The 113,125-nt window shown below is 49.1% G+C and carries 122 protein-coding genes, 8 tRNA genes, 2 pseudogenes, 1 riboswitch and 1 other annotated feature (3 of these 134 only partly in view); of the genes and pseudogenes, 71 read left to right on the forward strand and 61 right to left on the reverse strand.

The genetic code is table 11. The features are described 5' to 3' along the window. The 5 genes from cheA to flhD all read right to left on the reverse strand — a co-directional run. Nucleotides 1-883, reverse strand: the start of a protein-coding gene (gene cheA, locus A7Z06_RS07135) for a chemotaxis protein CheA (protein ID WP_010345062.1). The gene continues 1,082 nt to the left of window position 1, outside the view; only the first 883 of its 1,965 coding nucleotides appear in the window; it begins with the start codon at nt 881-883; its stop codon lies beyond the left edge, outside the window. 4 nt (nt 884-887) lie between these two features. Next, nucleotides 888-1,814 carry a flagellar motor protein MotB gene (gene motB, locus A7Z06_RS07140; RefSeq protein ID WP_000788499.1) on the reverse strand — a complete coding sequence of 309 codons (927 nt, stop codon included), beginning with the start codon at nt 1,812-1,814 and terminating at the stop codon, nt 888-890. Then, the gene (gene motA / locus A7Z06_RS07145) at nt 1,811-2,698 is read right to left on the reverse strand and encodes a flagellar motor stator protein MotA (protein ID WP_000906346.1); all 888 of its coding nucleotides are present in this window, start codon (nt 2,696-2,698) and stop codon (nt 1,811-1,813) included. The genes motB and motA overlap by 4 nt, the downstream gene beginning before the upstream one ends. Before the next feature lie 123 nt (nt 2,699-2,821). Continuing rightward, complete coding sequence (flhC, locus tag A7Z06_RS07150) at nt 2,822-3,400, reverse strand: flagellar transcriptional regulator FlhC (RefSeq protein WP_001291590.1); 579 nt, start codon at nt 3,398-3,400, stop codon at nt 2,822-2,824. Nucleotides 3,401-3,402: 2 nt separating this feature from the next. Beyond that, on the reverse strand, nt 3,403-3,753 hold the full coding sequence (gene flhD, locus A7Z06_RS07155) for a flagellar transcriptional regulator FlhD (protein WP_001516558.1): 351 nt from the start codon (nt 3,751-3,753) through the stop codon (nt 3,403-3,405). 776 nt (nt 3,754-4,529) lie between these two features. Here flhD and uspC point away from each other — a divergent pair. Further along, the gene (gene uspC / locus A7Z06_RS07160) at nt 4,530-4,958 is read left to right on the forward strand and encodes a universal stress protein UspC (protein WP_000122665.1); all 429 of its coding nucleotides are present in this window, start codon (nt 4,530-4,532) and stop codon (nt 4,956-4,958) included. A 6-nt stretch (nt 4,959-4,964) separates the two neighbouring features. On the opposite strand, the gene otsA is transcribed toward uspC, so the two are convergent. The 5 genes from otsA to araF form a co-directional block, all read right to left on the reverse strand. Continuing rightward, complete coding sequence (otsA, locus tag A7Z06_RS07165) at nt 4,965-6,389, reverse strand: alpha,alpha-trehalose-phosphate synthase (RefSeq protein ID WP_010345068.1); 1,425 nt, start codon at nt 6,387-6,389, stop codon at nt 4,965-4,967. Then, nucleotides 6,364-7,167, reverse strand: coding sequence for a trehalose-phosphatase (gene otsB / locus A7Z06_RS07170; RefSeq protein ID WP_000138760.1), 804 nt, complete (start codon nt 7,165-7,167; stop codon nt 6,364-6,366). Before otsB ends, otsA begins: the two co-directional genes overlap by 26 nt. Before the next feature lie 163 nt (nt 7,168-7,330). Then, a complete protein-coding gene (gene araH, locus A7Z06_RS07175) occupies nt 7,331-8,317 on the reverse strand; it encodes an arabinose ABC transporter permease AraH (RefSeq protein WP_000100212.1) in 987 nt (328 codons plus the stop codon). A 14-nt stretch (nt 8,318-8,331) separates the two neighbouring features. Further along, nucleotides 8,332-9,846 carry an arabinose ABC transporter ATP-binding protein AraG gene (gene araG / locus A7Z06_RS07180; RefSeq protein WP_001187835.1) on the reverse strand — a complete coding sequence of 505 codons (1,515 nt, stop codon included), beginning with the start codon at nt 9,844-9,846 and terminating at the stop codon, nt 8,332-8,334. Between the two features lie 73 nt (nt 9,847-9,919). Beyond that, nucleotides 9,920-10,909, reverse strand: coding sequence for an arabinose ABC transporter substrate-binding protein AraF (gene araF / locus A7Z06_RS07185; protein WP_000548667.1), 990 nt, complete (start codon nt 10,907-10,909; stop codon nt 9,920-9,922). Between the two features lie 789 nt (nt 10,910-11,698). Between araF and A7Z06_RS07195 the strand changes: the two genes are divergently transcribed. After that, nucleotides 11,699-12,202 carry a non-heme ferritin-like protein gene (locus A7Z06_RS07195; RefSeq protein WP_000246122.1) on the forward strand — a complete coding sequence of 168 codons (504 nt, stop codon included), beginning with the start codon at nt 11,699-11,701 and terminating at the stop codon, nt 12,200-12,202. Nucleotides 12,203-12,285: 83 nt separating this feature from the next. Here A7Z06_RS07195 and yecJ read toward each other — a convergent pair whose 3' ends face one another. Continuing rightward, nucleotides 12,286-12,537, reverse strand: a complete 252-nt coding sequence (gene yecJ / locus A7Z06_RS07200) for a DUF2766 family protein YecJ (RefSeq protein ID WP_000082114.1) — start codon at nt 12,535-12,537, stop codon at nt 12,286-12,288. Between the two features lie 115 nt (nt 12,538-12,652). Next, nucleotides 12,653-12,739, reverse strand: a complete 87-nt coding sequence (gene azuC, locus A7Z06_RS07205) for a stress response protein AzuC (protein ID WP_077629254.1) — start codon at nt 12,737-12,739, stop codon at nt 12,653-12,655. Between the two features lie 263 nt (nt 12,740-13,002). Between azuC and yecR the strand changes: the two genes are divergently transcribed. Then, on the forward strand, nt 13,003-13,326 hold the full coding sequence (gene yecR / locus A7Z06_RS07215) for a YecR family lipoprotein (protein ID WP_000681391.1): 324 nt from the start codon (nt 13,003-13,005) through the stop codon (nt 13,324-13,326). Nucleotides 13,327-13,504: 178 nt separating this feature from the next. Beyond that, nucleotides 13,505-14,002: a non-heme ferritin gene (gene ftnA / locus A7Z06_RS07220; protein WP_000917207.1), complete on the forward strand. Its 498-nt coding sequence runs from the start codon at nt 13,505-13,507 to the stop codon at nt 14,000-14,002. Between the two features lie 37 nt (nt 14,003-14,039). Here the strand turns inward: ftnA and A7Z06_RS07225 are convergent, their stop codons facing one another. Continuing rightward, nucleotides 14,040-14,279, reverse strand: coding sequence for a YecH family metal-binding protein (locus A7Z06_RS07225; protein ID WP_000094895.1), 240 nt, complete (start codon nt 14,277-14,279; stop codon nt 14,040-14,042). A gap of 190 nt (nt 14,280-14,469) precedes the next feature. Here A7Z06_RS07225 and tyrP point away from each other — a divergent pair, with 190 nt between their 5' ends. After that, nucleotides 14,470-15,681, forward strand: coding sequence for a tyrosine transporter TyrP (gene tyrP / locus A7Z06_RS07230; RefSeq protein WP_000797587.1), 1,212 nt, complete (start codon nt 14,470-14,472; stop codon nt 15,679-15,681). Nucleotides 15,682-15,743: 62 nt separating this feature from the next. Here the strand turns inward: tyrP and yecA are convergent, their stop codons facing one another. The 7 genes from yecA to uvrY form a co-directional block, all read right to left on the reverse strand. Beyond that, nucleotides 15,744-16,409 carry a UPF0149 family protein YecA gene (gene yecA, locus A7Z06_RS07235; RefSeq protein ID WP_000847898.1) on the reverse strand — a complete coding sequence of 222 codons (666 nt, stop codon included), beginning with the start codon at nt 16,407-16,409 and terminating at the stop codon, nt 15,744-15,746. A 194-nt stretch (nt 16,410-16,603) separates the two neighbouring features. Then, nucleotides 16,604-16,690 (reverse strand) — tRNA-Leu (locus A7Z06_RS07240). Nucleotides 16,691-16,702: 12 nt separating this feature from the next. Further along, nucleotides 16,703-16,776 (reverse strand) — tRNA-Cys (locus tag A7Z06_RS07245). A gap of 53 nt (nt 16,777-16,829) precedes the next feature. Beyond that, a tRNA-Gly gene (locus A7Z06_RS07250) sits at nt 16,830-16,905 on the reverse strand. 151 nt (nt 16,906-17,056) lie between these two features. Then, complete coding sequence (gene pgsA, locus A7Z06_RS07255; protein ID WP_001160187.1) at nt 17,057-17,605, reverse strand: CDP-diacylglycerol--glycerol-3-phosphate 3-phosphatidyltransferase; 549 nt, start codon at nt 17,603-17,605, stop codon at nt 17,057-17,059. A 56-nt stretch (nt 17,606-17,661) separates the two neighbouring features. Then, nucleotides 17,662-19,494, reverse strand: coding sequence for an excinuclease ABC subunit UvrC (gene uvrC / locus A7Z06_RS07260; protein ID WP_000116016.1), 1,833 nt, complete (start codon nt 19,492-19,494; stop codon nt 17,662-17,664). Next, the gene (uvrY, locus tag A7Z06_RS07265) at nt 19,491-20,147 is read right to left on the reverse strand and encodes a UvrY/SirA/GacA family response regulator transcription factor (RefSeq protein ID WP_000611330.1); all 657 of its coding nucleotides are present in this window, start codon (nt 20,145-20,147) and stop codon (nt 19,491-19,493) included. The genes uvrC and uvrY overlap by 4 nt, the downstream gene beginning before the upstream one ends. Before the next feature lie 296 nt (nt 20,148-20,443). Here uvrY and A7Z06_RS22010 point away from each other — a divergent pair, with 296 nt between their 5' ends. Beyond that, on the forward strand, nt 20,444-20,620 hold the full coding sequence (locus A7Z06_RS22010; protein WP_236582680.1) for a hypothetical protein: 177 nt from the start codon (nt 20,444-20,446) through the stop codon (nt 20,618-20,620). Continuing rightward, a complete protein-coding gene (yecF, locus tag A7Z06_RS07270; protein WP_000106474.1) occupies nt 20,607-20,831 on the forward strand; it encodes a DUF2594 family protein YecF in 225 nt (74 codons plus the stop codon). The genes A7Z06_RS22010 and yecF overlap by 14 nt, the downstream gene beginning before the upstream one ends. 66 nt (nt 20,832-20,897) lie before the next feature. On the opposite strand, the gene sdiA is transcribed toward yecF, so the two are convergent. The 4 genes from sdiA to dcyD form a co-directional block, all read right to left on the reverse strand. After that, on the reverse strand, nt 20,898-21,620 hold the full coding sequence (gene sdiA, locus A7Z06_RS07275) for a transcriptional regulator SdiA (protein WP_001154261.1): 723 nt from the start codon (nt 21,618-21,620) through the stop codon (nt 20,898-20,900). A gap of 230 nt (nt 21,621-21,850) precedes the next feature. Then, nucleotides 21,851-22,603 (reverse strand): L-cystine ABC transporter ATP-binding protein TcyN, encoded by a 753-nt coding sequence (tcyN, locus tag A7Z06_RS07280; RefSeq protein ID WP_001273017.1) that lies wholly within the window; start codon nt 22,601-22,603, stop codon nt 21,851-21,853. Beyond that, nucleotides 22,600-23,268, reverse strand: coding sequence for a cystine ABC transporter permease (gene tcyL / locus A7Z06_RS07285; protein ID WP_001158229.1), 669 nt, complete (start codon nt 23,266-23,268; stop codon nt 22,600-22,602). The genes tcyN and tcyL overlap by 4 nt, the downstream gene beginning before the upstream one ends. A gap of 14 nt (nt 23,269-23,282) precedes the next feature. Then, a complete protein-coding gene (dcyD, locus tag A7Z06_RS07290; RefSeq protein WP_001128251.1) occupies nt 23,283-24,269 on the reverse strand; it encodes a D-cysteine desulfhydrase in 987 nt (328 codons plus the stop codon). Between the two features lie 239 nt (nt 24,270-24,508). Between dcyD and A7Z06_RS22015 the strand changes: the two are divergent. The 3 genes and pseudogenes from A7Z06_RS22015 to A7Z06_RS07305 form a co-directional block, all read left to right on the forward strand. Then, a pseudogene (locus tag A7Z06_RS22015) lies at nt 24,509-24,643 on the forward strand (tyrosine-type recombinase/integrase); the annotation flags it as partial. Between the two features lie 439 nt (nt 24,644-25,082). Further along, nucleotides 25,083-29,054 (forward strand): autotransporter outer membrane beta-barrel domain-containing protein, encoded by a 3,972-nt coding sequence (locus tag A7Z06_RS07300; RefSeq protein WP_105279378.1) that lies wholly within the window; start codon nt 25,083-25,085, stop codon nt 29,052-29,054. A gap of 24 nt (nt 29,055-29,078) precedes the next feature. Beyond that, nucleotides 29,079-29,368 (forward strand): annotated as a pseudogene (locus A7Z06_RS07305) (integrase core domain-containing protein); the annotation flags it as partial. Between the two features lie 11 nt (nt 29,369-29,379). On the opposite strand, the gene tcyJ reads toward A7Z06_RS07305, so the two are convergent. The 4 genes from tcyJ to A7Z06_RS07325 all read right to left on the reverse strand — a co-directional run bounded on the left by tcyJ (nt 29,380) and on the right by A7Z06_RS07325 (nt 33,199). Then, the gene (gene tcyJ, locus A7Z06_RS07310) at nt 29,380-30,180 is read right to left on the reverse strand and encodes a cystine ABC transporter substrate-binding protein (protein ID WP_000779810.1); all 801 of its coding nucleotides are present in this window, start codon (nt 30,178-30,180) and stop codon (nt 29,380-29,382) included. Between the two features lie 87 nt (nt 30,181-30,267). Then, a complete protein-coding gene (gene fliZ / locus A7Z06_RS07315; protein ID WP_024165180.1) occupies nt 30,268-30,819 on the reverse strand; it encodes a flagella biosynthesis regulatory protein FliZ in 552 nt (183 codons plus the stop codon). A 45-nt stretch (nt 30,820-30,864) separates the two neighbouring features. After that, on the reverse strand, nt 30,865-31,584 hold the full coding sequence (gene fliA / locus A7Z06_RS07320; protein ID WP_000839543.1) for an RNA polymerase sigma factor FliA: 720 nt from the start codon (nt 31,582-31,584) through the stop codon (nt 30,865-30,867). Between the two features lie 304 nt (nt 31,585-31,888). After that, on the reverse strand, nt 31,889-33,199 hold the full coding sequence (locus A7Z06_RS07325) for a FliC/FljB family flagellin (protein ID WP_000079765.1): 1,311 nt from the start codon (nt 33,197-33,199) through the stop codon (nt 31,889-31,891). 246 nt (nt 33,200-33,445) lie between these two features. On the opposite strand from A7Z06_RS07325, the gene fliD reads away from it, so the two are divergent. The 4 genes from fliD (at nt 33,446) to amyA (ending at nt 37,217) form a co-directional block, all read left to right on the forward strand. Then, nucleotides 33,446-34,861, forward strand: coding sequence for a flagellar filament capping protein FliD (fliD, locus tag A7Z06_RS07330; protein ID WP_000146827.1), 1,416 nt, complete (start codon nt 33,446-33,448; stop codon nt 34,859-34,861). Nucleotides 34,862-34,876: 15 nt separating this feature from the next. Further along, complete coding sequence (gene fliS / locus A7Z06_RS07335) at nt 34,877-35,287, forward strand: flagellar export chaperone FliS (RefSeq protein ID WP_000286600.1); 411 nt, start codon at nt 34,877-34,879, stop codon at nt 35,285-35,287. Next, on the forward strand, nt 35,287-35,652 hold the full coding sequence (gene fliT / locus A7Z06_RS07340) for a flagella biosynthesis regulatory protein FliT (protein ID WP_001015044.1): 366 nt from the start codon (nt 35,287-35,289) through the stop codon (nt 35,650-35,652). Before fliS ends, fliT begins: the two co-directional genes overlap by 1 nt. Nucleotides 35,653-35,729: 77 nt before the next feature. Beyond that, complete coding sequence (gene amyA / locus A7Z06_RS07345; protein WP_001245676.1) at nt 35,730-37,217, forward strand: alpha-amylase; 1,488 nt, start codon at nt 35,730-35,732, stop codon at nt 37,215-37,217. 120 nt (nt 37,218-37,337) lie between these two features. Here the strand turns inward: amyA and yedD are convergent, their stop codons facing one another. Continuing rightward, complete coding sequence (gene yedD / locus A7Z06_RS07350; RefSeq protein WP_010346797.1) at nt 37,338-37,751, reverse strand: lipoprotein YedD; 414 nt, start codon at nt 37,749-37,751, stop codon at nt 37,338-37,340. A 186-nt stretch (nt 37,752-37,937) separates the two neighbouring features. Between yedD and yedE the strand changes: the two genes are divergently transcribed. Continuing rightward, entirely contained in the window at nt 37,938-39,143 is a 1,206-nt protein-coding gene (gene yedE, locus A7Z06_RS07360; RefSeq protein WP_000118927.1) for a selenium metabolism membrane protein YedE/FdhT, read from the forward strand. Next, complete coding sequence (yedF, locus tag A7Z06_RS07365; protein ID WP_000790504.1) at nt 39,140-39,373, forward strand: sulfurtransferase-like selenium metabolism protein YedF; 234 nt, start codon at nt 39,140-39,142, stop codon at nt 39,371-39,373. Before yedE ends, yedF begins: the two co-directional genes overlap by 4 nt. Nucleotides 39,374-39,499: 126 nt before the next feature. Here yedF and zinT read toward each other — a convergent pair whose 3' ends face one another. Continuing rightward, complete coding sequence (zinT, locus tag A7Z06_RS07370; protein WP_000989853.1) at nt 39,500-40,147, reverse strand: metal-binding protein ZinT; 648 nt, start codon at nt 40,145-40,147, stop codon at nt 39,500-39,502. Between the two features lie 223 nt (nt 40,148-40,370). Between zinT and A7Z06_RS07375 the strand changes: the two genes are divergently transcribed. Both A7Z06_RS07375 and pliG read left to right on the forward strand, forming a co-directional pair. Continuing rightward, nucleotides 40,371-40,775: a DUF1398 family protein gene (locus A7Z06_RS07375; RefSeq protein WP_000373062.1), complete on the forward strand. Its 405-nt coding sequence runs from the start codon at nt 40,371-40,373 to the stop codon at nt 40,773-40,775. Between the two features lie 184 nt (nt 40,776-40,959). Beyond that, nucleotides 40,960-41,361 (forward strand): g-type lysoyme inhibitor PliG, encoded by a 402-nt coding sequence (gene pliG, locus A7Z06_RS07380; protein ID WP_000700153.1) that lies wholly within the window; start codon nt 40,960-40,962, stop codon nt 41,359-41,361. Nucleotides 41,362-41,940: 579 nt separating this feature from the next. Here the strand turns inward: pliG and fliE are convergent. Next, complete coding sequence (gene fliE, locus A7Z06_RS07390; protein ID WP_024165182.1) at nt 41,941-42,255, reverse strand: flagellar hook-basal body complex protein FliE; 315 nt, start codon at nt 42,253-42,255, stop codon at nt 41,941-41,943. A gap of 214 nt (nt 42,256-42,469) precedes the next feature. On the opposite strand from fliE, the gene fliF reads away from it, so the two are divergent. From fliF to rcsA, 14 genes are all read left to right on the forward strand, one after another. Beyond that, nucleotides 42,470-44,128 (forward strand): flagellar basal-body MS-ring/collar protein FliF, encoded by a 1,659-nt coding sequence (gene fliF / locus A7Z06_RS07395; RefSeq protein WP_001098223.1) that lies wholly within the window; start codon nt 42,470-42,472, stop codon nt 44,126-44,128. Beyond that, nucleotides 44,121-45,116, forward strand: a complete 996-nt coding sequence (gene fliG, locus A7Z06_RS07400; RefSeq protein WP_000067966.1) for a flagellar motor switch protein FliG — start codon at nt 44,121-44,123, stop codon at nt 45,114-45,116. Before fliF ends, fliG begins: the two co-directional genes overlap by 8 nt. Beyond that, nucleotides 45,109-45,795 (forward strand): flagellar assembly protein FliH, encoded by a 687-nt coding sequence (fliH, locus tag A7Z06_RS07405; RefSeq protein ID WP_001282720.1) that lies wholly within the window; start codon nt 45,109-45,111, stop codon nt 45,793-45,795. The genes fliG and fliH overlap by 8 nt, the downstream gene beginning before the upstream one ends. Continuing rightward, nucleotides 45,795-47,165, forward strand: a complete 1,371-nt coding sequence (gene fliI, locus A7Z06_RS07410; RefSeq protein WP_000213313.1) for a flagellar protein export ATPase FliI — start codon at nt 45,795-45,797, stop codon at nt 47,163-47,165. The genes fliH and fliI overlap by 1 nt, the downstream gene beginning before the upstream one ends. A gap of 21 nt (nt 47,166-47,186) precedes the next feature. Further along, a complete protein-coding gene (fliJ, locus tag A7Z06_RS07415) occupies nt 47,187-47,630 on the forward strand; it encodes a flagellar export protein FliJ (protein WP_000807573.1) in 444 nt (147 codons plus the stop codon). Beyond that, complete coding sequence (locus A7Z06_RS07420) at nt 47,627-48,754, forward strand: flagellar hook-length control protein FliK (RefSeq protein WP_105279379.1); 1,128 nt, start codon at nt 47,627-47,629, stop codon at nt 48,752-48,754. Before fliJ ends, A7Z06_RS07420 begins: the two co-directional genes overlap by 4 nt. Before the next feature lie 104 nt (nt 48,755-48,858). Beyond that, complete coding sequence (gene fliL, locus A7Z06_RS07425; RefSeq protein WP_000133127.1) at nt 48,859-49,323, forward strand: flagellar basal body-associated protein FliL; 465 nt, start codon at nt 48,859-48,861, stop codon at nt 49,321-49,323. A gap of 4 nt (nt 49,324-49,327) precedes the next feature. Beyond that, the gene (fliM, locus tag A7Z06_RS07430) at nt 49,328-50,332 is read left to right on the forward strand and encodes a flagellar motor switch protein FliM (RefSeq protein ID WP_010346990.1); all 1,005 of its coding nucleotides are present in this window, start codon (nt 49,328-49,330) and stop codon (nt 50,330-50,332) included. After that, the gene (fliN, locus tag A7Z06_RS07435; protein ID WP_001281691.1) at nt 50,329-50,742 is read left to right on the forward strand and encodes a flagellar motor switch protein FliN; all 414 of its coding nucleotides are present in this window, start codon (nt 50,329-50,331) and stop codon (nt 50,740-50,742) included. Before fliM ends, fliN begins: the two co-directional genes overlap by 4 nt. Before the next feature lie 2 nt (nt 50,743-50,744). Then, entirely contained in the window at nt 50,745-51,110 is a 366-nt protein-coding gene (fliO, locus tag A7Z06_RS07440; RefSeq protein WP_010346992.1) for a flagellar biosynthetic protein FliO, read from the forward strand. Further along, on the forward strand, nt 51,110-51,847 hold the full coding sequence (gene fliP / locus A7Z06_RS07445; protein ID WP_001253450.1) for a flagellar type III secretion system pore protein FliP: 738 nt from the start codon (nt 51,110-51,112) through the stop codon (nt 51,845-51,847). The genes fliO and fliP overlap by 1 nt, the downstream gene beginning before the upstream one ends. Nucleotides 51,848-51,856: 9 nt before the next feature. Next, entirely contained in the window at nt 51,857-52,126 is a 270-nt protein-coding gene (fliQ, locus tag A7Z06_RS07450) for a flagellar biosynthesis protein FliQ (RefSeq protein WP_000187358.1), read from the forward strand. Between the two features lie 8 nt (nt 52,127-52,134). Then, entirely contained in the window at nt 52,135-52,920 is a 786-nt protein-coding gene (gene fliR, locus A7Z06_RS07455) for a flagellar biosynthetic protein FliR (RefSeq protein WP_000942311.1), read from the forward strand. Nucleotides 52,921-53,209: 289 nt separating this feature from the next. After that, complete coding sequence (gene rcsA, locus A7Z06_RS07460; protein ID WP_000104005.1) at nt 53,210-53,833, forward strand: transcriptional regulator RcsA; 624 nt, start codon at nt 53,210-53,212, stop codon at nt 53,831-53,833. A gap of 43 nt (nt 53,834-53,876) precedes the next feature. On the opposite strand, the gene dsrB is transcribed toward rcsA, so the two are convergent. Further along, on the reverse strand, nt 53,877-54,065 hold the full coding sequence (dsrB, locus tag A7Z06_RS07465; protein ID WP_000867217.1) for a protein DsrB: 189 nt from the start codon (nt 54,063-54,065) through the stop codon (nt 53,877-53,879). A 162-nt stretch (nt 54,066-54,227) separates the two neighbouring features. Here dsrB and yodD point away from each other — a divergent pair, with 162 nt between their 5' ends. Then, nucleotides 54,228-54,455 carry a peroxide/acid resistance protein YodD gene (yodD, locus tag A7Z06_RS07475; RefSeq protein WP_010346997.1) on the forward strand — a complete coding sequence of 76 codons (228 nt, stop codon included), beginning with the start codon at nt 54,228-54,230 and terminating at the stop codon, nt 54,453-54,455. A gap of 296 nt (nt 54,456-54,751) precedes the next feature. Then, nucleotides 54,752-55,567, forward strand: coding sequence for a mannosyl-3-phosphoglycerate phosphatase-related protein (locus A7Z06_RS07480; RefSeq protein ID WP_000949101.1), 816 nt, complete (start codon nt 54,752-54,754; stop codon nt 55,565-55,567). Here the strand turns inward: A7Z06_RS07480 and dgcQ are convergent. From dgcQ to A7Z06_RS07500, 3 genes are all read right to left on the reverse strand, one after another. Continuing rightward, the gene (dgcQ, locus tag A7Z06_RS07485; protein WP_077629652.1) at nt 55,564-57,258 is read right to left on the reverse strand and encodes a cellulose biosynthesis regulator diguanylate cyclase DgcQ; all 1,695 of its coding nucleotides are present in this window, start codon (nt 57,256-57,258) and stop codon (nt 55,564-55,566) included. The two genes, A7Z06_RS07480 and dgcQ, sit on opposite strands and share 4 nt — an antisense overlap. Nucleotides 57,259-57,440: 182 nt before the next feature. Then, a complete protein-coding gene (locus A7Z06_RS07495; protein ID WP_000011629.1) occupies nt 57,441-57,623 on the reverse strand; it encodes a YodC family protein in 183 nt (60 codons plus the stop codon). Between the two features lie 78 nt (nt 57,624-57,701). Then, nucleotides 57,702-58,619: a DUF808 domain-containing protein gene (locus tag A7Z06_RS07500; RefSeq protein ID WP_000922671.1), complete on the reverse strand. Its 918-nt coding sequence runs from the start codon at nt 58,617-58,619 to the stop codon at nt 57,702-57,704. 171 nt (nt 58,620-58,790) lie between these two features. Here A7Z06_RS07500 and yedA point away from each other — a divergent pair, with 171 nt between their 5' ends. Beyond that, nucleotides 58,791-59,711, forward strand: a complete 921-nt coding sequence (yedA, locus tag A7Z06_RS07505) for a drug/metabolite exporter YedA (RefSeq protein ID WP_001212251.1) — start codon at nt 58,791-58,793, stop codon at nt 59,709-59,711. Here yedA and vsr read toward each other — a convergent pair. The 4 genes from vsr to drpB form a co-directional block, all read right to left on the reverse strand. Beyond that, entirely contained in the window at nt 59,700-60,170 is a 471-nt protein-coding gene (gene vsr / locus A7Z06_RS07510) for a VSPR family DNA mismatch endonuclease (protein WP_000785993.1), read from the reverse strand. The two genes, yedA and vsr, sit on opposite strands and share 12 nt — an antisense overlap. Beyond that, nucleotides 60,151-61,569, reverse strand: a complete 1,419-nt coding sequence (gene dcm / locus A7Z06_RS07515; RefSeq protein WP_001157280.1) for a DNA-cytosine methyltransferase — start codon at nt 61,567-61,569, stop codon at nt 60,151-60,153. The genes vsr and dcm overlap by 20 nt, the downstream gene beginning before the upstream one ends. A gap of 66 nt (nt 61,570-61,635) precedes the next feature. Then, complete coding sequence (locus A7Z06_RS07520; RefSeq protein ID WP_001053189.1) at nt 61,636-62,331, reverse strand: phosphohydrolase; 696 nt, start codon at nt 62,329-62,331, stop codon at nt 61,636-61,638. A 39-nt stretch (nt 62,332-62,370) separates the two neighbouring features. Then, nucleotides 62,371-62,652 carry a cell division protein DrpB gene (gene drpB, locus A7Z06_RS07525; RefSeq protein ID WP_016158467.1) on the reverse strand — a complete coding sequence of 94 codons (282 nt, stop codon included), beginning with the start codon at nt 62,650-62,652 and terminating at the stop codon, nt 62,371-62,373. Between the two features lie 648 nt (nt 62,653-63,300). Between drpB and ompC the strand changes: the two genes are divergently transcribed. Beyond that, complete coding sequence (ompC, locus tag A7Z06_RS07530; protein ID WP_000824400.1) at nt 63,301-64,515, forward strand: porin OmpC; 1,215 nt, start codon at nt 63,301-63,303, stop codon at nt 64,513-64,515. Between the two features lie 87 nt (nt 64,516-64,602). On the opposite strand, the gene A7Z06_RS07535 is transcribed toward ompC, so the two are convergent. Continuing rightward, nucleotides 64,603-65,007, reverse strand: coding sequence for a universal stress protein (locus tag A7Z06_RS07535; RefSeq protein WP_024165183.1), 405 nt, complete (start codon nt 65,005-65,007; stop codon nt 64,603-64,605). A gap of 571 nt (nt 65,008-65,578) precedes the next feature. Here A7Z06_RS07535 and hchA point away from each other — a divergent pair. Together hchA and A7Z06_RS07545 are read left to right on the forward strand one after the other, a co-directional pair. Further along, nucleotides 65,579-66,430, forward strand: coding sequence for a glyoxalase III HchA (hchA, locus tag A7Z06_RS07540; RefSeq protein ID WP_000218185.1), 852 nt, complete (start codon nt 65,579-65,581; stop codon nt 66,428-66,430). Between the two features lie 298 nt (nt 66,431-66,728). Continuing rightward, nucleotides 66,729-67,787, forward strand: a complete 1,059-nt coding sequence (locus tag A7Z06_RS07545; RefSeq protein WP_105279380.1) for a glycosyltransferase family 9 protein — start codon at nt 66,729-66,731, stop codon at nt 67,785-67,787. Between the two features lie 95 nt (nt 67,788-67,882). On the opposite strand, the gene A7Z06_RS07550 is transcribed toward A7Z06_RS07545, so the two are convergent. Beyond that, nucleotides 67,883-67,958, reverse strand: a tRNA-Asn gene (locus tag A7Z06_RS07550). Between the two features lie 100 nt (nt 67,959-68,058). Further along, nucleotides 68,059-68,856, reverse strand: a complete 798-nt coding sequence (mtfA, locus tag A7Z06_RS07555) for a DgsA anti-repressor MtfA (RefSeq protein ID WP_024165184.1) — start codon at nt 68,854-68,856, stop codon at nt 68,059-68,061. Between the two features lie 93 nt (nt 68,857-68,949). Between mtfA and A7Z06_RS07560 the strand changes: the two genes are divergently transcribed. The 3 genes from A7Z06_RS07560 to amn all read left to right on the forward strand — a co-directional run bounded on the left by A7Z06_RS07560 (nt 68,950) and on the right by amn (nt 72,255). Further along, nucleotides 68,950-69,039: transfer RNA gene (locus A7Z06_RS07560), tRNA-Ser, on the forward strand. A 343-nt stretch (nt 69,040-69,382) separates the two neighbouring features. Beyond that, the gene (gene shiA, locus A7Z06_RS07565; RefSeq protein ID WP_000378580.1) at nt 69,383-70,699 is read left to right on the forward strand and encodes a shikimate transporter; all 1,317 of its coding nucleotides are present in this window, start codon (nt 69,383-69,385) and stop codon (nt 70,697-70,699) included. A gap of 101 nt (nt 70,700-70,800) precedes the next feature. Next, a complete protein-coding gene (amn, locus tag A7Z06_RS07570; RefSeq protein WP_001060235.1) occupies nt 70,801-72,255 on the forward strand; it encodes an AMP nucleosidase in 1,455 nt (484 codons plus the stop codon). A gap of 91 nt (nt 72,256-72,346) precedes the next feature. Here amn and A7Z06_RS07575 read toward each other — a convergent pair. Both A7Z06_RS07575 and yeeO read right to left on the reverse strand, forming a co-directional pair. Then, nucleotides 72,347-72,422: transfer RNA gene (locus A7Z06_RS07575), tRNA-Asn, on the reverse strand. A 100-nt stretch (nt 72,423-72,522) separates the two neighbouring features. Next, nucleotides 72,523-74,010 carry a toxic metabolite efflux MATE transporter YeeO gene (gene yeeO, locus A7Z06_RS07580; protein WP_094184984.1) on the reverse strand — a complete coding sequence of 496 codons (1,488 nt, stop codon included), beginning with the start codon at nt 74,008-74,010 and terminating at the stop codon, nt 72,523-72,525. A gap of 160 nt (nt 74,011-74,170) precedes the next feature. Here yeeO and A7Z06_RS07585 point away from each other — a divergent pair. Beyond that, nucleotides 74,171-74,246 (forward strand) — tRNA-Asn (locus A7Z06_RS07585). A gap of 36 nt (nt 74,247-74,282) precedes the next feature. Here A7Z06_RS07585 and cbl read toward each other — a convergent pair. Continuing rightward, a complete protein-coding gene (cbl, locus tag A7Z06_RS07590; protein WP_001011042.1) occupies nt 74,283-75,233 on the reverse strand; it encodes an HTH-type transcriptional regulator Cbl in 951 nt (316 codons plus the stop codon). A gap of 100 nt (nt 75,234-75,333) precedes the next feature. Continuing rightward, nucleotides 75,334-76,251 carry a nitrogen assimilation transcriptional regulator NAC gene (gene nac / locus A7Z06_RS07595; protein WP_024165186.1) on the reverse strand — a complete coding sequence of 306 codons (918 nt, stop codon included), beginning with the start codon at nt 76,249-76,251 and terminating at the stop codon, nt 75,334-75,336. A gap of 326 nt (nt 76,252-76,577) precedes the next feature. Here nac and A7Z06_RS07600 point away from each other — a divergent pair. Then, nucleotides 76,578-76,653 (forward strand) — tRNA-Asn (locus tag A7Z06_RS07600). Nucleotides 76,654-76,708: 55 nt separating this feature from the next. Here A7Z06_RS07600 and ldtA read toward each other — a convergent pair. The 7 genes from ldtA to pduF form a co-directional block, all read right to left on the reverse strand. Further along, nucleotides 76,709-77,644 (reverse strand): L,D-transpeptidase, encoded by a 936-nt coding sequence (gene ldtA / locus A7Z06_RS07605; protein ID WP_000986313.1) that lies wholly within the window; start codon nt 77,642-77,644, stop codon nt 76,709-76,711. Nucleotides 77,645-77,705: 61 nt separating this feature from the next. Continuing rightward, nucleotides 77,706-78,785, reverse strand: coding sequence for a nicotinate-nucleotide--dimethylbenzimidazole phosphoribosyltransferase (gene cobT / locus A7Z06_RS07610; protein WP_001193772.1), 1,080 nt, complete (start codon nt 78,783-78,785; stop codon nt 77,706-77,708). 11 nt (nt 78,786-78,796) lie between these two features. Then, nucleotides 78,797-79,540 (reverse strand): adenosylcobinamide-GDP ribazoletransferase, encoded by a 744-nt coding sequence (cobS, locus tag A7Z06_RS07615; RefSeq protein WP_010347019.1) that lies wholly within the window; start codon nt 79,538-79,540, stop codon nt 78,797-78,799. Continuing rightward, on the reverse strand, nt 79,537-80,082 hold the full coding sequence (gene cobU / locus A7Z06_RS07620) for a bifunctional adenosylcobinamide kinase/adenosylcobinamide-phosphate guanylyltransferase (protein ID WP_000973181.1): 546 nt from the start codon (nt 80,080-80,082) through the stop codon (nt 79,537-79,539). Before cobU ends, cobS begins: the two co-directional genes overlap by 4 nt. A 123-nt stretch (nt 80,083-80,205) precedes the next feature. Further along, complete coding sequence (locus A7Z06_RS07625) at nt 80,206-80,640, reverse strand: hypothetical protein (RefSeq protein WP_000849060.1); 435 nt, start codon at nt 80,638-80,640, stop codon at nt 80,206-80,208. A 218-nt stretch (nt 80,641-80,858) separates the two neighbouring features. Beyond that, nucleotides 80,859-81,033, reverse strand: a riboswitch (cobalamin riboswitch). Nucleotides 81,034-81,121: 88 nt separating this feature from the next. Further along, complete coding sequence (gene pocR / locus A7Z06_RS07630; protein WP_000622042.1) at nt 81,122-82,036, reverse strand: transcriptional regulator PocR; 915 nt, start codon at nt 82,034-82,036, stop codon at nt 81,122-81,124. Between the two features lie 202 nt (nt 82,037-82,238). Beyond that, entirely contained in the window at nt 82,239-83,048 is an 810-nt protein-coding gene (pduF, locus tag A7Z06_RS07635) for a propanediol diffusion facilitator PduF (RefSeq protein ID WP_001000038.1), read from the reverse strand. Between the two features lie 510 nt (nt 83,049-83,558). Between pduF and pduA the strand changes: the two genes are divergently transcribed. The 19 genes from pduA to pduV are packed head-to-tail and all read left to right on the forward strand — an operon-like array spanning nt 83,559 to nt 98,078. Next, the gene (gene pduA, locus A7Z06_RS07645) at nt 83,559-83,843 is read left to right on the forward strand and encodes a propanediol utilization microcompartment protein PduA (RefSeq protein WP_001183616.1); all 285 of its coding nucleotides are present in this window, start codon (nt 83,559-83,561) and stop codon (nt 83,841-83,843) included. Beyond that, nucleotides 83,840-84,652: a propanediol utilization microcompartment protein PduB gene (pduB, locus tag A7Z06_RS07650; protein ID WP_000098932.1), complete on the forward strand. Its 813-nt coding sequence runs from the start codon at nt 83,840-83,842 to the stop codon at nt 84,650-84,652. The genes pduA and pduB overlap by 4 nt, the downstream gene beginning before the upstream one ends. A gap of 18 nt (nt 84,653-84,670) precedes the next feature. After that, the gene (pduC, locus tag A7Z06_RS07655; protein ID WP_105279381.1) at nt 84,671-86,335 is read left to right on the forward strand and encodes a propanediol dehydratase large subunit PduC; all 1,665 of its coding nucleotides are present in this window, start codon (nt 84,671-84,673) and stop codon (nt 86,333-86,335) included. 9 nt (nt 86,336-86,344) lie between these two features. Next, on the forward strand, nt 86,345-87,001 hold the full coding sequence (locus tag A7Z06_RS07660) for a propanediol/glycerol family dehydratase medium subunit (RefSeq protein ID WP_000405044.1): 657 nt from the start codon (nt 86,345-86,347) through the stop codon (nt 86,999-87,001). Between the two features lie 14 nt (nt 87,002-87,015). Continuing rightward, nucleotides 87,016-87,534, forward strand: a complete 519-nt coding sequence (gene pduE, locus A7Z06_RS07665) for a propanediol dehydratase small subunit PduE (RefSeq protein WP_001090587.1) — start codon at nt 87,016-87,018, stop codon at nt 87,532-87,534. Between the two features lie 9 nt (nt 87,535-87,543). Continuing rightward, a complete protein-coding gene (locus A7Z06_RS07670; RefSeq protein ID WP_001268923.1) occupies nt 87,544-89,376 on the forward strand; it encodes a diol dehydratase reactivase subunit alpha in 1,833 nt (610 codons plus the stop codon). Beyond that, entirely contained in the window at nt 89,366-89,716 is a 351-nt protein-coding gene (locus A7Z06_RS07675; protein WP_000444018.1) for a glycerol dehydratase reactivase beta/small subunit family protein, read from the forward strand. The genes A7Z06_RS07670 and A7Z06_RS07675 overlap by 11 nt, the downstream gene beginning before the upstream one ends. A gap of 19 nt (nt 89,717-89,735) precedes the next feature. Further along, a complete protein-coding gene (pduJ, locus tag A7Z06_RS07680) occupies nt 89,736-90,011 on the forward strand; it encodes a propanediol utilization microcompartment protein PduJ (protein ID WP_001057752.1) in 276 nt (91 codons plus the stop codon). Nucleotides 90,012-90,034: 23 nt separating this feature from the next. Next, nucleotides 90,035-90,457: a BMC domain-containing protein gene (locus A7Z06_RS07685; protein WP_105279382.1), complete on the forward strand. Its 423-nt coding sequence runs from the start codon at nt 90,035-90,037 to the stop codon at nt 90,455-90,457. A 2-nt stretch (nt 90,458-90,459) separates the two neighbouring features. Then, nucleotides 90,460-91,092, forward strand: coding sequence for a phosphate propanoyltransferase (locus A7Z06_RS07690; RefSeq protein ID WP_000361049.1), 633 nt, complete (start codon nt 90,460-90,462; stop codon nt 91,090-91,092). Beyond that, nucleotides 91,089-91,580, forward strand: coding sequence for a microcompartment protein PduM (pduM, locus tag A7Z06_RS07695; protein ID WP_001017044.1), 492 nt, complete (start codon nt 91,089-91,091; stop codon nt 91,578-91,580). The genes A7Z06_RS07690 and pduM overlap by 4 nt, the downstream gene beginning before the upstream one ends. A gap of 3 nt (nt 91,581-91,583) precedes the next feature. After that, entirely contained in the window at nt 91,584-91,859 is a 276-nt protein-coding gene (pduN, locus tag A7Z06_RS07700; RefSeq protein ID WP_000549827.1) for a propanediol utilization microcompartment protein PduN, read from the forward strand. A gap of 11 nt (nt 91,860-91,870) precedes the next feature. After that, on the forward strand, nt 91,871-92,878 hold the full coding sequence (gene pduO / locus A7Z06_RS07705) for a two-domain cob(I)yrinic acid a,c-diamide adenosyltransferase PduO (RefSeq protein ID WP_001029519.1): 1,008 nt from the start codon (nt 91,871-91,873) through the stop codon (nt 92,876-92,878). Next, the gene (gene pduP, locus A7Z06_RS07710) at nt 92,875-94,260 is read left to right on the forward strand and encodes a CoA-acylating propionaldehyde dehydrogenase PduP (protein WP_001098297.1); all 1,386 of its coding nucleotides are present in this window, start codon (nt 92,875-92,877) and stop codon (nt 94,258-94,260) included. Before pduO ends, pduP begins: the two co-directional genes overlap by 4 nt. Nucleotides 94,261-94,270: 10 nt before the next feature. Then, entirely contained in the window at nt 94,271-95,383 is a 1,113-nt protein-coding gene (locus tag A7Z06_RS07715) for a 1-propanol dehydrogenase PduQ (protein ID WP_001091430.1), read from the forward strand. Beyond that, nucleotides 95,380-96,723 carry a 4Fe-4S dicluster domain-containing protein gene (locus A7Z06_RS07720; RefSeq protein WP_001012921.1) on the forward strand — a complete coding sequence of 448 codons (1,344 nt, stop codon included), beginning with the start codon at nt 95,380-95,382 and terminating at the stop codon, nt 96,721-96,723. The genes A7Z06_RS07715 and A7Z06_RS07720 overlap by 4 nt, the downstream gene beginning before the upstream one ends. Nucleotides 96,724-96,725: 2 nt before the next feature. Further along, a complete protein-coding gene (pduT, locus tag A7Z06_RS07725; protein ID WP_000030729.1) occupies nt 96,726-97,280 on the forward strand; it encodes a propanediol utilization microcompartment protein PduT in 555 nt (184 codons plus the stop codon). After that, nucleotides 97,280-97,630, forward strand: coding sequence for a propanediol utilization microcompartment protein PduU (gene pduU / locus A7Z06_RS07730; protein WP_000211354.1), 351 nt, complete (start codon nt 97,280-97,282; stop codon nt 97,628-97,630). The genes pduT and pduU overlap by 1 nt, the downstream gene beginning before the upstream one ends. A 4-nt stretch (nt 97,631-97,634) precedes the next feature. After that, the gene (gene pduV / locus A7Z06_RS07735; RefSeq protein ID WP_001189427.1) at nt 97,635-98,078 is read left to right on the forward strand and encodes a EutP/PduV family microcompartment system protein; all 444 of its coding nucleotides are present in this window, start codon (nt 97,635-97,637) and stop codon (nt 98,076-98,078) included. Nucleotides 98,079-98,179: 101 nt separating this feature from the next. On the opposite strand, the gene A7Z06_RS07740 is transcribed toward pduV, so the two are convergent. The 4 genes from A7Z06_RS07740 to dacD form a co-directional block, all read right to left on the reverse strand. Continuing rightward, the gene (locus A7Z06_RS07740) at nt 98,180-98,509 is read right to left on the reverse strand and encodes a DUF496 family protein (protein WP_000450409.1); all 330 of its coding nucleotides are present in this window, start codon (nt 98,507-98,509) and stop codon (nt 98,180-98,182) included. Between the two features lie 171 nt (nt 98,510-98,680). After that, nucleotides 98,681-99,739, reverse strand: a complete 1,059-nt coding sequence (locus A7Z06_RS07745) for an FUSC family protein (protein WP_105279383.1) — start codon at nt 99,737-99,739, stop codon at nt 98,681-98,683. A gap of 207 nt (nt 99,740-99,946) precedes the next feature. Then, complete coding sequence (gene sbmC / locus A7Z06_RS07750; RefSeq protein WP_001105402.1) at nt 99,947-100,420, reverse strand: DNA gyrase inhibitor SbmC; 474 nt, start codon at nt 100,418-100,420, stop codon at nt 99,947-99,949. Between the two features lie 119 nt (nt 100,421-100,539). Continuing rightward, nucleotides 100,540-101,706: a serine-type D-Ala-D-Ala carboxypeptidase DacD gene (dacD, locus tag A7Z06_RS07755; protein ID WP_105279384.1), complete on the reverse strand. Its 1,167-nt coding sequence runs from the start codon at nt 101,704-101,706 to the stop codon at nt 100,540-100,542. Nucleotides 101,707-101,915: 209 nt separating this feature from the next. On the opposite strand from dacD, the gene sbcB reads away from it, so the two are divergent. Continuing rightward, complete coding sequence (gene sbcB, locus A7Z06_RS07760) at nt 101,916-103,343, forward strand: exodeoxyribonuclease I (protein ID WP_000980575.1); 1,428 nt, start codon at nt 101,916-101,918, stop codon at nt 103,341-103,343. Nucleotides 103,344-103,416: 73 nt separating this feature from the next. On the opposite strand, the gene plaP is transcribed toward sbcB, so the two are convergent. The 4 genes from plaP to A7Z06_RS07780 form a co-directional block, all read right to left on the reverse strand. Next, nucleotides 103,417-104,775 (reverse strand): putrescine/proton symporter PlaP, encoded by a 1,359-nt coding sequence (gene plaP / locus A7Z06_RS07765; protein ID WP_000019197.1) that lies wholly within the window; start codon nt 104,773-104,775, stop codon nt 103,417-103,419. Beyond that, nucleotides 104,765-104,827, reverse strand: coding sequence for a membrane protein YoeI (gene yoeI, locus A7Z06_RS07770; protein WP_105279388.1), 63 nt, complete (start codon nt 104,825-104,827; stop codon nt 104,765-104,767). Before yoeI ends, plaP begins: the two co-directional genes overlap by 11 nt. Nucleotides 104,828-105,041: 214 nt before the next feature. After that, complete coding sequence (locus tag A7Z06_RS07775) at nt 105,042-105,971, reverse strand: LysR substrate-binding domain-containing protein (protein ID WP_000803376.1); 930 nt, start codon at nt 105,969-105,971, stop codon at nt 105,042-105,044. 45 nt (nt 105,972-106,016) lie between these two features. Further along, complete coding sequence (locus tag A7Z06_RS07780) at nt 106,017-106,841, reverse strand: SDR family oxidoreductase (RefSeq protein WP_000754742.1); 825 nt, start codon at nt 106,839-106,841, stop codon at nt 106,017-106,019. Nucleotides 106,842-107,267: 426 nt separating this feature from the next. On the opposite strand from A7Z06_RS07780, the gene hisL reads away from it, so the two are divergent. Continuing rightward, entirely contained in the window at nt 107,268-107,318 is a 51-nt protein-coding gene (gene hisL, locus A7Z06_RS07785; RefSeq protein WP_001364200.1) for a his operon leader peptide, read from the forward strand. Then, nucleotides 107,294-107,417 (forward strand) — a sequence feature (His leader region). Its footprint overlaps the gene before it by 25 nt. A 46-nt stretch (nt 107,418-107,463) precedes the next feature. Then, on the forward strand, nt 107,464-108,363 hold the full coding sequence (hisG, locus tag A7Z06_RS07795; protein WP_000131781.1) for an ATP phosphoribosyltransferase: 900 nt from the start codon (nt 107,464-107,466) through the stop codon (nt 108,361-108,363). Between the two features lie 5 nt (nt 108,364-108,368). Then, a complete protein-coding gene (gene hisD, locus A7Z06_RS07800) occupies nt 108,369-109,673 on the forward strand; it encodes a histidinol dehydrogenase (RefSeq protein WP_000009583.1) in 1,305 nt (434 codons plus the stop codon). Beyond that, nucleotides 109,670-110,740 carry a histidinol-phosphate transaminase gene (gene hisC, locus A7Z06_RS07805; RefSeq protein WP_000108975.1) on the forward strand — a complete coding sequence of 357 codons (1,071 nt, stop codon included), beginning with the start codon at nt 109,670-109,672 and terminating at the stop codon, nt 110,738-110,740. Before hisD ends, hisC begins: the two co-directional genes overlap by 4 nt. After that, nucleotides 110,740-111,807 (forward strand): bifunctional histidinol-phosphatase/imidazoleglycerol-phosphate dehydratase HisB, encoded by a 1,068-nt coding sequence (gene hisB / locus A7Z06_RS07810; protein WP_000080099.1) that lies wholly within the window; start codon nt 110,740-110,742, stop codon nt 111,805-111,807. The genes hisC and hisB overlap by 1 nt, the downstream gene beginning before the upstream one ends. After that, nucleotides 111,807-112,397, forward strand: coding sequence for an imidazole glycerol phosphate synthase subunit HisH (gene hisH, locus A7Z06_RS07815; RefSeq protein ID WP_001103560.1), 591 nt, complete (start codon nt 111,807-111,809; stop codon nt 112,395-112,397). Before hisB ends, hisH begins: the two co-directional genes overlap by 1 nt. Continuing rightward, on the forward strand, nt 112,397-113,125 hold the 5' portion of the coding sequence (hisA, locus tag A7Z06_RS07820) for a 1-(5-phosphoribosyl)-5-[(5-phosphoribosylamino)methylideneamino]imidazole-4-carboxamide isomerase (protein ID WP_000586476.1). The gene runs 9 nt beyond the window's last position; 729 of the gene's 738 nt are visible here — the first part of the coding sequence; it begins with the start codon at nt 112,397-112,399; the stop codon falls past the right edge of the window. The genes hisH and hisA overlap by 1 nt, the downstream gene beginning before the upstream one ends. Beyond that, nucleotides 113,116-113,125, forward strand: partial view of an imidazole glycerol phosphate synthase subunit HisF gene (gene hisF / locus A7Z06_RS07825; protein WP_000880156.1) — the beginning only. It continues 767 nt past the right edge of the window; only the first 10 of its 777 coding nucleotides appear in the window; the start codon lies at nt 113,116-113,118; its stop codon lies beyond the right edge, outside the window. The genes hisA and hisF overlap by 19 nt, the downstream gene beginning before the upstream one ends.

Raw genomic sequence — 113,125 nt, forward strand, 5'->3', positions numbered from 1 at the left:
GTTCGCTCGAACGCTGAGCCAGCATCGACTGGGTGATGACCAGTTCGCCGACAAGGTTAATCAGTTGATCAACCTTCTCTACAGCCACACGGATACTGGTGGATTCGCTGCCGCGCGGCGGTTTTTCCCGTTCTGTCCGTACAACTGGCGCTTCTGCGGCGGCAAGTTTAAGCACCGGTGGCGCAGATACTTTCGCCGTAGACTCAACGCTTTCAAAGGCAATCTGATCGGCCTCAATGACAAAACAAAGCACCGCAGTAATGTCGTCTTCCGCAATATCTCCCGCTAATGTCGCCGATAACGAATCGGCTCCTTTCACCACGTCAGTCAACGTTGTCAGATGTCCCAGCTCTTCTTCCAGCAGATCGATTTCTCCCGCTTTCAGGCGCGAAAGGATAATTCGTCGCGGCGATTGGCGGCTATTCTGACCATCTTGCGGTTCATTTTTGGCAACCACACTTAATCGGGTCACTGCGGATACCGTTTCGCCTTTCGCTTCTAATGCCAGTTGACGCAAGGCCTGGCAGATATAATCGAAGCTGGCGGTATCTGGCTCTTGTGACTGTTTATAAGCGTCGAGCTGTTCTTGCATGATGTCCTTCGTTTCCAAAAACAGATTGATAATGTCGGTATTAAGCTGCATCTCACCACGTCTGGCTTCATCGAGCAGATTTTCCATCAGATGCGTGGTTTCCTGTAACACAGTAAAACCAAAGGTTCCTGCCCCTCCTTTGATGGAATGGGCTGCACGAAAGATGGCATTCAACTGTTCGGCATCTGGCGCTTCTGGCTGCAAATTAAGCAGATGCTGCTCCATATCGGCTAACAGTTCGTCCGCCTCATCAAAAAATGTCTGATAAAAATCGCTTATATCCATGCTCACGCAGTCACCTCGGTTCGGCTGATGGCATTGTAGGAACACTGACCTGCGGTGCGCTCCCTGTTTTTTCCAGAACACTTACCGGCTCATTCTGGCTTTCAGCGTTTTCATGCAAAATAGCTTGTTCTGCTTGTCTGTTCAGAACCAGCAGGCTGATTCGACGGTTGACGGCATCATCAGGTCCACGATCGCTCAAACGCATGGTGGCTGCCATGCCGACAACGCGCAGAATTTTGCCATCAGCCAGACCGCCCACCATTAGCTCACGGCGCGACGCATTGGCGCGTTCGGCAGAAAGCTCCCAGTTGCTATAGCCTTGCTCACCATTGGCGTAAGGGAAATCATCGGTATGACCGGAGAGACTGATACGGTTAGGAATACCGTTCAGCACAGGCGCAATACTCCGCAGAATGTCACGCATATAGGGTTCGACGTCAGCACTGCCGGTTTTAAACATCGGGCGATTCTGGCTGTCGATAATCTGAATGCGTAAACCTTCCTGCACCAGATCGATTTTGAGATGTGGACGCAGCGCCCGTAGTTTCGGGTCTGATTCAATAAGCTGGTCGAGATCGCCCCGCAATTTCCGCAGCCGACTTTGCTCCATGCGTTTTTTCAGTTCTTCAATGTCCGGTTGCTTATTCACTTCTCCCTGGCTTTGGGTGTAATCATCACCCCCGCCAGGAATTGGGCTTTCACTATTAGAAATGCGATCACCGCCCGTTACTGCCGTCGCCAGCGGCGTGCGGAAATATTCCGCAATCTGAATCAGCTCTTTTGGGCTGGAGATGGAGATCAGCCACATCACCAGAAAAAAAGCCATCATCGCAGTCATAAAGTCAGCATAAGCAATCTTCCACGATCCATGCGCCGAGCCGTGACTTTTCGCTTTGCGTCGCTTGACGACAATAATTGGATGCGCGTGATTCTTCATGCTTCCTCGGTTGTCGTCTGCTGTTGCGGATTTTTCACTGCACGAACGTGCTCTTCCAGTTCGACGAACGACGGGCGCTCGCTGGAGTAGAGCGTTTTGCGACCAAATTCAACCGCAATTGGCGGTGCATAACCGTTGAGATTAGAAAGCAGTATGACTTTGACGCACTGCATCATTTTGCTGGTCTCTGCGCTTTTCTGGCGCAAAACACTTGCCAGCGGGGAAATAAATCCATAAGCCAATAAGATACCGAGGAAAGTCCCCACCATCGCATGAGCAATCAACGCCCCCAGTTCGGCGGCAGGTCGGTCAGCCGAACCGAGCGCGTGAACCACTCCCATCACAGCCGCGACAATACCAAATGCCGGGAGCGAGTCACCGACCAGCGCCAGACTGTTTGCCGGGACTTCCGCCTCGCTTTCGTGAGTCTCGATCTCTTCATCCATCAAAGCTTCGATTTCAAAGGTATTCATGTGACCACTAATAATCAGGCGCAGATAATCGACAATAAAATCAAGCATGACGGCATCAGCCATAATGCGAGGATAACTGGCGAAGATCTCGCTCTCGCGAGGATTTTCAATATCGCGCTCCAACGAAAACATGCCCATCTGGCGTGATTTCGCCATTAGCCGGTAAAGCAGCGCCAGCAGATCCATATACATTGCTTTGGTGTATTTGGAGCGGCGAAACAGTAACGGCAGCGCCTTAAGCGTGCCTTTGATGGCTTTACCGTTGTTGCCGACAATAAACGACCCAATACCTGCACCGGCAATAATCACCAGTTCAGCGGGTTGATAAAGTGCTCCAAGGCTTCCGCCGGTCATCAAATAACCGCCGAAAACTGTACCGAGAACAACCAGGTAACCTAATAAGATAAGCACGACATCATCCTTTCACTGTTGACCATGACAGGATGTTCAGTCGTCAGGCGTTAACTTACGGTCGGGGAAAAAAGCAGCGACAATCAGTTGCCGCTGCTGGAATGTTTCGCCATATCGCGTGAGTTAAACAGCCTGTACTCTCTGTTCATCCAGCAGTTGAGGGATAATATCGGCAGGGTCTTGAGAAAGTTTACGTCTTTTTACCGCTCGTGATGGCGGCTGACATAAGCTGCAGGCAAAGCTGCCAACAGGCTGATGGGCATGGGTGATAAAATTACCGCCGCAGCACTTGCAACTGGAAAGTTGTAGTAAACCACTTTCAACAAATCGCACCAGTGTCCAGGCGCGTGTCAACGCCAGCAGCGGCCCATCTTCGGCTTGTGGACACTGTTCGAGGTATAAACGATAGGCTTTGATTACTGCATCGACGCCGTTACATAACCCTGTTTTCAGCAAAAACTGCCATGCATTACAAAACATCGACGCATGAACATTTTGTTCCCAGGTCATAAACCAGTCGGTGGAGAATGGCAGCATACCTTTCGGCGGCGGACTTCCGCGCAGTTCTTTATAGAGTTTGATCAGGCGTCCGCGACTTAATTGTGTTTCACTTTCCAGCATCTGCAAACGAGCGCCGAGAGTGATCAATTCCATTGCCAGCTGAATATCCCGGGCTTCCTGAACAATGCTTTTTTCGCTCATTATCAGGCCCTTTTTTTACGCAGCACTTCTTCGGGCTGATTAACATCATTCAACAAACGCGTAGAGAGCATGATACCGGTATGAACTTGCTGGAGATCGTCAACGCGGGAATCCTGCGTCAACTGATTAATAGTCTGGTGGCTATCAAAGCGGAAATGACAAATCAGTTGATTGGTTTCTGCCAGTTTAACCATTTGCGGAAGCGTCAGCGTCGCTAACGTTGTTGCCATTTCTTCATTAATACCGAGACGAAACATGGCGGACGCTTTGTCCTGAACGATCAGACGTTGTGCAAGAAGTAAATATGACAAATTGATGTCATAAATATGTTTCAGCAACTCGGAGGTATGCATTATTCCCATCCAGAATAACTAACTTTATTTTTATGCGGTATCACCGCACCCCGTGATGTCGCCGGGAAATCCCGGTAAAAAGTAAATAACCATGGAATAGTTGCGATCAACGAAAAAACACAAGCATCGTAAGCGATGAAACAATCCCTTACAGAGAATAGTGTTTTTTACACTTAACTAAGATTTTTCCTAATTCGACGCAACTGTACTCGTCACCACTCACACATACAACGGAGCGACGCTGCGATTTTCGATAATGTGTGACTCAGATCACACAAAACACTCAATTACTTAACATTAATGTATAAGTCATACTTTTGTTTTGATGATATTTCATTCTGTTAAAAAGTTTTTCAGCGCCTCTGGCTTCAAAAATGAAGTAGAGGCATAAATTTATTATGTTGCGCACTGTTAATATAAATCACCGTAAATAACCATCTGTTATGTATGAAATAAATTTATTTACCCTCTATAACTTATTTTCAAACAGAGAGTTACATAACATGACCCAGTTCAAGTGAAAATAAAGCCGAGACCCCCTTAAATGTTATATAAATGTTTTTCAAACATTAACCATTTGTTTTATAAGGAAAATAGATAATTTTACTTCTTACAGCCATACTGGCGATCGAATAATAACATTGCGGCACTAATTAATTATTCTTACTAGTAACCAGCCTAATATTTACCTTTTTGACTGAGTTGTTATTGCATCAATGCCTCATTCAGAGTAAAGCTGTAATAACACCTGAAGTTCACAGAATAAGGAGCAGGTTATGAGCTATACCAATGTTCTTGTTGCTGTAGCTGTCTCGCCAGAAAGCCAGCAACTGTTGACAAAAGCGGTCTCTATCGCCCGTCCGGTTAATGGGCGCATAAGTTTGATCACTCTCGCTTCCGACCCGGAAATCTTCAATCAATTAGCCGCACCGATGCTTGAAGATTTACGCAGCGTGATGCATGAAGAAACACAAAACTTTCTTGATAAATTAATAAAGGATGCGGGATATCCGGTAGAAGAGACATTTATTGCTTACGGTGAGTTAAGCGAACATATTCTGGCAGTGTGCCGTAAGCATAAATTCGATTTGGTGATTTGCGGCAATCATAACCACAGTTTCTTTTCGCGAGCATCCTGCTCAGCGAAAAGTGTGATTGCCTCAAGCGAGGTCGATGTACTACTGGTTCCGCTTAAGGGAGATTAACTGCCATTACGCCATTTTCGGAAAGGTAGCAACTTTATCGCGCTGCTGACTTTCCGCGCTTCGCGGAACTATCTGCTTTAGGTCGCGAATAAAATACTCCTGCCAGTGATTAATGTCGTTTTTCACAATAACTTCCAGCATTTCTGCATGGCGGGAAATACGTTCCGCCAGCGACATCGTCAACGCCCGATTGAGCGCCGCCGCAACTTCATCACGATCGTAGGGGTTTACAATTAACGCCGACGTCAGTTCGTTTGCCGCTCCGGCAAATTGCGAAAGTACCAGTACGCCCGGATTGGCAGGATCCTGTGCGGCAACATACTCTTTCGCGACCAGGTTCATTCCGTCGCGCAGCGGCGTCACTAATCCAACATCAGAATAGCGGAAGATTTTCATCAGTAATTTACGATCAAAATGCTGATTCAGATAATAAAGCGGCGTCCAGCCTAATTGACCATATTTGCCGTTAATTCTCCCGGCTTCATTTTCCAACTGATGACGAATATCCTGATACGCTTGCACATCACCACGCGACGTTGGCGCAATCTGGGTATAGCGAATTTTACCGTGATGTTGCGGATAGTTTTCCAGCAACGCTTCATAGGCGAGAAAACGCTCCGGCAAACCTTTGGAATAATCCAGTCGTTCGACAGAAAAGATATTTTGTACGTTTTTCAGTTCCGCTTTTAGTTGCGCCAGTTTTGCCGGCAATGGTCCGGCAGCCTGTTTGGCTATCTCATCTGGTTCAATGCCAATGGGGTAAACTTCGGTTCGAAACGCTTTGCCCCAGGCCGTATGGATTTTTGAGCTACGCGTCGTAACGCGGGTCAGGTTAGAAAGGCAATCCAGGAACGCCAGGCGATCGTTCTCTGTCTGGAAACCCAGCAAATCATAATCACAAAGCTGTTCAAGCAAGGTGTCATACGTCGGCAGCGCATTGAATATTTCCGGCGTCGGGAAAGGAATATGCAGGAAGAAACCAATGCGATTATTCACCCCTTGTTTGCGTAATTCATGCGCAAATGGCAACAGGTGATAATCGTGAACCCAGATAATGTCATCGTCTTCTAGCAGCGGCAGTAATTTATCTGCCAGCAACGCATTTACGCGTAGATAGCCGTCCCAGGCAGGACGCTGAAATTGCACCAGATCGAGTCGATAATGAAATGCAGGCCAGAGAACGGCATTGGAGAATTGGTTGTAGTATTCGTCGAGATCCTTTTCACTGAGGTTAAAAGAGGCCCAGGTAATATTTCCTTTTTTCACCTTTTTTAGCGGCTGATCCTCATTCCCCGTTTCGCCACTCCAGCCAAACCACAGTCCACCTGCAGCTTTCAGTGCACCCAGTATGCCGACAGCAAGGCCACCGGCACTGGCGGCGTGCTCGTCTGGTGGTGCAATCCGGTTAGATACTACGACTAAACGACTCATAGTCATCACTCCTGTTATTTTCTCTTTTTTGTTGTTGTAATGCGTTGGTTATCATTTCAAGCCAGCTCCAGACATCCGGCACGCCCGCCAGCCGCCATGATGCCTGAGTCGCTCCGGTGCCAATTTTCACTGACATTCCACCCAGTCGGTTAACGACCGCGAAGCCAGATTCATCGGTTAAATCATCGCCCAGAAAAACGGGCTTACGGCCGATAAAGGGAGCTTCCTGCATAAAGGCAGCAATCGCCTCCCCTTTACTGGTGTTTCCTGGTTTAATCTCGACGACACACTTTCCCTGCTGTAATGCCATTTGCGGCCAAATCTGGGTAATGCGTTGCGCTAATGTCAATAAGGCGTCTTCGTGCTGCGGCGCCTGACGATAGTGCAGCGCAAACGCCATCCCTTTCGCCTCCAGCTCCGCACCGGGATAGTGGCTGATTGCCGTATGCAGTTGAACACTAATATCGCGGGCAATCGCATCCGGCAGATGAACGATATGCGTTTTACCATTGATGTCACGGCGCTCCGCCCCATGCACACCCGCTAACGGGAAGCGATAAGGTTTTGCCAGTGCGTCAAGCTCGACCATTGAGCGCCCTGATATCAATGCCAATGCACCATCACTTGCGGCTGCCAGTAGCTGAAGTCCTTGCAGAATATTGTCAGGCACGACGACCTGATCGGGATGCGGTTTAATTTCCGCCAGCGTTCCATCGAGATCAAAAAACCAGGCATATTTCGCGGATAGTTCAGGGGGTTCGGTTAACGGTTCTGTCACCCGGTACTCCTCCTTATCTTTTTATAGTTCGCGCAGAACGCGCTTTACAGACATGTAAGTATAGACAGTGTGACGTAGCTCGCCATTTGCAAAAAAGAACAGCCAGCCGTTGTGGCGGCTGGCTGTGGAGGAAAAAAGGACTAAATTTTTGCGGAAAAAAGCATCAAACAGTGCGTTTCGCTTTTTGCTTGTAACGGTCGAAGATCACCGCTGCCAGCAGGATTAAGCCACGAACAACGTACTGCGCGAAAGGAGAAATATTGAGCAGGTTCATAGCATTTTCTACAGTACCTAAAATTAAGATACCCGCCACCACATATGAGATTTTTCCGATGCCACCTTTCAGAGAAACGCCACCTAAAACGCAGGCTGAGATAACAATCAACTCATAGCCAATCGAGGTCATCGGCTGACCGCTGGTCATGCGCGAAGCCAGAACAATCCCGGCAATCGCCGATACCAGACCAGAGAGAACAAAGATAATGATTTTGGTGCGGACAACCGGTACACCTGCCAGACGCGCGGCCTCTTCGTTACCACCAATCGCCAGCGTATTACGACCAAAGGTAGTTTTGTTCAGCAGCAAGCCAAAGATTATCAGGCAAGCGACAGTGAGCCAGATTGGCGCAGGCAGGCCGAACCAGTTGGCATAACCGAGAGCAAAGAAACTTTCATCTTCGATACCGACCGCTTTACCGTCGGAGATAATATACGCCAGACCACGGACAATCTGCATCGTCGCCAGCGTGGTAATCAAAGCGTTAATTTTAAGTTTGGCGATAACAAAACCATTCACCAGACCGCAGAGGACGCCCAGCAGCAAACCTGCCGCCACGCCTATCCACAGGCTTTCGGTCAGATTGATAACCACCGCCGTAGTAACACCTGCACAGGCAATTACCGAAGCAACAGAAAGGTCAAAGTCACCCGACGCGAGACAGAACAACATGCCGCACGCCACCATCCCCGACATGGAGATTGCCAGCCCCAGCCCTTTCATATTAATGAAGGTGGCAAAATTCGGGACAAAAATGGCACAGGCGATAAACAGCACCGCAAACACCACCAGCATACCGTACTGATCCCAGATACGCCCGAAGCTGAATGACGACTTAGATGCACCAGAACCCGATGTAGAAACAGAAGACATCATACTCTCCTTACTCAGGCAACTGCCTGGCTGACTTTAGGCATAGCAAGGCTTAGTGCCTGACGCTCATCTGCCTGCTCGTGTAGCAATTCACCCGCGATTTCACCTTCACGCATGACGATAATACGGTCGGCAACGCCGAGGACTTCGGGCAGATCGCTGGAGGCAAACAGCACCGCCACGCCCTGCGCCGCCAGCGCATAAATCACGTTATATATTTCGTGCTTGGCTCCCACATCAATACCGCGCGTAGGTTCATCCAGCAAAATGACCTTCATCTCTTCCGATAACCAACGCCCCAGAATGGCTTTCTGCTGATTACCACCGGAGAGATTCATGATTAATTGCTCCGCTCCCGGCGTTTTGATATTGAGCGAACGAATATGGTGATCAGCATTATTCGCTTCCCAGCCGTTATTGATCACACAACCACCAAGCACATGTTTGCGACGGGCACTGATGTTGATATTGTCACGAACGGAATGCACCGGAATAATACCTTCCGCTTTGCGATCTTCCGGACAGAGCATCATGCCAGCGGCAATGGCGTGACCCGGCTTGCGAATATCAATCGGCTTTTGGTCGATATAAACCTGACCGGCGGTGATTTGCGTACCACCAAACATGCCTTTCATTAATTCGCTGCGTCCAGCCCCCACCAGACCAAACAGACCAACAATTTCACCACTGCGAACGGTCAGGCTTATTGGCGTACGCACGCCTGGCGCCTTAACTGCATCCAGGCGCAATCGCTCCTCACCATAACTACGCGGTTGCCAGCCGTAGATATCGCCGATATCGCGACCGACCATCGCCTGTACCAGAACGTCGTGGTTAATCTGCTGCATATCGGTGAAAGTTTTGACGTAACGTCCATCTTTAAAGACGGTGATGGCATCGCTGAGAGCAAATATTTCTTCCATACGGTGAGAAACGTATAGGATCACCCGCCCCTCTTTTCGTAGCTCACGAATAACGCGGAAAAGATTGTCGATTTCACGGGCAGACAGGGAGCTGGTTGGCTCATCAAAGGCGATAATTTTGGCGTTACGCGCCAGAGCTTTGGCAATTTCAACCATCTGCCACTGACCAATGGAGAGATATTTCAGCGGCGTAGCCGGGTCAATATCCATACCCAGATGTTTGAGTTGTAAACCTGCTTCATAATTCAGCAGTGAACGATTTACAATGCCGCCTTTATGGGGAAGCTGGCCGAGATAAATATTTTCCGCGACGGTCATTTCCGGCACGAGATGCAGTTCCTGGTAAATAATCGCCACGCCCGCGTTAAGCGCAGTGGTCGTGTCGGAAAAGGACATTTCTTGTCCATTAATCACTACAGAACCCGTGGTTGGCGCATAGTTTCCGCTAAGGATTTTTAAGAGTGTTGATTTTCCTGCGCCATTTTCACCCATCAACGCATGAACCTGACCGGCATAGCAGTCAAAACTAATATCCGTCAACGCCTTAACGCCGGGGAAAGTTTTACCAATGCCGCGAAATGAGAGATACGGGGTAGACTGTTGCATAACGTCTCCGTGAATCACTGGTCTTTCACACCCCCTCTGCACAATAAAGGCAGAGGGGAATTTTTACGGCAGATTACTTACCGCCTAAACCTTTTTTCTCCAGTTCTTCTTTAAAGTTGTCGCGCGTAATCAGAACTACATCGGTAACTTCAGTGAATTTTGGTGGTTCTACGTCTTTCGCTACCCAGTTGTAGAGCATTTCGCTGGATTTATAGCCATGTACGTCCGGACTTGGCAGGAGTGAACCGTAGAAACCGGTAGCCTGCGCTTTGGACAGCTCGCTCACCGCATCCACCCCATTGATACCGATACCAATGATGTCCGCCGCTTTAAAGCCCTGACCTTCCGTTGCACGTACACCGCCCAGCACGGTGCTGTCGTTCATCCCGACAATCAACCAGTGTTTAACTTCAGGATGCTGAACCAGCATGGAGTTGGCGGCGTCAAATGCCCCAGGGATGTCGTTAGATTTGGTGGGAACCTGATATATTTGTTTTTCCGGGAATCCGGCGGCTTTCAGCGCGTCCATAGACCCCGTGGTACGGCGACGAGCGGTATCCAGTTCGTTGGCAGTAATCGCCATTACGGCACTTTCTTTTACGTCCCAACCACGTTTTTGCATCTCTTTATACAGTTCCTGACCCTGACGCTCACCAATTTTGGTCGCCGCCATCATCACCAGCGGCACGGTATCCATCGGCTTACCCTTGGCATTTACAAACTGGTCATCCACGGCAATCACTTTCATACCATAGCCACGTGCTTTCGCCACAATTGCGGAACCCAGTTTCGGGTCTGGCGTACAAATGACAAACCCTTTCGCACCGCTGGCAGCCAGACTGTCGATGGCGTTCAGCGTCTTTTCGCCATCCGGCACGGCAATCTTAATAACGTCAAACCCTAAATCTTTCCCGGCTTTATCGGCAAACTTCCATTCGGTCTGGAACCACGGCTCTTCTGGTTGCTTTACCAGGAAACCGAGTTTCAGGTTTTCCGCCATAGCGGATTGTGACATAACGGCAGCCAGACCAATGGCTGCAAGAGCTTTAGTAAATTTGTGCATGGTTATCTCCAGCTTTAGCGTCATTTTGTGTAGGGCAAAAACTAAGAACTTTTGTTAATTCAATCGGAAAACAAAGCATTACCTTTAGCGAAAAGATAATTGACTGTGTTGGCATAGTTTTAGCGAGAAATTAATTCTCCATAGGAGAGCAATATCACATAGCAGAATTACAGTGAGAACGTGCATAAATTCAGCGAGAAATGACATACTGGAAACGTTAATTGTCTGACAAATCAAAAAGGCATTAGCAGAATAATCCATGACATTAGCCTGGAAATCCTTGTGGTATGCGTTGAGAGGCTGGGAGTGACTTTTTTTAATCTAATTATTACCGGGTAAGAGGTTGTTCATTTACGCTGAATAGTGAAGGAGGATGAAGTCTCTAATCCTTGCAACAATCAATTTCCACATTAATTATCACCACCATTATTAATTAAGGGTAACGCTATAATGAGAGCATCATCGCATAACTAAAAAAATATCTTAAAATATCAAAACATCATCATGTTATTAATAATTTATTTCAATATCAATGAGATATACCAACACAGCGCATTAGGAATTATTGCAAACTAATTGTTCTCATCAATGAAATGTAAAAAAATATAAATCTGGTGATTTAAGGATTTTCTTATATCCGTTCAGACGTTATGCTTATTTCAGATCATCGTCAGAATTGACTCCACGATCACATTTTGGACATGCAGAAAGGAATTATTCTGCAATCAGTAATTACGGTGTTTTGATTCATCTTGCACCTCACGTCTTCTGGATATAAGGATATTAGGTATGGCAACCACTGGAATGCTTCTCAAACTCAACACCCAAATGAACCGCGAGTTTTATGCATCCAATCTCTACCTTCACCTGAGCAAATGGTGTTCTGAACAAAGTCTGAATGGCACCGCTACTTTCCTTCGCGCCCAGGCACAGAGTAACGTGACGCAAATGATGCGCATGTTTAACTTTATGAAAAGTATCGGAGCAACTCCCATCGTTAAAGCTATCGATGTACCAGGAGAAAAGCTTAACTCCCTGGAAGAACTCTTCCAAAAGACGATGGAAGAATATGAGCAGCGTTCAAGCAAGCTGTCACAATTAGCCGATGAAGCTAAAGAATTGAATGATGATTCTACCGTCGATTTCCTGCGCGATCTGGAAAAAGAACAGCAGCACGATGGTCTGTTGTTGCAAACCATTCTTGATGAAGTACGCAGCGCGAAACTTGCCGGTATGTGCCCTGTCCAGACCGACCAGCATGTTCTTAATGTCGTGTCGCATCAGATACATTAATCATGTTCGGCGCTTTAAAACATGCGCCGGATACAAATAATTTTGAGAAAGCCGCTGCTTCATACTTTGAAGCAGCGGTTTTTTTAATGGGATTCACCTTGCGGAGTAAATTTCAGTTCAATCAGCGCGATGGCTTTTTGGATAGCGCGCATCGTTACCGGATCGGCTGCGGCGGGATGGTTAGTAAAATCGATATTCTTCAACTGGCTGGACATTTTTTCACGCAACTCAACAGGTGCGATCACATCGAGTACGTCGAGAATTTGTTTGATTACCAACTGGCAAGCGACAACATCAGAGACCAGTTCCTGATCGGCATTCAGCGGCTGGGACATTGTAAACTCCTGATAGCTTTTTGAAAGCCGCTATAGTAGCGGCTTCCCCTCCACAGCGATAGTCACATCCGCCATCACCAGGGCACAAAAAAACCTGCCGAAGCAGGTTTTTTTGTTATCTGAACATATTGCCTGGCGGTACGTCTTTGAACGTCTTGCAATAGTTATCAAACATGCTTTTCAGGATTTTGCGTAGTTTCATCGAGGTACTCCGACCATTTGTTATGCAGGTGTTATCGTCTTTGCGCTTATAATATGACATCCATCACAAAAATCAATCTTTATGTGATATATATCACATAAATACCCCTTTAATGTTATGAAATTGATAACCACAAAGTCCCCATAAAGCGCCTGACTTCTGGGAAAAGCAAGGAATAGCACCGATCCGTCGTCTTTTCTGTCCATAACCTGGTACTGCGCGCGGGTACAATACCAGTTTCTTCTCCCTCTTCAGGCCGTGACATGAAACATCTGATATTTATTTTTTCACTTTTAACATTAGCGGGCTGCACCGTAACTCGTCAGGCTCAATTGAGCGAAGTTAATGTCACGAGCGGTATTGTGCGCCTCGTTTATGATCAGGCATTTTTACAACACGCCCGTACTGACAGCTATCTTAATCAAAGAATAGCGGAACGCGCATGTCAGCACGCAGGATTTACCCGCGCTATTGCGTTTGGGCAACCTGTAAGTAACTGTAGTCTGTTTGCGGGATCGTTATGCCTGAATACGGAATTTACGCTGTCGTATCAGTGCCAAAATTTAATGCCCTCGACTTATCAATAAAGACCTTAATCAGCGAGGGATGCTTCGCTGGTTAATTAATGCCACAAATAGCGTTAATGCGTTTTATTCCCATTCGTATTTTTAATAATTGAATTTAATATTTTACCTTTTGCAAATAATAAAATAACAAATTATAGTGGCGCCACAGCAACAAAAATAACCTTTATGGAGCACTATCATGCTGAAACCAGAAATGATTGAAAAACTCAATGAGCAGATGAACCTGGAACTGTACTCTTCACTGCTTTATCAGCAAATGAGCGCCTGGTGCAGCTATCATACCTTTGAAGGCGCGGCTGCGTTTCTCCGCCGACACGCCCAGGAAGAGATGACGCATATGCAGCGTCTGTTTGACTATCTGACCGATACCGGAAACTTACCGCGTATTAATACCGTTGAATCCCCGTTTGCTGAATATTCTTCACTTGATGAATTATTCCAGGAAACCTATAAGCATGAACAATTAATCACGCAGAAAATTAATGAACTGGCTCACGCTGCCATGACCAACCAGGATTACCCAACGTTTAATTTCCTGCAATGGTATGTTTCTGAGCAACATGAAGAAGAGAAATTGTTCAAATCGATTATTGATAAATTAAGTCTGGCCGGTAAAAGCGGCGAAGGTCTTTATTTCATCGATAAAGAACTTTCTACCCTCGACGCGCAAAATTAATCTACTCTGGCGGCAGATTTACTGCCGCCGTTTCATATCAGTGGCGACAAATTTTACTTGTATCGGTTGAGAACCCTTCTTCACCGGGAATAAATTTACCTTTCGCCGCCAGAAACGCCACCAGTTCTCCCGCAGTCATCCCTTCCGCCGAGCAGGTATGAAAACGCGCCTGTTCACCAAAACGCGCTTTGATCGCCGCTTCCAGACTGGCGTGCGTATATTGCTCGCCTGATTCAATCATCATATTTAACACTTCATGACCGTGAATAGAGCTCATCGTTCCTCCTCAAAAAGGGCATAGCGTAGCGATAGCTGCTCATCAAGGCTTTGCGCCAGCGCAGTTCTGAATGCATTTTATTGTACATTTTTATTTACACTAAATGTAACGCCGATTTGACGAAAAATGTAGAATGCCTTAACCTGCGCCGCAGATATCACTCATAAAGATCGTCAGGACAGAAGAAAGCGTGAAAAACAGAACTCTGGGAAGTGTTTTTATCGTGGCAGGAACCACAATTGGCGCGGGTATGTTGGCAATGCCGCTGGCGGCAGCAGGCGTCGGTTTTAGTGTCACATTGACATTGTTAGTTGGTCTGTGGGCATTGATGTGTTACACCGCACTGCTATTGCTGGAGGTGTATCAGCATGTACCCGCAGATACCGGTCTGGGCACGCTGGCAAAACGCTATCTGGGGCATTATGGGCAGTGGCTGACAGGCTTCAGTATGATGTTTTTAATGTACGCCCTGACGGCGGCGTACATTAGCGGCGCCGGTGAATTGCTGGCCTCCAGCATCAGCGACTGGACGGGTATTCCAGTGTCGGCAACCACTGGCGTGTTGTTGTTCACTTTTGTTGCCGGTGGTGTGGTTTGTGTCGGGACGTCGCTGGTCGATTTATTTAACCGCTTTCTGTTCAGCGCCAAAATTATTTTTCTGGTGGTGATGCTGGTATTGCTGCTACCGCATATTCACAAAGTGAATCTTTTAACCCTGCCGCTACAACAAGGACTTGCGTTGTCGGCGATCCCGGTAATTTTTACGTCATTTGGCTTCCACGGTAGTGTACCGAGCATCGTCAGTTATATGGATGGCAACATTCGCAAGCTGCGCTGGGTATTTATTACCGGTAGTGCGATCCCTCTGGTGGCGTATATATTCTGGCAACTGGCGACGCTGGGCAGCATTGATTCCACAACCTTTATGGGATTGTTGGCTAATCATGCCGGGCTAAACGGGCTGTTACAGGCATTACGCGAAGTGGTGGCCTCACCGCATGTCGAACTGGCGGTGCATTTATTTGCTGACTTAGCCCTCGCAACGTCCTTCCTCGGCGTAGCATTAGGCTTATTTGATTATCTTGCGGATCTGTTTCAGCGTTCAAATAGCGTTGGCGGGAGAATGCAAACCGGGGCAATTACTTTTCTGCCACCGCTGGCATTTGCGCTGTTTTACCCACGTGGCTTTGTAATGGCGCTGGGTTACGCCGGTGTGGCGCTGGCTGTGCTGGCGTTGATTATCCCTTCCCTGTTGACCTGGCAGAGCAGAAAGCATAATCCACAAGCAGGTTATCGGGTGAAAGGCGGCCGTCCAGCGTTGATACTGGTGTTTCTCTGTGGTATTGGCGTGATTGGAGTGCAATTTTTGATTGCAGCAGGGTGGTTACCAGAAGTGGGGTGATCAAATAACCTCACATATCCCTGTTGGGTGCCAGAATTAACTCTGGCACCCAATGTGACCTCTTAATGCAAGCAGCACTGCTTAAATTTCTTACCACTACCGCACGGGCAAGGATCGTTACGACCCGGTTTTTCTTCTGCTTTTATCGGTTGCTGAACAGGCTTTTCCTGCTGATGAGCCATCCAGTAAGCGTGCAAATCAAGTGCCGCCAGTCGAATGGCATCCACACTCTCATCAAACGCTTCCGGCGACAGCTTCTCTACCCGCTCGAAGTTTTCTTCCGTACCGTGCAGCGCAATCGCCTCAAGCGCCGGTTTTAAGGATTCAGGCAATGCCGACCAGTCAGAGAGAGCAACGCCACGCATATAGCCAAAGCACCACTCCTCAACAATCGTCAGCTCACTACCATCAACCTCTCGCAGACCAAATAACGGCTCAAACTGTTCAGGAAATTCGTTCAGACGCTCTGCGGTATCGGCCATATGTTGAAAAGCCAGGTTCATAAAGCGCGTCATCTCTTTTTCTGACGCCCAGCGCGGTACATAGTCCGCCCCACCCCAGACGGCCACCAACCACTGTTCTGGTTCAATTTCTTGCGGAGAACTCAACACCGCCGTCAATAAACCGTCCAGCTCAGCTACATCAAGGATGGCGTGGTCTGTGTTGTATTTGGTCAGGATATCATCCAGCCATTCCAACTCACTTTCGTTCAACGGTCCCGTTTTCATACGCTTTTCCTTGTGGATCTCGACTCGCCAGCGTCTATCTTACATGTCGGTCTGGCATAGAGATACTTTTTGAGTGGATTACCCAGTGATTAAAAATAAGAGGGGTATAACGATAAGTGGCAGATACAAAAAAACCACCCGAAGGTGGTTTCACGACACTGCTTATTGCTTTGATTTTATTCTTATCTTTCCCATGGTACCCGGAGCGGGACTTGAACCCGCACAGCGCGAACGCCGAGGGATTTTAAATCCCTTGTGTCTACCGATTCCACCATCCGGGCTCGGGAAAAAAGTGGAGGCGCGTTCCGGAGTCGAACCGGACTAGACGGATTTGCAATCCGCTACATAACCGCTTTGTTAACGCGCCAAATTCTTCAGGCTTTTCAGCCAGACACCCGCTTAAGCCGATGTCTTTTAAACTGGAGCGGGAAACGAGACTCGAACTCGCGACCCCGACCTTGGCAAGGTCGTGCTCTACCAACTGAGCTATTCCCGCATTCATCAAGCAATCAGCTAATCACTTGATTTTATTATCGTCTGGCAATCAGTGCCGCCGTTCGATGCGTTGCATTCTACTTACCTGACGCGATGAGTCAACGATATTTTTCACCACTTTTGATCGTTTGCTGAATTTTGCGCCGAAACGATCACTGATCAAGCAAATCTGCGCGAGCTGCGCTCAAATATTGCAACATAGACCACAGAGTCAGTACCGCAGCCACAAAGAAAAGTGCAATACCAGCATACTCAACCCAAATGTTCGGACGCCATAACAGCCAGGCCAGCGCCACCATTTGGGCAGTCGTTTTTACTTTACCAATCCAGGAGACAGCCACACTGCTGCGTTTACCGAGTTCAGCCATCCATTCACGTAGAGCAGAAATAATAATTTCACGGGCGATCATCGTTGCCGCTGGCAAAGTGACCCACCAGCTATGGTAATGCTCAGTTACCAGCACCATGGCAATGGCAACCAGCACTTTATCTGCTACTGGATCAAGGAAAGCGCCAAAGCGGGTACTCTGATTCCAGCGACGCGCCAGAAAACCATCGAACCAGTCAGTTACCGCCGCAACGCAGAAAATGAGCGCGGCAGCAAACGGCGACCAGGTGACAGGCAGATAAAAGACCAATACAAAGAATGGGATAAGGATGACACGGAACAGTGTGAGCAACGTAGGGATATTAAATTGCATAATGACGGGTAACTATCTGTTGTCAGTAAGATTACCCCTATGTTGCTACAGAGACATCAATGTTTCAACGACCAGAAGATCTTTTCTGCCAGACCTTGCGAAATACCCGGCACTTTTGCAATTTCCTCAACGCTGGCGTTACGTAAACCTTGCAAACCGCCCATATATTTCAACAACATTTGCCGACGTTTTGGTCCAACGCCTTCGATGGTTTCCAGCGTGCTGGTATTTTTGACTTTTGCGCGTTTTTTGCGATGCCCACCAATCGCGTGATCGTGTGATTCATCGCGGATATGCTGGATGACATGCAGCGCCGGTGAATCTGGCGGCAGACTGAAGCCCTCACCTTCAGGTTCGAAGAACAACGTTTCCAGCCCAGCCTTACGATCGGCTCCTTTCGCCACGCCAAGAAGCAGCGGATGGTTTTTATCCCATGAGACATCCAGCTCGGCGAAGACATTTTTCGCCTGCGCAAGCTGGCCTTTGCCGCCATCAATCAGGATCACGTCCGGAATCTTACTGTCGTCGATGGCTTTACCGTAACGCCGACGCAGCACCTGATTCATTGCCGCATAATCATCACCAGGCGTAATGCCGGTAATGTTATAGCGCCGATACTCCGCACGCAGCGGGCCGTTAGCATCGAACACCACACACGAAGCGACCGTTTGTTCACCCATGGTATGGCTGATGTCAAAACACTCCATCCGCTTCACTTCCGGCAATTTCAACACGCTTGCAAGCGCGGTCAGACGCTGGTGAACCGTAGATTGCTGCGAAAGTTTGGTCGTTAAGGCCGTCGCCGCATTGGTGCGCGCCAGCTTCAGATAACGTGCCCGATCGCCACGCGGTTTAGTCTGAACGTTAATCTTGCGCCCTGCCAGTTCTGAAAGGGAATCGGCGAGCAGCGTTTTATCGCTAAGATTAAAGTCGAGCAGGATCTCACCCGGCAAAGTGCGCATCTGGCTGCCCTGTAAATAGAACTGACCGACAAAGGTTTCCACCACTTCGCCCAGCTCCGTACCGCCAGGTACTTTCGGGAAATAACTACGGCTACCGAGCACCTTGCCCTGACGAATAAACAAGACGTGGACACAAGCCATGCCCGCATCGAAAGCGACGCCAATAACGTCAAGGTCATCACCTGTATTGGAGACAAACTGTTTTTCGGTTACGCGTCGCACCGCCTGGATTTGGTCGCGAATACGTGCCGCTTCTTCAAACTCCAGATTCTGGCTGGCTGTTTCCATGCGACCGATCAGTTGAGTAAGCACCTGATCGTCCTTACCGGATAAAAACAGGCGCACATACTCTACCTGCTGGGCGTACTCTTCTTCACTCACCAGACCCTCAACGCACGGTCCCAGACAGCGCCCTATCTGATATTGCAGACACGGACGCGAGCGGTTGCGATAAACGCTATTTTCACACTGGCGAATCGGGAAAATCTTTTGTAGCAGCGCCAGGGTTTCACGCACGGCATAGCCGTTTGGGAACGGGCCGAAATATTCACCTTTGGCGTGCTTTGCACCGCGATGCATAGCCAGACGCGGATGGGTATCGTCGCTAAGAAAAATAAAAGGATAAGATTTATCATCGCGTAACAGAACGTTGTAACGCGGCTGATAGAGTTTGATGTAGTTGTGTTCCAGCAGCAGAGCTTCGGTTTCGGTATGGGTAACCGTCACATCAATTTGCTGGATCTGGGCAACCAACGCTTCGGTTTTGCGCGAAGCGAGGTTGCTACGGAAATAGCTGGAAAGCCGTTTTTTCAGGTCTTTCGCTTTGCCGACATAGATAACCGTACCACCAGCATCATACATGCGATAAACGCCAGGCTGGCTGGTTACGGTTTTTAAAAACGCTTTTGCGTCAAACTGAACACTCACTGACTTGTTAATGTCTCCGCATTACACAGACCATGGCGAATTGCCAGGTGAGTCAGCTCAACATCGCCATGAATGTTTAATTTACTGAACATACGGTAGCGATAGCTGTTCACCGTTTTCGGGCTGAGATTAAGCTGTTCTGAGATCTCATTGACCTTTTGGCCTTTGGTAATCATCAGCATAATCTGCAATTCACGTTCAGACAAACTGGCAAATGGGCTTTCTGTTTTTTCTGGTTCGATCTGGCTTAATGCCATTTGTTGAGCAATGTCAGAAGCAATATAACGCTGCCCCGAATGGACAGAGCGAATCGCACTCACAACTTCCTGCGGAGCCGCACCTTTGCTGAGATAGCCCGCAGCACCGGCCTGCATGACTTTCGCTGGTAAAGGGTTTTCAGTATGAACCGTAAGCATGATGATTTTGATATCTGCTGTCGAGCGAGCGATTTTACGCGTCGCCTCAAGACCGCCAATGCCAGGCATACTCATGTCCATTAGCACGACGTCAACGGTGTTTGCCCGGCACCACTTAACGGCGTCTTCACCGCAGGATGCCTCACCGACGACTTTAATACCCTTTATATCTTCCAGAATGCGTCGTATCCCTGCGCGCACCAGTTCGTGGTCATCAACAAGTAGAACGTTGATCAAAGGAATATCTCCAGAAATAGGGATAACGCTACTGATAGTTAGTCATTCGTATATTAGCGGTTTTTATTGCAACTTTGAAACGTTAAAAATGGTGGGTATTCGATTTTTCTCTCGTTTTTGTAAATTCGATTGTCCAGAGTTATCGTCACGTCCGTCATCAAAGGTTTGCCAGCGCGTTTCGCAGTAAGGCCAACGACGAAATGTGACAAAAATTGACTTTATTCAGCATAAATGAAAAATCAGCGGCATGAATATGTAACATGAATTAACCCGAACAATACGCGCGAAAAACATTCATGATAAAAACATTTATTGCGCGTTATATTCCCTGTTTTATTACTATTGCTGATATCGTGCGCAAAAAACAACCACTGCTATTTTTAGCAAAGCTTATGGTATACTCCGCCGCCTTAACATTTTTCACCGCAAATTTTCATTGCAACATGACGAGGAAAATAAATGAGTACGCCTGATTTTTCTACTGCCGAGAATAATCAAGAACTGGCAAATGAAGTCTCCTGCCTGAAAGCGATGCTGACGCTGATGCTGCAGGCGATGGGACAAGCTGACGCGGGCCGCGTGATGTTAAAGATGGAAAAACAGCTTGCGCTGATCGAAGACGAAACCCAGGCTGCGGTATTTTCCAAAACGGTTAAGCAAATTAAACAAGCCTACCGTCAGTAATATAAAACCGGCTGAAAGCGCACCTTTCAGCCGGTTTGGCATCTTTCATGCCCAATGTAATAGATATCATATTAAGCCAGTTGCGGCTGCGTAGCAGGCAACCTGCGTCTTATTCGGTGCATTGATTTTTTTCTGCATATTTTTCTGATGAAAATTGACAGTATTCTCAGAGATTGACAGGATCATCGCTATCTCTGCTGACGTTTTACCTTCTGCGGTCCATTTCAGAATTTCTTTTTCCCGCTTGCTGAAATTCATCTCTGGCGTCATCACTATGTCATCATTTAAACGTATCAACGCCATCAGACTTTCACGCACCAATAGCTGCATTTTTAATTGCAGTTCATCACTAAGAATGGGTATTTCACGCGTACTGCTACGGGAAAAGGACAAAAACCCCAACGCCCGATTCGGCAGCATTAAATACTGAGTGACGCCACGGCGTAAACCATGCGCACGTGCGGCTTCCCATAACGGCTGTGCTTCGTTGAATAACTCATCATTCCACAATAAATGCCCCTGACTGAAGTTTTCAGGGTTAAGCACAGGATCAATGGCGAGAAAGTTTTTGGCCTGATAATAACTGACCCATGACTCCGGATAATTGGTGTAGAAAGCCACTTTCGGTCGCGTGAATGGCACCGGGTGGCGCACACATAATGAATAAAAATCGAACTCCAGTTGGTAAGTCTGATGCTCTATTTCATGGTAGACCTCTTCTGCGGCCTCCATCCTCTGAAAACGCAACAACATCGTGCGACGCCAGCTGAAAAAATCCGTATCCTGCATAGTTAACCGCAACGCCCCTGAGAGTGAGTATCATTTATACTGATAACTCAAACTATCACATAAATAAGATTTATATATAATTTATATTATTCAGACAATGAATTACTTTTGCAAGCCATAGCATTCTCTTATGTTATTAATAAGTTATGCTGATTTATTAAGCGATTTATGCGGTCAGGAATGCGTTTTCGCCCCGACTAAAAAGCTGCCGGGGCTGATTTTTTCTTATCTTATTGCAACAGAAACTTCTCAAGGAACTGGCGTGTGCGGGGATGCTGAGGATCGGCAAATAAGGTTTTTGCAGGGCCCTGCTCTACTATCCGCCCTTGATCCATAAAGATCGCGCGGTCAGCAACGTCACGGGCAAAGCTCATTTCGTGCGTCACAATCACCATGGTGCGCTTTTCCTGTGCCAACTGGCGTATGGTATTCAGGACTTCCCCCACCAGCTCCGGGTCCAGCGCCGAAGTGGGTTCGTCAAACAAAATGACTTCCGGGCGCATCGCCAGCGCACGCGCAATCGCCACACGTTGCTGTTGACCGCCGGACAAACGACGCGGATAGCTGGTCTCTTTCCCTTCCAGTCCAACTTTTGCCAGCAGCTCGCGAGCGCGCGCCGTGGCCTCCTCCTTCGGTTCGCCTTTAACGATCACCGGCCCTTCAATAATGTTTTCCAGCACTGTGCGATGCGGAAACAGATTAAAATTCTGAAAGACAAATCCGACATGCTGGCGCAACTGGCGAATCAGCGATTTTTGCTGGCTTAACGAACGCGCAGTATCAATAGTGATATCCCCAACGGTGATGCTCCCCGCCTCCGGTTGCTCCAGCAAATTTATGCTGCGTAGCAACGTGGTTTTGCCGGAGCCACTCGGGCCGATAATCGCCACGACTTCGCCAGTTTTGACCTCCAGATCGATACCGTGCAGTACCGTCTGACCGTGGAATTTTTTCACCAGGTTTTTAACTTCAATGGCACTCATTTTGGTTCTCTCTCCTGGCGGTTAAGTTGATTCTCAAAATGGTTCTGTAGCGTCGATAACACTGTCGCCATAATCCAGTAGATGAGCGAAGCCGCCAGATACATAGTGAAAACTTCCAGCGTGCGCGAGGTAATCAACTGCGCCTGACGAAACAGCTCCGGCACCTGAATCGTCGCTGCCAGCGAGGTATCTTTTACCAGGCTGATAAAGCTGTTCGACAGTGGCGGCAGTGCCACCCGAGCCGCCTGCGGCAAAATTGCGCGACGCATAGTTTGCCACGGCGTCATGCCAATACTGGCGGCTGCTTCCCACTGACCTTTATCAATAGATGAAATGGCGGCGCGCAGCGTTTCGGCAGCATAGGCAGCGGTGTTCAGTGACAGACCAATCATCGCCGACGGAATCGGATCTAATTCAATGCCAAACTGCGGTAGGCCGTAGTAGATCATAAACAGTTGCGCGATGAGCGGCGTACCGCGAAAAATGGAAATGTAAAAACGCGCCAGCCAGCGCACGGGCCAGAGCGGCGACAGGCGCATCAGCGCGAGAATAAATCCCAGCAGTAAGCCAAAAAACATGCCGCCGATACTGAGTTGCAGCGTATACCCAGCCCCTTTAAGCAGGAACGGCAAAGAATCAATAACCAGTTGTATACTTTCTTGCATGAGCGTTTCCGGGGCTAGACGTGAGGATGATAGGCGAACAGCGCAGGCGCGCCGCCAGTATGAATAAACAGAATCGGCCCTTCGTCTTTGAAGCGTTTCTGACTGATGCCATCCATCAGCCCCGCCATCGCTTTTCCGGTATACACAGGATCAAGCAGAATGCCTTCCAGCCGCGCCAACAGTTTCACCGCTTCCATGCCTTCGTCGTTCGGCACGCCGTAGCCAGGCGCAAAATAGTCATCCCAGAGTAAAATTTCCGCTGATGCGCTCAGTTCCAGTTCTTTCGCGATTGACTGTTGTAGGTTAACCACTTTTGGCAACTGGTCAGCAACGGAACGTGACACGGTCACGCCAATCAGTTCGCTTTCTGGCATTAGATGTTCCAGTCCTACTGCCAGTCCGGCGTGAGTTCCGGCGCTGCCCGACGCCACCACCACCGAAGAAATATTAACCGCCCCTTCACACTGTTGCGCGATTTCCAGCGCGCTCTCCACATAGCCCAGCGCGCCTAAAGCATTAGAACCTCCAACCGGAATGACATACGGACGGAACCCTTGCGCTTCGACTCGCGTTGCCAGCTCTTCCAGTTGGGCATTGGGATCGGTCAGCGCATCGCACATTTCAATCTGGGTATTGAAGAGATCCAACAACAAGCGATTGCCGTTGGTTAAATAGTTTTCTGCGGTTGTTCCGATAGGATTCTCCAGCAGCGCCACACAATGCAGCCCAAGTTTTGCGGCGACGGCGGCAGTCTGGCGCACGTGGTTAGACTGAATCGCTCCGGCGGTAATCAGAGTGTCGGCACCTTCACGCAGGGCGTCTGCCGCGAGAAACTCTAGTTTGCGTAATTTATTGCCGCCCATCGCCATCGGAGTGACGTCATCCCGTTTAATGAAAATTTCCCGCCCAAGATAATCAGAAAGACGCGGCAGATATTCGAGCGGCGTTGGTGCGCCGATAAACTCCAGCCGTGGGAAACGAGTTAAATTATGCAGTGGCATAAAAGCCTCCGGTATGTGTTGTTGTGATATTGTTATTATGCACGCAAAAAACGCTTAAATAAAAAAGGCGCTAATTAAAGCACCTTTTTTGTCATTATGCCCCGTCCAGAACAGCGTTGACACGTTTCTGGCTGTGATTTCACCCGATGGATGCAACATACTGGTTGAACCGCTCTGCGGGTGATTCATACTCTGGCGTTTTATCGGTCTTTCGTTGAGCGTCTGGCAACTGTAGTAGTCACGGATTCCGGGTGATGGCATGTAGTGCATTAATAGAATCAGGTTTGTGGTCCCGTGATACTGTTGAATGTCCGATGGATCATCAGGAACGTAACGGTGTAAAGGCTGCTTATATCCATAAAGCAGAACATCTGATGTCCCCTGGTTACGAGTATAACTTCTCCTGGCATTTTCGGTTGTTCAAGTCTGGTTATCCCCCCATTCATTAATATGAAAATCATTATCTCTGCATTAATTATTATTTATACCTAAGTCTATTTTTAGGAAAAGAATATTATATTCTCCGAGAATATTTTCAGACACTTTTCCTATAAAAGAAGCAGAGAAACACTCACTATCTAAAATTACACTAATCAATAAACAAACTAACATCCAGAAAACATTACAATTTCAAATTACTTGTCAAAAAAAATCAACCTGATTGCTTGAGATAGATTTTTTCTGTTTATTTGCAATAATGCTCGCTCGCTTCGTTCATTTGTATGATGATTAGATAATGCATATTACTTCTCAATAACATTACACAGTCAAACTATTTAACCAACATTCTTAAACAAAAAAATTGGAGCTTTTGTGAAAATCAAAATTAATAAAAAAGAAAGGTTTGATATCTATATAAAAAACAGAAAAACATTCGGCATAACGCAAGAGGGAATGAAGACAACGTTACTATGCAGCCTTATATCTGCCACTCTGGCCATTCAGCCTGCTTTGGGAGCTAAAAAGGAAGTTACTCTTTCTGAAGGAAACCCTGCTGAAATATCTGAAAATATCATTGGTGCTGATGGCTCGCAGGACAGGTCGGGTAATGATGATGGGGAGGCCGGTGAAGATGCTCTCACTGTTAATGTTGTACCCGGTTCGTTACAGAATGAAAATATCCTGACAATTAACAGCGGTACTAGCATTAGTGGCGGTGAAGGCGGATGGGCTGGTGATGATGATGTTACTAAAATGGGCTCTGCTGGGGGCCAGGGCGGTACAGCCATTACTGGAAATAATTTTACTCTTGTTAATTCTGGTTATATTTCCGGTGGTAAGGGCGGTTGGGGAGGTTATGGTAATGGCGGAGGCGATGCAGGTGAAGCGGGTATCGCTATTTCCGGAGATGATCTTACCATTACGAACAACGGAAGCATTACGGGTGGCAATGGCGGAATGCCTGGAGCCAGTGGTTATGGCGATGAAAGCGGTGGTTTAACTGGGACTCCTGCTGTTGGTGGGACTGCCATATCTGGCAATAATCTTCAAATAAGCAATAACGGAAATATCACTGCCGGGCAAGGTAGTAGTGGTGCCTGGTGGGCAGTATGGGGCTCTTCTGCCGGCACCGGAGGGAATGGAGGCACGGCCATATCCGGAAATAATATGGAGATAACAAATAATAATCACATTACAGGTGGCCAGGGGGGGGATGGTGCTCGCGGTGGCGAAGGTAGTGTCGAATTTACTACCGATCAGAATATTAATGGGAGTAGCGGTGGTAATGGTGGTATTGGAGGGACTGCTATATATGGTAATAATATTAAGATAAATAATACGGGAGATATAACTGGCGGACAGGGGGGCACTGGTGGTGAAGGTGGTAGAGGTGGTACAGATGAATATGATCACACTGACTCAGCGCCCCTTGGTTCTGGTGGTATTGGTGGTATTGGTGGCACCGGGGGGATTGCCATATCTGGAAATAATATGGAAATAAATAATTATGGAAATATTATTGGCGGAAATGGCGGCACTGGTGGTGATGGTGGCGATGGAGGGCGTTCCCTTGAAAATAATAAAACTGGTGCCGGAGGTAATGGTGGCAACGGAGGTAATGGTGGTACTGCTATATCCGGGAGTGATATTACGATAAATAATCATGGCAGGATATTGCCTGGTAGTGGCGGACAGGAAGGTGAAAGTAACGTTCACTTCCCCGGAGGAGTATCTGGTAACAGAGGGCAAGATTGTGACACCGCAATATCTTTGAATGGTGGAACTAACTCGTTGAATCTCTACGCCGGTTCTACCATTCAAGGTGATATTGTTTTGAATAGTGCTGTAAATAATGCTGATGGTAATTTTCTGTCCATTACAAATAAAGACTCCGCCAGCTCTGAGATAAAAGGCAATCTGAGTGCGGGTACAGGTACACATGTTTCCGTTTCGGGAGCTGATGTCACTTTTAGCGGAAGTTCGGTATTTGACAAAGATTCATCGCTGAATATGGGTACAGGTTCCAGTCATTTAACTGCCAACAGTATGCAGTTCAATAACGGTGCAGTGCTTAATGTTGATACTGCCATGACAATATGGAAGCAAAATGAGTACGGCTTGTTGACGACCTCCGACGGCATAACAGGGCTCTCTGAAAATAATATTTATCAACATAATAATCTCCTGAGTGATGGTGCTGAAGACTATGTTTTAACATCACTTAGAGGTAACGGGCAGACAGTAAAAGAGGTCAGTTCTTCCCTGAAGTGGAATGACCCCTCAGGAAATGGATATGGCACGTTTGATCTGAGGAAAGGCGCGGTGTTAGAGCTGAAGGTACGGCTTGCAGATAACAATGCTGCTCAGTTATCTCATGGCTGGGATGGAAAAACGCTGACCAAAGCCGGCGAAGGAACACTGATTCTGTCCTCCCAAAACACTTACACGGGGGTAACAGACATCCGTGGCGGCAATGTTCGCATGAACAGCAACAGTGCTCTGGGACAGACCAGCGAGATTCGTCTGGCAGACGACACCATGCTGGACATGAACGGTCACAGCCAGATCGCAGGTAAACTGAACAACGCAGCAGGTTCCATACTGAACATTAATGGCGGTAATCTGACCCTCACAGGTGGAGGCCTGTCTGCAGGCACCCTCATCGGCTCTGGCTCCCTGAACATCAGCGGTGGCGTGTTCGCTATTACTGGTTCCACCCGCGCCCTGAATGCCACCACCACTATCGCAGAAAAGGCAATGGTGAAGGTGCTTACTACTGACGGACTGGGAGCAGGCTCGGTTAACACTGCCGGCACACTGATTCTGGGCAAGGCTGATGCACCTGTCATGCTTGCTAACAGCCAGGTCACCATCGCTCAGCAGGGGACACTCTCTGGCTCTGGTGGTGTCGCCGGGAACGTAACCAACAGCGGTACTCTTGACCTGAGAGCCGATGCTCCGGGTAATGTACTGACGATCGGAGGTAACTATACCGGTAATAATGGCTTACTGCTCATGAACACCGCTCTGGGGAATGACAGCTCCGCAACAGACAAACTAGTTATTAAAGGCAATGCTTCCAGTCAGACCCGAGTGGTTGTTATAAATGCAGGTGGTACCGGAGCACAGACACTGAACGGTATTGAGTTGATTCATGTCGACGGAAATGCTGACAGTGCTGCATTTATTCAGGCCGGGCGTATTGCCGCCGGGGCTTATGACTACACGCTGGGACGTGGTCAGGGAAGCAACCGTGATAACTGGTATCTGACCAGTGGTAAAAACACTCCGTTCCTGCTGCGCGCTCTGAAAGCAATGCAACCCCCTGCCCCTGAACCTGCTCCGGGTGGTCATGACAACGACCTGCGTCCGGAAGCTGGCTCCTACACAGCGAACATTGCTGCAGCAAACACCATGTTCGTATCCCGTCTTTATGAACGCCAGGGGCCGATGCATTACACCGATGTGATTACCGGTGAGCAGAAAGAAACCAGCATGTGGATGCACCATGAAGGGGGACACAACCGCTGGCGTGACGGTACAGGCCAACTGAAAACACAGGGTAACCGTTACGTCCTGCAGATGGGCGGTGACCTGGCTCAGTGGAGCCGGAACAGCTCTGACCGCTGGCATCTGGGGGTTATGGCTGGTTACGGTAATGACCATAACAATACAGATTCTGTACGTACCGGATACAGTTCAAAAGGCAGTGTGAAAGGATACAACACAGGTCTGTATGCCACCTGGTATGCTAATGATGAGACACATAGCGGGGCTTATCTGGATAGCTGGGCACAGTACAGTTGGTTCGATAACGATGTGAAAGGTGACGGCCTGCCGGGGGAATCCTGGAAATCAAAAGGTCTGACAGCCTCACTGGAAACCGGTTATGCCTGGAAAGCCGGTGAGTTTACCGGTAGCCATGGCAGTCTGAACGAATGGTATGTCCAGCCTCAGGCTCAGGTTATCTGGATGGGCGTAAAAGCTGATGAGCACCGCGAACGCAATGGTACCCATGTTGAAAGCACCGGTGATGGCAACGTCCGTACCCGTCTGGGTGTGAAAACCTGGATTAAGGGGCACAACAGAATGAACGGCGGCAAATCCCATGAGTTCCGTCCGTTCGTTGAGGTGAACTGGCTGCACAACACCCGTGATTTTGGCACCCGCATGAACGGTGTGACGGTACATCAGGACGCCGCCAGCAATATCGGAGAAGTAAAAACCGGTGTTGAGGGACAGATAAATGACCATCTGAACCTGTGGGGCAATGTGGGTGTACAGCTCGGTGACAAGGGATACAGTGACGCCTCTGCCATGCTGGGTGTGAAGTATACATTCTGAACCGGGTAGTGTAGTGGTCAGTAATACTGTTCAGCTCTTTATCAGTCAGTGCATGAGAGAAACGGGATAACCTGTTCAATGACCAATGGTTATGATTGCTACCAGAATGCGCTGGCTGAACGAATAAATGAGATCCTGAAAAATGAGTTTTACTCTCGCGTCCTACAAACCTGACGTAGACCTGGGAAATGGTAAAAAAATCCGTGACAATTTATAACCATTAGCGACCACACCTGGCACGGAAATACAAAACGCCCGATGGAGTTCATCAGGCGTTTTACAGACAGAAAACTGTCAACTTAAATCAGGACTAGTCATTATGCGATTATTTGGTCACATCAGCACCAAACCATTTTTCGGAAAGAGCTTGTAGAGTGCCGTCTTTTTGCATTTCTGCAATGGCATCGTTAACCGCTTTCAGCAGGTCTTCGTTACCTTTACGCAGCGCCACACCTGACTCCTGGCGGGAGAAGGCTTCGCCGGTTACTGCCAGCGTATCATTGGTTTTTTTCACCAAATCCAGCGCAGCCAGACGATCAACCAGGATGGCATCAATACGACCTACGCGCAGATCCTGATATTTGGTCGGATCATCATCATAGGTACGCACATCAACACCCTGAACATTCTGCCGCAGCCACTCTTCATAGTTAGTCCCCAGACCAACGCCAACTTTTTTACCTTTCAAATCGTCGGCGGTTTTAATGGTGCCTTCATTACCTTTTTTCACCAGCGCCTGAATACCGGAAATGGTGTACGGGGTAGAGAAATCGTATTTTTTCTTACGTTCATCAGAGATGGTGACCTGATTAATCACCACATCGATGCGCTTAGAATCCAGTGACGCCAGCATACCGTCCCACTTTGTCGGTTTTAATGCGGCTTCCACGCCCAGATGTTTTGCCAGTTGTTGCGCAAATTCCACCTCAAAACCGGTCAATTTACCGTCATCGCCCTGAAAGCTAAACGGCGGGTAAGTCCCTTCCAGTCCTACCAGCAAAGTGCCCCGCTCTTTCACTTTATTGAGCAGACCTTCGTCGGCAAAACTTTTCACGCTCATACCCGCAACCAGCGCCACGGCCATAACCCCCATCAGCGCCTGACGTCCCAGATGTACTAATTTCATATTCACCCCGAATGTTGTTATGTTGGTTTGCAGTGTAGAGCCATTGTTCGAAGACACAAAAACAACTCTGCTACATCTTATTCTTATTTAATATATATCAGAAGCTGACAGGCTGGGGGATTTCTGCGTAAGGTCACCACGGGTTTGCATCTGGTAGCACTGGTACTTACGTAATGCGATGCGATAATTATTGGTGCTGGTGGTGGGCAGCCAGGGAGCCAGGTTTTCATCAAGAAAACCATCCTGCAGCAGGTCGGAGGAAATATCGTGTTCGCTTAAATAATTACCCAAACGACGTAGACGTACCACATATTCGCGCACAGTGCCGGGGCTCATTTCAGTATGATCAAAGAGAAACTGTTTAAAGCCGATAATATCAAAAAAATCACTCTGGGTTTTGCAATGTAAATCGCCGCAGAAACGGCATAATGCCGCCCATGATTTTTGTTCCTCAAACCAGCCATTTTCATCAAGCAGCGTATCAAGGCGAGATATCGCTATTTTATTCACTATCTTGCCATCGCGCACGAGAGTAATACGATCGAGTAATTTACGGCAATATGCGCAATGAGTCTGGCTATGTTTAAAGTCTTTAAGATAGCGGCTTAATGGCCGCCTTTTCTGGTGCTGCACCATTATTAAGAACTCCTGGTATTCAAAATTAATGTGCGGCATTTACCTAAGTTATAACTTACCCAGTTTGGTGCGTAACCGTTTAATAGCCTGGCTATGTAACTGACTGACCCGAGATTCACCGACTTCCAGCACTGCGCCAATCTCTTTGAGATTAAGCTCTTCCTGGTAATAGAGCGTTAATACCAACTGTTCGCGCTCCGGTAACATTTCGATGGCTTCCATCACCCGCTGACGCAAATTACCGTCCAGTAATTGCTGCAATGGGTTATCCCGCTGATGATCGTCAGTAACCAGTTCAATGCTATCACCGTGCTCTTCGCGCCACTCATCATAGGAGAAAAGTTGGCTGTTATTCGTATCAAGCAACATTTGTCGATAGTCGGCGATTTCAATCCCTAAACGTTCTGCCACTTCAGTTTCTGTGGCATTGCGGCCAAGCTCCTGCTCCAGTTGCCCTATTGCCTGCGCCACTTCACGTGCATTGCGTCGCACGCTGCGCGGCACCCAGTCACGGCTGCGAAGTTCATCCAGCATAGCACCACGGATACGCTGCACTGCGTAAGTTGTAAATGCCGTTCCTTGCAGGGCATCATAACGTTCAACAGCATTAAGTAATCCAATGCCGCCTGCCTGTAGCAGATCGTCAAGTTCTACACTCGCGGGCAGTCGAACCTGCAGGCGCAATGCTTCGTGACGCACCAGCGGGATATAACGCTGCCACAGCGAATGTTTATCCATTACACCTTCAGCGGTATAGAGTGATTTCACGATAAACAGCCCTGCGTTATATAAATAATCGGCATAATTATCCGTTTCTGCAGGTTTTTTAATCGGACGATTAATGGGTGAAATAAGGGGTTATTTAGGGTAATCGGTAAATAACGAGCAGAATAACCCCGCCGGAGCGGGGTTAAGATAGCTGACAACGTCCGCCTCATCTTGCCGGATGCGGCGTAAACGCCTTATCCGACCTACGCGAATATGCAAATTTATTAATTGCGATTCACCTTTTAGGCATGATAAGCGCAGCGCATCAGGCAATTTGGCGTTTGCTGTCGTTATATTACGACGATTAACCCTGCAGCAGAGACAGAACTTGTTGCGGCACCTGGTTAGCCTTAGACAGCACAGAGTTACCCGCCTGCTGGATGATCTGCGCTTTCGACATGTTAGACACTTCGGTCGCATAGTCGGCGTCCTGAATACGGGACTGCGCTTCAGACAGATTGGTGGTGGTGTTGTTCAGGTTAGTGACCGCAGAATCCAGACGGTTTTGAACGGCACCGAGGGAGGAGCGGAATTTGTCAACAGAAGCAATCGCTTTGTCTAAAAGTGCCAGTGGATCAGCAGAAGAAGCCCCTGAGAACTGTGCAGTCGGAGTTGCTGTAGATAATTCAACAACAACCTTGTTCCCTGTGGCTGTTGCTGCAGTGTCGTCATCAAGCGCCGTTGCAACCGTTGTAGCGTAGTTTTTACCCTGGAATGTTACATATCCCGCAGCCGCGCCTTTAGAGTCGGCGGCAACTTTAATCAGTTGATCTTTCTGAGTAGCAGCAGTCGTTAGTCCATTATCGGTGTCTTTGTATTCGACATCGGCTTTATTCAACGTGACTTTACCGTCTGCATGATTAATCGACGCGGAGTAGAAATCACTGCCGGATTGAACGACGAACTGTGCAGTGGCAGCCCCTTTCGCATCCAGTGTATTGTGTAACGTCAGGCTAGAAACATCGACTGTTTTACCTGTCGCAGTAGTCAGATCTTTCGCAACAGCCGTGAAATCAACACCAACGGGTTCCGTTCCTGCATCACCCGTAATTTGAGTAATAGAACTGCTAACATTCAGCGACTGACCCGAAACGGAGAAACCATTCAATCCCAGCGTGGAAGAATCAATTTTCTGCAAGTCGATAGAGATGGTCTGCCCATCATTCGCGCCAACCTGAATCTTCATGGAACCATTTTTCGCCAGCACGTTCACGCCGTTGAACTGGGTCTGACCGGAAACACGGTCAATTTCATCCAGACGGGATTTGATTTCGTCCTGAATAGAAGACAGGTCAGAATCAGAGTTAGTGCCGGTCGTCGCCTGAACGGTCAACTCACGCACACGTTGCAAGTTGTTGTTGATTTCAGACAGTGCGCCTTCTGCGGTCTGCGCCAGAGAAATACCGTCGTTGGCGTTACGCGCGGCCTGAGTCAGGCCTTTAATGTTAGAGGTAAAGCGGTTAGCAATCGCCTGACCTGCGGCGTCATCTTTCGCGCTGTTAATACGCAGACCAGAAGAGAGGCGCTCGATAGAAGTCGACAGCGCAGACTGATTTTTGTTGATGTTGTTCTGAGTGATCAGCGAGAGGCTGTTGGTGTTAATGACTTGTGCCATAATTTTTATTCCTGTTTTTTAGCTCTACGGTTTAAGTATCGGGCTTCCACCCTTCGGCTTCGTCGCCGTCAACCCTGTTATCGTCTGGTCTCTCACAACCTTTAGAATTTTTTTCTAGCGGTCGAAATACTCCCCTTCCTCGTTGCTGTTCGTGTCATTAAGCCAAAAAATAAATCGTAAACTTTGCCCCGCTTACGCCGATAACCCCGGTATTCGTTCTACATGTCGCATGATTAAGGAATCAATATGGCTAGTATTTCAACGCTTGGGGTTGGGTCGGGGCTGGACTTAAGCAGCATCCTCGACAGTCTGGAGGCGGCAGAAAAATCTACCCTGACGCCGATATCAAAACAGCAAAGCTCTTACACCGCGAAACTGAGCGCCTACGGGACGCTGAAAAGCGCACTGGAGAGTTTCCAGACAGCCAACACAGCACTGAATAAAGCCGATTTATTTACCGCCACCTCAACCACCAGCAGTTCATCGGCTTTCAGCGCCACCACCACGGGCAGCGCGATTGCCGGGAAATACACCATTAGCGTCAGCCAACTGGCGCAGGCACAGACGCTGACCACCAAAAACAGTCAAAAAGACAGTAAAGCCGCCATCGCCACCAGCGATAGCGTACTGACCATCCAGCAAGGCGGCGGTAAAGATCCGGTCACGATTGATATCAGCGCGGCTAACTCGTCACTTTCCGGTATTCGCGATGCCATTAACAACGCCAAAGCTGGCGTCAGCGCCAGTATCATCAATGTAGGTAACGGCGAGTATCGTCTGTCCATCACCGCTAACGATACGGGCAGCGATAACGCGATGAAACTTAGCGTCAGCGGCGACAGCGCCCTGGAAAGTTTTATGGGTTACAACGGAACTTCAGGTGATAGCAGCAATGGCATGATTGAAAGCGTCACCGCACAAAACGCCAAACTGACGGTCAATAACGTTGAGATTGAAAACAGCAGTAACACTATCAGCGACGCACTGGAAGATATCACCCTCAACCTGAATGACGTCACCACTGGTAATCAGACACTGACCATCAGTAAAGACACATCAAAAGCTGAAAATGCGGTTAAAGCGTGGGTGGATGCCTATAACACATTGCAGGATACGTTCAGCAGCTTAACCAAATACACCGCCGTCGATGCCGGCGCAGAAAGTCAGGACTCCAGCAATGGCGCATTACTCGGCGACTCCACACTGCGTACCATCCAGACTCAGCTTAAAACCTTGCTCGCCAATACCCACAGCAGTTCAAACTATAAAACGCTGGCACAGATTGGCATTACCAGCGATGCCAGTACCGGCAAGCTGGAAATCGCGACCGACAAGCTGCAAACGGCGCTGAAGAAAGATGCCGCTGGCGTCGGTGAAATGTTTATTGGTGACGGTAAAAGTACAGGGGTAACCACCGGCATTAGCAGCAATCTGACCAGTTGGCTCTCCTCCACCGGGATAATCCAGGCAGCAAAAGATGGCGTCAGCAAAACGCTGAACAATTTGACTGATCAGTACAACGCAGCCAGTGAACGTATCGATACCTTAATGGCGCGCTATAAAGCCCAGTTTACCCAATTAGATGTGTTAATGAACTCGCTGAACTCCACCAGTAGCTATCTGACACAGCAGTTCGATACCTCAAATAGCAGCTCGAAATAATCTTCAGGAGAGACTATGTACAGCGCAAAAGGCACCCAGGCCTATGCCCAAATTGGCGTCGAAAGCGCCGTAATGAGCGCCAGCCAACAACAATTGGTCACCATGCTATTTGACGGCGTGTTGAGTGCACTGGTAAGAGCGCGCCTGTTTATGCAGGACAACAATCAGGAAGGAAAAGGCGTCTCTTTGTCAAAAGCGATCAGCATTATTGATAACGGGCTGAGGATCGGTCTTGACGAAGAAAGCCAGGACGAATTAACCCAGAATTTGATAGCCCTGTATAGCTATATGATCAGGCGTTTGCTGCAAGCCAATTTACGCAACGATGTCTCCGCAGTCGAAGAAGTGGAAACGTTGATGCGCAACCTTGCCGATGCCTGGAAAGAGTCTTTACTCTCCCCTTCTTTGATTCAGGATCCTGTCTGATGAACCACGCACCGCACTTGTATTTTGCCTGGCAACAACTCGTCGAAAAAAGCCAACTCATGTTACGCCTGGCGACAGAAGGACGATGGAATGAACTCATCGCCAGCGAAATGGAATATGTCAATGCGGTGCAAAAGATCGCACACCTAACGGAAGAAACGGAACCCTCTGCCATGATACAGGAGCAACTCAGACCGCTGCTGCGCCTCGTTCTGGAAAACGAAAACAAAGTAAAACAGTTATTGCAGATTCGGATGGATGAACTGGCGAAACTGGTCGGTCAGTCATCAATGCAAAAATCTGTGTTAAGCGCCTACGGTGATCAGGGGGGCTACGTGCTGGCGCCGCAGGAAAACCTCTTTTGACGCTTAAAAAGATGATGGCTCGCGAATAATCCGATTACGGCTACGCTTCTAATGTTCCCCTTGAGTGGAGTCGAAGAATGCGTAATCCCACGCTGTTGCAATGTTTTCACTGGTATTACCCGGAAGGCGGCAAGCTCTGGCCTGAACTGGCCGAGCGCGCCGACGGTTTTAATGATATTGGTATCAATATGATCTGGCTGCCACCAGCCTATAAAGGCGCATCGGGCGGGTATTCGGTCGGCTACGACTCCTACGATTTATTTGATTTAGGCGAATTTGATCAAAAAGGCAGCATCCCCACCAAATATGGCGATAAAGCACAACTGATGGCCGCCATTGATGCACTCAAACGCAATGACATTGCGGTACTGCTGGACGTGGTCGTCAACCACAAAATGGGCGCAGATGAAAAAGAAGCCATTCGCGTACAGCGCGTCAATGCTGACGATCGCACGCAAATTGATGATGAAATCATTGAGTGCGAAGGCTGGACGCGTTACACCTTTCCCGCTCGTGGCGGGCAATACTCGCAGTTTATCTGGGATTTCAAATGTTTTAGCGGTATCGACCATATCGAAAACCCAAACGAAGACGGTATCTTTAAAATCGTCAACGACTACACCGGCGAAGGCTGGAACGACCAGGTTGATGATGAGCTTGGTAATTTTGACTATCTGATGGGTGAAAATATCGATTTTCGCAACCATGCCGTTACGGAAGAGCTCAAATACTGGGCGCGCTGGGTGATGGAGCAAACGCAATGCGACGGTTTTCGTCTCGACGCAGTAAAACATATTCCGGCCTGGTTTTATAAAGAGTGGATCGAACACGTGCAGGAAGTCGCGCCAAAGCCGCTATTTATTGTGGCGGAATACTGGTCGCGCGAAGTTGATAAGCTGCAAACGTATATTGATCAAGTTGAAGGCAAAACCATGCTGTTTGATGCGCCGCTACAGATGAAATTTCACGAAGCATCACGCATGGGGCGCGACTACGACATGACGCAGATTTTCACCGGTACGCTGGTGGAAGCCGATCCTTTCCATGCTGTTACGCTGGTCGCCAATCACGACACCCAACCGTTACAAGCCCTTGAAGCGCCGGTTGAACCGTGGTTTAAACCGCTGGCTTATGCCCTGATTTTGCTGCGGGAAAATGGCGTCCCTTCCGTGTTCTACCCTGATTTGTACGGTGCTCATTACGAAGATGTCGGCGGTGACGGACAAACTTATCCGATAGATATGCCGATAATCGAACAGCTTGATGAGTTGATTCTCGCCCGCCAGCGTTTCGCCCACGGAGTACAGACGTTATTTTTCGACCATCCGAACTGTATTGCGTTTAGTCGCAGCGGTACTGACGAATATCCTGGCTGCGTGGTGGTCATGTCAAACGGCGACGATGGCGAAAAAAACATTAATCTGGGGGAGAATTACGGCAATAAAACCTGGCGCGACTTTCTGGGTAATCGACAAGAGAGCGTAGTAACCGATGAAAATGGCGAAGCGACCTTCTTTTGCAACGGCGGTAGCGTCAGTGTGTGGGTTATCGAAGAGGTGATTTAAAACCGATCACTGAAAATACACTCATCGTTATTGCGGGGGCGCTACAGTTCCAGACCCGATAAGCTTGCGCATCGGGCACTTTTTTTGACATAAAAATCCCCCAGCGCCAGGGGGATTTCATTACGGTAGTGGCGTCGGCAACGGCGCTTTTTCCAGCACGGCAGCACATTCAGCCGTCGGTCGATTCACGCGTTCCATTGTCATGCCGTCATATTCGATAGTGTTACCGTCACGTTCAATTTCATATAGCTCACGTTTGACAGTAACGTTAGTGAGATCATCCGATATCAGCGTCAACTTACCCGGTAAAGCAATCACCCGCTGCCACTGACGACAATCCAGCGTATCCCCCTGTTTAGTAACAATCAGGCTACCTATCGCTTCAGGGCTGACCAGAGCACGTTGTGGCCCTTTGGTCTGCCAGTAGCCCGCCAGCCACTCTGGCGCGGGTGCTTTCACAACATTGTTATAATTTTCAACTTCGGCACAGCCAGCCAGCAGCATAAGTGCGCCTGCAATTGCGAGTTTTTTCATCATTCATCCTGCATGAGAAGAAAAGAGGATTGTGGCATTAATGCCTTGATGCTGCCAGCCTTTCCAGACCCAAGGTGAAATTTGATCTAACCATTATTTTTGTGAATTATTGACCCGAAAATAAATTTACATGGTGTATGATTCGCTGCTCTTGTTACAAACCTTCTGAGTTCAGAGGCTACATACATGTCATGGCAGCAATTCAAGCAAGCCTGGTTGATTAAATTCTGGGCCCCCATCCCCGCAGTCATCGCGGCGGGTATTCTCTCCACTTATTATTTTGGCATCACCGGCACCTTTTGGGCAGTTACGGGTGAATTTACCCGCTGGGGCGGTCAGCTCCTGCAACTGTTTGGCGTCCATGCTGAAGAGTGGGGTTATTTTAAAATAATTCATCTGGAAGGATCGCCATTAACCCGCATCGACGGAATGATGATTCTGGGTATGTTTGGCGGCTGTTTTGCCGCTGCTCTGTGGGCCAACAACGTTAAATTACGTATGCCGCGCAGCCGTATCCGCATTATGCAGGCCATTATTGGCGGTATTATCGCCGGTTTCGGCGCACGTCTGGCGATGGGCTGTAACCTGGCTGCGTTCTTCACCGGTATTCCGCAGTTCTCGTTGCACGCCTGGTTCTTTGCTATCGCCACCGCCATCGGCTCATGGTTTGGTGCGCGCTTTACCCTACTGCCGATGTTCCGCATCCCGGTAAAAATGCAGAAAGTCTCTGCCGCATCACCGCTAACACAAAAACCGGATCAGGCACGGCGTCGCTTCCGCCTCGGTATGCTGGTATTTTTCGGTATGCTGGGCTGGGCGCTGCTGACAGCAATGAATCAACCGAAGCTGGGGTTGGCTATGCTATTTGGCGTCGGCTTTGGCTTACTGATTGAACGCGCGCAAATCTGCTTTACCTCGGCGTTCCGCGATATGTGGATCACCGGACGAACCCATATGGCGAAAGCGATCATTATCGGTATGGCGGTGAGTGCCATCGGTATTTTCAGTTATGTACAGTTAGGCGTAGAACCGAAAATAATGTGGGCGGGTCCGAACGCTGTCATTGGTGGGTTACTGTTTGGTTTTGGTATTGTTCTGGCAGGCGGCTGTGAAACTGGCTGGATGTACCGCGCGGTGGAAGGCCAGGTGCACTACTGGTGGGTTGGCCTGGGCAACGTTATCGGCTCGACGATTCTGGCTTATTACTGGGATGATTTCGCCCCGGCGCTGGCAACCGACTGGGACAAAATCAACCTGCTGAAAACCTTTGGCCCAATGGGCGGCCTGCTGGTGACATATTTGATGCTGTTCGCTGCGTTAATGTTGGTTATCGGCTGGGAGAAACGCTTCTTCCGCCGTGCGGCGCCGCAGACTGCTAAGGAGATCGCATGAAAAATATCGTTCCTGATTACCGTCTAGATATGGTGGGCGAACCCTGCCCTTATCCGGCGGTCGCTACTCTTGAGGCGATGCCGCAGTTAAAGAAAGGCGAGATCCTCGAAGTGGTCAGCGATTGCCCGCAGTCAATTAACAATATTCCGCTGGATGCGCGTAATCACGGCTATACCGTACTGGATATCCAGCAAGACGGGCCGACCATTCGTTATTTGATTCAAAAGTAATCTTTTCTCCCGCTGTTTCAGGCAGCGGGAGTGTCTATGCTACAAATGCTCTGCTGTAGAGGCAGAGAAAAGTACGCGATATATCAGACAAATATTCTCAAGGATTTATGGCAATCCTGAAATGAACTAGTGATGAAGCATCTCATCCACAATTTCTTTCGTCTGTAACTGATAAGGATAATAAGTTGGCCAGTTATCCATCTCTTCAAGTAATTGCTGTTGTGACGTATTGCCCATAAATATATGGAAATGAGAGGATTTCCGGGGGGCAATAATATGATCGCTAAACTGCACAAACTTAGGTGCTTTACTGGCAGGATCACGGCACTCAAACAGATAACGAACACCTTTCTTTCCTGATTTATATGTCAATATCTTGAATCCACTATAATTATATTTACAGGAAGTCACCTCCTCCCCTCTGTGGAACTCCATAACACCATTTTCGATACCGATAGTGTCAATATCCGTCGTATATCCCTGCTGATAATAGGACTTAATATCCGCAAATGATTTACCCGGTTCTTTTTTTGCTTTCATTTCAAAAACAGGATCAAGGTCACCACTTTGAAGCAAGGGGTATACCGATTGCCAAATACCATCCCAGTCAGTGAGTGACCTGTCTTTCACGTTATCATCATCAAAAATACCCTTTGCTGCTTTTTGTTCTATTTCTGTCAGTGGTGCCCCATGCGAATGATGCCCATGAGCAAGTGCATAGTTGCCGGTCAATAGTAACCCCAGCGCAAAAGCCAATTTATTAACAACCATCATCCAGTTTATCCTCCCGCTTCAACATTCATTAAATGTTATAACATAACATTTTGCGAGTGCAATACTGAAGAACGAATAGCAAAACCTAACCAGACACACGCATCATAACCCTATATTTAGTACGTCTTTGTCACCCGCATTAAGTCATCGGATCTGATTGAAGGAATAGCACCAATCATGCAAACTACAAACTCTCACAACTAACAAGAGATTATTCCCTCTGATGGATCAGGTTGCTATTTTCCAAAAGATGTTTGAGCAAGTGAGAACGGAGCTAAACTTTTCCTGGTTTTACACAGAGTTAAAACGTCATCATATTGCGCATTACATTTACTATCTTGCTACAGATAACATTAGGATCGTCACACACGATGACAAGGTGTTGTTAATAAGAGGAAGCAGAAATCTATTAAAAGTCAGTGCCACTAAGAACCCTGAGCAAGTAATAAAAGCAGCCCGGACTCACATTTCCAGAAAGTCTACTTTTCGGGAATATTGTATAACGCTCGCGAATGCGGGTGTTTTCCGGTGGGTTACTGACGTTAATGATAATAAACGTCGTTACTATTCCATCGATAATACACTCTTATATATTGAAGATGTTGAAAACAATAAACCCTTAATTTAAGTGTATTAGCTCATCTCAGATCTGACAGTTATCCGTTATTTGTACAGGTATCTGTCAGATTATCTCTTCCCTGACACCACTCACGCGCCATAGCAACTTCCAGGCGGGAGGCTCATGGAAAATATCTGGCAAAAATTGTTATATTATAACAACGGTAGTTTTTCCATGACTGAGGAGAACACACATGAAAATCAATGGTGTAAGTAAAGCCATTTTTCTTTTTGCACTGCTAACCTCAACGGCCTCTGCCGCTGGCAAGGACGTTAATGTTGAGTTCAGGAAGGGGCATAATAGTGCGCAGTACTCAGGAGAGATAAAGGGATACGATTACGACACATATAACTTCTATGCCCAAAAAGGCCAGAAGGTGCACGTCAGCATCTCCAATGAGGGAGCTGATATTGTCCTCTTTGGGCCCGGAATCAGCGATTCGGTTGATCTCTCCAGATACTCTCCCGAGCTTGATGACAACGGTCAGTACATCCTTCCCGCTTCCGGTAAATATGAGCTAAGGGTGCTTCAAACCCGCAATGACGCTCGTAAAAACAAGGCTAAAAAATACAGCGTCAACATCCAGATTAAGTAAACAGAGAACGACGGGGCTATCCCCGTCATTACTTTCCTGTACTTGAAAATGACTGTCAGTAACAGACAGGAGCTGGCTGTGACACGGTTTCCCCCCACATCACACCTGCTGGCGAGAGCGACAAACCCGCGCCCTGTTTACGCGTTAAATACTTGCTGCTTTAACCGTCTGAATAGTGTGGGGATATATCGGTAAGTGTTACCTGAAAATACGATTAATTTTATGGTTTAAACCTTTTTTAGTTATTAGTAAGATACATGCGCTTCCAAAAAAGCTGGGAAATTCAACAACTCTTGGAAAATTTTTGGCCTTGTCCCGCGGCTCCAATCCGACAGCCGCGTTTCTTTTCACTATCTAATCCATCGCTAACTTACGAACTTTGCCTTCACGCATTCAAACGCGGAATACAAAAGATCGGCAGCACGGGAAAAGAGAGTCTGGATTGTATCCAGTGCAAAGCGTTGTGGATGGCAGAAAACAATCAGGAGCAGGTATCAGAAATTGGGTGCGTTTGCCCCATCCATGCCCCACGCTGTGGGATCGGATGTCATTAAACAAGCACAGTCAACAAGTTAAAACCTACACCTGCATGGACATCACTTCCTGGTATGCTGCCACCAGCTTATTACGCACCTGAATCCCCATTTGCATCGAAACCGACGCTTTTTGCATATCGGCCATCACATCGTTTAGCGCCACGCCGGGTTCGCCGAGGGTGAATTTTTCTGCCTGCGTGCGCGCGGCGGTTTGCGTATCGCTTATGCGATCGAGCGCGGCATGAAGCTGTCCGGCAAAACTGATTGTGGGTTGCGACAGTGGCTGCTGGACACGCGCACTCATTGCCGTGGCCTGTAACTGGCTGATAACCCCTTCGATCCCTTGTATGGCTGACATACTCATCTCCCAAATAGTTTCTGGTAGCAGAGCCTATCAGCAAGTCAATAAGATAAAGGCGTTAAATAACGATAAAAAAACGGGTTAATTGGCGCATAGAAAAAAATAAAACCACAAATAATGAGGCCGTTAATTTTTCGAGTGTGCTGACCCGGGAGTGCGTCTTGTTCCACTTTGCCAATACCGCCGTCTATCATCTGCCGCGAGGTGCGCGATGAATACGACCGCAGCCCAGACAAAATCTCTTGAGTGGCTCAATCGCCTGCGCGCGAATCCGAGAATTCCCCTGATTGTTGCTGGTTCCGCTGCGGTGGCAGTGATAGTCGCGTTAATTCTGTGGGCAAAAGCCCCTGATTACCGCACGTTATTCAGCAATCTTTCCGATCAGGATGGTGGCGCAATCGTCAGCCAACTGACGCAAATGAATATTCCTTACCGCTTCAGCGAAGCCAGCGGCGCGATTGAAGTTCCGGCCGATAAAGTTCACGAGCTGCGTCTGCGTCTGGCGCAGCAAGGCTTACCTAAAGGCGGTGCAGTTGGATTTGAACTGCTCGATCAGGAAAAATTTGGCATCAGCCAGTTCAGTGAACAGGTGAATTATCAGCGGGCGCTGGAAGGCGAGCTTTCCCGTACCATCGAAACTATTGGCCCGGTAAAAGGGGCGCGCGTGCATCTGGCGATGCCAAAACCCTCTTTATTTGTTCGTGAACAAAAATCTCCTTCGGCATCAGTGACGGTAAATTTGTTGCCAGGCCGCGCGCTGGATGAAGGGCAAATTAGCGCCATTGTACATCTGGTTTCCAGCGCGGTTGCCGGTCTACCACCAGGAAATGTCACGCTGGTGGATCAGGGCGGACATCTGTTAACCCAATCCAACACCAGCGGGCGTGACCTTAATGACGTCCAGTTGAAATATGCCAGCGATGTCGAAGGACGCATTCAGCGGCGTATTGAAGCGATCCTGTCGCCTATTGTCGGCAACGGCAATATTCACGCCCAGGTAACGGCACAACTGGACTTCGCCAGTAAAGAGCAAACAGAAGAACAGTATCGCCCTAACGGCAACGAATCACAGGCGGCGCTCCGCTCACGCCAGCTTAATGAGAGCGAGCAAAGCGGTTCCGGTTATCCGGGCGGCGTACCGGGTGCGTTGTCGAATCAGCCAGCGCCTGCGAATAACGCACCAATTAGTACGCCTCCGGCAAATCAAAATAATCGCCAGCAGCAGGCGAGCACCACCAGCAATAGTGGACCGCGTAGCACGCAGCGTAATGAAACCAGTAACTACGAAGTCGATCGCACCATTCGTCATACCAAGATGAACGTGGGCGATGTGCAACGCTTATCCGTTGCGGTAGTGGTGAATTACAAAACGTTGCCAGATGGCAAACCGTTGCCTCTCAGCACCGAACAGATGAAGCAGATTGAAGATCTGACCCGCGAAGCGATGGGCTTTTCGGAAAAACGCGGCGACTCGCTCAATGTCGTCAACTCGCCATTCAATAGCACTGACGAAAGCGGTGGAGAACTACCATTCTGGCAACAGCAGGCATTTATCGATCAGTTGCTGGCTGCCGGGCGCTGGTTGCTGGTGCTGCTGGTGGCGTGGCTGCTGTGGCGTAAAGCGGTACGCCCACAGCTAACACGTCGCGCCGAGACGATGAAAGCTGTACAGCAACAGGCACAGAGCCGCGCGGAAGAGGAAGATGCGGTAGAAGTCCGCCTGAGCAAAGACGAACAACTACAGCAACGCCGCACTAACCAACGTCTGGGAGCTGAAGTAATGAGCCAGCGTATCCGTGACATGTCTGATAACGATCCGCGCGTGGTGGCGCTGGTCATTCGCCAGTGGATAAACAACGATCATGAGTAACCTGACAGGCACCGAAAAGAGCGTCATCCTGCTAATGACCATTGGCGAAGACCGGGCGGCTGAGGTATTCAAACACCTCTCCCAGCGCGAAGTGCAAACCCTGAGTGCGGCGATGGCAAACGTCACGCAGATCTCCAATAAGCAGTTAACGGATGTGCTGGCAGAGTTTGAGCAAGAAGCTGAACAGTTCGCGGCGCTGAATATCAACGCCAACGATTACCTACGTTCGGTGCTGGTCAAAGCCCTTGGTGAAGAGCGTGCCGCCAGCCTGCTGGAAGATATCCTCGAAACCCGCGATACCGCCAGTGGTATTGAGACACTCAACTTTATGGAACCGCAGAGCGCCGCCGATCTGATCCGCGATGAGCATCCGCAGATTATCGCCACCATTCTGGTGCATCTGAAGCGCGCCCAGGCCGCTGATATTCTGGCGTTGTTCGATGAACGTCTGCGCCACGACGTGATGTTGCGTATTGCGACCTTTGGCGGCGTACAGCCTGCCGCGCTGGCGGAACTGACCGAAGTACTCAATGGCCTTCTCGACGGTCAGAATCTCAAACGCAGCAAAATGGGCGGCGTGAGAACGGCAGCCGAGATTATCAACCTGATGAAAACCCAGCAGGAAGAAGCGGTTATTACCGCCGTGCGTGAATTTGACGGTGAGCTGGCGCAGAAGATCATCGACGAGATGTTCCTGTTCGAAAATCTGGTGGATGTCGATGATCGCAGCATCCAGCGCCTGTTGCAGGAAGTGGATTCAGAATCGCTGCTGATCGCCCTGAAAGGTGCCGAGCAGCCACTGCGCGAGAAATTCCTGCGCAATATGTCGCAGCGTGCCGCCGATATTCTGCGCGACGATCTCGCCAATCGTGGTCCGGTGCGTCTGTCGCAGGTCGAGAACGAACAGAAAGCGATTCTGCTGATTGTGCGCCGTCTTGCCGAAACCGGCGAGATGGTGATTGGCAGCGGCGAGGATACCTATGTCTGATAATCTGCCGTGGAAAACCTGGACACCGGACGATCTTGCGCCGCCGCAGACGGTGTTTGTACCCATGGTCGAGCCAGAAGAGAGCATTCCTGAAGAGGCCGAACCCAACCTTGAGCAACAACTGGCGCAACTGCAAATGCAGGCCCATGAGCAAGGTTATCAGGCGGGAATTACCGAAGGTCGCCAGCAAGGCCACGAACAAGGCTATCAGGAAGGAATCGCTCAGGGGCTGGAACAAGGACTGGCGCAAGCAAAATCCCAGCAAGCGCCGATTCATGCCCGGATGCAGCAACTGGTCAGCGAATTTCAAACCACGCTTGATGCGCTTGATAGTGTGATTGCTTCGCGCCTGATGCAGATGGCGCTGGAGGCGGCGCGTCAGGTGATCGGTCAGACGCCAACGGTGGACAATGCGGCGTTGATTAAGCAGATCCAGCAGTTGTTACAGCAAGAACCGTTATTCAGCGGCAAACCGCAGCTACGCGTGCATCCGGATGATCTACAACGTGTTGATGAGATGCTTGGCGCAACGTTAAGTTTGCATGGCTGGCGCTTGCGCGGCGATCCGACACTCCATCCTGGCGGCTGTAAAGTCTCCGCCGATGAAGGCGATCTCGACGCCAGTGTCGCCACTCGCTGGCAAGAACTCTGCCGTCTGGCAGCGCCGGGAGTAGTGTAATGACCACGCGCCTGACACGCTGGCTAACCACACTGGACAACTTTGAAGCCAAAATGGCGCAGTTGCCTGCGGTGCGTCGCTACGGGCGATTAACCCGCGCCACCGGGCTGGTGCTGGAAGCTACCGGATTGCAATTGCCGCTCGGCGCAACCTGTGTGATTGAACGCCAGAACGGCACTGAAACTCACGAAGTAGAAAGCGAAGTGGTTGGCTTTAATGGTCAACGACTGTTTTTAATGCCACTGGAGGAAGTGGAAGGTGTCCTGCCCGGCGCACGCGTTTATGCCAAAAATATCTCCGGCGATGGCCTGCAAAGCGGCAAACAGTTGCCGCTCGGTTCGGCGTTATTAGGTCGCGTTCTGGACGGCAGCGGTAAACCGCTCGATGGCCTCCCCTCCCCCGATACGACTGAAACCGGTGCGCTGATTACCCCACCGTTTAACCCGTTACAACGCACACCGATTGAACATGTGCTGGACACGGGCGTGCGTCCTATCAATGCCCTGCTTACCGTCGGGCGCGGGCAGCGTATGGGGCTGTTTGCCGGTTCCGGCGTCGGTAAAAGTGTGCTGCTGGGAATGATGGCACGTTACACCCGCGCCGATGTGATTGTCGTGGGTTTGATTGGCGAGCGTGGGCGCGAAGTAAAAGATTTTATTGAGAATATCCTCGGTGCTGAAGGACGTGCACGCTCAGTGGTGATTGCCGCACCGGCAGATGTTTCCCCACTCCTGCGAATGCAGGGTGCCGCCTATGCCACGCGCATTGCCGAGGATTTTCGCGATCGTGGTCAGCATGTGTTGCTGATTATGGACTCCCTCACCCGCTACGCGATGGCTCAGCGTGAGATTGCGTTGGCGATTGGCGAACCGCCAGCCACCAAAGGTTATCCACCGTCGGTGTTCGCCAAATTACCGGCGCTGGTCGAGCGTGCCGGAAACGGCATCAGCGGCGGCGGCTCGATTACCGCGTTTTATACCGTGCTCACCGAAGGCGATGACCAGCAGGATCCGATTGCTGACTCCGCGCGGGCAATCCTCGACGGTCACATTGTGCTGTCTCGCCGACTGGCGGAAGCCGGGCACTATCCAGCTATCGATATTGAAGCGTCGATCAGCCGTGCAATGACGGCGTTGATCAGCGAGCAACATTATGCGCGAGTGCGCACATTCAAACAGTTGTTGTCGAGTTTTCAGCGTAATCGCGATCTGGTCAGTGTCGGCGCTTACGCCAAAGGCAGCGATCCAATGCTCGATAAAGCCATCGCCCTGTGGCCGCAGCTGGAGGGCTATTTGCAACAAGGTATTTTTGAACGCGCGGACTGGGAAGACTCTCTTCAGGGGCTGGAACGTATTTTTCCGACAGTGTGACTACGCAGGAGATAACAGCAGATGGCAGAACATGGCGCACTGGCGACCCTGAAAGATCTGGCAGAAAAAGAGGTGGATAACGCCGCACGTCTGTTGGGTGAAATGCGTCGCGGATGTCAGCAGGCAGAAGAACAACTCAAAATGCTGATCGATTATCAGAATGAATATCGAAACAACCTGAATAGCGATATGAGTGCCGGGATGACCAGCAACCGCTGGATCAACTATCAGCAGTTTATTCAGACGCTGGAAAAAGCCATTACCCAGCATCACCAGCAACTCACGCAGTGGACACAAAAAGTTGATGTTGCCCTGAATAACTGGCGGGAGAAAAAACAACGTTTGCAGGCCTGGCAGACACTACAGGAACGGCAATCCACGGCGGCGCTACTGGCAGAAAACCGCCTCGATCAGAAAAAGATGGATGAGTTCGCCCAGCGCGCCGCCATGAGGAAACCAGAATGATTCGCTTAGCGCCCTTGATTACCGCTGACGTTGACCCCTCCGCATTGCCCGGCGGCAAAGCCAGTGATGTCGCTCAAGATTTTCTCGCATTGTTGAGCGGGGCATTAGCAGACGATACAACAACCGACAAAGCTGCGATCCAATTGCTGGTGGCAACCAATAAACCTGCCACAAAAGGCGAACCGCTGGTGAGTGATATTCTTTCTGATGCGCAACAAGCGGATTTACTGCTCCCTGTGGATGATACACCGCCAGTCGTTAATGACGAACACGCCACATCAACACCGTTAACCGCCGCTCAGGCGATGACGCTGGCTGCGGCGGCTGACAAAAATACGACAAAAGACGAAAAAGCGGATGATCTTAATGAAGACGTCACCGCAAGCCTGAGCGCCCTTTTCGCGATGTTACCGGGTTTTGACAATACACCCAAAGTGACTAATACGCCGTCAACCGTGTTACCGACAGAGAAGCCAACGCTCTTCACAAAACTGACTTCTGCGCAACTCACCACAGCACAGACTGACGACGCCCCTGGCGCTCCAACTCAGCCATTCACACCGCTGATTGCTGAAGCCCAGAGTAAAGCGGAAGTCATCAGCACGCCATCGCCGGTGACCGCTGCCGCCAGTCCGCTAATCACTTCGCACCAGACGCAGCCACTGCCCACCGTCGCAGCGCCTGTTTTGAGTGCACCGCTGGGTTCTCACGAATGGCAACAATCATTAAGCCAGCATATTTCGCTGTTTACCCGTCAGGGACAACAAAGTGCCGAGCTGCGTTTGCATCCGCAGGATTTAGGCGAGGTGCAAATCTCCCTTAAGGTGGATGACAACCAGGCGCAAATCCAGATGGTTTCGCCGCATCAGCACGTTCGCGCGGCACTGGAGGCGGCTCTGCCAGCACTGCGCACACAACTGGCAGAAAGCGGTATTCAGTTGGGACAGAGCAATATCAGCGGCGAGAGTTTTAACGGTCAGCAGCAGGCCGCGTCCCAGCAACAGCAAAGTCCGCGCACAACAAGCCATGAACACCTGGCTGTCGAAGATGACGATGCACTGCCGGTTCCCGCCTCTTTACAAGGGCGTGCAACAGGTAATAGCGGCGTAGATATTTTCGCCTAACGTCAGAGGTGGCACCGTAATCCACGTCTTTTCCACGCTTTGCCGCGCTTAAGACACAGGATAATTAGCCGATAAGCAGTAGCGACACAGGAAGACCGCAACACATGACTGATTACGCGATAAGCAAGAAAAGCAAGCGATCGCTTTGGCTCCCGATCCTGGTATTCATTACTCTCGCGGCCTGCGCCAGCGCGGGTTACAGCTACTGGCATTCGCGTCAGGCTGCTACTGACGACAAAGCACAGCAACACGTCGTACTCTCACCTGTCTTCTATGCACTGGACACTTTTACGGTCAATCTGGGCGAAGCGGATCGCGTGCTTTATATCGGCATAACACTGCGACTGAAAGATGAAGCCACCCGTTCGCGCCTGAGCGAGTATTTACCGGAAGTCCGCAGTCGCTTGCTGTTACTGTTTTCGCGCCAGGATGCCGCCGTGCTGGCAACTGAAGAAGGCAAGCAAAAGCTGATTGCCGCAATTAAAGCCACACTCTCCACCCCGCTCGTTGCCGGGCAACCGAAACAGGATGTCACCGACGTGCTGTATACCGCTTTTATTCTGCGATAACGACATGGGCGATAGTATTCTTTCTCAAGCTGAAATTGATGCGCTGTTGAATGGCGACAGCGAGGTCAAAGACGAACCGACAACCAGTGCTGGCGGCGAAAGTGATATTCGTCCGTACGATCCCAATACCCAACGACGGGTTGTGCGCGAACGTTTGCAGGCGCTGGAAATCATTAATGAGCGTTTTGCCCGTCATTTCCGCATGGGGCTGTTTAACCTGCTGCGCCGTAGCCCGGACATTACCGTCGGGGCGATCCGCATTCAGCCGTATCATGAATTTGCCCGCAACCTGCCGGTGCCGACCAACCTGAACCTTATCCATCTGAAACCGCTGCGCGGCACCGGGCTGGTGGTGTTCTCGCCAAGTCTGGTGTTTATCGCCGTGGATAACCTGTTTGGCGGTGATGGTCGCTTCCCGACCAAAGTAGAAGGTCGCGAGTTTACGCATACCGAACAGCGCGTCATCAACCGCATGTTGAAGCTGGCACTTGAAGGCTATAGCGACGCCTGGAAGGCGATTAATCCGCTGGAAGTAGAGTACGTGCGTTCCGAAATGCAGGTGAAATTTACCAATATCACCACCTCGCCGAACGACATTGTGGTTAACACGCCTTTTCATGTCGAAATTGGCAACCTGACCGGCGAATTTAATATCTGCCTGCCATTCAGCATGATCGAGCCGCTACGGGAATTGTTGGTTAACCCGCCGCTGGAAAACTCGCGTAATGAAGATCAGAACTGGCGCGATAACCTGGTGCGTCAGGTGCAGCACTCACAGCTGGAACTGGTCGCCAACTTTGCCGATATATCGCTGCGCCTGTCGCAGATTTTGAAACTGAAACCCGGCGATGTCCTGCCGATAGAAAAACCCGATCGCATCATCGCCCATGTTGACGGCGTTCCGGTACTGACCAGCCAGTACGGCACCATCAACGGTCAATATGCGTTACGGATAGAACATTTGATTAACCCGATTTTGAATTCTCTGAACGAGGAACAGCCCAAATGAGTGACTTGAATAATCCGGCCGATGACAACAACGGCGCAATGGACGATCTGTGGGCTGAAGCGTTGAGCGAACAAAAATCAACAAGCGGCAAAAGCGCGACTGAAGCCGTGTTCCAGCAGCTTGGCGGCGGCGACGTCAGTGTAACATTGCAGGATATCGACCTGATTATGGATATTCCGGTTAAGCTGACCGTCGAGCTGGGTCGCACACGTATGACCATCAAAGAGCTGTTACGTCTGACGCAAGGGTCAGTCGTGGCGCTGGACGGTCTGGCGGGCGAACCGCTGGATATTCTGATCAACGGCTATTTAATCGCCCAGGGCGAAGTGGTGGTCGTTGCCGATAAATACGGCGTGCGGATCACCGATATCATTACCCCGTCTGAGCGAATGCGCCGCCTGAGCCGTTAGTGATGAATAACCACGCCACTGTGCAATCTTCTGCGCCAGTTTCCACCGCGCCGCTCCTTCAGGTGAGTGGCGCACTGATTGCCATTATTGTCCTGATCCTCGCTGCTGCCTGGCTGGTAAAACGGCTGGGATTTGCCCCTAAACGCACTGGCATTAACGGTCTGAAAATTAGCGCCAGCGCCTCGCTGGGCGCGCGTGAACGGGTCGTGGTGGTCGATGTGGACGATGCGCGGCTGGTGCTCGGCGTTACCGCAGGGCAAATCAATTTGCTGCATAAACTTCCCCCTTCAGCACCCACAGAAGAGATACCACAGGCCGATTTTCAGTCGGTCATGAAAAACTTGCTCAAGCGTAGCGGGAGATCCTGATGCGTCGTTTGTTGTCTGTCGCGCCGGTTCTTCTCTGGCTGGTTACGCCCCTCGCGTTCGCGCAACTGCCTGGTATCACCAGCCAGCCGCTACCTGGCGGTGGACAAAGCTGGTCGCTCCCGGTGCAGACGCTGGTGTTCATCACCTCATTGACGTTTATTCCGGCGATTTTACTGATGATGACCAGCTTCACCCGCATCATCATTGTTTTTGGTTTATTACGTAACGCGCTGGGAACGCCCTCCGCGCCGCCCAACCAGGTATTGCTGGGGCTGGCGCTGTTTTTGACCTTTTTTATTATGTCTCCGGTGATCGACAAAATTTATGTCGATGCATACCAGCCATTCAGCGAAGAGAAAATCTCCATGCAGGAGGCGCTGGAAAAAGGGGCGCAGCCGCTGCGTGAATTTATGCTGCGTCAGACCCGCGAGGCGGATTTAGGGTTGTTTGCCAGACTGGCGAATACTGGCCCGTTGCAGGGACCGGAGGCTGTGCCGATGCGCATTTTGCTCCCGGCCTACGTGACCAGCGAGTTAAAAACTGCATTCCAGATAGGCTTCACGATTTTCATTCCTTTTTTGATTATCGATCTGGTGATTGCCAGCGTTTTGATGGCGTTGGGGATGATGATGGTTCCACCCGCCACCATTGCTCTGCCCTTTAAACTGATGCTGTTTGTGCTGGTGGATGGCTGGCAATTGCTTGTCGGTTCGCTGGCGCAGAGCTTTTACAGCTAGAGAGGTAAAATGACACCCGAATCGGTCATGATGATGGGGACAGAAGCGATGAAAGTCGCGCTGGCGCTGGCTGCCCCGCTGCTGCTGGTGGCGCTGGTCACTGGCCTTATCATCAGCATTTTGCAGGCTGCCACGCAGATTAACGAAATGACGCTATCGTTTATTCCGAAAATTATCGCCGTATTTATCGCCATTATTATTGCCGGACCGTGGATGCTCAACCTGTTGCTGGATTACGTCCGCACCTTGTTCACTAACCTGCCGTATATCATCGGGTAACCCGTACTATGTTGCAGGTGACAAGCGATCAATGGCTTTCCTGGTTAAGCCTGTATTTCTGGCCATTACTGCGCGTGCTGGCGCTCATTTCTACCGCGCCCATTTTGAGCGAACGCAGCGTGCCGAAACGGGTGAAACTGGGTCTCGCAATGATGATCACGTTCGCCATAGCTCCGGCATTACCTGCCAACGATGTTTCCATTTTTTCGTTTAATGCCCTGTGGCTGGCAATGCAGCAGATCCTGATTGGCATTGCGCTTGGCTTTACCATGCAATTTGCCTTTGCCGCTGTACGAACCGCAGGCGAAATTATCGGTCTGCAAATGGGGCTGTCATTTGCGACGTTTGTGGATCCTGGTAGCCATCTCAATATGCCCGTCTTAGCGCGCATCATGGATATGCTGGCGTTACTGCTGTTCCTGACATTTAACGGTCATTTATGGTTGATTTCGCTGCTGGTCGATACCTTTCACACCCTGCCGATTGGTGGCGAACCGCTTAACAGCAATGCTTTTCTGGCACTCACCAAAGCGGGAAGTTTGATTTTTCTCAACGGATTTATGCTGGCATTACCGCTTATTACCCTGCTGCTGACGCTGAATCTGGCGCTGGGATTGCTTAATCGTATGGCTCCGCAATTATCAATTTTCGTTATCGGTTTTCCATTAACGCTGACGGTCGGCATTTCATTAATGGCAGCATTAATGCCGTTAATTGCTCCATTTTGCGAACATTTATTTAGTGAAATTTTTAATTTACTAGCGGACATTATTAGCGAATTTCCAGCAATATGATTCCGTAATGTTTATCGTGTTATCCTAAGGATTATCTGAAAAATAAAATCAGACAACATCTTCCAGGATACTCCTGTGGCGAAATATTTGTTTTAAGCTCACTCACATATCGCAACATTTACTTTACTTTAAGACAATTCCAGGCAAATTATACAACACTTTACGGGATAGTAAGTCCGCCTGAAAAATCGCGAGAGTGGCGCATTAGGTGACCCATGTTGTTCCGTTTAGTCATGATGAAATATTCAGGTAAGGGGAATTATCGTTACGCATTGAGTGAGGGTATGCCATGTCAACGATTATTATGGATTTATGTAGTTACACCCGACTAGGTTTAACCGGGTATCTGTTGAGTAGAGGGGTTAAAAAAAGAGAAATCAACGACATCGAAACCGTTGATGACCTTGCCATCGCTTGTGATTCACAGCGCCCTTCAGTGGTGTTTATTAATGAGGACTGTTTTATCCACGATACTTCTAACAGTCAACGCATCAAGCACATCATTAATCAACATCCCAATACGTTATTTATCGTTTTTATGGCGATTGCCAACGTTCATTTTGATGAATATCTGTTGGTCAGAAAAAATTTATTGATCAGTTCCAAATCGATTAAACCGGAATCTCTCGATGATATCCTTGGCGATATTCTGAAAAAAGAGACAACGATGGCCACTGTTTTAAATATGCCGACATTATCATTGAGTCGAACCGAATCGAGTATGTTGCGAATGTGGATGGCAGGTCAGGGAACCATTCAAATCTCCGACCAAATGAATATCAAAGCCAAGACCGTTTCATCACATAAAGGCAATATTAAACGTAAGATCAAAACGCATAATAAACAGGTTATCTATCATGTCGTCCGACTGACGGATAATGTGACTAATGGTATTTTTGTCAACATGCGCTAAAACATTCTGACTGGTGGTTTCCCACCAGTCAGACTGAATAAAATTACTCTGCTTTCTCCACAAAGATACCGTCCTGATGCCCTGCCTCATTAAAGAACCAGATGCCGAGCGGGTAGTCTTCCAGCGAAACCAGGTACATTGTGCCTTCACTAAACTCCTCAACTGCCAGTACCACGCCAGGACGACGCGGACCGCCATCCGTTTTGACTGTTACCCGATCATTCACCTTCATCGTTTTCCTCCTGTGGCTTTGTGCCAGTGTAGAACAATTTCGTTTTTCTGGCAGCGCCGGGCGCACGCGAGTGCTGATTTTCTCGACGGTCTATACTTAAGAGATGCCAGGCTGACATAACGGTCGGCAGCAACAAATGAGTAACGGTTGCGAGGAAAGATGATGAAGACCGCAAAAGAGTACAGCGATACCGCAAAACGAGAGGTCAGCGTCGATGTCGATGCCCTGCTGGCGGCGATCAATGAAATTAGCGAAAGCGAAGTTCATCGCAGCCAGAGCGATTCTGAGCACGTCAGCGTTGATGGGCGTGAATATCATACATGGCGTGAATTAGCGGATGCCTTTGAGCTGGACATCCATGACTTTAGCGTCTCGGAAGTGAACCGCTAAATGCAACATAAAAAAATCCCGACCCTTGTGGGGGTCGGGATCAAACTTGCTTAAGCAAGAAGCACTTAAAAAATTCGTTACACCAGGAAATCTGATGTGTTCATCACCTTATCTGCAATTTTTTTCGCTGACAAGGAAATATTCTTTGCGCGAATGATTAATGTCATTAATGAATGGAACTGTGACTTCCGTCACCCCTTACGAGCTCTGCTACGAGCGGGATCGCTCCCGAAAAATGATCAAATACAAATCGTGCTATTTTGAGAAACATCCAGGTAAAGGGAGTATGCGCTACCATGCTTTCAATTCAACAACCACTGCTGATTTTCACCGATCTCGATGGCACCCTGTTAGATAGTCATAGTTATGACTGGCAGCCTGCCGCTCCCTGGTTAAACCGTTTACGGGAAGCAGGTGTGCCTGTGATTCTCTGTAGCAGTAAAACGTCAGCGGAAATGCTGTACCTGCAAAAAAACGTGGGGCTACAAGGGTTGCCGATGATTGCCGAAAACGGCGCGGTGATCCAACTGGATCATCAATGGCAAGATATCGACGGTTTTCCCCGGATCATCTCGGGCATTGCCCATAGTGAAATCAGTCTGGTGTTGAATACGCTGCGCGAGAAAGAACATTTCAAATTCACCACCTTTGATGATGTCGATGATACAACCATTGCGGAATGGACGGGATTAAGCCGCAGCCAGGCGGCGCTGACGCAGTTGCATGAAGCCTCAGTCACGCTCATCTGGCGCGACAGTGACGAGCGGATGGCGCAATTTACCGCCCGCCTGAACGAGCTGGGGTTACAGTTTGTACAAGGCGCTCGCTTCTGGCATGTACTGGATGCCTCTGCCGGAAAAGATCAGGCAGCTAACTGGATCATCGCAATATATCAACAATCAGGGGGAGAACGTCCGACGACGATCGGCTTAGGCGATGGTCCAAATGATGCCCCCTTACTGGAGGTGATGGATTACGCAGTCATTGTGAAAGGGCTAAACCGGGAAGGTGTTCATCTGCAAAATGAGGAGCCTGCCAGGGTCTGGCGAACGCAGCGAGAAGGACCGGAAGGCTGGCGCGAAGGACTGGATCACTTTTTCACCGCTCGTTAAGCGTTATCGCTCGCAAAAACCCGATTACGCCCTGCCTGTTTAGCGAGATAAAGCCGACGATCGGCAAGCGACTGTAATTGTTCAAAATCATAATCGCCGGTTTCCTCGCTGCTGCTCACCCCCAACGAAGCACTAATGCGGATGGTTTTGCTCTTGGCAATCAACATCTCTTTTTCATTCAGCTTCAGACGAATGCGTTCGGCAACTTCTTTTGCCTGCTCCAGGTTAGCGCCCGGCAGAATCACACAAAACTCCTCGCCGCCAACTCGTCCGGCAACATCCTGGGCTCGCAATGAACGACTAATTAATCCGGCGGCATGTGACAACACACGATCGCCTGCCTGGTGACCAAAGCGGTCATTAATCGCTTTAAAATGGTCAAGGTCGACCTGAATGACAGAAAAAGGATGTTTGTGTGTCTGGCACAATTTAGCAAGCGGGCGCGCTTTTTCGAACAGTGCACCACGGTTATACATGCGGGTTAAGGTGTCGTGCCACGCTTGCCATTGCAGCGAGCTTTGCAGGACAAACATATTGCTTACCATCTGGCGAATCACATACCAGGAGATAAGTAGCATGGTGGTGAAGAGCGCCCACAGCAGGGTTAATGCAATACTTATGCTGCCAAAATCACCACGTACACCTTCACTAAGCGTATGGATACGCACTAATACGCCATCGAAATGATCCAGCCGTTCCCAGCTAACATAGCGGCTGTTCATCCGAATACCACCGCGCGTATCGTGTTCAATGTCCTGCGCAAGTGATGCCAGTTCACGAGGATCAAAGAGATCTTCGCCAGGATGGTCCGGGTTAGATGAGGTCAATAATTTCAGTTTGCTGTCATAGAGTTGATATTCGCCATCGAGATTTTTATCGATAGCATTTTGTAAAAATTGCTGCATTGAACGCACGGGAATACTCATCCCCAATACGCCATACCAGTAATTATTATTATCGACCGGCACGCTTACAGTGACCTGTGGTTCAGTAGCATTGTTATGCTCATGCTGAGAGGTAAACCAACGCACCGCACGTTGACGGTTTTCTCGTTGTGAATGACCGATAAACCAGGGTTGGGTGACAAATTCGTAGTAACGCCCAGGCACATTACGCATAAATAGCGTCGGCTGCGTCGAAACGTAAAATCCGGCGCGCGAGACATACATCGCTTGTTCAACCATTGATGAGGAGTTGTGCGCCAGACGCAGTAAGTAACCAACTTCCAGCGCGGCGGTAATTTCATTATCCAGGGATTCATTTTCGCGGGAAAGCAGACTCCCCTCACTGACTAACGCATCCGAGACACCGTTTACTGGCAAGGTGCGCCGTCTGTTGAGTTCTATCTGCCAGGCATGTTCATCGCGACGTTGTTCGAACTCGGTAACGGCATTGCGCAGAGAAGTGAAATCGAGCGGCGCAACGAGGGCTTCACGCATCCCGTTACGTAAAAACAATAATTTATCAACGTTATATTGCAGTTGTTTATCAAGCGCGTTGGCAACATTTTCCAGATGGTTACGCTGGCTTGAAATATAGGCATCTTCCAGAACCACCACTTCACGCCATGTAAGTAACGTTGAGAAGATCAACACCACAATAAAGCAGAGATTAACGACATGACCAGGCCCCAGGCGGCGCGCGAGTTTTTTCAGCCAGCTCTGGTTTTCCATTTCTGTCTCGTGCTGCACCCTGACGACTCCCAACCTGCTTTCTTATGATTCTGGCATAACCTGGCGATAACGTACCGCCAAACAGCAATAATTTTATAATGTTGCCATGATAAGGCGCATCAGGCATTCAATGCAGACATTGGCACAACAGCCGGATGCGGCATGAATGCCTTATCCGGCTTGGTGTTAATTATACGCTTTCAGGCTTCTTCCGCCGAACGACGCCTCTCCCCCGGAACAAGCTCAGTTTCATGAAAGGCTTCCTGTTTGACACCGTAACCGTCATACCACCGACACTCAACCATGCCGCTGGAATACCCAGTAACAATCATCTTCGGGCCGCCCTCTTTGACCGTCACTTCCTCACTAACCACAAAGCTCATACTCGCCTCCTTTTTTCGAGTGAAACTTGTTCACCTTAGTCGAGAATGGCGAATTTTGCATAATAGCCAATGAGAATATTAATGTGCCTGACCGCGCAATTTCGCTATCGTTTTCACTCCCAACACGACGATACCACCGATGATAAAACCAAGAATCAGATTTAAAACAGTCGGTAATATCATTGCGACCAGCGCACTCTGCTGCCCGGCGAAATGTTCAATCGCATGATGCAGCGGCGCGATGCCATGTATCACAATACCGCCGCCGACCAGGAACATCGCCAACGTACCGACTATCGATAACGCTTTCATCAGCCAGGGGGCAATAATCAACAACCCCTTGCCTGTCGCTTGCATAACCGTACTGGATTTTTCCACCAGCCAGTAGCCCAAATCATCAATCTTAACGATGATACCCACCAGACCATAAACACCCACGGTCACGACCAGTGCGATCCCTGAAAGTACCAGCACCTGATTAAGCAACGGCGCTTCCGCCACAATCCCCAGCGTGATGGCAACGATTTCCGCAGACAAAATAAAATCGGTTCGAATCGCCCCTTTTATTTTGTCCTTTTCAAACTTCAGTGGATCTTGCGCCGCCAGTGCCTCCAGACGCTGCTGACTTTGCGCCGGATCATCTTTGTGCTTACGCGCCTCCAGCATATGCAGCACCTTCTCTACCCCTTCAAAGCAGAGAAATGCGCCACCAATCATCAACAGTGGCGTAATCGCCCACGGGATAAAAGCACTGATGATCAGCGCCAGCGGCACCAGAATCACTTTGTTGATAAGCGATCCTTTCGCCACGCCCCAGACCACGGGCAACTCCCGATTGGCGCGCACACCTGAAACTTGCTGCGCATTGAGCGACAAGTCATCCCCTAATACACCGGCGGTTTTCTTCGCCGCCAGCTTGCCCATCACGGAGATATCGTCCAGCAAAGTGGCGATATCATCGAGCAATGTCAGTAAACTACTCCCGGCCAAAAGCATTCCCTCTCATTTTTATCGTTGACGCGCTAAGTATGAAGCAAAATCGGCCCGGCTGATACTTGCTTCACAGGTCAACATTTTTTTAACAATCAAACACAATTATATCTCTCGCCAGCGAAATGATTTTCACGTTTACTATGAACCGCCTTTTTATTTCCATCGTGAGGGATTATGCGTTTCCGCCAGTTGTTACCGCTTTTTGGCGCGCTGTTTGCGTTGTATATCATTTGGGGCTCAACCTATTTTGTCATTCGGATTGGGGTTGAAAGCTGGCCACCGTTAATGATGGCAGGCGTGCGGTTTCTGGCTGCCGGTATTTTATTAATGGCCTTTTTACTGCTGCGTGGGCACAAATTGCCGCCACTGCGTCCCCTGCTTAATGCCGCGTTGATTGGTTTATTACTGCTTGCTGTCGGTAACGGTATGGTAACGGTGGCTGAACATCAAAATGTTCCTTCCGGCATTGCCGCCGTGGTGGTGGCAACAGTACCTCTCTTTACTCTCTGTTTCAGTCGCCTGTTTGGCATTAAAACGCGCAAGCTGGAATGGGTGGGTATCGCCATTGGGCTTGCCGGAATCATCATGCTCAATAGCGGCGGTAATTTAAGCGGCAATCCGTGGGGAGCGATTCTGATTTTGATCGGTTCTGTGAGTTGGGCGTTTGGTTCGGTTTATGGCTCGCGCATTACCCTACCAGTAGGAATGATGGCGGGCGCCATTGAGATGCTGGCGGCTGGAGTGGTGTTAATGATCGCGTCGATGATTGCAGGTGAAAAACTGGCGAAGCTCCCTTCTCTTTCGGGCTTCCTTGCGGTCGGGTATCTGGCGCTGTTTGGTTCGATCATCGCCATCAATGCTTATATGTATTTAATCCGCAATGTCAGCCCGGCTCTCGCCACCAGCTATGCATACGTTAACCCCGTAGTCGCGGTCTTGCTGGGTACGGGGCTGGGCGGCGAAACGTTGTCGAAGATTGAATGGCTGGCGCTGGGCGTGATTGTCTTCGCAGTGGTGCTGGTCACGTTGGGAAAATATCTCTTCCCGGCAAAACCGATTGTCGCGCCAGTCATTCAGGATGGATCACGCGAGTAAATGAATCCCCAGAGTGTCGATCTGCGCGCTGGCGCCCTCGCCGCAGATCCACTCTTCCAGACGCTCGGCAAGCGCCGCATCGGTCAATTTCTCCCGTCCGCGTAACGCACACTCCCAGACAATCAATACACGCCAACCTGATTCCTGTAAGCGGCTAATGTCCCGCTTGTCACGCGTTACATTTTTGCCAATCTTCTCCAGCCAGAACTCAGTGCGTGTAGCAGGCACTTTAAACAGATAACAGTGATGATGATGCCAGAAACAGCCATGTGTAAATATTACACAGCGATACTCATCGAGGACAAAATCCGGGCGTCCGGGCAGGCTGGCATCCTGAACACGAAACGCCAGCCCCTGCCCGGTTAATAAGCTGGCGAGACGTTTCTCGATTGCCGTATCGCGCGTGGCAATCGCGCGCATATTTTTGCTACGCGTGGCCTTATCGTGAACGTCGGCCATGTTGTACCTCTTGCTGACGCAACGCCACCGCCTGTTTGATTTTTGGCTCAAGCAATTTTGCCACTGCAGCAAATACCGGTACTACCACCGAGTTGCCGAACTGGCGATAGGCCTGAGTGTCAGAAACCGGAATACGAAATTTTGCTTCATGGGGTGCTTCAAAGCCCATCAAGCGTGCGCATTCTCGAGGCGTTAACCGACGTGGACGATGTTGCTGATTCTGCGGATCGTCAAAGTCTTTCTCACCTGTCGCCATATCCCAGCCGCGATCGATTAAAATTTCCGCACCATCTTTGTAATAACGGGCAGAAAGCGTACGCGTAACACTCTGCGGGTTGTCCGGATAAACCATTCCGTAACCAAAGCCGTTACCGCGCGCCTGATGTTTTTTCGCATAGCGATAGAGGTACTTCCACAGCACCGGCGTCAGGATATATTTTGCTTCGACAACCGGGTCCAGTAACTGCGCCAGCGTAATACGTTGTGCCGGATAGCAGTCACTAATATCCCGCAAGGTGAAATCTGTTTTCAAATTCAGATCGCGACGAAAGCCCACCAGCACGATGCGCTCTCGGTGCTGCGGCAGAAAATGTTTGCCGTCGATGATTTTCGGATCGTCCGGGCCATTATCTTCGGCATCGGCCACGTCATAGCCCAGTTCATCCAGCGTCTGCATGATGATACGGAATGTTTTGCCCTGGTCGTGGCTTTTCAGGTTTTTGACGTTTTCGAGAACAAAAATCGCCGGACGACGGGCATTGATGATACGCACTACATCAAAGAACAGCGTGCCCTGGGTATCGCAAGCGAAACCGTGCGCACGACCAAGTGAGTTCTTTTTCGATACGCCAGCCAGTGAAAACGGCTGGCAAGGAAAACCGGCCAATAAAACATCATGTTCAGGAATGTGCTGACGAATATGTTCTGCCGCCACTTCATCGCTCACACCCTCTTTATGGCTCAGAGTGATGTCGCGGATATCTTCATTAAAGTGATGCGTCGCCGGGTCGCAATAATGGTTAGCTTTGTAGGTGCGCACCGCATGTTTATTCCACTCGCTGGTAAATACACACTGACCGCCAATCGATTCAAAACCGCGACGGATGCCTCCAATACCGGCAAAGAGATCGATAAAGCGAAACGTATAATGCGGATGATGTGCTGGCGGTTTGGGTAACAACGTTTGCAAATGGGCGAACTCTTTTTCGCTTAAGCGGTGCCACACCGAGTCGTTAGCCAGCGCACGTTTTAAAATCGCCGGACTCCAGTGGTTTTCTCCCACGCTATTAAGTTGCGCTACCAGCGTTTTTACATCATAAATTTGCAGCAGTTTCTCCAGCATTGCCTGTGCGGCATTCCCGGTGCTGTATGAATCGGTTACTGATATATTTTCCTGCATAGATTTAACCGGCCATCTGAGATGGCCGACAGGTTAACATAATTACTTCTGTTTAGGGCTACGCGGTCAGTCAACCGGCGAAAACGCATCAATCACCGTATGATCCACACCTTCATTCTCGCCCGCCAGTTCGGCACTGAGCTTAGCCATAAACTCCACCAGAAAACGGGCGTTATGTTGTGCCAGCAGTTTACCTTTTGCCGTTTGCATAGTTTGCGGTAGTTTCAGCAACTTCGTCTGGAAATGATCCAGCGCGTAGCGTTTATCATCGAGTGGGCGACGTTGCGCGAACGGATCTTCACCGTCAAATAGCGCCATCCCCAATGAACCTGAAACAGCAAACACGCGCGCCAGACCTATCGCACCTAATGCTTCCAGCCTGTCTGCATCCTGCACGATTTTGGCTTCCACCGTTAAAGGCGTAATTTGCGCACTGAAACTGTGTGCCGCGATGGCATGGCAAATGGCGTCTATTTTCTCTGACGGAAAATCAGCAAATTCCGCACTTAAAATGCGACGCGTTTCTTCTGCCGCCAGTAAAGAGGAACGCTGCCGTTGCGGATGATTTTTCGCCAGACTCACGACATCATGAAAATAACAGGCGGTTAAAATGACCAGCATATCGACGTCTTCATCTGCCGCCAGTTTCTGCGCTGTCGCCCAGACGCGACGAAAATGACACAGGTCATGAGCCGCGTCCTGGTGTGTATGATGGTTTTTCAACCAACGTTCAAATTGTGCCTGCCAGTGTTGTAAGTTCATACGCGCTCCGCTGCCAAAGGGGCGCAACCTTATCAGTTTTTACTCATAGCGTCTGCTTCGCGCAGGCCGTGGTCGGGTGTACCAGGCAATACCACCTAACAATGCCCCGACCATAGCCATAAATAAAAATCCCACTAACGCACCTAACCACTTTCCCGCAGTTGAACCTAAATCACTTTCAAATCCTGACACGGGGGCATCGGGGATCCGACTCATTACCCAGATGTAACGCGCCATCACCCAGACAAAATAGCCACACCATGTATAGAAAGCCCACAAAGCCAGTTTGCCGCCAGGGCTGCGAGAGAGTCTTTCTTCCATTGTTGTCGAACCATGCTCCATTTTGAGATAACCCGGAAAATTAAGACCTGATCCTATTATGTGATGAAAGTCACATTTTTCCACATCGGTTGAGCCAGTCAAGTCTCATTCATTTTTTGAACAAATAGATGATTTTTGTTCAATGGCAATAATTACTGGAAAAACAGCTATTAAAAATTTTATTTAACTTTGATCGTAGTTTTATTAATTCACTAATTCAATATATCAGCGAGGAATACAATTATACCTTTTTTGTTTTCTGTGTCATGATAACTCCGTTATTAGCCTTTTATCGTCTTGTTTATATTTTTGAGCCGGCATGATGCCGGCTTTTTTTATGTCGTTTTATAATGTGCGCAAGATCACACACGATTTTTAGCGAAACAATCATTGACGCAATCCATTCTTATCCAAAACCAATAAATATTTGATATAAAACCATAAATACCATGAATATTTGTGGTTTTAACTCATAATCGTGAATTATATTAAATAGATTAGAAACATTTTGAAATCTTTTAAATACACTTGTTACATGTATTTCTTAAAATAAAATGAACTTCATAGAATAGTATCCAAATGTGCTTTTTTTGGATAACGGCACTTATTTTTATATTCATGAAGATTATAATCACAAGGGAATACATAATGAAAAGAAAAGTTCTGGCAATGCTGGTCCCGGCGTTATTAGTTGCTGGCGCAGCAAATGCGGCTGAAGTCTATAATAAAGATGGTAATAAACTGGATTTCTACGGAAAAGTAGCGGGTCTACACTATTTTTCTGACAACTCGGGCGCTGATGGCGACATGTCATATGCCCGTATCGGTTTCAAAGGCGAAACTCAGATCGCTGACCAGTTTACTGGTTACGGTCAGTGGGAATACAACCTGCAAGCAAATGGTACTGAAGGTGACGGTGATAACTCAGCAACCCGTCTGGCGTTCGCTGGTTTAGGTTTCGGTCAGAACGGTACTTTCGACTACGGTCGTAACTACGGTGTTGTGTATGATATCGAAGCGTGGACCGATATGCTGCCTGAATTTGGTGGCGATACTTATGCTGGCGCCGACAACTTCATGAACGGCCGTACCAATGGTGTAGCAACCTACCGTAACAATGGCTTCTTCGGTCAGGTTGATGGTCTGAACTTTGCTCTGCAATATCAGAGTAATAATGAAAGTGGCAGTGACGGTCTCTTTGGCCAAGAAGGCTCTGGCAGCGGGGATGGCCGTAGCCTTGCTAAAGAAAATGGCGATGGTTTCGGTATGTCAACTTCCTATGACTTCGACTTTGGTTTAAGTCTGGGTGCTGCTTACTCTAATTCTGACCGTTCCAATAGCCAAGCTGCTAGCGGGTATGGAGATGGCAATCATTTCTATGGCAATAGTTATGCTGGTGGTGGCACTGCAGAAGCATGGACTGTCGGTGCTAAATACGATGCAAACAATGTATATTTAGCAGCAATGTATGCTGAAACTCGTAACATGACAGCCTATGGTAGCAGCAAATCTCGCTCAACTGATGGGAAACTTGGCGGCGGTGGTATCGCTAACAAAACTCAGAACTTTGAAATTGTTGCCCAGTACCAGTTCGATTTCGGTCTGCGTCCGTCAATTGCTTACCTCCAATCAAAAGGTAAGGATTTAGGCGGTCAAGAAATGTACGATAACGGTAATTACCATTACACTAACAAAGATCTGGTTAAATACGTTGAAGTCGGTGCGACCTACTACTTCAACAAAAACATGTCCACCTATGTTGATTACAAAATCAACCTGCTGGACAACGATGATGACTTCTACGCAAACAATGGCATCGCGACCGATGATATCGTTGCTGTAGGCTTAGTCTACCAGTTCTAATCAGCCAACGCGCCTCGGCGTGTTACTGTAAAAACCTAATACCCGCCTGAGTTCGTCCCTCATCGAACTCAGGCTTTTTTATCGTCATCAAATCAGCAACAGCGGCACGCTAAACTGCCGTAGCATATCGACAAAACCCAATTCCTGAGTAGCTCCCAGCACAATAACATCTTCCAGTTGCTGTTCAGCCAGTTCCTTCACCCCTTCCGGAAGAGTCCCAAGATAAACATAGGTATGGATAAACCCTTCAGGCAAAACCAACTGTTCTGCCAGTGTAGCTAAACGGCGCAAAGCCTGATCACGTAGCACATATTCCAAACGATGCATGTCAGAAACATATCCCCGCTCCAGTATCCTTACATACTCCGGTATAAAGCCAAGCAAATGAACATGCCCTGATGAAACGTTGGCGAAAAATTGCGCATGATAAAATGCTTGCTCTCTATCATCCCGGGAAAAGACATTCACCGGAATAACAATATTTCGGTACATAGAAAATCCCTGAAAACATCTGAATATAAAAAGAATTTACGTTATAATTAATTTATCTGTTAAATTTTATACTTACGCCATAAATACAGCATCATTGGGCACATTAAATCAGCTGCGCCTTGGCCACTCCTGGCAGAGCAACTCCAGGCAGCTCCTGTAATTAGCACATCTGATGCCATGTAATTAATCATATCTGCCATCAGTTAAACCTTAATCTGGATCATCATTTTTTCGCGATTCACGGCCTTACAGGGCAGTTTAATCATTATTTTTTTGCTAAAAATCTCATTTACGAATTTTGCACTCCCCCTCTGTAACGAGGATATGCAATCTCATCTTTTCTGAAAAATGGACTACAATATATTGCTACGCTTTGAGTTTTTATTGCAAATAAGGTGGAATCGGTGAGATCACTATTCGATAATAGCTGTGTATTTACCCAACCATATTTAACATACTCTCCTACCGCTTTCGGTATATTGACTCATTTTACGCTCCTGGTTAAATATAGCACCCAGCTCAGTCGCGAATATAGTGACTAACCTACCTAAGTTACAATAAGGAATACACTATGACTGTTCAAACAAGTAAGAATCCGCAGATCGATATTGCTGAAGATAATGCGTTCTTCCCTTCAGAATTTTCGCTTAGTCAGTATACCAGCCCGGTATCTGATCTTGATGGAGTGGACTATCCAAAACCGTATAGCGGCAAGCACAAAATTCTGGTGATCGCCGCTGACGAACGTTATCTGCCGACCGATAACGGTAAACTGTTCTCTACGGGCAACCATCCGATTGAAACGTTGCTGCCGCTGTATCACCTGTATGCAGCAGGTTTCGAGTTCGAAGTTGCGACCATCTCCGGCCTGATGACGAAGTTTGAATACTGGGCTATGCCGCACAAAGATGAAAAAGTGATGCCATTCTTTGAGCAACACAAATCTTTGTTCCGCAATCCGAAGAAATTAGCGGATATTGTCGCCAACTTAAACGCAGACAGCGAGTACGCAGCAATTTTTGTTCCCGGCGGTCATGGCGCTCTCATTGGCTTACCGGAAAGCAAAGAAGTTGCAACCGCTCTACAATGGGCAGTTGAAAATGACCGTTTTGTTATCTCTCTCTGCCATGGTCCGGCTGCGTTTCTGGCACTTCGTCATGGTGATAACCCGCTGAACGGTTATTCCATTTGTGCGTTCCCTGACGCCGCAGACAAACAAACGCCAGATATTGGCTATATGCCTGGCCATCTGACCTGGTACTTTGGTGAAGAACTGAAGAAAATGGGAATGAATATCATCAATGATGATATTACCGGCCGGGTACATAAGGATCGTAAACTTCTCACCGGCGACAGTCCTTTTGCAGCGAATGCGCTGGGTAAACTCGCAGCACAGGAAATGCTGGCTGCATACCAGGGTTAATCGGGCATCACTTACGGTATAATAAAAAAGTGGGGGTATTTCCCCCACTTAGATGATCACTCTGATTGCTGACGTTTTATCTCTTCTCTTACCTTCACTTTGCATCGACTTCAGATTGAAATGTACATTGAAGCTATGCAATACAAGTATTTTTGCGATACAAACATAATTTAATTGAATAATTAAAAATTAATAATAGAAATAAATTATGTATTATCTCGCTATTTAGCGATTTTAGAAAACGACTATCTCTGATAAACTCCATCACGTTTTAACCAGTAGGGAAGCGAGGTTGGAAATGTCGTTAGTGTCAATTTTTAGACGCATTGCATTCAGCTATTATGATTATTCATGTGAAGATATCAATATAACAAATACTGAATTTGTGGTTATTCACATCCCCGACCAAATTGGTGATGCAATGGCCATTTACCCCATAATTAGATCGCTGGAATCACATAAAATAAAACATTTATTAATTGTCGCATCCACAATTAATAAATCTGTTTTTGATTCGCTTTGTCTTAAAGAGACTAAATTAACATTAGTCAGTATGACAATGCAGGATCATGCCAGCTTTAGAGAAATAAAAAGTCTGGCGCAAAGTATAAGAGATCAATACGGTACACCGGATCTCTGCATTGAAGCTATGCGCAAGAAAAACCTGAAGACAATGCTGTTCATAAGTCATTTAAAAGCCAAAACCAATTTACAAGTGGTGGGTTTAACAATGAAATGTTATTCCTCCTTATGTAAATCGGCGTCGAAAATGGACCAGTCTCTTCGGGCGCCAGTACCAATGACATGGGCATTCATGATGCGAGAGGTTGGTTTCCCGCCTGTCCGCCCCTTATTTGAACTGCCGATCAACAAAGAGGTAATAAACGAGGTACGTTATGAACTTACCTCATTGGGCGCATATATTGCTCTTAATCTTGATGGTAGTGTTCAGGAGCGAACTTTTTCAGGCTCAATAGCTCAAAAACTAATAGCTATAATTAAAAATGAAATAAATATGCCAATTGTCATTGTTCATGGCCCGAATGGTACTGAAAAAGCAATAGAACTAACGCAGTGTTTTGACAATGTCTATCATTTATCATTGTCACCTTCAATACCACGTTCTGCCGCCGTCATAAAAGATGCTTTTCTCGCAATAACACCTGATACTTCTGTTTTACATATGACAAGTGCTTATAATGTCCCTGTCATCGCAGTATATGCCGATTATAAAACACGCTGGCCTGCTATGGCAGATATTTCAGAGACGATTGTGGTAGGGAAAAATATTGATCACATCAATCTGGATGAGTTCAGAAATACGATAAAAAGAAGTATCGCAAAAATTCAGCCCTGATGTAGTTATCAGATTTAAGGGAGGTTAGATACGGGCCCGGTTATGGCTAACATCGAAAGGCAAAAAGCCTGCTCGAAAGCAGGCTTTTCAAAATTTGGCTCCTCTGACTGGACTCGAACCAGTGACATACGGATTAACAGTCCGCCGTTCTACCGACTGAACTACAGAGGAATCGTGAGAACGAGGCGAATATTACTGAGTGACACTGCGAGTGTCAACACTAAAATTCACACGTTATTTCAATCGGTTAATTAAGCAACAAAATTGATATTTAATGAACATCTGGTGCTGAATATGTGCCTCGTTCATTCGCATTTCGCAGTCTTTGCAGCGGTTCCTGCTGATAAAATTGGCAGAAACGTTGCCACAGAGAGGGGAAACGAGGAGCAAAAAGCTCCGGGGCACTAAAAAAGTATTCGGAAAGCACGGCAAAACATTCTGCAGGGTCACTGGCGGCATAAGCATCAATGCTGGAGGCATTTTCGCCCACTAATTCAATTTCGTCCTGAATGTTATTCATCGCCGCGTGAAGATCGTGTTCCCAGCCCGCGACTTCACGTAAAGGAATAAAGGGGACACCACTGGCGCGATCGCCGTTCCGGGTGTCCAGTTTATGTGCAACTTCGTGGATGATCAGATTAAACCCAGAGGCATCGAAGGAATCCTGTATATCGAGCCAATTCAGTACGATGGGGCCTTGCTGCCAGCTTTGACCTGACTGAACGATGCGTTGATTATGTACCAGTCCTATATCGTCTTCCCATTCATCGTCTACCACAAATGGTGCTGGATAAATTAACACTTCATGGAAACCATCCAGCCATTCCAGCCCCAGTTCCATAACAGGTAAACAAAACAGCAAGGCGATACGACCGCTTTTCAAAGCGTCAAGTTCAACCCCTTGTAAAGGAACCAACCGTTTTTGTTGCAAAAAACGTCCAGCAAGAGTGACTAATTTGTTTTGCTCCTGCTCAGTCAAACTTGTCAAAAGAGGTATCGACAGAGCTTCCTTCCACGGAATTGCATCATCATGAACGGTTTCTTGTACTTTCCAGGGCCACTTAATCATCGTTTTGCTCGCAAACTCGTCACTTGAACAAAATTGCACGGACAGGGACTGTTAAAATGCCAAATTTCCTGGCATCATTGCAACAATCTGAACGGAGAGATGCCGGAGCGGCTGAACGGACCGGTCTCGAAAACCGGAGTAGGGGCAACTCTACCGGGGGTTCAAATCCCCCTCTCTCCGCCAATCATTCAAGCAATTAGCCCACCCCGTGTCAGTGACACAAATCTCATTGAGAAAATTCGAAAAATTCATCTGCAAAAATAACGCCAGCAAGTAGCCAGTGCTACCTTAGCGATCACATTTCTCTGTCTTTTGATTTTCTAATACGCACCTGAATCCACAATTTTGTTCGTTTCCAGCACATTACAGTAGACCCTATCCGCCCTCCATGCTCATTTTCAGGTATAAAAATATTTGCAGATGCTCTCTGTCGCGGTAGTCTCATAAGGTTCGTTTATAGATTGACGGCAATGTGAGTGACCTTTTTCCATACTAATTATAAAAAGACAGTACAGACAGGAACACTATGGACTCCACGCTCATCTCCACGCGTCCCGATGAAGGAACGCTTTCGTTAAGTCGCGCCCGACGAGCTGCATTAGGCAGTTTTGCCGGTGCCGTCGTCGACTGGTACGATTTTTTACTCTATGGCATTACTGCAGCACTGGTATTTAATCGAGAGTTTTTCCCACAAGTGAGCCCGGCAATGGGAACTCTCGCAGCATTTGCCACTTTTGGCGTCGGATTCCTTTTCCGTCCACTTGGAGGTGTCATTTTCGGCCATTTTGGCGACCGCCTGGGGCGTAAGCGCATGTTGATGCTGACTGTCTGGATGATGGGGATCGCAACAGCATTGATTGGTATTCTTCCTTCATTCTCGACTATTGGCTGGTGGGCACCGATTTTACTGGTGACGCTGCGTGCTATTCAGGGATTTGCCGTCGGCGGAGAATGGGGAGGCGCAGCATTGCTGTCCGTTGAAAGCGCGCCGAAAAATAAAAAAGCCTTTTACAGTAGCGGTGTACAAGTTGGCTACGGTGTAGGGTTACTGCTTTCAACTGGACTGGTTTCTCTGATTAGTATGATGACGACTGACGAGCAGTTTTTGAGCTGGGGCTGGCGCATTCCTTTCCTGTTTAGCACCGTACTGGTGTTGGGGGCATTGTGGGTGCGTAATGGTATGGAGGAATCCGCTGAATTTGAGCAACAGCAACATAATCAAGCGGCAGTGAAAAAGCGAATCCCTGTTATCCAGGCACTGTTACTACATCCAGGGGCTTTTCTGAAGATTATTGCGCTGCGACTGTGCGAGTTGCTGACGATGTATATCGTTACCGCCTTTGCGCTTAACTACTCAACCCAGAATATGGGGCTGCCACGCGAATTATTCCTGAATATTGGTTTGCTGGTGGGAGGGTTAAGCTGCCTGACAATTCCCTGTTTTGCCTGGCTTGCCGATCGTTTTGGTCGCCGCAGGGTTTATATCACTGGTGCAGTTATCGGAACCTTAAGCGCGTTTCCTTTCTTCATGGCGCTCGAGGCTCAATCCATTTTCTGGATAGTCTTCTTCTCCATTATGCTGGCGAATATTGCGCATGACATGGTGGTTTGTGTGCAGCAACCGATGTTCACAGAGATGTTTGGTGCCAGTTATCGCTACAGCGGCGCTGGGGTCGGATATCAAGTTGCCAGTGTGGTAGGTGGAGGATTTACCCCTTTTATTGCCACCGCTCTTATTACTTATTTTTCCGGGGACTGGCATAGCGTCGCCATTTATTTGCTGGCTGGATGCCTGATTTCCGCAATGACCGCTTTGTTGATGAAAGACAATCAACGCATCTGATGGTCTGGCGAAGATCATTCGATCTTCGCCTTACACTTTTGTTTCACATTCCTGTGACATACTATCGGATGTGCGGTAATTGTATGGAACAGGAGACACACATGAATAATAAGGGCTCCGGTCTGACCCCAGCTCAGGCACTGGATAAACTTGACGCGCTGTATGAGCAATCTGTAGTCGCTTTACGCAATGCCATTGGCAACTATATTAAAAGTGGCGAATTACCTGATGAAAACGCCCGCAAACAAGGTCTTTTTGTCTATCCATCATTGACCGTGACCTGGGATGGCTGCGCCACAAATCCTCCCAAAACACGCGCATTTGGACGTTTTACTCACGCTGGCAGCTATACCACCACTATTACCCGCCCTGCTCTCTTTCGTTCGTATCTCAATGAACAACTAACGTTACTGTATCAAGATTATGGTGCGCACATCTCCGTGCAACCCTCGCAGCATGAAATCCCCTATCCCTATGTCATCGATGGCTCTGAACTGACACTTGATCGTTCGATGAGCGCCGGGCTAACTCGTTACTTCCCGACAACAGAACTGGCGCAAATTGGCGATGAAACTGCAGACGGCATTTATCATCCAACGGAATTTTCTCCGCTATCGCATTTTGATGCGCGCCGGGTCGATTTTTCCCTCGCGCGGTTACGCCATTATACCGGCACGCCAGTCGAACATTTTCAGCCGTTCGTTTTGTTTACCAACTACACACGTTATGTGGATGAATTCGTTCGTTGGGGGTGCAGCCAGATCCTCGATCCTGATAGTCCCTACATTGCTCTTTCCTGTGCTGGAGGGATATGGATCACCGCCGAAACAGAAGCCCCTGAAGAAGCGATTTCTGATCTCGCATGGAAAAAACACCAGATGCCAGCATGGCATTTAATCACTGCCGATGGCCAGGGTATTACTCTGGTAAATATTGGTGTGGGGCCATCAAATGCTAAAACCATCTGCGATCATCTGGCGGTGCTACGCCCGGATGTCTGGCTGATGATTGGTCACTGCGGTGGATTACGTGAAAGCCAGTCCATTGGTGATTATGTACTTGCACATGCTTATTTACGCGATGACCACGTTCTTGATGCGGTTCTCCCCCCCGATATTCCTATTCCGAGCATTGCTGAAGTGCAACGCGCGCTTTATGACGCCACCAAACTCGTCAGCGGCAGGCCGGGTGAGGAAGTTAAACAGCGGCTACGTACTGGCACTGTGGTAACTACTGATGACAGGAACTGGGAATTGCGTTACTCGGCTTCTGCACTTCGTTTTAACTTAAGTCGGGCCGTAGCGATTGATATGGAAAGTGCAACCATTGCAGCACAAGGATACCGTTTCCGCGTGCCATACGGGACGCTACTGTGTGTTTCAGATAAGCCATTGCATGGTGAGATTAAACTTCCCGGCCAGGCTAACCGTTTTTATGAAGGTGCGATTTCCGAACACTTGCAGATTGGCATCCGGGCAATTGATTTACTGCGCGCGGAAGGCGATCGACTGCATTCCCGTAAACTGCGCACCTTTAATGAGCCGCCGTTCCGATAATGAGCGAAGATCCTTTGCATCAAGAAAAGATGTGAAGGATTTTATAAGTAAAAAGCAAAAAGCCCGCTATAAAAGCGGGCTTTTCATAATTTGGCTCCTCTGACTGGACTCGAACCAGTGACATACGGATTAACAGTCCGCCGTTCTACCGACTGAACTACAGAGGAATCGTGAGAACGGGGCGAATATTAACGATGCCCATCTACATTGTCAAAGCCTGTTTTTTAATTTTGAAATCGTTTGCTGAAATATTCTGCGTTTTGTCGTTTATTCCGACACAACTGCCTTTTTTTCACACTTTTCATGTTCAGGGCGAGGATATTTCCATAGCCAGCGCCCGGTCACCATCCGCCAGTAAAACAACGCAGCACGCACGGCCCAGTCAGCAAACATCCCCATCCAAACGCCAACCACGCCCCAGCCAAGCATAATTCCCAGCGCATAACCTACTACCACTCGGCATCCCCACATACTCAACATAGATACCCACATAGCGTAGCGGGCATCACGAGCACCTTTAAAACCAGCAGGTAATACCCATGAGGCCGACCAAATAGGCATAAACAAAGCATTTAGCCAAATAAGAATCACAACCACGTGTTTAACCTGGGGATCCTGGGTATAAAATGACGCCATAACCCCGGCAAAGGGAGCCGTTAACCAGGCTATCGCCGTTAACCCAAGGGTGGACAACCAGAAAACATGCCTCAACTGTATTTCTGCTTGCGCTCTCTGCCCTACTCCCAGCCTTCGACCAGTAATTATTGTAGAAGCAGAACCGAGCGCACTCCCTGGTAAATTGATAAGAGCCGCAATCGAAAAAGCGATAAAATTTCCGGCAATAACGCTGGTTCCCATACCAGCAACAAACATTTGTGTTAATAACCGACCACTGGTAAACAATACTGATTCAACGCTCGCGGGAATACCAATCCCCATAACTTCCCAGATAATGCTGAAATTCAATGGTTTAAAATAGCTTTTTAACGAGATTCGTAGTGCAGGATTAAAGCCAATCGCCAGTACCCACAAAATTGCAATTGCGCCAATATAACGGGAAATAGTTAATCCTAGCCCTGCGCCAACAAACCCCAGCCCCTGCCAGGAGAAAAGCCCGTAAATCAATATACCGCTAATAATAATATTAAAAATATTCATGCTACCATTTATAAGTAGCGGTATTTTCGTATTCCCGGCGCCACGAAGTGCCCCACTGCCAATCAAGGTGATGGCAGCGGCTGGATAACTGAGCACCGTCAGTTCCAGATAAGTCAACGCCAGTGCTTTAACCTCTGTCGTGGCATCACCTGCAACAAAATCGATAATTTGTTCGCCAAAATGATGAATGAGAATTGCCAACAGCACGGCAAATAACGTCATGATCACCAATGATTGCCGTGTTGCTACTCTGGCTCGCCGTCGATCACGTTTACCGAGACTAAATGCCACAACGACAGTAGTACCAAGATCGATAGCTGCGAAAAAGGCCATAATGACCATGTTGAAGCTGTCCGCCAACCCAACGCCCGCCATTGCATCTTTTCCCAGCCAACTGACCAGAAAAGTGCTCAGCACGCCCATCAACAGGACACAGGCATTCTCCATAAAGATAGGAACAGCAAGCGGAGTTATTTCGCGCCAGAACAACACGTTGTAACTCTTACGTTTTGAGTGCCAGCGAGTGTGGCGAACAACCTGGCGTAAAGCTGAGGGGATATTCAAAGCCGACCTTAATTGCAGAAAGTGAAACCACATTTCAAATAATGAGGGAGAATCAGAAAAGCTGCAAAGATTTTCGCCGACAAATTGTCTGCAAATGCAACAAACTGTTGATAGAAACGGCAAACGGTTGATGAATTTAAAAAACAGGTTTGACAAATGATTTTTCGCCGTTAAGATGTGCCTCAACAGCGATTCCTCTGTAGTTCAGTCGGTAGAACGGCGGACTGTTAATCCGTATGTCACTGGTTCGAGTCCAGTCAGAGGAGCCAAATTTTGAAAAGCCCGCTTTGATAGCGGGCTTTTTGCTATATTTGATAATCAATTTCCTCTTCGCTATTTTCCATCACCTGCCGCTTAATATCCTCAACCGACAATCCAGCATTGCACAATTCCAGAAAACGCCAGACATAGTTACGCTGAAGTTGTCCTCGCTTGAGTCCCAACCAGACAGTATTAGCATCGAAAAGATGCCGCGTATCCAGACGAATTAAATTCTCTTCCTCTTGCTCACCGCTGGATTGTTCGGCAACTAATCCTATCCCCAAACCGAGGGCGACATAGGTTTTGATGACATCAGAATCCTGAGCACTCAATACAATATCTGCCAGTAAACCTTTGCGGACAAAGGCGTCATCAATACGTGAGCGCCCCGTAATTCCCTGTCGGTAAGTGATCAACGGCCACTTCGCTATTGATTCCAGCGTCAATGGCGTAATTTGTGTTAAGGGATGATCGACAGGAACGAGCAAACTATGGTGCCAACGAAACCAGGGGAAAGCGACGAGTTGGGGATCATTGCTCAAACGCTCACTGGCTATGCCAATATCAGCTCCGCCGTTTTGTAGCAGAGTCGCAATTTCCTGCGGCGTCCCCTGGATAAGCTCGAGTCGCACTTCGGGGAAAAGTTCGCGAAAGGCTTTAATGACCCCAGGCAAGCTGTAACGAGCCTGAGTATGCGTCGTTGCAATAGTGAGTACGCCAGATGTGTCGTTGGTAAACAGGTCTGCAAGCCGTCGAACATTACTGGCTTCATTCAGAATACGTTCTGCAATGACCAGTAATGCTTTGCCCGGTTCAGTCATGCCAAGCAGCCGCTTGCCACGACGAACGAATATTTCGATACCAAGTTCATCCTCCAGCTCTCGAATATGACGGCTGACACCTGACTGTGAGGTAAAGAGCATATTCGCAACCTCTGTCAGATTGTAATCCTGACGGGCAGCTTCGCGGATTATCTTTAGTTGTTGGAAATTCACGGTAAACTCCGGGCATATCAGACATCCATTATTGTTAGAGTCTAATGCCCGGCATAACAAATAATAAAAACCCGCATCTTATTCCATCCAGGTATAACGTTTAGCTCACCAATTGCCATTGTCTTTTTTCCATGGCTGGAGAACTAATCACTGACAATAATAGCTCTTTCACTGCCTGCGCCTGTGGCGATAAAACTGATCTGGCGGGTAAGTTTAATGACAACGAGAGATTCATTGAAGGCGTGGTAATACGTGACATCCAACCGTTAACTGCGGCACATAACGAACGTGCGGCCGATTCAGGTAATACTGCAACGCCTATACCGCTGGCAATCGCAGCGGTAAGCGTAGCGATAGACTCAATTTCACCGATGACTTTCGCTGTAAGCCGGCGCAGGGAAAAAGCTTCATCAACACGAAGTCTTACTACACTGTAATCGCTGGGAAGGAAGAGGTTCATTTGCGCTATCGCATTAACATCAACGCTTTGCCCTGGGCAATCCTGAGTTCCGACAAGATACAGATCCTCTTTTAACAAAGTCTGACTGGATACACCAGACACAGGGGAATGCTCATAAACCACCGCCATATCAAGCTGGTTGTTTATAAGTTTTTCGTTAAGCACAGCACCGCTATTTTCATGGAGATAGATAACGACCTCCGGAAATTCAGTGCGTACCGCCTGTAATAAAGGCATGGTGATAGATGACGCTGCGGTTCCTGGCGCAAAGCCAATCGAGACTTGACCTGACAATGTCTGACCTACATTATGCACCGCCAGTTGGGCCTGTTCACACTGACGTAAAATTGCCCGCGCATGGGTATAGAGAATTTTTCCGGCGTCTGTCGGCGTAACGCCACGTTTTGTGCGAATCAAAAGTTGCTGATTTAGCTCACCTTCCAGCGTGGCAACCTGCTGACTGAGCGCAGGCTGTGCTATATGCAATACTTCAGCAGCCTGAGTCAGGCTACCAATATCTACAATTTTGACGAAGTATTTCAAGCGTCTAAAGTTCATGGTGCCTCCGGTTTTTTTAAGCGTCAGCCCGAGTGCCGACATTACTAACAACCAGATTGCAAGATACTTGCCAGTTTCGTTTTGGCGTTGATACGAAAGCTAATCGCCCGTCAAATAAGAGATTATGATTGTTTCGTCATTGGCTCTTTAAGCCAGGAGAAGCATTCCCTGCCCCATGAAAGGATGTCATGCACCACGATGGAACATGATTAAAAAGATTGAAAGTTCATCGTTTTGTTGAAATTGGCAGCAAACGAACAAAAAAATGCATTTCCCCCTTTGACATCGCCATGTACTGCCATTAATATGCGCCCCGTTCAAACGATTCCTCTGTAGTTCAGTCGGTAGAACGGCGGACTGTTAATCCGTATGTCACTGGTTCGAGTCCAGTCAGAGGAGCCAAATTCAAAAAAGCCTGCTTTAGAGCAGGCTTTTTGCTTTTTATACAACAGCTATTTTAAAACATCTGCTTTGAGCCAGAGTTAATTTGTACTGGCATTCCCGATCGACGTTGCAACGCAGCATTCGCGCGATTCACATCAACTTCTTGCCCGTTGATAAACGCCCGCAAAGATGGGGTTACCGGCAATGGCACTTTTCGGTCGGACTCATATTCTGCACGATTGCGCGACAGCGGCTCATGAACTTCCAGCCACTTTGAACCATCCGGCTCCGTTGTGTATTTCACTGGCTGATCAATAAGTTGCACGCGCGTCCCTACCGGGACATTATCAAACAGATATTTGATATCGTCATTGCGCAGACGAATACAACCCTGACTTACCCGTAGGCCAATCCCAAAATTGGCATTAGTACCGTGAATGGCATATAACCTGCCGATATAAATAGCGTACAACCCCATAGGATTATCGGGTCCGGCTGGGACAAATGCAGGCAGACTCTCCCCACGCTTTGCATATTCACGACGAGTGTTAGGGGTTGGCGTCCAGGTTGGTGCTTCTTGTTTACGCTCAACGGCTGTCACCCAATTACGCGGGGTTTCTCGTCCAGCCTGACCAATACCAATAGGAAACACTTCCACAGTATTACTGTCTGGTGGGTAGTAATACAGACGCATCTCGGCGACATTAACCACAATTCCTTTTCGCACAGTGGCGGGTAAAATCAGTTGCTGCGGAATGGTGAGCTGCGAACCAGACTTCGGCAAGAAAACATCAGCCCCCGGATTCGCTTCCAGCATATTACTCAGCCCTTGTCCGTACTGCGCGGCAAAAGTTTCCAGCGGCTGGGTATTGTGATCGGGAACCGTTACTGTAAGTTGCTGCCCCACTAAACGACTCCCCTCTGGGGGTAATGGATAAGTTACCGCCAGGCTATTATGACTGGCAAAAAGCAGAGCAAATGAACAAAGAATATTTACACGACGCATCATATCCCTTTCCTAAGTCGCGAAAGCCATCCGATAAGTATAGCTTTTATCAGACTTTTCGTTTTTAGCTGTTCAATTCAGAAGTTGTATTCCCCGGTAGAATAATGTTGCTGGCAGCAAGTTCGCCCATGTTGTTGTATATCGCGCAAGCAGCTTCGATGATGGGTATCGCCAGCGCCGCACCACTCCCCTCACCTAAACGCATTTCCATATTGATATACGGCTCCAGCTCCAAATGTGCCAGCGCAATACGCGCCCCTTTTTCTGCCGACAAATGGGAAGGAATAAGATACGGTTTGATTGCAGGTGACATCTGGCACGCAGCAAGCGCGGCGGCATAAGAAAGAAAGCCATCCAACAACACGGGTAAACCACAGGAAGCGGCTCCTGAGATCACGCCAGCCATTCCGACCAAATCAAATCCACCAACTTTTGCCAGTACATCAACACCATCCAGCGGATTCGGTTGATTCAACGTAATTGCCCGACGAACAACATCAACTTTGTTTGCCAGTTTATCTGTCGGCAGATTTGCGCCAATACCAACCACTTCTTCGGGATCGCGTCCAGTAATTGTGCTGACTATCGCCGCAGCCGGCGTCGTGTTTGCCATTCCCAGCTCACCCACGCCAAACAACGTGACGCCATTTTTCGCCAGTTCACGCGTATAACGAATGACTTCCAGAAGCAACTCTTCAACCTGACAGCGGCTCATTGCAGGACCTGAAGCTATATTGCCGCTACCTCGAGCGACACGCATGTTGATAAGTCCGGGTATTGGCTCCGCAGTATCTATGCCTACATCAATTACATGAACTTTAGCCCCCGCCTGTGCTGCCAGAACACACACGCCGGTTGTTCCGCGTGTCATATTTTCAGCCTGAATGGCTGTCACCGCTTTCGGGGAAATAGTGACACCCTCATCCCAGACGCCGTGATCGGCACACATAACCACTACCGCTTTTTTACCCACATGAGGAACACCATTCAGCCCCGGCATTCCTGCCAGTTGTACGGCAAGCGCCTCCAGCCTTCCCAGACTACCGACGGGTTTGAGTAACCCGTCAATATGCCGTTGTGCGCGCGACATAGCAGCATGATCGATAGCCGGGATCGTATTCAGTAAATCGGCAAGTGTTTGCATGTTGCGTCTCTTTATAGCAGCGCCAGCAGAAAGACCAGCTCACCAAGCTCTATGGCAGCTCCCAGCGTATCGCCGGTTTGCCCGCCCAGAGTACGTTTGAAAAGCTGACCGAGGACGAAAATTGCCACCATCGTCACCACCATAGCAGCCACACCATGCATACCAGGCAGTAATACAGCAGCAAAAATTACGGCTAAGCCTAGTGTGACGCAGGTTTGTCGCCCATCAATTTTGCCAATGAACACATTGCCAAGCCCTTCTTCCCGAGCATAACGATGACGATACATCAATAATGCGGCAGTACCACGGCTGACAGCACATGCTGCAGCCAGCGATGCCAGGATAGGCTCACCACGCAGAGCCAGTTCGCTCAAAATCAAAATCTTTCCCAGCACAACAAAAATCAATGCCAGACCGCCGTGGGTGCCTAAACGGCTATCACGCATGATTTCCAACATACGATCTCGGCTACGTGCAGAAAATACACCATCACAGGTATCTGCCAGACCGTCCAGGTGGAATCCCCCTGTCATCAGCGCCAGAACCAGCACGCTAAATAGTGCCGCCAGTGGTACACCACACCATACCTGCAACACCATGAAGACCAGCCCACTAATCGCACCAAGCAATAACCCAATTAAGGGAAAAGTAATGATACCGCGAGAATAATGTTCGAAATCCAGCCCCTGGGACCAACGACGCGGTACAGGCAGACGCGTAATGAAAGAGAGCATCGCCCAAAATAATTTACTCATTTGATTTTTACTCCAATACCCGAAACCACCAGCCATACTTCATCTGCCGCAGCGGCCAGTTGCTGATTCACTCGCCCGGCAATATCACGAAAATGTCGCGCCAGACGATTCTCCGGCACAATACCCATTCCCACTTCATTGGTCACTAATACGACCTTTGCAGGGCAACGTTGACAGGCAGCAATCAACAACTGAATCTCGCCATTTATCGCTTGCTCCATCGCCACATAATCCCATCCTTCAGGATCTTTATCGCCGCCATAATCAAACAACAGATTAGTCACCATTGTCGTAATGCATTCCAGCAACACAGCGTTCTGCGGATTAATGTCTGCATTAATTAACTCATCAAGCTGCTGCCAGCGTTCCACCGTGTGCCAATGCGCCGGACGCCCCTGTCGATGATGCTCAATCCGTGCCGCCATCTCATCATCAAGGATTTGTGAAGTGGCGATATACAGAACCTGTGGAGTATCCCCAATAAGCGCCTCGGCGTGCCGACTCTTCCCGCTCCGTGCACCACCTGTCACCAAAATCATCATACGGACTCCTGGTTCAATTGTATGATGGTATTCATTGACCAGAACCATCGTTGCTGATCGTAATAACATTTCCGCAATTAATACTGCGCGTAATGAAAATAAAAATCCAGCGTTCTCAATCCATTACGAACGAAGGCGGTGTTGTGAAATAGTCCGATTTCCCTGTGTAAACGTCTGGCAGAATGCGTCATTGGCAATATTTTCACTGCGTTGACATATTTCATTCAGATAATGGATTAATGCTACTGCACCACCAGCCGAACCAGCCAGCAAACGGGCATTATGCCGTGTGATTACGATTACCGTCGCGCCATCAGGATGAGAGAAATTTTCTGGTATGGAGACCCTGTTTTCAGCAATCAATAACAGCACTGAATAATCGGTATACGCGTCTGATAACGATTGAACAGCCCCACCTTTAAAAGGCAAGAAACCTTGCTGCCAGTCCTCACCAACAAAACAGGTCATTGGCAACATTTCAGCCAGATATTTCGCCAGATTAATATCGCCAGAGGAGAGGCAAAAAAGGGCTATCGATTCGGGTTTTATCGTTTTCATATCCCCCGTCCTCCGCTTCGTTTCCTGTAATGACGGTCAGGCTGATATACCATGAAAAACGATTGCCGCGCATTGAGAGCAGCCCAGGTGCCTGTCGGCACTACAATGAAGGAACTAAATGATGCCGCCATACCCTGATCCTCTCAGGGTGGTAGGGGTATAAAGACGCGCCAATACTCAACCGGGCGCTTCCGGACAACCCACTTCCCACCGAAGTTGTTGGTATTGACTGACAGGCTGGTCTTCTGGCTTCGCATCATCCTTCCCCGGCCTTCCCAATCTCGCGATCAGTGGTATTTTCGGGGTTGTCAGCATTACAGCAGCGGGGGCTGCGAGGGATTTTCACCCTCTTCCCAGGCACAAATGTGCCGAACCTGTCAGCGTATGTTATGAGCTGATCTCACTTATCCCATAACACGTAAATAACGTTAATTAATATTGCCAGCGTCTATTTAATCATCCCTCATTTTCCACATTAATTTTATGCTGTTTCCGCTGCTACATTTTCACTAATTTGCTGACGATATACCTGCGGAGTCACCTGATACGTCTGGCGAAAAACTTTGCAGAAATAACTGGTTTGTGAGAAGCCTAAATTACGCGCGATACTGGCGATACTCCAGTCACTATGGCACAGCAGCTCACGCGCGCTGGCCATTCGTTGTTGGTTTACCCACGCATTAAAACCAATCCCATGATATTTCTTAAACAACTTACTGAAATAATAAGGGCTTAGATAAACATGCGAGGCAACATCTTCCAGACGCAAATCGTCTGACAAATGTGCATCGATATAGCGCAATGCTTTTTTCATTTTATTATCATGGGGATTAGGCGCACGGGTCTGACGAACTGAACCCGAATGAGGTTTATTCTCTTTAATAACGACAAAATTGAGTTGCTTTTTGAGGCAATTTTCCACAATCAACTTCAATAAATCAGCAGAGGCCATAACTCTCGAGTAATCCATCTCAGGAACTTTGCGAAATTCATTAAGTAGTTCTGGGTCGGCTTGCCAACAATCATCGACATTCAGAATATTGATCAAATCAACATCATCATTACGCAGGCGAACTTGTCCACACAACACAAAGCCGACTAAATGCCCGGCAATCACCAGAGGAATAGAGAAATCAGTTAACCCTGCATGACAGCGGTAAATACAAGGCTGATCTGATTTAGAGGCTTCCAGACCACCACAACGATCGCTCATGCGACAGCGAGTGCTAAGCTGAGGGTGTTGGCGCATCATCTGACAAAATGGAGTGAAGTTAAACAGCTCGGAGATTTCATCACCGTGGATATTGACCACGACAACCGCAAGACTAGTCGCCTGCGCAAAATCCTGTGCGATTTTATTAATGAGTTCTGAATTAAGTGTCGCCGCAGAAATCATGATAAAACCTCCCAGTTAATTTATTGTTATGGTAAAACAATTGTTTTACATTTAATCTTCACATCATCCTTAATGATTTACTGACGAGAAGCAAAACGGACAATAACAAAAGCCTCCATGAAGCGGGAGACTTTTTAATAAGTTCGGAAAGCAGATCACAAACACTAAAAAAATAAACGTTTATAACTGCCAGGCTATTTCACTATTCGCTGTTCTCTTTAGGCGTAACACTATTGACAGGTAAATTTTGTGCAATAAGAAAGCGATAAATCGCCGCGCCAGCACAGGCTCCAATGACCGGAGCAATAATGGGTACAATGAAATAAGGAATATTACGTCCGCCAGTCATCGCAATTTCTCCCCAACCAGCAAGCCAGGTGAAAATTTTTGGTCCAAAATCACGCGCTGGATTCATGGCAAAACCGGTTAATGGTCCAGTAGAAGCACCAATAACAGCAACCAGAATACCAATAAGTAAAGGCGCAAGCGGCCCTTTGGGTACGCCATTGCCGTCATCGGTCAACGCCATAATCAACCCCATTAACATGGACGTTATGACCACTTCAACCAAGGCAGCCTGCCATACATTTATCGCTGCTGCCGGGTAAGTACTGAAGATACTGGCGAGTTGTAAACTTTCTGCACTACCACGAACCATATTGTGAGCAGATTCAAAATCGGCAAACAAATTGCTGTATAAAAAATATGCCAGAACTGCGCCACCAAAGGCTCCCGCTAATTGCGCCACACAAAATGGCAGCACTTTACGACCAGGAAAAGTGGCAAACAACCACAGAGCAATAGTAACCGCCGGGTTAAGATGAGCACCGGAAATGCCTGCCGTAAGGTAAACAGCAAGTGAAATACCTAACCCCCAAATAATACAAATTTCCCACAGTCCCAGGCTTGCACCGGCAAGTTTTAGGGCACACAAACAACCAATGCCAAAAAAGAGGAACAGTCCGGTGCCCAAAAACTCGGCAACGCATTGCGCCTTGAGTGAATCATTCATACTGACACCTTTTTCACAGAGTTTTTTCTTTATCAGCCAACAATGCGCTGATTGTTGTGTATATCGAACGCAACTATAAAAATTGCGCGGGAAAAAATATTGCCAACATGCATGTCAGATTCGTGGAAAAATAGTGTTGCTATAGCAAATTATTGTCATTGCTATAGCATTCACTACAGCAATCATCACTATTGGCGTTATATATATCGCCAATCTGATACAATAAAAAATTGCCATGCCTGCATAATAAAATTTAAACAAATATCACAGTTAATTTCAGAAAACCAAACTCGACGAAGTATTATTTCAAATTAAAACACCGTCCCCAATGCAATTAATTCACATTAAACCACGTCAAAAACAACCAATAAATGAATAACATATAATCTCTGAAAGCAATTTTATAATATTTGCCCTCTATTAATTTTTCTCATTAGCGATTAAGTCAGCCATTCTTTTTCCTCGCTTTTTTTTATAGTCATATCGTCAAAAAATCCAGGCGAGGTCTTTATGCAACAAGAAGCGTTAGGAATGGTAGAAACCAAAGGATTAACTGCCGCCATAGAGGCCGCAGACGCCATGGTGAAGTCGGCAAATGTATTGCTGGTCGGCTACGAAAAAATTGGTTCCGGGCTGGTGACCGTCATCGTTCGTGGTGATGTCGGGGCGGTTAAAGCGGCAACAGATGCAGGTGCCGTCGCTGCGCGTAATGTCGGCGAAGTGAAAGCCGTACACGTTATCCCCCGCCCACATACCGATGTCGAAAAAATCTTACCAAAGGGAATTAACCCATGAGCAGCAGTGAACTGGTCGAACAGATCATGGCGCAGGTCATCGCACGCGTAGCGACACCGAAGCATGAGGTTCTCCCGGAAACCAATCATCAAACACGAGAGACGGCTATGGCAGAAAAAAGCTGCACGTTAACGGAATTTGTTGGCACCGCTATTGGCGACACTGTAGGTCTGGTCATTGCAAACGTTGATAGCGCCCTATTGGACGCGATGAAACTTGAAAAACGCTATCGCTCCATTGGCATTCTGGGCGCACGTATTGGTGCAGGGCCACACATTATGGCCGCTGATGAAGCCGTAAAAGCCACCAACACCGAAGTTATTAGCATTGAACTTCCTCGCGATACTAAAGGCGGTGCCGGACACGGCTCGTTAATCCTTTTAGGTGGCAACGATGTTTCCGACGTGAAACGCGGTATTGAAGTTGCTCTAAAAGAACTCGACAGAACCTTTGGTGATGTCTATGCCAACGAAGCCGGACATCTGGAACTGCAATATACCGCCCGCGCCAGCTATGCACTGGAAAAAGCGTTTGGCGCACCACTGGGTCGCGCTTGCGGCGTTATTGTCGGCGCTCCTGCCGCTGTGGGTGTTCTGATGGCCGATACCGCCCTGAAGTCCGCCAATGTGGATGTCGTGGCATACAGCTCCCCGGCTCATGGCACCAGCTTTAGCAATGAGGTCATCCTGATTATCTCAGGAGACTCCGGCGCAGTCCGTCAGGCGGTCATCTCCGCACGCGAAATCGGTAAAACCGTACTTTCGACTCTCGGCGATACACCGAAAAACGATCGCCCTTCCTACATCTGAATTCCCTGAGGCAGATTCATGAGATCGAAAAGATTTGAAGCACTGGCAAAACGCCCGGTCAACCAGGACGGTTTCGTTAAAGAGTGGATTGAAGAAGGCTTCATTGCGATGGAAAGCCCGAACGATCCTAAACCGTCAATCAAAATTGTTAACGGCGTCGTCACCGAACTGGATGGGAAACCTGCCAGCCAGTTTGACCTGATCGACCATTTTATCGCCCGCTACGGTATCAATCTCGCGCGCGCCGAAGAAGTCATCGCAATGGATTCGGTTAAACTTGCCAATATGTTGTGCGATCCAAATGTCAAACGTAGCGATATTGTTCCCCTGACCACTGCGATGACGCCCGCCAAAATCGTCGAAGTGGTTTCACAGATGAACGTGGTAGAGATGATGATGGCGATGCAGAAAATGCGCGCTCGTCGAACACCATCGCAACAGGCTCACGTCACCAACATCAAAGACAATCCGGTACAAATTGCTGCCGACGCGGCTGAAGGCGCATGGCGCGGATTTGACGAACAGGAAACCACCGTTGCCGTTGCTCGCTATGCACCGTTCAACGCTATCGCTCTTCTGGTCGGTTCACAGGTAGGACGCCCGGGCGTGTTGACCCAGTGTTCACTTGAGGAAGCCACCGAACTGAAACTCGGTATGTTAGGCCATACCTGCTACGCCGAAACGATTTCTGTCTACGGCACGGAACCTGTTTTCACCGACGGCGACGATACACCGTGGTCAAAAGGATTTCTCGCGTCATCTTATGCTTCTCGCGGCTTAAAAATGCGCTTTACTTCCGGCTCCGGCTCTGAAGTGCAGATGGGCTATGCGGAAGGTAAATCAATGCTTTACCTTGAGGCTCGTTGCATTTACATCACCAAAGCCGCAGGTGTTCAGGGTCTACAGAATGGTTCCGTAAGCTGCATCGGCGTTCCATCGGCAGTGCCGTCAGGCATCCGCGCAGTGCTGGCGGAAAACTTAATTTGTTCATCACTGGATCTGGAATGCGCCTCCAGTAATGACCAGACCTTTACCCACTCAGATATGCACCGTACCGCACGTTTTCTGATGCAGTTTCTGCCAGGCACCGACTTTATCTCTTCCGGTTTTTCCGCTGTGCCGAACTACGACAACATGTTTGCTGGTTCAAACGAAGATGCCGAAGACTTCGATGATTACAACGTCATTCAACGTGACCTCAAGGTTGATGGTGGCCTGCGACCAGTGCGCGAAGAAGATGTTATCGCTATCCGCAATAAAGCCGCACGCGCTTTACAGGCTGTTTTTGCCGGTATGGGATTACCCCCTATCACCGATGAAGAGGTCGAAGCGGCAACCTATGCCCACGGTTCGAAAGATATGCCAGAGCGCAACATCGTGGAAGACATCAAGTTCGCCCAGGAAATTATCAATAAAAACCGTAACAGCCTGGAAGTGGTGAAAGCCCTGGCGCAAGCCGGTTTTACCGATGTCGCCCAGGACATGCTCAACATGCAAAAAGCAAAACTGACCGGCGACTATCTCCATACCTCCGCCATTATCGTCGATGACGGACAAGTGCGCTCTGCGGTCAATGACGTCAATGATTACGCCGGACCGGCTACAGGTTATCGCCTGCAAGGGGAACGCTGGGAAGAGATCAAAAATATTCCCGGTGCACTTGATCCCAACGATATTGACTAAAGGTGAGAAATGGAAATTAACGAAAAATTACTACGTCAGATAATCGAAGACGTGCTGGCAGAAATGCAAACCAGCGATAAGTCCGTTTCATTTCGCGCACCGGTCTCTTCCGCACCGGATAGCGAAAGTTTTCTGACCGAAATTGGCGAAGCCCAACAAGGCACTCAGCAAGATGAAGTTATTATCGCTGTAGGCCCGGCGTTTGGCCTGGCGCAAACCGTCAATATCATCGGTATTCCGCATAAAAACATATTGCGCGAAGTGATTGCCGGTATCGAAGAAGAAGGTGTTAAAGCCCGTGTGATTCGCTGCTTTAAATCGTCTGATGTTGCCTTCGTGGCGGTTGAAGGCGATCGTCTCAGCGGTTCCGGCATTGCTATTGGTATTCAGTCAAAAGGCACCACAGTTATCCACCAGCAGGGGCTTCCCCCTTTGTCTAACCTGGAACTTTTCCCGCAAGCACCTTTGCTGACGCTGGAAACTTATCGCCAGATTGGCAAAAACGCCGCGCGTTATGCGAAGCGCGAGTCTCCACAACCTGTTCCGACCCTCAACGATCAAATGGCGCGGCCGAAATACCAGGCCAAGTCCGCCATCTTACATATCAAAGAGACTAAGTACGTGGTCACTGGCAAAAAACCGCAAGAACTGCGCGTGACGTTTTAACAAAGGAAACCTTCATGAATACCGATGCAATTGAGTCGATGGTCAGGGACGTGTTGAACCGAATGAACAGTCTCCAGGATACAGCTCCTGTCTCTGCGCCATCCCACTCATCAACACTGAACGCCAAAGTGAGTGATTACCCGCTGGCAAATAAACATCCAGAATGGGTCAAAACGGCGACGAATAAAACGCTCGACGATTTCACCCTGGAAAATGTACTCAGCGATAAAGTCACCGCCCAGGACATGCGCATAACCCCGGAAACGTTGCGTATTCAGGCCGCAATTGCCAGAGATGCTGGACGCGATCGCCTGGCGATGAATTTTGAACGCGCCGCCGAGCTTACCTCAGTGCCGGATGATCGCATCCTCGAAATCTACAATGCGTTACGCCCTTATCGTTCGACTAAGCAAGAACTCATTGCCATTGCCGACGATCTTGAGCGTTGTTATCAGGCCAGAATTTGTGCCGCTTTTGTCCGTGAAGCTGCGGAACTCTATATCGAGCGTAAAAAACTGAAAGGCGACGATTAAGGGCGAACTATGCGATATATAGCAGGCATTGATATCGGCAACTCATCCACAGAGGTTGCGCTGGCAACGCTCAGTACGTCTGGCGAATTGTCGTTCGTGAGCAGCGCCCTGGCAGAAACCACCGGAATCAAAGGTACGTTGCGTAACGTACATGGCATTCAGGAGGCGCTCGCGCAGGCAACGAAAAAAGCCGGCATCAATGTCAGTGATATTTCGCTTATTCGTATCAACGAAGCAACCCCGGTTATTGGCGATGTGGCGATGGAAACCATTACGGAAACCATTATTACTGAATCAACCATGATCGGTCACAACCCGAAAACTCCAGGCGGAGTGGGGCTGGGTGTAGGACTCACCATCACTCCGCAAGAGTTGTTAACACGCCCGGCGGACACACCGTACATTCTGGTCGTGTCTTCGGCTTTTGATTTTGCCGATATCGCAACCATGATAAATGCCTCCGTGCGTGCCGGATATCAGCTAACGGGCGTCATTCTGCAACGCGACGATGGCGTACTGGTCAGTAATCGCCTGGAAATCCCTTTACCCATTGTTGATGAAGTCCTCTACATCGATCGTATTCCGCTCGGCATGTTAGCTGCTATTGAAGTCGCTGTTCCCGGGAAAGTTATCGAAACCCTTTCTAACCCATATGGGATTGCCACCGTTTTCGCCCTCAATGCTGAAGAGACTAAAAATATCGTTCCTGTCGCACGGGCGCTAATCGGCAACCGTTCAGCTGTGGTCGTGAAAACGCCTTCTGGCGACGTTAAAGCTCGTTCGATACCCGCCGGAAATATCGAGTTTCTTTCTGCCGGGCGCACAACTCGGGTTGATGTTGCCGCTGGTGCCGATGCAATAATGAAAGCAGTCGGTGAATGCCCAAAACTGGAAAATGTGACGGGCGAACCGGGCACCAACATCGGCGGGATGCTGGAAAATGTTCGCCAGACCATGGCGGAGCTGACCAATAAACCCAGCAACGAAATTTTTATTCAGGATTTATTGGCGATAGATACCTCTGTTCCCGTCAGCATTACCGGTGGTCTGGCAGGCGAATTTTCACTGGAACAGGCTGTTGGTATAGCGTCAATGGTGAAATCCGACCGTCTGCAAATGGCGATGATCGCCAGTGAAATTAAGCAAAAACTGCATGTTGATGTTCAGGTCGGAGGCGCAGAAGCAGAGGCAGCCATTCAGGGAGCGTTAACTACCCCAGGAACTACACGTCCCCTGGCAATTCTGGACTTAGGCGCAGGTTCTACCGATGCCTCCATCATCAATCAAAAAGGGGAAATGATTGCCACTCACCTTGCGGGAGCGGGCGACATGGTGACGATGATTATCGCCAGGGAACTGGGCTTAAATGATCGCTATCTGGCAGAAGAGATCAAAAAACACCCACTGGCAAAAGTAGAAAGCCTGTTCCACTTACGCCATGAAGACGGCAGCGTTCAGTTCTTCCCTACCCCACTATCCCCTCAGGTATTTGCCCGCGTTTGTGTGGTGAAACCCGACGAACTGGTGCCCATTCCCGGTGATATAACGCTGGAAAAAGTGCGAACCATTCGTCGCAGTGCAAAAGAGCGGGTCTTCGTAACGAACGCCCTGCGCGCACTACGTCAGGTGAGTCCTGGTGGAAATATTCGCAACATTCCGTTCGTCGTTCTGGTGGGCGGCTCTTCACTGGATTTCGAAGTCCCGCAGTTAGTCACCGATGCGTTGGCACATTATCGACTGGTCGCAGGGCGCGGGAATATCCGTGGTAGAGAAGGCCCGCGCAATGCGGTGGCTACCGGGCTACTCATCTCCTGGCACAAGGCGTCGGTTCATGGAAAGTAAAGAGCGAGCACCAACCATTGTCGTCACTGAAATCGGTGACTGTATCAATAAATGGAATGAGGTTCTTCTTGGCATTGAAGAGGAAGGTATTCCCTTTCGCATTCAACACATTCCATCAGGTGAAATCATCGATAGCGCCTGGCAGGCTGCTCGTCAGTCTCCCCTGTTGGTTGGCATAGCCTGTGACCAGGAAAAACTGATTGTGCATTACAAAAACTTACCGGCATCAGAGCCACTGTTTACGCTGATGCATCAACAAGATAACCATGCCCGGCGCAGCACCGGCAATAACGCAGCCCGGCTGGTCAAAGGGATTCCCTTCAAGGAATACCACTCATAATCCACAGGAGAAACACCGTATGAATAACGCACTGGGACTGGTTGAAACAAAAGGGTTAGTCGGCGCGATTGAAGCCGCAGACGCCATGGTTAAATCCGCCAACGTACAACTGGTCGGCTATGAAAAGATTGGTTCAGGTCTGATCACAGTGATGGTGCGCGGCGATGTTGGCGCAGTAAAAGCCGCCGTTGACGCGGGGAGCGCCGCCGCAAGCGCCGTTGGCGAAGTGAAATCCTGCCATGTCATCCCACGGCCGCACAGCGATGTTGAGGCCATTTTGCCAAAATCTGCATAACCCAATTCGCTAAGGAGCACAGCGTGAAGCAATCACTGGGATTACTTGAAGTCAGTGGTCTGGCACTCGCCATCAGTTGCGCGGATGTTATGGCAAAAGCCGCGTCCATCACGCTGGTTGGTCTTGAGAAGACCAATGGCTCAGGCTGGACGCTCATTAAAATCACCGGTGACGTCGCCTCGGTTAATGCAGCGATCGAGACGGGTGCCAGCTTCGCCGGGCAGCGAAATGCCCTTGTCGCGCACAAAGCAATTGCCCGTCCGGGAGAGGGAATACTGTCCCGCACAACAGAAGCATTGAATGTAAGGGTTGAAGCTAGCGAAACACCAGCAGCCACAGTCCCCCCGGAGAGTATCAGTTGTAATTTGTGTCTTGATCCGGCGTGTCAACGGCAAAAAGGTGAGCCACGTTCACTTTGCCTCCACTCCGATAAGCGAGAGGAGTAACAATGGACAAACAAACCTTGCAAGAAACAGTGAGCCAGGTTCTGGATGAGATGCGCGAGCGCCCTATCCCTCTGGGCGTCTCCAGTCGTCATATTCACCTTTCGACTGCGGATTATGTGCGCCTTTTTCCTGAACAACCGATCAGCGAGAAAAAACCGTTATTGCAACCAGGTCAATTCGCTGCTGAACAAGTTGTTACGCTGGTGGGACCAAAAGGCAAATTGCACAACGTTCGCTTGTTGGGACCGCTACGCAACGCAAGCCAGGTGGAAATTTCCCGGACAGATGCCAGAACATTGGGGATCACCGCTCCGCTACGCATGTCAGGCGATCTCAGCGGCACACCTGGGATTCGGCTGATAAGTCCGTTTGCCGAACTGGAAATCGCTTCTGGCGTAATTGTCGCGCAACGGCATATCCATATGTCTCCGCTTGATGCCCTGATTTATGGCGTTACGCATGGCGATAAAGTGGCGGTCGCCATTGAAGGTGATGAGCGACGACTGATATTCGATAACGTGGCTGTTCGCGTCTCACCGGATATGCGTCTTGAAATGCATATTGATACCGACGAAGCCAACGCTGCAGGCGCTGATAATCCTGACGTTTTTGCCATGCTGGTGGCGCTGCCATGAATCATGTGCTGATGCAACGCATTGTTGACGAAGTGATTTTTCGCCTGAAACAACGTGCGGAAAAAACACTCACGCTGACCGTTTCGCAACTGCGAGAAGCCAGCGTTCACAAGATAGTTCATCAGTATGCATCGTTACAAATTCGATACGTCGATCTGCCGTTGTTGCGACAGCTTGCAGAGAACGATACGTCAGGTGGAGCAGTAACCCACCTTCACGAGGCGTTAGCATGGGGAATGCACCTTCAATTATCGTTGCAGCGTCATTTACTGAACGCCATTGAATTGAAGACTCTCGCCCGTCTACCGCTAAGCTGGTGCGACGAACAAGGACAACCAATCCACCTTCATCGTGGTCGACTTTTAAGTTATGCCGACGTAGCACCGTTATGCGCGGGGATACTGGTACTACAGCGGAAATGTTGTGTGACCGCACTTGCGCGTGAAGCGGCAATTACCCGAAACATTCAGTTAATCAGGCAGGAGTAACCCATGCATCTGGCTCGAGTCACCGGCGCGGTGGTATCCACGCAAAAATCACCTTCTCTGATCGGGAAAAAACTGCTGTTGGTTCGCCGGGTCAGTGCCGACGGCGAATTGCCTCTCACACCGTTAACCGGTGACGAAGTTGCCGTTGATTCAGTCGGCGCAGGCGTTGGTGAACTGGTACTCCTCAGCAGCGGCTCCAGCGCCAGACATGTTTTTTCCGGCCCCAACGAAGCCATTGATCTGGCAGTGGTCGGCATTGTCGATACGCTTTCACGCTAAGGACTTTAACGATGGCGATTTATACCCGAACAGGTGATTCAGGAAGTACGTCTCTATTTACCGGACAGCGTGTCAGTAAAACTCATCGACGTGTCGAAGCCTATGGCACACTGGATGAGCTAAACGCAACACTCAGTCTGTGTTATTGCGCCACCTCCATCGAAAGCCATCGCATCTTACTGGAAGCTATTCAGCAACAAATATTTTGGTTTAGCGCCGAGCTCGCCAGTGAAAGCGAACAGCCGTCAGCGCAGCAGCGTTACATCGGAACAGAAGAAATTGCCGCGCTGGAAAAAGCGATCGACAGCGCAATGAACGCTGTCCCTCCAGTTCACAGCTTCATACTGCCTGGTCGTTGTGAAGCCGCGAGCCGTATGCATGTCGCCCGCACGGTAGCCCGGCGGGCTGAAAGACTTCTGGTTGAACTGACAACGGAAGCCACCGTCCACCATGTTTTGTTGCACTATATAAACCGACTTTCCGATTGCTTGTATGCCCTCGCCCGCGTGGAAGACAACGTTGTTCATCAAAACCTGATGATTCGGGAAATCACAAAACGTTATCACGAAGCCAATCACACTCCAGCATTGAAGGAACGCACGATGCCGCTCACTTTTCAGGATCTTCACCAGCTCATTCGTAGTGCGGCAATACGCGCGGATGAACTACATATTCCCGTAGTCATCAGCATTGTTGATGCCAACGGGACAGAAAGTGTTACCTGGCGGATGCCCGATGCACTGCTGGTCAGCAGTGAGCTGGCACCGAAAAAAGCCTGGACCGCCGTGGCGATGAAAACGGCAACACACAAACTTGCTGACGCCGTACAACCCGGAGCGCCACTTTACGGGCTCGAAAGCCATATGCAAGGCAAAGTCGTCACTTTTGGTGGTGGTTTTCCTCTCTGGCGAGACGGGATATTGCTTGGGGGACTTGGCATCAGCGGTGGTAGCGTTGAACAAGATATGGATATTGCACAAGCCGCAATGGCAGCAATTAATGCAGGAGCAAACCAATGAATACGACTGAATTAGAAATGATTATCCGCAATATCCTGCACGAAAAACTGATGCCCAGTGCCTTACAAATACAAAGAAATGGTATTTTCCAGACTGTCGATGAGGCCGTCTGCGCTGCACACCAGGCCTTTTTGCGCTTTCAACAGTGTCCGCTTAAAACCCGCAGCGCCATTATCAGCGCCATTCGCGAAGAATTAACGCCCCGCCTTACCGAACTGGCAGAAGAAAGCGCCAGCGAAACGGGGATGGGAAATAAAGAAGATAAGTATCTAAAAAACAAAGCGGCACTTGATAACACGCCAGGAATTGAAGATTTAACCACCACGGCACTAACCGGTGATGGTGGCATGGTTTTATTTGAATACTCTCCGTTTGGTGTTATTGGCTCGGTCACGCCGAGTACCAATCCTACGGAAACCGTCATTAATAACAGCATCAGCATGTTGGCAGCAGGCAATAGCATCTACTTCAGTCCTCATCCGGGAGCCAAAAACGTATCGCTGAAACTCATTGCCATAATCGAAGACATCGCGTTTCGCTGTAGTGGCATTCATAACCTGATCGTTACCGTATCTGAACCGACCTTTACAGCCACCGAACAGATGATGGCGCACCCTAAAATCAGCGTTCTGGCGATTACCGGCGGTCCGGGTATCGTCGCGATGGGAATGAAAAGTGGTAAGAAAGTGATTGGTGCCGGTGCGGGTAACCCGCCGTGTATCGTCGATGAAACGGCGGATATTGTGAAAGCCGCCGAAGACATCATCAACGGCGCTTCTTTCGATTACAACCTGCCATGTATCGCTGAAAAAAGCCTGATTGTCGTAGCGTCAGTGGCAGAGTATTTAATTCAACAGATGCAAAGTTTTGGCGCATTTCTTCTTAACCATCAGCAAACTGAAAAATTGCGCGCCGTTTGTCTGCCCGACGGCGTCGCCAACAAAAAACTGGTCGGAAAAAGCCCATGCCATCTTCTGGAAGCGGCTGGAATTCCTCTACCGCAGAAAATGCCACGATTACTGATTGCCGTTGTTGACGCCGATGATAACTGGGTTACCTGTGAACAACTGATGCCGATGCTACCCATTGTAAAAGTCAACGATTTTGACAGCGCCCTCACCCTGGCGCTGAAAGTCGAAGACGGTTTGCACCACACGGCAATTATGCACTCGCAGAACGTCTCACGACTCAACCTTGCTGCGCGCGTTATGCAAACCTCAATCTTTGTCAAAAACGGCCCCTCCTGGGCGGGTATTGGCGTCGGCGGCGAAGGCTTTACGACCTTCACCATTGCTACACCGACTGGCGAAGGGACAACGTCAGCACGGACTTTTGCCCGCTCACGACGCTGCGTGTTAACCAGTGGCTTTTCCATTCGCTAGAGAAACGGAAATGAATACTTTTTCATTGCAGACACGTTTATACAGCGGTTTGGGAAGTCTCAAAGTCCTTAGCCGTTTCACCAATAAGCACATCTGGATTATTTGCGACGCCTTCCTGGCTGGTTCGCCATTGATTGACACGTTGTGTCAGTCGTTGCCTGATAGCAACCGCATCAGTATTTTTAGCGAAATAACGCCCGATCCAACGATCCAGACTGTGGTAAAAGGCATTGCACAAATGCAGACTTTACGCCCGGATGTGGTTATCGGTTTTGGCGGAGGCTCTGCACTGGACGCCGCAAAAGCGATTGTCTGGTTTAGTCGCCAGTGTGCTATTGAGATTGAAACCTGCGTTGCTATTCCCACCACCAGCGGCACCGGTTCGGAAGTGACCAGCGCCTGTGTCATCAGCGATCCCGATAAAGGGATTAAATATCCTCTTTTCGATAATGCGCTTTATCCGGATATAGCGGTGCTCGATCCCTCGCTGGTCGTCAGTGTGCCAGCCGCGATAACTGCCAATACCGGAATGGATGTTTTAACCCATGCCCTTGAATCTTATGTTTCTCCCCATGCCAGTGACTTCACGGATGCACTGGCCGAAAAAGCCGTGCAAATTGTTTTTCACTACCTGCCCACAGCAGTGAATAAAGGCGATTGTCTTGCTACTCGCGGCAAAATGCATAATGCCTCTACGCTTGCAGGAATGGCCTTTAGTCAGGCTGGGCTTGGGTTAAATCATGCAATTGCCCATCAACTCGGCGGGCAGTTTCATCTGCCACACGGCCTGGCGAATGCGCTCCTGCTTACGACGGTTATTCGTTTTAATGCTGGCGATCCGCGTGCTGCCAAACGCTATGCCCGGCTGGCGAAAACGTGCCATTTATGCCCTGACGATGCCAATGACACCGCAAGCCTGAATGCACTCATTCAACATATTGAACAGCTAAAAAAAGCCTGTTCAATGCCGACTCTCGCCAATGCACTGAAAGATAAAAAAGCAGAATGGTCATCACGTATTCCAGATATGGTTCGGGCTGCGCTGGCGGATGCCACACTGCGTACCAATCCACGAGCGGCTGATGCCATCGCTATAGCAGAAATGCTTGAGGAGTTGGTATGAACGGCGAGTTAATGTCCTTTGACGAACAGACGATCCGCGAGCGAGTACAGGCAGCAGGCGTCGTGGGCGCTGGTGGCGCAGGCTTTCCAACACATATTAAGCTACAGGCGTGGGTTGACACTTTCCTGGTGAATGCGGCGGAATGCGAACCAATGTTGAAAGTGGATCAACAGCTAATGGCACAACAAGCCAGCCGCCTGCTTCGTGGTGTTCACTATGCGATGAAAGCCACCGGAGCCAGGAGCGGAATTATCGCGCTGAAAGAGAAGTATCAACCAGCAATAAACGCACTCACATCATTGCTTCCGCCGGATATCCGCCTGCATATTTTGCCCGACGTTTACCCCGCAGGAGACGAAGTGCTGACCATCTGGATGGCAACAGGTCGCCGCGTTCCTCCCGCTGCGTTACCCGTTAGTGTCGGTGTGGTGGTCAATAATGTGCAAACCGTACTGAATATTGCCAGAGCCGTTGAACAAAAGTATCCGGTGACGCGACGCACGCTTACTGTTAATGGTGCAGTGGCTAAACCAATCACAGTGACCGTTCCCATCGGGATGTCTTTACGCGAAGTACTGGCGCTGGCGGGCGGCGCAACAGTGGATAATCCTGGTTTTATCAATGGCGGTCCGATGATGGGTAGTTTGATCACATCGCTCGACACGCCAGTCAGCAAAACCACTGGCGGCTTGCTCGTTTTACCCAATTCTCATTCACTGATCCAACGTCGAATGCAGGATGACCGTAGCGTACTTGTCGTCGCGAAAACCGTTTGTGAGCAATGCCGCTTATGTACCGATCTCTGCCCGCGTCATTTAATTGGTCACGAACTGTCGCCACATTTGTTAGTACGTGCGGTTAACTATCAACAGCTCGCTACGCCACAACTGTTACTGACAGCTCTCACCTGTTCGGAGTGCAACGTCTGCGCCAGCGTCGCCTGTCCGGTAGGTATTTCGCCGATGCGCATAAACCGCCTGCTTAAGCAGGAATTACGCACCAAAAATCTCCGCTACGAAGGTGCCTTAAATCCTGAGGATGTCATGGCAAATTATCGGCTGATCCCAGTAAAACGGCTGGTAACCAGACTGGGATTAACCCCGTGGTATCAGGATGCGCCATTGTCTGAACAGGTGCCTCAGCCCGAAAAAGTGACTCTATTGTTACGCCAGCATATCGGTGCCAGCGCAATTGCGTGTGTACAAAAAGGCGATCGTGTCGTTCGTGGACAATGTGTAGGCCAAATTCCACACGGCACATTAGGTGCTCCCATTCATGCCAGTATTAATGGCACGGTCAGCGATGTGACAGAAAACGCTATTACGGTTGTGAGAGGTTAACCATGTCGAAAGCGGTAGGTATTTTAGAACTTAGCAGTATCGCAAAAGGGATGGAAACCGGCGATGCCATGCTGAAAAGCGCCAACGTTGAGTTACTGGTCAGCAAAACGCTATGCCCCGGAAAATTTCTGCTGATGCTCGGTGGCGATGTGGGCGCGGTGCAACAGGCCATCAACAGCGGAGCGTCCCTTGCTGGTGAAATGCTGGTCGACAGTCTTGTCCTGCCGAATATTCATCCCAGCCTCCTTACTGCAATCAGCGGACTGAACCATGTTGAACAGCGTCAGGCTGTCGGCGTAGTCGAAACCTGGAGTGTCGCCGCCTGCATTGACGCTGCCGATTGTGCTGTCAAAGCTGCGAATGTCATTCTCGTTCGCGTACATATGGCTTTTGGCATTGGCGGTAAATGCTACATGGTGGTTGCTGGCGATATTTCAGATGTTAATAACGCGGTCTCTGTCGCCAGCGAGCGCGCGGGGGAAAAAGGATTGCTGGTCTATCGCTCGGTAATTGCCCGTCCGCATGAAGCCTTGTGGCGTCAGATGGTGGAGGGGTAATGACAACTCAGCACGCTACTGAACGGATGATTCAGGAATATGTCCCCGGTAAACAGGTTACGCTGGCGCATGTCATTGCTAACCCAGGGAAGGAGCTGTTTAAGAAATTAGGTTTACCAGATACCGTTTCCGCCATTGGCATTCTGACGATTACCCCCAGCGAAGCGTCTATTATCGCGTGCGATATCGCCACAAAGTCGGGAGCTGTAGAAATTGGTTTTCTTGATCGTTTTACTGGTGCCGTAGTACTGACTGGCGATGTTTCAGCTATCGAATATGCACTTAATCAGGTTACCCGCACGCTGGGTGAAATGATGCTCTTTACCGCCTGCCCCATTACACGGACCTGACGTTATGCAACGTATGATGCTCATCGGCCCCAGTCAGTGCGGAAAAACATCACTCACGCAATGTCTGCGCGGAGAAGATCTTCAGTATCAGAAAACGCAGGCCATTGTCTGGTCACCAGCCACCATTGACACACCCGGCGAATACCTCGAAAACCGTAGTCTTTACAGCGCACTGCTGGTCAGTGCCTGCGAAGCGGACATTATCGCGCTTGTGCTTAATGCGGACGCACCGTGGTCACCTTTTTCGCCAGGCTTTACCTCGTCAATGAATCGCCCGGTCATTGGAGTAGTAACCAAAGCAGATTTAGCCAGCATGGAACAAATATCTTTGGTGAAATGCTGGTTACGGGAAGCTGGAGCGCGCAACGTGTTAGTGACCAGTGCGGTTAATAACATCGGAGTTGCAGAGCTTTTTGCCTTGCTGCATACAGAAGAAGGCTGTCGCTAATTTTGATAGGTTATCAGATGGGAATGATGACTTGTGATACACAGAAAAGAGTCAATGAATAATGAGGGTTGCCGGGCAACCCTCATCGAATAAAGCAGAAATTACTTCGCTTCGCCGTTTTTCATTTCGCCCATAGCTTTCAGCTTTTTGGAGATATCGCGGCGTTCTTTGGAGAGTTCGGCGTTTTTGATGATGTAATCATCAACGCGATCTTCATAGTCACCTTTCATGCTGGCAATGATGCCCTGGATTGCTTCTACGCTCATCCCAGGCTTAATGTAATCGCTCAGGTTGTCCAGCAGCAGGACACGCTTCTGGTTGTCACGGATCTTTTTCTCAACGTCCTGGATTTCACGTTGCAGTTTGTTCTTACGGCGGAACAGACGAACAAATTCCAGTACGTCCTGGAATGAAGGCTTGGTAGTTTCCATTTTTATACCCCTGATAATGTGAGAGTCGGATTCGTTTAAGCAACCGCTATTCGTTAGGGCCAACATTACTCATAGCTGCCGCAGATGACAATGCTTTTATCCCTTTTCATTATCATACCCTTTATCCTTGCTGAATCGAAGCAGCTGCAAGATGATTCTGAAGTTCAGGAATTATTTGCGCAAGGCCCGGCAAATCAGATTCGATAGCAACTCAAGCTGATGTGCCGTTTCCATGTTCAGCCACACATAGCCATAAATCGGCGTTTCTACGACCTTCAGGTCATGGTGGCTATCGAGCAACTGACGCAACTCTTCCACAGCATCGTTCAATTTTTCCGTATTGGCAAAAACCGGCTGCGGATTACCTTCATACAGCGCATGAACAAGGCTCAGCACTATTTGCTGCATCATGTGCTGTGTATCACGCAGTTTTTGCGCGTTCAATAACACGAAATGACTGGGACGCGTGGCCCAGTAGGCATTGATTTGCAGCTCCAGCATACAAACCAGATTACGATTAATAGTCTGGATACCTTCATATATCGATTTTGGAATGCGGGTTTCTTTGCTGGCTGGTGCAATCAGCCCTCGCATTTTCACGGCATCGGTCAGGAGTTTTTGCAGATGGCTTTCCAGTCGTGGGCGTTCAAGTAAGTTCGGTGAGAATGCAGATTGATAGACCCGATTATACTCGGTCAGACTTTTCGCCAGTTGAATGCGCCAGTGGATGAACGCACGTTGCGGCCAGATACCGGTAAACAACATTGCCAGTAAAGAGCCGATGATCACATCGCCACTTCGCCATAATGCCGTATCAATTTCACCAGTTGGGGAACCAACAACAATTGCCAGCGTCACACCAATCAATAAACCTTGATACGGTTTCTTGCCGAGTGCCAGCCAGCCACAAAGAAACATGGCAGCCGCGCACCAGACTAACATCAGCGGTAAAGAGATTAACTCCAGTCGCAGAGCAATAAGACCTAAAATCGAGCCAAACACCGTACCGCCAATACGTTCAAACGCACGAGGGACAACGTTACCCCAGAACGAAATTGGCCCCATGATCACCACCATAGTGACCAACGGCCAGGTGCTTTCCGGGATAGTAAACAGGCGAATGATGAGAAAGGTGAGCAAGAACGCCAGCGCAATCCGAGTACCATGAACAATGCGGTAATGACGGTAGACTCGAATTTCGAACGGGCTTAAGGACTTATCGGCACGCACGCGGGCACTCCGTGAAAGAGGGAAAAAACGATCATAATGCAATCTGACAAACCAGGTGCAATAACGCTACGTAACAAATCTGTCCGGCAAACCGGGAATAGCGGACGTTCCCGGTTTGGTTGTCAGAAAACTGAAGACGGATCTTACTCTTTTACATAACGAAAAACAGCGTGGCAATCAGGTTAACCTCTGACCCGACGTCATTTATCAGCGCCGTTTTGGCTGCACCGCGACATACATTTCGATATCCCAATAACCATCTTGCGCGCCATTGTTCAGATAAACCTCAAAACAGGGTTTTGGTAACATTTCGTAAGCACTGTCCTGCAAGAGGCTGTTAAAGAACTGATACCAGGGTTTCGCAAAATCATCCCCCTCTACGCGGGCTACCGCCACCGCATACTGACCACCCGAAATTTCTGTCAGGATGACGCCCTCACTGTTTTCGGGAAGTGTGAAACTATCTGCCACCGAAACTACGGTGTCACAACGTAACTTTTCGGCAGGTGTTTCATCTGGATTATCGTAATAGACCGCCACCCACTCCTTCGGAACAATATTTTTGTTATCAACCCACATCATCAACTGCTCAAAACCTTGCTTTACCGTTTGTTCCCACGGGCCAACGAGATGGAAACCTGCAACGGTACGTTTATCTTCCTGTTTAATCTCGTAGTTCATGACGCCTCCACTTATACTGGCTTTATATACAGTGTGATTTGTAATATAAAAACCACAAGGAATGAGTGTTGATTATGCGAGCAGACTCGCACTCCTGCCAGTCTGCGGCGTAAGAAAGGTCAGGCTTTATGCTCGAAATAATCACTCAGCCGGGAAAACATACCGCCTTTTCCGACAGATTCCAGGGTGACCAGCGGCCAGTGCGCCACCGGTTTATCGCGGTCATAAAGTTCAATTTCCCCAACCCGCTTATGGGCGCTAATTGGCGCGGTCAGTTCTTTACCATCAAGGGTGTATTTTGCCTTGATATTAGGAATCTCCGCTTTTGGCAGCACCATCCAGAACTCTTGTTCCGTTCCCAGAGCGATGTTTTCTTTATCGCCATACCAGATTCGTTCTGTGCCAACCTTTTTCCCCCGGTGTAAAATTTGCACCGTAGTAAAGTTCTGTTGCCCCCAACGCAACAGTTTCCTGGCTTCTTCTTCGCGACCTTTTGCGCTGTCAGCCCCCATCACCACCGCAATGAGACGACGCTGACCATCCACCGCCGACGCAATGAGATTAAACCCGGCACCGGAAGTATGCCCGGTTTTCAGGCCGTCAACATTCATGGTCTTATCCCACAATAATCCGTTACGGTTTTGCTGGGTGATACCGTTCCAGGTGAGGCTTTTTTCGCTGTACATATGATAAAACTCAGGCTCGCCGTGGATGATAGCGCGAGAAAGGACGGCTAAATCATAGGCCGAACTGTGCTGACCGGGTGCATCCAGACCATGCACTGTTTCAAAATGCGTATCCTGAAGATGCAACTTCTCAGCATAATTGTTCATCATGTCGACAAACTGCCGTTGCCCACCGGCAATATAATCAGCCAGTGCAACACAAGCGTCATTGCCAGAGTCCACAATTAACCCACGGCTTAAATCACGTACCGATACGCGATCGCCCTCTTTCAAAAACATCAGTGAAGAACCGAAGAATACCGGATTATCTTTCGCCCATGCATCGCGCCCCACCGTAACAATATCGTCTGGCGTAATACGATGGCTATCGATTGCACGATCAACGACATAGCCAGTCATCAGCTTAGTCAGGCTGGCAGGATTGCGTTGTTGATGCTCATTACCCGCCGTGAGGATCTGACCGGTTGTGTAATCCATCAAGACCCATGATCCCGCATGAATTTGTGGAGGCTGGGGTGAAAAGGGAATATTTTCCGCCGCAAAACCAGACGATAAATTAAAAACGAACAAAGAAGCAGCAATAATAAGACGGCGTTTCAACAGCAAATCCTCAGGAGTTTCAAATAGCAGTTCTTTTTACGGAAATCCTGATGAACTGGCTGGAATAAAGTGCAAGAAAATGTGACATTTATCTCATTTTTAATCTGACATTATCAGTTGCTACTCCCTGTCAAATTGTCGCTCTAAAGCTGATTAGCACGGTGATATTTGATACTCTGACATACAGCAGAAATAACGGATTTAACCTAATGATGAATGACGGTAAGCAACAATCTACCTTTTTGTTTCACGATTATGAAACCTTTGGCACGCACCCTGCGTTAGATCGCCCTGCGCAGTTCGCTGCCATTCGCACCGATAGCGAATTCAATATCATCGGCGAACCAGAGGTTTTTTATTGCAAGCCTGCAGATGATTATTTACCCCAACCAGGAGCAGTTTTAATCACGGGTATTACCCCGCAGGAAGCGCGGGCGAAAGGAGAAAACGAAGCTGCGTTTGCCGCTCGCATTCATTCGCTTTTTACCGTGCCGAAGACCTGTATTCTGGGCTACAACAATGTACGTTTCGATGACGAAGTCACACGCAACATTTTTTATCGTAATTTCTACGATCCCTATGCCTGGAGTTGGCAGCATGATAACTCTCGCTGGGATCTGCTGGACGTCATGCGCGCCTGTTATGCGCTGCGTCCGGAGGGGATCAATTGGCCTGAAAATGATGACGGTCTACCGAGTTTTCGCCTTGAACATTTAACCAAAGCGAATGGTATTGAACATAGCAATGCCCACGATGCGATGGCCGATGTGTACGCCACTATTGCGATGGCGAAACTGGTGAAAACGCGTCAGCCACGCCTGTTTGATTATCTCTACAGCCATCGCAACAAGCACAAATTGATGGCGTTGATTGATGTGCCACAGATGAAACCCCTGGTTCACGTTTCCGGTATGTTTGGTGCATGGCGTGGCAATACCAGTTGGGTTGCGCCGCTGGCATGGCATCCTGAAAATCGCAATGCCGTGATTATGGTGGATTTAGCAGGAGATATTTCGCCATTACTGGAACTGGATAGCGACACGCTGCGCGAGCGCCTGTATACCGCGAAAGCCGATCTGGGTGATAACGCCGCCGTTCCGGTTAAGCTGGTGCATATTAATAAATGTCCGGTATTAGCACAGGCGAATACGCTTCGCCCGGAAGATGCCGATCGGCTGGGCATTAATCGCCAGCATTGTCTCGATAACCTGAAAATTCTGCGTGAAAATCCGCAAGTGCGTGAAAAAGTGGTGGCGATATTCGCTGAAGCCGAACCATTTACGCCTTCAGATAACGTGGATGCCCAACTTTATAACGGCTTTTTCAGCGACGCCGATCGCGCGGCAATGAAAATTGTACTGGAAACCGAGCCGCGTAATTTACCGGCACTGGATATCACCTTTGTCGATAAACGCATTGAGAAGCTGTTGTTCAATTATCGTGCGCGTAACTTCCCAGGAACGCTGGACTACGCCGAACAGCAACGCTGGCTGGAGCACCGTCGTCAGGTCTTCACGCCAGAGTTTTTGCAAGATTATGCTGATGAATTGCAAATGCTGGCACAACAATATGCCGATGATAAAGAGAAAGTGGCGCTGTTAAAGGCGCTTTGGCAGTACGCTGAAGAGATCGTCTGAAAAGAAAAAACCGGAGCGATAAACTCCGGTTTTTAGTGACTTACCGGATGGTTACATCATCCGGCTTGTAATATTATGCAACGTCTTCGTATTGCGGAACCGGATTGCGGAAGCTCTTCGTCACGCAAGCCAGATAAATCAGACCGATTGCCGCCCAGATCAGACCCAGAACCATTGAGCTTTCTTCCAGGTTAACCCACAGCGCACCTACAGTCAGAGCACCACACATCGGCAGGAACAGATACTGGAAGTGATCTTTCAGCGTTTTGTTACGCTTCTCACGGATCCAGAACTGCGAAATGACCGACAGGTTAACGAAGGTAAATGCTACCAGCGCACCAAAGTTAATCAGCGCCGTTGCCATCACCAGGTCAAAGTTGATTGCCAGCAGAGCAATCGCGCCAACCAGGATAATGTTCATTGCCGGGGTACGCCATTTCGGGTGTACATAACCGAAGAAGCTTTTCGGGAACACGCCGTCACGACCCATTACGTACATCAGACGCGCTACGCCTGCGTGCGCCGCCATACCGGACGCCAGTACGGTAATGGTGGAGAAGATCAGCGCGCCAACCTGGAACGCTTTACCCGCAACGTACAGCATGATTTCAGGCTGTGACGCATCCGGATCTTTAAAGCGAGAGATATCCGGGAAGTACAGCTGCAGGAAGTAAGTTGCAAAGATGAAGATCATGCCGCCAATCAGCGCGGTCAGGAAAATCGCACGCGGGATCACGCGCTCTGCATCTTTGGTTTCTTCCGACAGGTTGCTGATGCCGTCAAAGCCGGTAAAGGAGAAGCACAGGATTGTCGCCCCGGTAATCATCGGGATAACATGCGCATCGCCAGACCAGAACGGACGAGTGCTCGCCAGCGTACCAGCGCCTTCACCTTCAAATACGCCATAAACAACCATGCCCAGAATCACCGCGATCAGCACAACCTGCAACACTACGATTACCGTGTTGAAGTTCGCTACGGATTTCAGACTACGCAGGTTAAAGGCGGTCATAAAGGCCACCAGCGCCACCACAAACATCCACGATGGGATGGAAGGCACCAGAGCTTCAAAATAGATTTTCGCCAGCAGGATGTTGATCATCGGCGCGAACAAATAGTCGAGCAGAGAAGACCAACCCACCATAAAGCCAACGGTCGGGCTAATGGATTTCTGGGCGTAAGTGTATGCAGAGCCAGCAGAAGGATAGCGGCGAACCAGCTTCCCGTAGCTCAGAGCCGTAAACAGGATCGCAATTAATGCGAACGCATAGGCTGTCGGCACATGACCATCCGTGAGGCCTGAAACGATACCAAAAGTATCAAACAGCGTCATCGGCTGCATATAGGCAAGACCCATCATTACAACCGGAACTAACGTAAGCGTTTTACGCAATTCCACGCGAGAGGTGTTTGGAGTAACGTTATGCGACATGGTCATTCTCCTTTACGGTGAAAACCGTCGCGTAAGCAAAAAATTGCCCCATTTTTTTGGATTCCTCAGCGACAACAACTGTCGATTTTTAGTAAATATCTATCCGGTACGAAGCCCGGCCTCTTGGTATGAATGATTGGTTTGAAGCAAAAAATAACCGACGCGGATAAAACGTCGGTTTTTAGTCATTTTTTGACAGCGGCGCATTGTGCCTAAATGGGGGGTAAATGACAAGAGAATGAGAGGCTTGTCATAAAATTTTTTATTTAAATGGCTGATTTTCCGTCATCAGATTTTGCATAAACTCCAGCAATCGCACTATTTGCTAAAATCTCATCCCGCCACCATGCGCTGGCAAGCCCTGCGGTCTGTTCGTTCCAGCCAATCCAGACCGGTTCAAAAAGAGTTTGGGCGACCACTTTCTTCTCAATTAACGCGCCACTATCGAGAAAACGTTGCGCCAGATAGCGGGGTAAATAGCCACAACCAAGACCGCTTATTTGTAGCTCCAGTTTGGTTTTAAAATCGAATACGGTTATGGCTTCTTGTTCATCGAGAAGTTGCGAGGCCGTAGAAGCGCCTGCCTGCGCAGTATCACCCACCACAATCGCCCGATACCGCTTAATGATACGACGGTTTAACGGTTCTTCTTCCTGGGCTAGCGGATGATGAGGCGCTACCGCAAAAACTTGTTCCAGATCGCCCAACCGCGAGAAACCAAACTCACTGGAAGACGGTGGCTCATGCATCGCGCCAACAATAATATCCGCTCGCCCCTGAGTCAGGGCATCCCAGGAACCACCGAGTACACCATTGACAAACTTCAGGCGCGTCACGCTATGATGTTGATAAAAGGCTTCAATGAGTGGCGCAAGCAGGGAAAAAGGAAACGTATCATCTACCCCAATCACCAACTCGTTTTCCCAGCCTTCATGAAGTTTGATAGCCTGCTTTTCCAGTTCTCGCACGGTATGGAGAACTTCCCGCCCTTTCTCTAATAACATTTTTCCGGTACGGGTGAATTTAGCGCGGTGACCGCTGCGATCGAGTAATTGAATATTAAGGTCGCTTTCCAGCTTATGAACGGTATAACTCAGAGCGGACGGCGTCTTGTAGAGTTTGGCCGACGCCGCCGCAAAACTGCCTTCTTTTTCTAAGGCATCGAGGATCATCAACACATCCAGCAGTGGTTTCATACACGCCCCCTTGCAGTGTATGCGGCGTCCTGCTGGCGTGATCGTTTACTCCAGCGGCATTACCAGCGGATCGGGATACTGGTATTCAAATCCCAGTTCATTGCAAATCCGACTGCCATCAATAATTTTACCCTTACCGCTGTCCAGACTGTTTCTGAACTGCGGGGGTTCCAGCCCCAGTAAACGAGCCATCTGTGGGTAGAAAACATTGCGCGCAGGGTGAGCTGGCGCACATATATTATAGATGTGTCCGCCTTTAGGTGCCTGTAACAACAGGGTGATAGCGCCAATAACATCTTCCTGGTGGACTAAATTAACACCGTGTTCACCGTCAGGCGCGGTTTTTCCGGCAAAGAAGCGTCCGGGATGGCGCCCTGGTCCGACCAGCCCCGCAAGACGCAGAATATCGACCGAAGTACCGGGTAAATTGTGCAGCCAGTCTTCGAGTTCTTCTAATACTCGTCCACTGTTGGTCACCGGATTACGCGGGGTAGTTTCTTTCACAGTGCCTTGTGCATCGCCATAGACAGACGTTGAGCTGGTAAAAATAATGCGAGGAATACGATGAGCCAGCGCGCTATCCACCAGCTCTTGCACAGCTTGTAAATAGAACTCATCGCCGGGGCCACTGCGACGTGCAGGAAGCGTAATGACCAGCGCATCGGCATCCATCAGGGCATCCAGATCGTCAGAATCACAAACTAACTCAGGCTCCATGCGAAGCAGATAGCTATCAATCCCGCTCATTCGGGCCGCTTCGACGCCATCTTGTGTGGTTTTACTCCCGGTGACCTGCCAGCCTCGCGCTGAAAGTGACATCGCCAGCGGCATACCTAACCACCCTAACCCGACAATTGCGACCTTTTTCATCCGTTTTCTCCTGATACACCTTAGATCTATAAGGCTACGCTAGCGTATCAAAACTGACAATTCATTCTATGAATGAAATCGAAACTGTTAGCAAATATACAATTGCCTGATGCGCTCCGCTTATCAGTCCTACAAAAACATCAATATATTGAATTTAGGCAACATTTGTAGACCAGATAAGGCATTCACGCCGCATCCGGCAGGAACAAAGCCCACTTTAGTTACAGAACACAATGTTCTTGAGGGTTTTAAAGACATATTTTCACGATTACTTTTTTAACGTAGCCACTCCTGACCCCCTCCTTTCCCCGCTCATTCATTAAGCAAATCCATCGCCATAAAATATATAAAAAAGCCCTTGCTTTCTAACGTGAAAGTGGTTTAGGTTAAAAGGCATCAGTTGAATAAACATTCACAGAGAATTTTATGACACGCGTTCAATTTAAACACCACCATCATCACCATCATCCTGACTAGTCTTTCAGGCGATGTGTGCTGGAAGACATTCAGATCTTCCAGTGGTGCATGAACGCATGAGAAAGCCCCCGGAAGATCGCCTTCCGGGGGCTTTTTTATTGCGTGGTTGATACCGATTCAGACAGGTTTAAAGAGGAAGAAGAAAATGACAGACAACACTCGTTTACGCATAGCTATGCAGAAATCCGGCCGTTTAAGTGATGACTCGCGCGAATTACTGGCGCGCTGTGGCATTAAAATTAATCTTCACACCCAGCGCCTGATCGCAATGGCTGAAAACATGCCGATTGATATTCTGCGCGTGCGTGACGACGACATTCCCGGTCTGGTAATGGACGGCGTAGTAGACCTTGGGATTATCGGCGAAAACGTGCTGGAAGAAGAACTGCTTAACCGCCGCGCCCAGGGTGAAGATCCGCGCTACTTTACCCTGCGTCGTCTGGATTTCGGCGGCTGCCGCCTTTCGCTGGCAACGCCGGTTGATGAAGCCTGGGACGGCCCGCTCTCCTTAAACGGTAAACGTATTGCCACCTCTTATCCTCACCTGCTCAAACGTTATCTCGACCAGAAAGGTATCTCTTTTAAATCCTGCTTACTGAACGGTTCTGTCGAAGTCGCCCCGCGCGCCGGACTGGCGGATGCGATTTGCGATCTGGTTTCCACCGGTGCCACGCTGGAAGCCAACGGCCTGCGCGAAGTCGAAGTTATCTACCGCTCGAAAGCCTGCCTGATCCAGCGCGATGGCGAAATGGAAGAATCCAAACAGCAACTGATCGACAAACTGCTAACCCGTATTCAGGGCGTGATCCAGGCGCGCGAATCGAAATACATCATGATGCACGCACCGACCGAACGTCTGGATGACGTCATCGCCCTGCTACCTGGCGCAGAACGCCCGACTATTCTGCCGCTGGCGGGTGACCAACAGCGCGTAGCAATGCACATGGTTAGTAGCGAAACCCTGTTCTGGGAAACCATGGAAAAACTGAAGGAACTGGGCGCCAGCTCGATTCTGGTTCTGCCAATTGAGAAGATGATGGAGTAATAGCCATGAGCTTTAACACAATCATTGACTGGAATAGCTGTACTGCGGAGCAAAAACGCCAACTGTTAATGCGCCCGGCGATCTCCGCCTCTGAAAGCATCACCCGTACCGTCCGTGAAATTTTAGATAACGTGAAAACTCGCGGCGATGACGCCTTACGGGAATACAGCGCGAAGTTTGATAAAACCACGGTTACCGCGCTGAAAGTAACTACTGAGGAAATTGCCGCAGCCTGCGAACGCCTGAGCGACGACCTGAAACAGGCGATGGCTGTGGCAGTAAAGAATATTGAAACCTTCCACACTGCGCAAAAACTGCCTCCGGTAGATGTCGAGACTCAACCAGGCGTGCGTTGCCAGCAGGTCACGCGCCCGGTGGCTTCGGTTGGTTTGTATATTCCTGGCGGCTCCGCCCCGCTTTTCTCAACCGTATTAATGCTGGCGACTCCGGCGCGTATTGCGGGTTGCAATAAAGTCGTGCTGTGCTCACCGCCGCCGATTGCCGATGAGATCCTCTACGCAGCGCAGCTGTGCGGCGTACAAGAAGTGTTTAACGTCGGTGGCGCGCAGGCCATTGCCGCACTGGCGTTTGGTACTGAATCCGTGCCAAAAGTGGACAAAATCTTCGGGCCGGGTAACGCCTTTGTCACCGAAGCAAAACGTCAGGTTAGCCAGCGTCTGGACGGTGCGGCGATCGATATGCCCGCAGGCCCGTCGGAAGTGCTGGTCATTGCCGACAGCGGCGCAACACCGGATTTTGTCGCTTCTGATTTACTCTCCCAGGCAGAACACGGCCCGGATTCACAGGTGATTTTGCTGACGCCCGATGCTGATATGGCGCGTCGCGTTGCCGAAGCCGTCGAACGTCAGTTGGCAGAACTGCCGCGTGCCGAAACCGCACGTCAGGCACTGAGCGCCAGTCGCCTGATCGTGACCAACGATTTAGCGCAGTGCATAGAGATCTCCAACCAGTACGGCCCGGAGCACCTGATCATTCAGACCCGCAACGCCCGTGAACTGGTCGATAGCATCACCAGTGCCGGTTCGGTATTTCTTGGTGACTGGTCACCGGAATCGGCGGGCGACTACGCCTCCGGCACCAATCACGTGCTGCCGACTTACGGTTATACCGCCACCTGTTCCAGCCTCGGCCTGGCGGATTTCCAGAAGCGTATGACCGTGCAAGAACTGTCAAAAGAAGGGTTTTCCGCGCTAGCTTCGACCATTGAAACGCTGGCCGCCGCCGAGCGCCTGACCGCCCACAAAAATGCCGTTACTTTGCGTGTTAACGCCCTTAAGGAGCAAGCATGAGCACCGTGACTATTACCGATTTAGCGCGTGAAAACGTTCGCAACCTGACGCCGTATCAGTCGGCGCGTCGTCTGGGTGGTAACGGCGATGTCTGGCTGAACGCCAACGAATATCCCACAGCCGTCGAGTTTCAGCTAACACAGCAAACGCTCAACCGCTACCCGGAATGTCAGCCGAAAGCGGTCATTGAAAATTATGCGCAGTATGCAGGTGTGAAACCGGAACAGGTGCTGGTCAGCCGTGGCGCGGACGAAGGTATTGAACTGCTGATTCGCGCTTTTTGTGAACCAGGGAAAGACGCCATTCTCTATTGCCCGCCAACTTACGGCATGTACAGCGTCAGCGCCGAAACCATTGGCGTCGAGTGCCGCACGGTGCCGACGCTGGAAAACTGGCAACTGGACTTGCAGGGGATTTCCGACAAGCTGGACGGCGTGAAAGTGGTCTACGTTTGCAGCCCCAACAACCCAACCGGGCAACTGATCAACCCGCAGGATTTTCGCACGTTGCTGGAGTTAACTCGCGGTAAAGCCATTGTGGTCGCCGATGAAGCTTATATTGAATTTTGCCCACAGGCATCGCTGGCGGGCTGGCTGGCGGAATATCCGCACCTGGCTATTTTGCGCACCCTTTCGAAAGCCTTCGCTCTGGCGGGTCTTCGTTGCGGGTTTACGCTGGCAAATGAAGAAGTCATCAACCTGTTAATGAAAGTGATCGCCCCCTACCCGCTCTCGACGCCGGTTGCCGACATTGCCACACAGGCGTTAAGCCAGAAGGGAATCATCGCCATGCGCGAACGGGTGGCGCAAATTATTGCAGAACGCGAATACCTGATTGCCGCACTGAAAGAAATCCCCTGCGTGGAGCAGGTTTTCGACTCCGAAACCAACTACATTCTGGCGCGCTTTAAAGCCTCCAGCGCGGTGTTTAAATCTTTGTGGGATCAGGGCATTATCTTACGTGATCAGAATAAACAACCCTCTTTAAGCGGCTGCCTGCGAATTACCGTCGGAACCCGTGAAGAAAGCCAGCGCGTCATTGACGCCTTACGTGCGGAGCAAGTTTGATGAGTCAGAAGTATCTTTTTATCGATCGCGATGGAACCCTGATTAGCGAGCCGCCGAGTGATTTTCAGGTGGACCGTTTTGACAAACTCGCCTTTGAACCAGGCGTGATCCCGGAACTGCTGAAGCTGCAAAAAGCGGGCTATAAACTGGTGATGATTACCAACCAGGATGGTCTGGGGACGCAAAGTTTCCCGCAGGCGGATTTCGATGGCCCGCACAACCTGATGATGCAGATCTTCACCTCACAAGGCGTTCAGTTTGATGAAGTGCTGATTTGTCCACACCTGCCCGCAGATGAGTGCGACTGCCGTAAACCGAAAGTAAAACTGGTGGAGCGTTACCTGGCTGAACAAGCAATGGATCGTGCCAACAGTTATGTGATTGGCGATCGCGCGACCGATATTCAACTCGCAGAAAACATGGGCATTAATGGTTTACGCTACAACCGCGAAACCCTGAACTGGCCGATGATTGGCGAGCAACTCACCAAACGTGATCGTTACGCTCACGTGGTACGCAACACCAAAGAGACGCAGATTGACGTTCAGGTGTGGCTGGATCGCGAAGGCGGCAGCAAAATTAACACCGGCGTTGGCTTCTTTGATCACATGCTGGATCAGATCGCCACCCACGGCGGCTTCCGTATGGAAATCAACGTCAAAGGCGACCTCTATATTGACGATCACCACACCGTCGAAGATACCGGCCTGGCGCTGGGCGAAGCGTTAAAAATCGCCCTCGGCGACAAACGCGGTATTTGCCGCTTCGGTTTTGTGCTGCCGATGGACGAATGCCTTGCCCGCTGCGCGCTGGATATCTCTGGTCGCCCGCACCTGGAATATAAAGCCGAATTTACCTACCAGCGCGTGGGCGATCTCAGCACTGAAATGATCGAGCACTTCTTCCGTTCGCTCTCTTACACCATGGGCGTGACCCTGCACCTGAAAACCAAAGGTAAAAACGATCATCACCGTGTAGAGAGCTTGTTCAAAGCCTTTGGTCGCACCCTGCGCCAGGCCATCCGCGTGGAAGGCGACACCTTACCCTCGTCGAAAGGAGTGTTGTAATGAACGTGGTGATCCTTGATACCGGCTGCGCCAACCTGAACTCGGTGAAGTCTGCTATTGCGCGTCACGGCTATGAACCGAAAGTCAGCCGTGATCCGGACGTAGTGTTGCTGGCCGATAAACTGTTTTTACCCGGCGTCGGCACAGCACAAGCGGCGATGGATCAGGTGCGTGAGCGTGAACTGTTTGATCTCATCAAAGCCTGTACTCAACCGGTGCTGGGCATCTGCTTAGGGATGCAACTGCTGGGACGACGTAGCGAAGAGAGCAACGGCGTCGATTTGCTGGGCATCATCGACGAGGATGTGCCGAAAATGACCGACTTTGGTCTGCCGCTGCCGCATATGGGCTGGAATCGCGTTTACCCGCAGGCGGGCAACCGTCTGTTTCAGGGAATTGAAGACGGCGCTTACTTTTACTTTGTTCACAGCTACGCGATGCCGGTCAATCCGTGGACCATCGCCCAATGTAATTACGGCGAACCGTTCACCGCTGCGGTGCAAAAAGATAACTTCTACGGCGTGCAGTTCCACCCGGAGCGTTCTGGTGCCGCTGGCGCTAAGTTGCTGAAAAACTTCCTGGAGATGTAATGATTATTCCGGCATTAGATTTAATCGACGGCACCGTGGTGCGTCTCCATCAGGGCGATTACGGCAAGCAGCGTGATTACGGTAACGACCCGCTGCCACGCTTACAGGATTACGCCGCGCAGGGTGCCGAAGTGCTGCATCTGGTGGATCTGACCGGGGCAAAAAATCCGGCTAAACGCCAAATCCCCCTGATTAAAACGCTGGTCGCGGGCGTTAACGTTCCGGTGCAGGTTGGCGGCGGCGTGCGTAGCGAAGAAGACGTGGCAGCATTACTGGACGCAGGCGTTGCCCGCGTGGTCGTCGGCTCCACTGCGGTAAAATCACCTGACGTGGTGAAAGGATGGTTTGAACGCTTCGGTGCCGATGCGCTGGTGCTGGCGCTGGATGTACGCATTGACGAGCAAGGCAACAAACAGGTGGCAGTGAGCGGCTGGCAAGAAAACTCGGGCGTTTCACTGGAACAACTGGTGGAAACTTATCTACCTGTCGGCCTGAAACATGTACTGTGTACCGATATCTCGCGCGACGGCACGCTGACAGGTTCTAACGTCTCTTTATATGAAGAAGTGTGCGCCAGATATCCGCAGGTGGCATTTCAGTCCTCCGGCGGCATTGGCGGCATTGATGATGTCGCTGCCCTGCGTGGTACTGGCGTGCGCGGCGTAATAGTTGGTCGTGCATTGCTGGAAGGTAAATTCACCGTGAAGGAGGCCATCGCATGCTGGCAA

It is taken from the genome of Escherichia sp. MOD1-EC6819, assembly GCF_002965765.1.
GTDB lineage: Bacteria > Pseudomonadota > Gammaproteobacteria > Enterobacterales > Enterobacteriaceae > Escherichia > Escherichia ruysiae.

Excerpts from the sequence above, each read along its gene's own strand:
- fliD (WP_000146827.1), top strand. The coding sequence starts at position 33,446 with ATGGCTAGTATTTCAACGCTTGGGGTTGGGTCGGGGCTGGACTTAAGC.
- A7Z06_RS07495 (WP_000011629.1), bottom strand. The coding sequence starts at position 57,623 with ATGAGCTTTGTGGTTAGTGAGGAAGTGACGGTCAAAGAGGGCGGCCCG.
- amyA (WP_001245676.1), top strand. The coding sequence starts at position 35,730 with ATGCGTAATCCCACGCTGTTGCAATGTTTTCACTGGTATTACCCGGAA.
- yecF (WP_000106474.1), top strand. The coding sequence starts at position 20,607 with ATGAGTACGCCTGATTTTTCTACTGCCGAGAATAATCAAGAACTGGCA.
- fliE (WP_024165182.1), bottom strand. The coding sequence starts at position 42,255 with ATGTCAGCCATACAAGGGATCGAAGGGGTTATCAGCCAGTTACAGGCC.
- pliG (WP_000700153.1), top strand. The coding sequence starts at position 40,960 with ATGAAAATCAATGGTGTAAGTAAAGCCATTTTTCTTTTTGCACTGCTA.
- flhD (WP_001516558.1), bottom strand. The coding sequence starts at position 3,753 with ATGCATACCTCCGAGTTGCTGAAACATATTTATGACATCAATTTGTCA.
- nac (WP_024165186.1), bottom strand. The coding sequence starts at position 76,251 with ATGAACTTTAGACGCTTGAAATACTTCGTCAAAATTGTAGATATTGGT.
- pduB (WP_000098932.1), top strand. The coding sequence starts at position 83,840 with ATGAGCAGCAGTGAACTGGTCGAACAGATCATGGCGCAGGTCATCGCA.
- pduP (WP_001098297.1), top strand. The coding sequence starts at position 92,875 with ATGAATACGACTGAATTAGAAATGATTATCCGCAATATCCTGCACGAA.
- A7Z06_RS07715 (WP_001091430.1), top strand. The coding sequence starts at position 94,271 with ATGAATACTTTTTCATTGCAGACACGTTTATACAGCGGTTTGGGAAGT.
- pocR (WP_000622042.1), bottom strand. The coding sequence starts at position 82,036 with ATGATTTCTGCGGCGACACTTAATTCAGAACTCATTAATAAAATCGCA.
- A7Z06_RS07520 (WP_001053189.1), bottom strand. The coding sequence starts at position 62,331 with ATGAACTTACAACACTGGCAGGCACAATTTGAACGTTGGTTGAAAAAC.
- fliN (WP_001281691.1), top strand. The coding sequence starts at position 50,329 with ATGAGTGACTTGAATAATCCGGCCGATGACAACAACGGCGCAATGGAC.
- A7Z06_RS07225 (WP_000094895.1), bottom strand. The coding sequence starts at position 14,279 with ATGAGCTCTATTCACGGTCATGAAGTGTTAAATATGATGATTGAATCA.
- A7Z06_RS07535 (WP_024165183.1), bottom strand. The coding sequence starts at position 65,007 with ATGTACCGAAATATTGTTATTCCGGTGAATGTCTTTTCCCGGGATGAT.
- A7Z06_RS07660 (WP_000405044.1), top strand. The coding sequence starts at position 86,345 with ATGGAAATTAACGAAAAATTACTACGTCAGATAATCGAAGACGTGCTG.
- azuC (WP_077629254.1), bottom strand. The coding sequence starts at position 12,739 with ATGAAACTACGCAAAATCCTGAAAAGCATGTTTGATAACTATTGCAAG.
- araG (WP_001187835.1), bottom strand. The coding sequence starts at position 9,846 with ATGCAACAGTCTACCCCGTATCTCTCATTTCGCGGCATTGGTAAAACT.
- vsr (WP_000785993.1), bottom strand. The coding sequence starts at position 60,170 with ATGGCCGACGTTCACGATAAGGCCACGCGTAGCAAAAATATGCGCGCG.
- fliS (WP_000286600.1), top strand. The coding sequence starts at position 34,877 with ATGTACAGCGCAAAAGGCACCCAGGCCTATGCCCAAATTGGCGTCGAA.
- A7Z06_RS07780 (WP_000754742.1), bottom strand. The coding sequence starts at position 106,841 with ATGAAAAAGGTCGCAATTGTCGGGTTAGGGTGGTTAGGTATGCCGCTG.
- pduE (WP_001090587.1), top strand. The coding sequence starts at position 87,016 with ATGAATACCGATGCAATTGAGTCGATGGTCAGGGACGTGTTGAACCGA.
- araF (WP_000548667.1), bottom strand. The coding sequence starts at position 10,909 with ATGCACAAATTTACTAAAGCTCTTGCAGCCATTGGTCTGGCTGCCGTT.
- yecA (WP_000847898.1), bottom strand. The coding sequence starts at position 16,409 with ATGAAAACGGGACCGTTGAACGAAAGTGAGTTGGAATGGCTGGATGAT.
- fliJ (WP_000807573.1), top strand. The coding sequence starts at position 47,187 with ATGGCAGAACATGGCGCACTGGCGACCCTGAAAGATCTGGCAGAAAAA.
- tcyL (WP_001158229.1), bottom strand. The coding sequence starts at position 23,268 with ATGCAAGAAAGTATACAACTGGTTATTGATTCTTTGCCGTTCCTGCTT.
- pduC (WP_105279381.1), top strand. The coding sequence starts at position 84,671 with ATGAGATCGAAAAGATTTGAAGCACTGGCAAAACGCCCGGTCAACCAG.
- cobT (WP_001193772.1), bottom strand. The coding sequence starts at position 78,785 with ATGCAAACACTTGCCGATTTACTGAATACGATCCCGGCTATCGATCAT.
- hisC (WP_000108975.1), top strand. The coding sequence starts at position 109,670 with ATGAGCACCGTGACTATTACCGATTTAGCGCGTGAAAACGTTCGCAAC.
- pduA (WP_001183616.1), top strand. The coding sequence starts at position 83,559 with ATGCAACAAGAAGCGTTAGGAATGGTAGAAACCAAAGGATTAACTGCC.
- pduN (WP_000549827.1), top strand. The coding sequence starts at position 91,584 with ATGCATCTGGCTCGAGTCACCGGCGCGGTGGTATCCACGCAAAAATCA.
- zinT (WP_000989853.1), bottom strand. The coding sequence starts at position 40,147 with ATGATGGTTGTTAATAAATTGGCTTTTGCGCTGGGGTTACTATTGACC.
- fliR (WP_000942311.1), top strand. The coding sequence starts at position 52,135 with ATGTTGCAGGTGACAAGCGATCAATGGCTTTCCTGGTTAAGCCTGTAT.
- A7Z06_RS07670 (WP_001268923.1), top strand. The coding sequence starts at position 87,544 with ATGCGATATATAGCAGGCATTGATATCGGCAACTCATCCACAGAGGTT.
- A7Z06_RS07675 (WP_000444018.1), top strand. The coding sequence starts at position 89,366 with ATGGAAAGTAAAGAGCGAGCACCAACCATTGTCGTCACTGAAATCGGT.
- A7Z06_RS07740 (WP_000450409.1), bottom strand. The coding sequence starts at position 98,509 with ATGGAAACTACCAAGCCTTCATTCCAGGACGTACTGGAATTTGTTCGT.
- tcyN (WP_001273017.1), bottom strand. The coding sequence starts at position 22,603 with ATGAGTGCCATTGAAGTTAAAAACCTGGTGAAAAAATTCCACGGTCAG.
- dcyD (WP_001128251.1), bottom strand. The coding sequence starts at position 24,269 with ATGCCACTGCATAATTTAACTCGTTTCCCACGGCTGGAGTTTATCGGC.
- A7Z06_RS07325 (WP_000079765.1), bottom strand. The coding sequence starts at position 33,199 with ATGGCACAAGTCATTAACACCAACAGCCTCTCGCTGATCACTCAGAAC.
- A7Z06_RS07720 (WP_001012921.1), top strand. The coding sequence starts at position 95,380 with ATGAACGGCGAGTTAATGTCCTTTGACGAACAGACGATCCGCGAGCGA.
- yecJ (WP_000082114.1), bottom strand. The coding sequence starts at position 12,537 with ATGTCCCAGCCGCTGAATGCCGATCAGGAACTGGTCTCTGATGTTGTC.
- motB (WP_000788499.1), bottom strand. The coding sequence starts at position 1,814 with ATGAAGAATCACGCGCATCCAATTATTGTCGTCAAGCGACGCAAAGCG.
- fliP (WP_001253450.1), top strand. The coding sequence starts at position 51,110 with ATGCGTCGTTTGTTGTCTGTCGCGCCGGTTCTTCTCTGGCTGGTTACG.
- A7Z06_RS07545 (WP_105279380.1), top strand. The coding sequence starts at position 66,729 with ATGTCGTTAGTGTCAATTTTTAGACGCATTGCATTCAGCTATTATGAT.
- yedF (WP_000790504.1), top strand. The coding sequence starts at position 39,140 with ATGAAAAATATCGTTCCTGATTACCGTCTAGATATGGTGGGCGAACCC.
- fliO (WP_010346992.1), top strand. The coding sequence starts at position 50,745 with ATGAATAACCACGCCACTGTGCAATCTTCTGCGCCAGTTTCCACCGCG.
- A7Z06_RS07420 (WP_105279379.1), top strand. The coding sequence starts at position 47,627 with ATGATTCGCTTAGCGCCCTTGATTACCGCTGACGTTGACCCCTCCGCA.
- A7Z06_RS07500 (WP_000922671.1), bottom strand. The coding sequence starts at position 58,619 with ATGCTTTTGGCCGGGAGTAGTTTACTGACATTGCTCGATGATATCGCC.
- cobU (WP_000973181.1), bottom strand. The coding sequence starts at position 80,082 with ATGATGATTTTGGTGACAGGTGGTGCACGGAGCGGGAAGAGTCGGCAC.
- otsA (WP_010345068.1), bottom strand. The coding sequence starts at position 6,389 with ATGAGTCGTTTAGTCGTAGTATCTAACCGGATTGCACCACCAGACGAG.
- A7Z06_RS07375 (WP_000373062.1), top strand. The coding sequence starts at position 40,371 with ATGGATCAGGTTGCTATTTTCCAAAAGATGTTTGAGCAAGTGAGAACG.
- yecR (WP_000681391.1), top strand. The coding sequence starts at position 13,003 with ATGAAACATCTGATATTTATTTTTTCACTTTTAACATTAGCGGGCTGC.
- sbmC (WP_001105402.1), bottom strand. The coding sequence starts at position 100,420 with ATGAACTACGAGATTAAACAGGAAGATAAACGTACCGTTGCAGGTTTC.
- sbcB (WP_000980575.1), top strand. The coding sequence starts at position 101,916 with ATGATGAATGACGGTAAGCAACAATCTACCTTTTTGTTTCACGATTAT.
- A7Z06_RS07775 (WP_000803376.1), bottom strand. The coding sequence starts at position 105,971 with ATGAAACCACTGCTGGATGTGTTGATGATCCTCGATGCCTTAGAAAAA.
- A7Z06_RS07195 (WP_000246122.1), top strand. The coding sequence starts at position 11,699 with ATGGCAACCACTGGAATGCTTCTCAAACTCAACACCCAAATGAACCGC.
- pduU (WP_000211354.1), top strand. The coding sequence starts at position 97,280 with ATGACAACTCAGCACGCTACTGAACGGATGATTCAGGAATATGTCCCC.
- fliH (WP_001282720.1), top strand. The coding sequence starts at position 45,109 with ATGTCTGATAATCTGCCGTGGAAAACCTGGACACCGGACGATCTTGCG.
- hisD (WP_000009583.1), top strand. The coding sequence starts at position 108,369 with ATGAGCTTTAACACAATCATTGACTGGAATAGCTGTACTGCGGAGCAA.
- ompC (WP_000824400.1), top strand. The coding sequence starts at position 63,301 with ATGAAAAGAAAAGTTCTGGCAATGCTGGTCCCGGCGTTATTAGTTGCT.
- yedD (WP_010346797.1), bottom strand. The coding sequence starts at position 37,751 with ATGAAAAAACTCGCAATTGCAGGCGCACTTATGCTGCTGGCTGGCTGT.
- yedA (WP_001212251.1), top strand. The coding sequence starts at position 58,791 with ATGCGTTTCCGCCAGTTGTTACCGCTTTTTGGCGCGCTGTTTGCGTTG.
- fliM (WP_010346990.1), top strand. The coding sequence starts at position 49,328 with ATGGGCGATAGTATTCTTTCTCAAGCTGAAATTGATGCGCTGTTGAAT.
- pduM (WP_001017044.1), top strand. The coding sequence starts at position 91,089 with ATGAATCATGTGCTGATGCAACGCATTGTTGACGAAGTGATTTTTCGC.
- A7Z06_RS07690 (WP_000361049.1), top strand. The coding sequence starts at position 90,460 with ATGGACAAACAAACCTTGCAAGAAACAGTGAGCCAGGTTCTGGATGAG.
- uspC (WP_000122665.1), top strand. The coding sequence starts at position 4,530 with ATGAGCTATACCAATGTTCTTGTTGCTGTAGCTGTCTCGCCAGAAAGC.
- fliL (WP_000133127.1), top strand. The coding sequence starts at position 48,859 with ATGACTGATTACGCGATAAGCAAGAAAAGCAAGCGATCGCTTTGGCTC.
- ldtA (WP_000986313.1), bottom strand. The coding sequence starts at position 77,644 with ATGATGCGTCGTGTAAATATTCTTTGTTCATTTGCTCTGCTTTTTGCC.
- rcsA (WP_000104005.1), top strand. The coding sequence starts at position 53,210 with ATGTCAACGATTATTATGGATTTATGTAGTTACACCCGACTAGGTTTA.
- fliT (WP_001015044.1), top strand. The coding sequence starts at position 35,287 with ATGAACCACGCACCGCACTTGTATTTTGCCTGGCAACAACTCGTCGAA.
- yeeO (WP_094184984.1), bottom strand. The coding sequence starts at position 74,010 with ATGTGGTTTCACTTTCTGCAATTAAGGTCGGCTTTGAATATCCCCTCA.
- A7Z06_RS07625 (WP_000849060.1), bottom strand. The coding sequence starts at position 80,640 with ATGAAAACGATAAAACCCGAATCGATAGCCCTTTTTTGCCTCTCCTCT.
- pduJ (WP_001057752.1), top strand. The coding sequence starts at position 89,736 with ATGAATAACGCACTGGGACTGGTTGAAACAAAAGGGTTAGTCGGCGCG.
- A7Z06_RS07480 (WP_000949101.1), top strand. The coding sequence starts at position 54,752 with ATGCTTTCAATTCAACAACCACTGCTGATTTTCACCGATCTCGATGGC.
- pduV (WP_001189427.1), top strand. The coding sequence starts at position 97,635 with ATGCAACGTATGATGCTCATCGGCCCCAGTCAGTGCGGAAAAACATCA.
- pduO (WP_001029519.1), top strand. The coding sequence starts at position 91,871 with ATGGCGATTTATACCCGAACAGGTGATTCAGGAAGTACGTCTCTATTT.
- hisB (WP_000080099.1), top strand. The coding sequence starts at position 110,740 with ATGAGTCAGAAGTATCTTTTTATCGATCGCGATGGAACCCTGATTAGC.
- pgsA (WP_001160187.1), bottom strand. The coding sequence starts at position 17,605 with ATGCAATTTAATATCCCTACGTTGCTCACACTGTTCCGTGTCATCCTT.
- hisH (WP_001103560.1), top strand. The coding sequence starts at position 111,807 with ATGAACGTGGTGATCCTTGATACCGGCTGCGCCAACCTGAACTCGGTG.
- ftnA (WP_000917207.1), top strand. The coding sequence starts at position 13,505 with ATGCTGAAACCAGAAATGATTGAAAAACTCAATGAGCAGATGAACCTG.
- dcm (WP_001157280.1), bottom strand. The coding sequence starts at position 61,569 with ATGCAGGAAAATATATCAGTAACCGATTCATACAGCACCGGGAATGCC.
- fliI (WP_000213313.1), top strand. The coding sequence starts at position 45,795 with ATGACCACGCGCCTGACACGCTGGCTAACCACACTGGACAACTTTGAA.
- fliG (WP_000067966.1), top strand. The coding sequence starts at position 44,121 with ATGAGTAACCTGACAGGCACCGAAAAGAGCGTCATCCTGCTAATGACC.
- araH (WP_000100212.1), bottom strand. The coding sequence starts at position 8,317 with ATGTCTTCTGTTTCTACATCGGGTTCTGGTGCATCTAAGTCGTCATTC.
- amn (WP_001060235.1), top strand. The coding sequence starts at position 70,801 with ATGAATAATAAGGGCTCCGGTCTGACCCCAGCTCAGGCACTGGATAAA.
- mtfA (WP_024165184.1), bottom strand. The coding sequence starts at position 68,856 with ATGATTAAGTGGCCCTGGAAAGTACAAGAAACCGTTCATGATGATGCA.
- fliF (WP_001098223.1), top strand. The coding sequence starts at position 42,470 with ATGAATACGACCGCAGCCCAGACAAAATCTCTTGAGTGGCTCAATCGC.
- fliQ (WP_000187358.1), top strand. The coding sequence starts at position 51,857 with ATGACACCCGAATCGGTCATGATGATGGGGACAGAAGCGATGAAAGTC.
- dsrB (WP_000867217.1), bottom strand. The coding sequence starts at position 54,065 with ATGAAGGTGAATGATCGGGTAACAGTCAAAACGGATGGCGGTCCGCGT.
- drpB (WP_016158467.1), bottom strand. The coding sequence starts at position 62,652 with ATGGAAGAAAGACTCTCTCGCAGCCCTGGCGGCAAACTGGCTTTGTGG.
- sdiA (WP_001154261.1), bottom strand. The coding sequence starts at position 21,620 with ATGCAGGATACGGATTTTTTCAGCTGGCGTCGCACGATGTTGTTGCGT.
- pduT (WP_000030729.1), top strand. The coding sequence starts at position 96,726 with ATGTCGAAAGCGGTAGGTATTTTAGAACTTAGCAGTATCGCAAAAGGG.
- pduF (WP_001000038.1), bottom strand. The coding sequence starts at position 83,048 with ATGAATGATTCACTCAAGGCGCAATGCGTTGCCGAGTTTTTGGGCACC.
- hisG (WP_000131781.1), top strand. The coding sequence starts at position 107,464 with ATGACAGACAACACTCGTTTACGCATAGCTATGCAGAAATCCGGCCGT.
- plaP (WP_000019197.1), bottom strand. The coding sequence starts at position 104,775 with ATGTCGCATAACGTTACTCCAAACACCTCTCGCGTGGAATTGCGTAAA.
- A7Z06_RS22010 (WP_236582680.1), top strand. The coding sequence starts at position 20,444 with ATGATAAAAACATTTATTGCGCGTTATATTCCCTGTTTTATTACTATT.
- yedE (WP_000118927.1), top strand. The coding sequence starts at position 37,938 with ATGTCATGGCAGCAATTCAAGCAAGCCTGGTTGATTAAATTCTGGGCC.
- hchA (WP_000218185.1), top strand. The coding sequence starts at position 65,579 with ATGACTGTTCAAACAAGTAAGAATCCGCAGATCGATATTGCTGAAGAT.
- yodD (WP_010346997.1), top strand. The coding sequence starts at position 54,228 with ATGAAGACCGCAAAAGAGTACAGCGATACCGCAAAACGAGAGGTCAGC.
- shiA (WP_000378580.1), top strand. The coding sequence starts at position 69,383 with ATGGACTCCACGCTCATCTCCACGCGTCCCGATGAAGGAACGCTTTCG.
- tcyJ (WP_000779810.1), bottom strand. The coding sequence starts at position 30,180 with ATGAAATTAGTACATCTGGGACGTCAGGCGCTGATGGGGGTTATGGCC.
- cobS (WP_010347019.1), bottom strand. The coding sequence starts at position 79,540 with ATGAGTAAATTATTTTGGGCGATGCTCTCTTTCATTACGCGTCTGCCT.
- flhC (WP_001291590.1), bottom strand. The coding sequence starts at position 3,400 with ATGAGCGAAAAAAGCATTGTTCAGGAAGCCCGGGATATTCAGCTGGCA.